Raw genomic sequence first — 106,657 nt, 5'->3', positions numbered from 1 at the left:
GCGCGGGTACATCAACGTGATCGTCGACGTGAGGGGGACCGGGGGGTCGCAGGGGACCTGGGACTTCCTCGGGCAGCGGGAGGCCCAGGACGGTGCGGCGCTCGTTCGGTGGGCCGCCGCGCTGCCGAACTCCAGCGGGGTCGTGGGGCTGGACGGGGCCTCGTACATGGCCATCAACCAGTTCTTCACCGTCGCCGAGTTGGGGCCGGGATCGCCGGTGAAGGCGATGTTCCCGATGGTGCCCAGCATCGATCCCTACCGTGACATGGTGTTTCCCGGCGGGAACTTCGGGGCTGCGTCCAACGTGGTCTACCTGGCCCTCACCGGGTTCATGCAATTGGTCAACGCGGTCACGGCGGGCAACCCGGACCTGCTGGTGGTGCTGTTGCAGCGGGTGGCGGGGCTGCTGACCTTCCACGTCAGCACCCTCCTGCAGGGCACGACCGACGGTGAACTCGTCTACGACGGGGCCTACTGGCAGGCGCGCAGTCCGCGCGGTGTGCTCGACGACGTGGTCCGCTCCGGGGTGCCCATCCAGATGATGGGCGGCTGGGACGACGTGTTCGAGCGCGGTCAGCTCCACCTCTACAACGACCTCCAGTCGATCGCGGCGGGTGGGCGGGCCGGGCAGCCGATGCGGCCGGACCAGGCCGTGGACCCCCGGTACCGGTTGACGATGGGGCCGTGGCACCACGTCACCGTCGGGACCGGGATCGACGTGGACCGGTTGCGGTTGCAGTGGTTCGACCACTACCTCAAGGGCCTCGACACCGGGATCGGCGGGCCGACGCTGCGGCTCAACGAGGTCGGCACCGACCGGTGGGTGGGGGCGACGCACTTCCCGTTCCCGCAGGCCACGCCCACCGCGCTCTACCCGCGCGCCAACGGGGGGCTGTCCACCACCGCCTCGACCACGTCCGGCTCCGACACGATCATCTACACGCCCGCCGCCGTGCCCTGCAACCGGGGGCTGGACCAGGCGACCGCCGGTGGGCTGGTCGCGGTGTTCAACGCGTTGCGGATTCCGCCGCCGTGCGCGCACAACGACAACCTCACCCAGTTGCCGCTGCTGGGGCAGACCTATACGACCGAGCCGTTCAGCACGCCGCAGGTGATCGCCGGGCCGATGTCGGCGTCGATCGTGGCCACGGCCAGCCGGGCGGACACGCAGTTCGCCGTGACCGTCTCCACCGTCGCGCCGAACGGGGTGTCCACGCCGGTGAGCAGCGGGTCGCTGCTGGGGTCTCAGCGGGCGGTGGACGAGGCGCAGAGCTGGCGGGCGCCGGACGGGAACTACCTGCTGCCCTACCACCCGTTCACCCGGGAGGCAGCGCAGCCGGTGCCGGTGTTCTCCCGCGTGCGCTACGACATTGAGGTGCCCACGACGGTGGCGCGGATCGAGGCCGGGCACCGGCTGCGGGTGACCGTGTCCAGCGCCGACACGCCCCGGCTGCTGTCCACGCCGCTGGACCTGCTCAACCAGCTCGGCGGGGTCTACGGGATCAAGTGGGGGCCGGGCGGGTCGCTCGTGGAGATCCCGCTGGCACCCGTGGACGCGTTCGCGGAAACCCCTCCCGCTTGAGGTCTGCGGGCTGAGGTTCGGCCTCCTGGGCCGATGGGGCTCGACCGCCTGGATCGGGGGCTGGTCGGGTCCGGGCGGTCGCCCGCGGTGTTCGGGGCCGCGGGCGACCGGTTCGGTGGTCGGGAGCGCCCGGGGCGCCCGCCCGCCGGGGTCAGTCGGCGTGGTTGTGGGCTCGGTCCTGGGAGCGGGGTGGGGCCAGGGTGCGGGCGTCGATGTCGGCGGCGAGGGTGGCGATGGTGATCTCGTCGGGGTCGGCGGTGGTGGTCTCGGGGGGCAGGGTGATGCCGAAGTGGTGTTCGACCCTGCACAGCAGGCGGCGCAGGGAATCGCGGGTGCCGCCGAGGGTGGCGAAGTCGTCGGTGAGGGTGGGGGTGTCCCGGGTTTCGAGGGCTTCGCGCCAGAGTTGGGTGAGCAGGTGCTGGGTGGTGGTGTGGCCGGGGTTGGCGCGGTCGACCTCGCCGTCGCGGGTTCGGGGGAGTTCGGCGACCGGGAGGTAGCGGTGGGGGCGCAGGTGGTGGGGGAGGGCCTCGGCCACCCGGCCCGCGACCTCCAAGCGCAGCCGCTCCCACCAGACCGGGTCGCCGGTCACGCCCGGTGGGGGGACCACGTAGGCGGTCAGTTCCGGGTCGCCCGCGGTGGCGGTGGTGGTGACCAGGCAGGCTTCCACCTCGGGGTGCTGGTTGACCACCGCCTCGACCTCCGCCGGTTCCACGCGGTGACCGCGGACGGTGAGCTGGTCGTCGGTGCGGCCCAGCCAGGCGAAGCCGCCGTCGGGGAGGGGGCGGACGCGGTCGCCGGTGCGGAAGGTGCGCTCGCCGTCTCGGACCACGAAGCGGCGGGCGGTGCGGGCGGCCCGGTTCAGGTAGCCGCGGGCCACGCCGGGGCCGCTGATGAACAGCTCCTCGCCCGCCAGGTGGAAGGCGAGGCCCGGCAGCGGGCGGCCGATCGGGCTCACCGACGGCGAGTCCAGGTCGGCGGTGGTGAGCCGGTGGTAGGAGGCGAGCACGGTCGTCTCGGTGCTGCCGTACGTGGTGGCGAGCTGGGGGCCGGTGTCGCCGTGGCGGGCGAACCAGGGGCGCAGGGTTCCCACGTCCAGGGGTTCGCCGCCGAGGACGACCGCGCGCAGGCTGGGCGGGGTCGGGCCCGCGGCCTGGAAGTGGCGGAACGCCGTGGGGGTCTGGTTGAGCACGGTGACGGACTCGGCGGTGACCAGCGCGTGCAGGCGCCGCGCGTCGCGGGCCACCGCGCGGGGGACGACGACCAGCCTGCCGCCGTGCAGCAGGGCGCCCCACAGCTCCCAGACAGAGGAGTCGAAGCCCACCGAGTGCAGCAGGGGCCAGACGTCGTCGGCGTCGAACCCGAACCAGTGGTCGGTGGCGGTGAACAGGTGCAGCACACTGCGGTGTTCGACCAGCACGCCCGTGGGGCCGGACGTGTGCATGACGTAGGCGAGGTCGGTGCCCGCGACCTGGGCGGGCGGGGCGGGGTCGGCCACCTCGTCCGGGTCGTCCACGAGGACCGCGGGGACGTCGGGGGCGAAGCCCGCGGTGCGGGTGGTGGCCAGGACCACCTGGGCGGCGCAGTCGGCCACCAGCCAGCGGATGCGCAGCTCCGGCACGGCGGGGTCGACCGGCACGTACGCGCCGCCGGACAGCGTCGCCGCGACCAGGCCGACCACCAGGTCCAGGCCCGGGTCGGCGATCAGCGGCACCGGCGTGTCCGCGCCGACGCCCGCCGCGCGCAGGGCCGCCGCCACCCGCTCCGCCCTGGCGGCCAGGTCGCGGTAGGTCAGCTCGCCGTCGTCCGCCGTCACCGCGACGCGGTCGGGGTGTTCGGCGACCGCGAGCCGGAACGCCTCCGCCAGCGACCGCGCCCGCGCGGGCGGTGGCTGCGCCCGCCGGTGTTCCCACTGGGCCGGGGGTTCGGCGTTCGACATCGGTTCTCCTGCGCTGGAGCGGAATCCGGGCGCCCGGCCACGGATTTGCGCTGTGGCGGAAGGCTTTCCTCGACGGTCGAGCGAAGACGTGGTGCGGGGTGGGGTTCATGGTGGCCGGGGGGTGGGTCGTCGTCAACCACCGTTGGTGGTACGTCACTTCTGCACGTGCGGATGCCCGGGAAAGCGCGAAGCCCCGCTCCACGTCGGGAGCGGGGCTTCGCGGGGAGCTGGTGCTCAGGCCGAACCCGCCGCCAGCAGCGACCAGCACATGAACGCCACCGCGGCGATGTTGAACACCGAGCGGATGTGGTTCCAGCGCGTCCACGGGCCCTCGTAGCGGGTGCGGACCCCCGCCGGGTCGGTGATGTTGCCGCGCTTGACGGTCTTGTCCAGCATGTCGTTGAGCGGGACGTTGAAGCGGCCGGTGAGCATGAACGAGATGAAGTACGCGCCGAAGGCCAGCACCAGCGGCAGCAGGACCGCCCGCTCGCCCCAGTGAAGCGCGATCGCGGCGATTCCGAACAGGACGGAGCCGACGTAGCAGAACATGAACCAGCCGTTGAGGATGGCGGAGTTGATCCGGGCCATCACGTCGATGAAGGTGCGGTCGTCGGTGCCGCGCAACCCGATCATGACCGAGATGGAGAAGCCGAAGAACAGCCCGGCGACGATTCCCATGGTGATCGTGGTGAGCACCAGCAACACCACTCGGACGGTTTCCACGACTCAAGCACCCCCTGGGTGGCGAGAACTACAGATCGGACTTTCCACCCGTATTCAACCGGTCGCCGCCGACCGGGTCCATACGCGACAAGCGCGGGTCTGTAAGCCTGCGTCTCGCGGTTCACCCACCCGGGTCAGGGGTGGTCGAGCAGGGCGGCGGCGATGAGGTCGCGCATCACCTCGCTCGGTCCCGCGGCCATGGTGGCGGCCCTGGCCTCGGCGTGCGCCCTGGCCACGGGGGAGTCGGCCGCGTAGCCGTGCGAGCCGTGCAGTTGCAGGCACCGGTCGGCGACCTCGCAGGCCAGTTCGGTGGCGAGCAGCTTGGCCATGGACGCCTCGGTCACCGGGAGGTCGCCGCCCGCCAGCCGCCAGACCGCGTCGTAGGTCAGGTGGCGGGCGGCGTGCAGCCGGGTGGTCAGGTCGGCGATGGTGTGGCGGGGTGCCTGCCTGCTCGCCAGCGGGGCGCCGAAGGCGTGCCGGGTGCGCAGGTGGTCGCGGGTGGTGTCCAGGCAGTGCTCGACGCCGCCGAGGGCGAGGGTGGCGGCGACCAGGCGTTCGAGCTGGAAGCCGCGCATGAGGTAGTAGAAGCCGCTGTCGCGCTTGCCGATCACGTTCGAGGCGGGGACGCGGGCGGCGGTGAAGCGGAGTTCGGCGGTGGCCGCGCTGTGCCAGCCGGGTTTCTCCTGCGGGGTCGCCTCGACGCCGGGGGTGGCGGTCTCGACGACGACCAGGGACACACCGGTGGGACCGGTGCGGGCCTGCCCGGTGCGCGCGGCGACGACCAGGAAGTCCGCGGTGGTGCCGTTGGTGATCATGGACTTGGTGCCGTCGAGCAGGAGGTCGTCGCCGTCGGGGGTGGCGGTGACGGCCAGCGCGTTGAGGTCCGAACCCGCCTGCGGTTCGGTGACGGCCAGCGCCGCGACCGCCGTGCCCGCGATGGCGGGGGTGAGGTACCGGTCCTTGAGCGCGGCCGACCCGTGCGCGGCGAGGTAGTGGGTGGCCATGTGGGAGTGCACGGCCACCGCCGCCCGGAACCCGCTGTACCCGGTGCGGCCCAGCTCCTCCAGCAGCACCACCGAGCGGAACAGGTCGTCGGTGGTGTGCAGCAACCCCAGGTAGCCCCACGACCCGAGCCGCTGCCAGGCGTCGCGGGGGATGGCGCGGGCGCGCTCCCAGTCGGGCAGGTGCGGGAGGACGTGCGCGGCGAGGGTGGCCCGCACCTCGGCGCGGAACTCCTCGTGGGCCGGGGTCAGGTGCACCGAGCGCGGGGTCATCGGACGGCGTCCTCCAGCGCCGCGGTCAGGTCGGCGAGGCGGGTGGCGGTGAAGACCGTGTCCGGGGCCAGCACGTCCTCGCCGAGGCGGTCCTCGACCTGGGCGATGAGCCGGACGGCGGTGAGGGAGTTGCCGCCGAGGGCGAAGAAGTCGGCGTCGGGGTGCACGGCCTCGGCGCCGAACAGGCCCGCCCACACCTCGGCCAGCACGGCCGCGGCCGGGGTCCGCGAACCCGCTTCCCCCTCGGGCACCTCGTCCAGGGAGCGGACGAACACGACCCGGTCCACGCCCAGTTCCGCCGCCAGGTCCGGCGGCGGCGCCCAGGTGACCCCGTTGCCGGGGCGGGCGTCGGGCCTGCGGCCGTAGACGGTGTGGCACGGGGTGTCGACCAGCCGGGGGTCCTGGTCGTGGGCGGTGCTGAACCCCTTGTCCGCCAGCAGGTCCAGGGTCCGCCGCAGGCGGCCGTCGAGGTCGTGCACCTCGACGGCGATCTGCCGGATGCGCGGCCAGGTGGCGTCGTCGATGCCCGCGAGCGCCTCCTCCTCGGCCTTCTCCACGTCCAGCTTGAGCAGGTCGACGGTCCGCTCGCCGATCACCGCCGACAGCGTCGTGACCGGCACCCGCCGCCCCACCGGGGCCATCCGGTCGGCGACGAGCCCGGTCAGGTCGGAGTCGGTGCCCCCGGTGGCCAGGTAGGCGTGCAGCACCGCGCGGTCCTCCGCGGCGTCGGCGAAGCGGCCGGACATGACGGTGTTGCCGGGGTAGAAGGTGAACTCCGCCTCGCCCGCCCGGTCGCCGACCGCGGCGGTGACCACGGTGACGTCGGCCCCGTGCAGCGCCGCGTTCGCCGCGACGGCCGCCGCGGCCTCCGGCAGCGGCTCCACGGCGATGATCGTCGCGCCGGGGCTGTGCGCGGCGGCGAACAGGCTGAACATGCCGATGTTGGCGCCCGCGTCGACCACCACGGCACCGTCGGGCAGGGCGATCCCGTGCCGCAGGTAGGCGTTGTCCGCCCAGACCTCCCGGTGCAGGAACTCGGTCTCGGTGCGGTTGATCCCGGCGACCGGGAACCCCGGCACCGGCTCGTGCCAGGCCAGCGGGTCCGGCAGGGCGGTGCCCAGCGCCCGGTGCGGCAGCGGGGCGCGCACCGGGTCGGGGACGACGTAGGCGGTGCCGCCGCGGACGACGGCGGCGCTGACGGCGGGGTGCTCGGTCATCTCGGCTCCGGGGCTTTCTGGTCGCGGTGGCGGCGGGGGTCGGGGTCGGCGATGAAGCCGGTGGCGAGGGTGAGCAGGTCCTCGCCCGCGTCGAAGGCGGACAGGTGGTCACCGGTGGGGAACTCGACCAGGGCGGCGTTCGGCAGGGCGGTGGCGATGTACCGCGACCCGGCCGGGTGCGCGGTGGTGTCGGCGCCGCTGGTGACGACCAGGGTCGGCTGCGCGACGGCCGCGGCAGGCGGGCGGCAGTCGGTGGTCATGATCGCCCCGTTGAGCGCGCCGTAGCGGTACAGCAGCTCCGGCGTGGCGTACGGGTAGTACAGGTGGTGGGCGATGTCGGCGCGCAGCGTCGCCAGGACCTGCGGTCGGCGGAACAGCCCGTGCAGCGACGCCGCCTTCGCCCTGGACCGGCCCGCCATGGTCATCAGCGCCTGGACGTCGCGCTGGTGGGCGGTCTTGGGCGCCGCCTCCCCCAGTTCGTAGTCGCCGTGCCACAGGCTCAGCGAGCCGACCCGGTCGGTGCGCGCGGCGGCGGCCAGCGCGATCGGGGCGCCCCCGCACAGGCCGACCAGGTGCGCGCCGGTCATGCCGTGCGCGTCGAGCAGGGTGACCAGGTCGGCCGCCTGGGTGTCGACACCGGTGGCGTCGTCGTCGAACTCCGGGGTGAACAGCCCGCGCGAGTCCCAGGTGAGCACCCGGTGCTCGCGGGAGAGCCGGTCGAGCCAGCGGGAGATCAGCCCCACCGGCATCCCGCACGCCGACACGACCACCACCGGCGCCGCGTCGGCGGGCCCGGACAGGTGGCAGCGCAGCGGCACGCCGTCGGCGGCGGGCACGACGGCGGGGACCGGCAGCGGCGCCACCGACCCCACCGGCTCCGACCAGTCCACCCGGGACAGCCGGGCGGTGATGACCAGCTCCGCCGCCGACAGCCCCGCCACGTCCGGCACCACCGACACCCCGGGCAGGCCCAGGGCGTCGGTGAGCGCGGAGAGCACCGGCGCGGCGGCGGTGGGCAGCGCCACCCGCTGCGGCGGGTCCAGGGCCAGCAGCAGCGGGGCGACGTCCGCGACCGCCGCGCGGGCCGTCACCGGCGGCGGGTGGGGAACGGGTGGCCCAGGGTCGTCTCGGTGGCGATCCGGTTGTGGTCGTAGGTGTTCTCCCCGCTGACCAGCACCGCCCCGTAGCGCTCCAGGCTGACCTGCCCGCCGTACTCCTCGATGCGCGCGGTGTCGGGGTAGATCCGCACCGAGGTCGGCACGTACCGGGCGGCGAAGCCCAGCCGCATCTGCTTGCTCAGGCCGCTGTGCGGGTGCGAGGCGTGCATCAGCGTCGACCAGAACACGATGAACTGGCCCGCGGGCATCTCCATCGACCGGGCCTGTGACTCGTCGGGCTTCCAGTCCGGGTCGATCTGGAGCTCGCGGTAGTCGTAGCCGAAGAACCCGCGCCGCACACCGTCCTTCTCCACGTTCGTGGTCTGCTCGGGGTCGTAGTGCATCCGCTTGGTCTCGTCGTAGTTCATGCTCCGGTGGGTGCCGGGGATGAACTGGAGGCAGCCGGTGTCGACCATGGCGTCGGTGAAGGCGCACCACACGGTGATGGTGCCGCCGAAGTCGGACCCGTTGGGCCACAGGATCTGCGGGGTGCCCGAGGCGTTGGCGAAGGTGTCGGCCTGGTGCCAGTCGGTGCCCTCGTCACCGGGGTACTTGGGGAAGAACTCGGTGCGCCAGCACAGCACGTCCGGGCCGAGGATGCTGCTGACCCGGTCGACGATCTGCGGTGAGCAGATGTGGTCGGCGAGGAACGCGTTGTCCAGGTGGCGGTCGTAGTTGGCGATGTTCGTGGCGCCGGACTTGGCCGCCTCGTCCTGGTAGACCGCGTCGGAGCGGTCCATCAGCCGGATGCGCTCGCGGCGCCAGGCCCGGGTGATCTCGTCGTGCTCGTAGAGCGGGAACGGACCGGCGAAGCCGTTCTCCTGGAACCCGGCCAATTCGTCGGGGGTGAGCGGGAATTCGGTCACGGTCAGCCTTTCGTCGCTGTGGTGGCGCGCTCGACCGCCGCGGCCAGGGAGGACACGGTGACGCCGTCGAGCAGCACCGCCAGGTCGAGTTCGGTGCCGAAGTGCTCGTTGACCCTGGTGAACATGCGCAGCAGGCTCAGCGAGGTGCCGCCGAGGTCGAAGAAGTCCAGGTCGTGGTCGACCGCGTCGACGCCGAGCACCTCCCGCCAGATCCGGTCGACCTGGCCCTCGGCGCCCTCGGCGCCCTCGGCCACCTCGCCGCCGGTCAGCACCGCGGCCCGGTCGAGCTTGCCGTTGCGGGTCAGCGGGAGCGCGGCCACCGGGAAGTACGCCGAGGGCCGCAGGTGCCGGGGCAGCGCCTCGGCGACCAGCGCGGCGAGCTGCGAGCGCAGGCGCTCCCAGCGCACCGGGTCGTCGCCGACCCCCGGCGGCGGCACCACGTGCGCGACCAGCCGCACGTCGCCGTCGCCGTGGTCGCGCGCCCCGACCAGGCAGCCCGCCACCTCGGGGTGCCCGCCGAGGACCGCCTCCACCTCCGCGGGCTCGATCCGGTAGCCGCGCACCTTGAGCTGGTCGTCGACGCGGCCGAGGTACTCGTACTCGCCGTCGTCGCGGCGGCGCACCCGGTCGCCGGTGCGGTAGGCGCGCTCGCCGTCGAGGTCCACGAACCGCTCGGCGGTCAGCTCCGGGCGGTCGAGGTAGCCGCGGGCCACGCCGACCCCGGTGACGTACAGCTCGTCGCCGCGCAGGTGGAACCCCAGGCCGGGCAGCGGCACCCCGATCGGGCTGACCCGCGGGTCGGCCAGGTCGGCCGGGGTGATGCGGCGGTGGGAGGCGTGCACGGTGGTCTCGGTGATGCCGTACATGTTCACCACCTCCGGCCCGTCGTCGGCCTGCCGGTCGAACCACGGGCGCAGCAGGCCGACGTCCAGCCGCTCCCCGCCGAGCACGACCAGGCGCAGCTTGTCCGGCGGCGCCCCGGTGCCGACGAACTGCCGCAGCGCCGACGGGGTCTGGCTCAGCACCGTGACCCCCTCGGCCACGACCAGCGCGCGGAAGCGGCCAGGGTTGCGCGACACCTCGTGCGGCACCACGACCAGCCTGCCGCCGTGCAGCAGGGCGCCCCAGACCTCCCACACGGAGAAGTCGAAGGCCACCGAGTGGAACATCGTCCACACGTCGTTCTCGTCGAAGCCGAACCGGGACCCGGTGCCGCGGAACAGGTTCAGCACGCTGCGGTGCTCGACCAGCACGCCCTTGGGGGTGCCGGTGGACCCGGAGGTGTGGATGACGTAGGCCAGGTCGGTGTCCCGGACCGGCTCGCCCCCTGGGGCGCCGTCGACGTCACCGGGGGCGTCGAGCAGGACGGTGGTGGACCCCGGCACCAGGCCCGCCGTGGCGGCCGTCGCGAGCACCGCGGGCGCGTCGAGGCCGTCGAGCAGCAGCCGGACCCGCTTGGGCGGGGTGTCCGGGTCGACGGGCAGGTAGGCGCCGCCCGCGGTCACCGCCGCGACCAGGCCGACCACGAGGTCCAGGGAGGGTTCGGCGAGCAGCGGGACCACGGTGTCGGCGCGCACGCCCGCGGCGCGCAGCCCGGCGGCCACCACGCCCGCCCGCCTGCGCAGTTCGCGGTAGGTCAGCTCGCCGTCCGGTGCGGTCACCGCCACCCGGGCGGGGTGGCGCTCGGCGATGCGGGAGAACTGTTCGGGGAGCGATCGCGCCTGCCGTTCGACGGGCTCAGCGGTGTCTGGCATCTACTCCTCCTGCGGTGGGCGAATCGCGGGCGCAGCACGAACAGACGCCTCGGGGCGCCGGGACTTTCCGCGTGGGATTCGGTGAACACCCTGCCGGGAGTGGGGCAGGCACATTCATGTTCGTCGCAGGCCGATGCCCCGTCAACCACTGATGGCAGTACGCTTCGCGCTGGCATTCGGAGAGGAATCGGGAACGCATGGTGACCAGAGCCGACGATCGTGCCGCCTTCCGGGTGACGCAGCGGGAGTTGCCGGATCCGTTCAGCCGCGCCCGTTCGCCGCGAACGGTGCTGGTCGTGCCCAGCATGACGCTCGACAGCGCCGGACTGGTGAAGATCCCCGGGGTGAACCACTACGAGGAGCGGTTCCTTGTCTTCCTGCAATTGCTGCGGGACCCGGCCGTGCGCGTGGTGTTCGTCACCAGCGAGCCGATTGCCGACGAGGTCGTCGACTATTCGCTGGGATTGTTCGGGTGCACCCGCGAGCGGCTGACAATGCTCGACTGCGGCAGTCGCGACCCCATTCCACTGACCGAGAAGGTGCTGCGGCGGCCGGACCTGCTGGCCGCGCTGCGGGCGCTCGACCCCTCGGTGCTGGTCGCGTTCAACGGTTCACCGCAGGAGCGGGCGCTGGCCGTGCGGCTGGGCGTGCCGCTGTTCGCCGCCGACCCCGACCTGGCGGGCCTGGGCTCCAAGACCGGCTCGCGCAGGCTATTCGCCGAGGCGGGGGTGCCGGTCGCGCCGGGGTTCGACGGGCTGCGCGACACCGGTGACGTGGTGGCCGCGCTGGCCGACCTGCGCGCGGCCGACCCGGCGGTCGGCTCGGCGATCGTCAAGCTCAACGACAGCTTCGGCGCGGGCGGGAACGTCGTGTTCAGCTTCGACGGCGCCCCGGGCACCGGCCTGGCCGACTGGGTGCGCCGCGAGCTGCCCGGCCGCGCGGTGTTCGCCTCGCCGCCGGACTCGTGGGAGGACTACGCGGCCAAGGTCGACGAGATGGGCGCGGTGGTCGAGCGGTTCGTGACCGCCGACGAGACCACCTCGCCCTCGGCGCAGGTGCTGCTCGTCGACGGCGCGGCCCGGGTCCTCTCCACCCACGACCAGGTGCTGGCCGGGGCGGAGAAGCAGATCTTCGTCGGCTGCACCTTCCCCTCGCGCGCGGAATACCGCACCCAGGTGCAGGACATGGCGCTGCGGGCGGGAACGGTGCTCGCCGGGGCCGGGGTGAGCGGAATCGCCAGCGTCGACTTCGTCTCCGCCCGCACCGGGAGCACGTGGCGGCATTTCGGGTTGGAGGTCAACCTCCGAATGGGTGGCGGCACCGCGCCGTATTTCATGCTGCGCGGATTGGTGCCCGGTGAATACGACCCGAGCACGGCCGAATTCCGCGCCGAGGACGGCACGCCCCGTTCCTACTTCGCCACCGACCGGGTTCTCCGCCCGGAATACCGGGCGCTGCGACCGGCGGACCTGATCGGCGTCCTCGACACCGAGCGGTTCGACGCGCAATCGCACACCGGGGCGGCGGGGTACATGCTCAGCGCGGTGGAGATCGGCCGCTTCGGCGTCGTGTACGTCGACCGCGACACCGCGCTCGCCACCGCCGGGTACCGCAGGGTGGTCGCGGGCGTCGACGCGCTCGTCTGACGGCGTGGAGCCGGGGCCTGGGTTCCCCCGGCTCCACGACCGGACGACACCCACTGTCCCCTGTGGTCGGAGGTCGCTTCCCGCGACCGCCCGGACCGCCGACCTCGTGGTCGCCCACGGTGTCGGGGCACCCGTGCATCACCTGGACCGGTGATCGGGGTGAACGGCGGTGTGAACCCCGTTGTGCCCGGCCCGCGGATGTGACCAAGGTGGACGGACGCACGACCCACAGCCATCGGAGGACCGCACGATGTTCCGTTCCACTGCCCGTGGTGCCGCGATGACCGCCCTCGCCGCCGCCGCGCTGTCGGCTTCGGCGATGACCGCCACCGCGGCGCCCGACCCCCACGGGTACCTGATCGTCCCGGTGCACAGCGAGAAGTGCCTCGACGTGCTGGGCGCCAACCCCGGTGACGACGCCGACATCATCCAGTCGACCTGCGACGGTCGCGTCAGCCAGCGCTTCTCCGCCACCTCGGCGGGCAACGACACCTGGCTGTTCTCGTCCCGGGCGACCGGGAAGTGCTTCCAGGTGGCGCCCGCGGGCCACGAGGGCGGTGACGTCGTGCAGCGCTCCTGCGACGGCAGCCCCGTCCAGCGCTGGCGGGTCGAGGGCGAGGCCGCGCACGGGCACCGGATCGTGTCCGACTTCACCGGCCTGTGCCTGGAGGTGGCGTACGCCTCCCCGGAGGACGGGGCCGAGGTCCGCCAGTACCCCTGCCACGGCCAGGCCAACCAGCGCTTCTCCTTCGACGTCGCCCCCGTCTGACGCGGGGTCCGACCGGATGTGACCGGTCGACGACGCGACCGCCGCGCCGGGCCCGACCGGCGCGGCGGTCGCGTGCGGTCCTCGGACGCCCCCGGACGCCCCCGGACGCGGTGGTGCCCGGTCGGCACGCGGCCGACCGGGCACCACCACCCGGCGAGGGCTCTGCTCAGCCCGCCAGCTCCAGGATGACCTGGGTGAGGCGCTCCGGCGCCTCCAGCGGCAGCATGTGCCCGCAGCGCGGCACGCTCTCGAACCGCGCGTTGGGCAGCGCGTCGGCGACGGCGGCGCCCAGCTCCGGCCTGATCACGGTGTCGGCGTCGCCCGCCAGGACCACGGTCGGGACGGTGACCGAGGCGAGGGCGGCGCGGAAGTCCATGCCCCGACCGGCGGCGAAGAACGCGGCGCGGGTCTTGCGGTCGATGGCGGCGAACATCCTGCGGTTGGTCTCGCTCACCGACGGCAGCGGCTCCGGGCCCAGGGTCGAGCCGAGCATCTTGCGGCCCAGCGGCGCGCGGCGCAGCGCCCAGCCGAACACCGGGTTGCCCATCAGGCTGATCTCGCTGTCCGGGGCGTCCTGGTCGTGCGCGGCGGTGGCGAACAGGGCCAGCGCCCGCACCCGCACCCCGGCCTCGGCGGCCTTGGCGGTGAGGTACCACTGGGCGGCGAACCCGCCGCCGGAGTGCCCCGCCAGCACGGCGTCGCGGGCGTCGACCGCGGCGAGCACGTCCGCGAGGTCGAGGCCGAGGCGCTCGACGGTGATCGGCGCGGAGCCCAGCGTCGAGGCGCCGTGGCCGCGGTGGTCGTAGGAGACCACGGTGTGGCCCGCGCTCAGCAGGCGGCGCTGCACGCCTGCCCACGCCTCGCGGCCCGCGGCCCAGCCGTGGCTGAGCACGACCGTGCCCAGGGAGGGGCCCACCGGGGTGGCGACGGTGACGGCGATCTCGGCGCCGTCGGAGGTGCGGACCGTGGAGTCGAGCGGGCCCGAGGTGGCCGTCTTGCCGCTGAGCAGGGCGTTGAGCCGGGTGAACGCGCCCTGCGCGCCCTCGGAGTGCTGCTGACCGACGTCCGACAGCTTCGAGATGACCTTCATGAAGCCCTGCGGGGCGGCGTTGAAGTGCATCGACAGCTTGGTGCGGTTCCCGGCGGCGGGCTCGACGGAGAACTCGCAGGACCCCAGGAACGAGCCGGAGACGTAGTCCGCGGCGATCCGCCTGCCCGGCTCCACGGTGGTGGTGCGGGCGATGAACTTGAACTTGGGGCCGCCCTGGTCGACGCCCTTGGCGTGCACGGTCACCTCGGTCTCGCCGAGGAGTTCCTGCGGCGGGCGGGCCCCGGCCTTGAAGGTGTTCTTCGGGGTCCACCACCTGCCGCCGCCGTTGAGCTCGCTGACCAGCTCGGCCCAGACCTCGTCCGGTGTGGACTCGATGTAGTGGGTGTCGATGATGTCGTACGTGGGCATCGTGTGCCTCCCTTGAGCAGAAGGGGTGGGTGCCTCCTCTCGGGAGGCGGGGGAACGGGGCGAGGGCGCGGGGACCGCGCCCTCGCCGGGGATCAGCCGAAGAAGCCCTGACCCGGGGTGAGGACGTGGTCCGGGTCGTAGCGCCGCTTGGCCGCGAGCAGGCCGGGCCAGGCAGGGCCGAAGTGCCGCTGCCACTGCGCGCGGGTCATGCCCGGGATGGCGCCGACGAGGTACCGCTTGCCGCCGAGGGCCACGGCCCGGTCGTAGAGCCTGCGGTTCTGCTCCAGCATCGCCGCGATCCGGGTCTCCCCCGGCGGCGGGAAGCGCAGCAGGTCGAACAGGTAGACGATCGGCTCGTCGGCCCGGGAGAACAGCGGCTGCCTGACCTTCACGGTGTTGATCGGCGACAGAACCGAGAAGCCCGCGCCCAGGTCGGCGGGGGTCAGCTCGGGCACGACCGACTCGACGAACCGCTTGACCGTCGAAGCGGGCATGATCAGGCTCAGCCACGGGTGCGGCTGGGCCATGAAGTCGTTCTCCTTGAGGAAGTCCTCCCAGGCGTTGGCCCGGAACACCCAGTCCAGGTACGGCAGGGGGTAGATGTCCGCGGCCGACCGGACGTCCCGCAGGCCGTTGAGCAGGGCGGCCTGGTCGGGGGCGGCGGCGTAGGACACGGCCTCCAGCCGGTACCACCAGCCGGAGTCGTCCGGCTTGCGGGCGAGTTCCCCGGACTGGTGCTCGAAGCGGCCGTCGCGCAGCAGCTTCTCCTGGTCGGCCAGGAAGGTGCCCAGGTCGTCGTAGAACAGGGAGAACACGAGCGCCGAGGTCGGCGCCGGGATCATCTTGACCCTGAGCCTGGTGATGACCCCGACCTGGCCGCCGCCCGCGAGCGCGGCGTGGAACAGGTCCGCGCGGGTGGTGGGGGTGGCGGTGAGGACGCGGCCGTCGCCGGTCACGACCTCGATCTCCTGGACGGTGTCGGCCTGCAGGCCGTACTTCGCGGTGCCGCCGCCGATGCCGCCGACGCTGACCGTGCCGCCGATCGACAGGTGCAGGTAGTCGGTCAGCGCGGGCGGGGTCTTGCCCTTGGCGTAGCCCGCGGTGACCAGCTCGCCCCAGGTGACGCCGGGGCCGACCACGGCGTAGTTGCTGCCGATGGTGTGGATCGTCGCCAGCGCCTTGGCGTCGATGGACACGCCGCCGCGGACCTGCGCCTGGCCGTAGCAGGAGTGCGACTCCACGTCGCCGTCCCGGCCGCCCTGGCCGTTCACCGCGACCTTGAGGCCGAGGCGGCGGGCGTACTGCACGACCTTGACGACGTCGGCGACCGACCCGGGCCGCAGCACGGCCTTGGGCAGGTCGTGCACCAGGCCGCCGAAGTCCTTGCCGAACGCGGCGAGCGCGCCGGGGCTGTACTCCAGCGTCCCCTCCAGGCGCGGGGCCGCCACCAGGCCCGGGGTCCGGGTCGCCGCGTCCGCGGTGACCCAGGAGCCGGTGACCGTGCTGAACCCCGCCACCGCCGCCCCGACACCGAGGCCCTTGAGCAACCCCCGGCGGCTTAACGCAGGCTTGTCCGTGTCGATCCTGCCCATGTCCCTGTTCCCCTCTACGCCTGAGCCGTGATGGGGCTCTGCTCACCGATGAGCGTGGTGACCTGGTAGGACTCCAGGTCGAACTTCTTGGTCTCCTTGCGGAACCGCCAGGTGTAGGTCGGCCAGATCGAGGGGTTGCGGCCGTGCGCGTCCTGGTACCACGATGCGCACCCGCCCGCGGTCCAGACCGTGCCCTCCTGGAGCTTGCCGAGCTTCTCGGTGAAGGCCGCCTGCGCCTGCGCGTGCACCTCGACCGAGGCCAGGCCGCGGGCGTCGATGACCTTCAGCGCGTCGAGCACGTAGTTGAGCTGCGCCTCGATCATGACCGTCTGCGACGAGTGCCCCAGCGTGGTGCCCGGGCCGAGCAGCATGAACAGGTTCGGGAACCCGCTCACGGTGGTGCCCCGGTAGCCGGTCATCCCGTTCTCGGCCCACTCCTTGCCCAGGGTCAGGCCGTCCTTGCCGGTGATCCGGGCGGCGAACGGGCGCTCGGTGGCGGCGAAACCGGTGGCCAGGATGATCGCGTCGACCTCGCGGGTGGTGCCGTCCGCGGTGGTGATCGAATTCGGCCCGACCCGGGTGATGCCGTCGGTGATGAGCTGGGCGTTGTCCGCCTGGATCGCCGGGTAGTAGTAGTTCGAGAACAGCATCCGCTTGCAGCCGACGGTGTAGTCCGGGGTGAGCTTGGCGCGCAGCTCCGGGTCGGCCACCGACTTCGCCAGGTGCTTGGCGGTCATGCCGCCCAGGGTCTTCTCGGCGATCGGCGGGCGGGTCATCATGAACGCCAGGACCTCGCGGCCCCACTGGTTGAACCCGCGGCGGAAGCTCTGGTAGCCGGGGACCCTGCGGAACATCCAGCCCTTGAGCTTGGAGGTGGGCTTGTCGTTCTTCGGGCCGATCCAGGCGGGGGTCCGCTGGTGGACGTGCAGCTCGCCGACCTTCGGCTGGATCTTCGGCACGAACTGCAGCGCGGAGGCGCCGGTGCCGATGACCGCGACCTTCTTGCCGTCGAGGTCGTAGTCGTGGTCCCACCGCGAGGAGTGGAACATCGTGCCCTGGAAGTCGGTCAGACCGGCGATGTCCGGGACCACCGGGTCGGACAGGTAGCCGGTGCCGGTCACCAGGACCTGCGAGGTGTAGTCCCCGGCGGTCGTGGCGATCCGCCAGACCTTGGCCTCGTCGTCCCAGTCGGCGGCGACGACCTCGTGCCGGAACCGGATGTGCGGGCGCAGCCGGAAGCGGTCGGTCAGGTCCTTGAGGTAGGTGAACAGCTCGTCGCGGGTGCCGAACGTCTTCGACCAGTTCGGGTTCTGGGCGAAGGAGAACGAGTACAGCAGCGCCATCACGTCGCACTCGGCGCCGGGGTAGCTGTTGTCCCGCCAGGTCCCGCCGACCTCGTCGGCGCGGTCGAAGAGCAGGAAGTCGTCCACGCCGGACTGCTGGAGCCGGATCGCCATGCCCAGCCCGGAGAAACCGGTGCCGATGATCGCGACCTTCACGTGGGGGGTGCGCTTCCCGTTGCCGCCGCTGGAGACCGGGCCGGCCGGGGAGTCGATCGTGGAGTCGGTGATAGTCACGGCAGACCAGTCCTCAGGCGTTGCGGTGCAGGACGATGCGGAAGTTGTTGAACACCTTGTCTTCCAGGGTGTACGCGAAGATGTCCAGGTAGCGCTCGAAGCGCTGCACGACCTCTTCACCGACCATCTCGACGGCCTCGGGGCGGCGCTCGGCCAGGTTCTCCAGCCACGCCCGGCAGGCGCGGGAGAAGGTCTCGCGCTCGTTGCGCAGCTCGATGATCTCGAACTTGCCCTCGAACGACTGGACCAGCTCGTTGGTGTGCGGGATGTAGCAGCCCTCGAACTCCTCGCGCTGCAGGAACTTCAGGTCGTCGATGAGCCGGCGGGTGATCCGCGGCGACTCGATGGTCATCATGTGCAGGACCAGGCGACCGCCCGGCTTGATCAGCGAGTGGCACTGGTTGAAGAAGGCGCGGAAGCGGTTGACGCGCTCCTTCGGGGTGAGGCTGGACAGCACGAAGTGCTCCAGGGCGTTGACGCAGAACGCGGCGTCGTAGGGCTCGTCGGTGCGGTGGTCCTCCCAGCTCTCCACCTTGATCTCGACCTTGTCGTTGCCGAGGGAGTCGACGTACTCCTTCTGGCTGCGGCTGAGGGTGACGCCGACGGCCTTCTGCACGCCGTGCTTGTCCACCGCTTGGGTGAGCATGGTGCCCCAGCCCGAGCCGATGTCGAGGACCTTCTTCGCGCCCACGGCACCGGCGGCCTCGATGAAGGCGTCGAGCTTGCGGTACTGGGCCTCGTCGTGGGCCTCGCGCAGGTCCTCGCCCTCGTACCAGTAGCCGCCGGAGTACATCATCGCCGGGCCCAGGATCAGGCGGTAGAAGTCGTTGCTGACCTCGTAGTGGTGGCGGATCGCGTCGACCTCGGGGTTGATCTGCCTGGTTTCGAGGGTGGTCATGGTGGCCTTCTTCCTTGTCGTGGCTCCGGGGCGCGGCTGGCGGCCTCCTCAAACTGGGGATGAGGTAATCGCGGCGGGCGCAACAGCCGCGCAAGTCCGGAAACCGCCCCCCGTTGCGCTCTCACCGGTGGTGAGACGCGCGAACACGTGTTGCGTCGGACTTGCAGCCGGTGTCGTAGAACAACCCTCGACGAGGTTTCAAGCGGTCTTGCGGAACCCACGGTGAGGAGAGGCATGTGAACGACTCAGTTGCGTGGCGACACATCACGCCGAAGGTTGAGGCGATCAACCATCGGATCAGGGAGCTGGAGTGGGAGCCCGCCCGCCGCAACAACTTCGTGGCGTACACCCCGGAGGTGGGCACCCCGTACGTCCACCTCGACGGCGAGCGGTTCCTGATGATGTCCGGCTACGGCTACGTCGGCCTCAACGGCGACCCCCGGGTGCTGGCGGCGGCCAAGGCCGCGGTCGACACCTACGGCACCGGCACCCCCGGCGTCCGCGCGCTGGCGGGCACCGTCCCGCTGCACGAGGAGCTGGAGGCCGAGATCGCGAAGTTCTTCGGCCGCGAGGGCGCCCTGGTGTTCAGCTCCGGCTACGCCGCCAACGTCGGCACCATCGGCGCCCTGGTCGGCGCCGGGGACACGATCTTCCTGGACAAGCTCGACCACGCCAGCATCGTCGACGGCGCGCAGCTCAGCGGCGCGAAGCTGACCCGCTTCCGGCACAACGACCCCAAGCACCTCGACAGCCGCCTGGCGGCCGCCGACAAGTCCGGCACGCTGCTGGTCATCGTCGACAGCGTCTACTCCATGGACGGCGACATCGCGCCGCTGCCGGAGCTGCGCGAGGTCTGCGACCGCCACGGCGCGCTGCTGATGGTCGACGAGGCGCACGCCCTGGGCACCATCGGCGCCACCGGTCGAGGAATCGAAGAGCACTTCAACTACGAGGTCAAGGCCGACATCAAGGTCGGCACGCTGTCCAAGGCGGTCCCGTCCAACGGCGGCTACCTGTGCGGCTCGGAGGCGTTCCTCCAGTACCTCAAGCGGCTGGCCCGGCCGTTCCTGTTCTCCGCCGCCCTCAACCCGGCGGCGGTCGGCGCGGCCCTGGAGACCATCCGCATCCTGGACAAGGAGCCGTGGCGGGTCGCCCACGCGCAGACCGAATCGGCCCGGTTCCGCTCGATCGTGCAGGAGGCGGGCTTCGACACCGGCCTGTCGCAGACCGCCGTCGTGCCGCTGATCGTCGGCTCCGACGAGAACGCCTGGGACTTCGCCACCGCCTCCCGCAAGGCGGGCGTCATCGGCCTGCCGGTGATGACCCCGGCCGTGGAGAAGGGCCGGGCCCGGCTGCGCATCGCCATCACCGCGGCGCACTCGGAGGACGACGTGGACGCGGGCGCCGAGGCGTTCATCACCGCGGCCCGCCAGCTCCGGCTGATCGGCGGCTGAGGCGACCATGGGCACGACCGAGATCGCGGTCACCGGCCTGGGTGTGGTCACCCCGGCGGGCTCGACCGTGGAGGACTTCTGGACCACCGTGGTGGCGGGCAAGTCCATGGCCGCCGACCTGGTCACCGACGAGGACATGAGCAGGATCGGCACGCGCTTCGGCTGCGCGGTGCGCGGGTTCGACGAGGTCGGCATCCTCACCAAGAAGGAAGCCCGCCGGATGGACCCGTTCGCCCGGTTCGGCGTCACCGCCGCCCTGGCCGCCTACCGCGACGCCGGTTCCCCGCAGCCGGACCCGGCTCGCACGGCCATCGTGGTCGGCAACGCCGTCGGCGGCCGCCAGACCACCGACGCCGAGGTCGGCAACTACTTCCTGCACGGCCCGGCGAAGGTCAACCCGCTGCTGCCGCTGGTGTCGATGCCGAACGCGGCGGCGGCCCTGCTGGCCATGCGCCTGGGCTGGCACGGCCCGGCGCTGACCATCGCCACCACCTGCGCCAGCGGCGTAGACGCGATCGGCCACGCCATGCTGATGCTGCGCGACCGCCGCGTGGACGTGGTCATCGCCGGTGGCGCCGAGTCCACGCTGAGCCCGGTCACCCTGGCCGCGTTCAACAACCTCAACGCCGTCTCCTCCCGCAACGACGCCCCCGAGCTGGCGTCGCGCCCGTTCGACGTCGACCGCGACGGCTTCGTCATGGGCGAGGGCGCGGGCTTCGTGGTGCTGGAGCGGCTGGAGGACGCCAAGGCCCGCCAAGCGCACGTGTACGGGCTGGTCTCCGGCTACGGCTCCAGCGCCGACGCCTACCACCTGGCCATGCCCCTGCCGGACGGCTCCGCGGCCATGGCCGCCATGCACGGCGCGATCACCGACGCGGGCCTGTCGGTCTCCGACATCGTCCACGTCAACGCCCACGGCACCTCGACCCCGCTCAACGACCGGGCCGAGGCCCAGGCACTGGCGAAGGTCTTCGGCCCCGCGGGCCCGCCGGTCACCTCCATCAAGGGCGTCATCGGCCACCTCATCGGCGCGGCGGGCGCGGTCGAGGCCATCGCCACCCTCCTCACCCTGCGCGACGGCCTCATCCCGCCCACGGCCAACCACGAGACGACCGAACCCGGCCTGGAGATCGACGTGGTGCACAAGGCACCCCGGCAGATCACCCCCGGCCCCGCCCTGTCGAACTCGTTCGGGTTCGGCGGCCACAACGCCTGCCTGGTGGTGAGCCCCGCATGAGCCTGGAATCCAGCTTCGAGCACGAGGTCTCCGCGACGGAGCTGACCGAGTTCCGCTCGGTCGTCCGGTCGCCGTTGGGCTCCGGTGCCGAGGGCGCGTCACCGCTGCACGCTTTCGTGTTGGCGCACCAGGGCTTCGACCTGACCTTCGACAAGCTGGCGGTCACCGGGGACGTCTCCCGGGTCCACGTCAGCCAGGAGATCACCGTCCACCGGCCACTGGTCGCCGGGGAACGGGTGACGGTCACGACCGGGGCCCTGGGCGGCAAGCCCGAGGGGGCCGGGGTCCGGATCGCGCTGCGGGGCGTCATCGAAGCCGAAGACGGCACGGTGGTCGCCTCCCTGGTGACCGGCGCGGTGCTCTCCGGCGCCACCGGCCCGGAGGCGTTCGGCGAACTGCCCCGCTACCCGGTGCACCGGGGGACGGGGGAAGCCGTCACGGTCAGCCTGACCATCCCGGAGGACATGGTCCCGCGCTACGCGGTCGTCGCCCACGACGAGAACCCCATCCACCTGGACCCGGAAGCCGCTGCCGCGGCCGGGTTCCCGGGGGTGATCGCGCACGGGATGAGCGTCCTGGCGGTGGTGACCGAGGAACTGATCGACCGGTTCGCCGGTGGGGACGCGTCGGCGCTGAAGGGGATCGGGACGCGGTTCTCGAACCCGGTCCGGCCGGGGGTGCCGCTGGAGGTGACGTTCCAGCCCGGCGAGGACGGGGTGGTGGCGTTCACCGTGCGCACGCCGGAGGGCATCGCGCTCAAGGCGGGGTGGGCGCAACTGGCCGTGTAGTGCGGACCTGACGACGACACCGGATGGCCTGGCGGCTGTTCGGTGTTGTTGTCGTTGCCGGGGTCAGCGGTAGTCGGTGGGGGTGCAGCCGGTGAGGGCGCGGAAGTCGCGGTTGAGGTGGGGCTGGTCGGTGTAACCGCAGCGGTGGGCCACGTCGGCGAGGGATGGGGCGGTGGGGTGGTTCAGGAGGGTGACGGCGCGGTGCAGGCGGGCGACCCGGGCAACCGCCTTGGGGCTGAGGCCGATCTGCTCGCGGAAGCGGGTGCTCAGGTGCTGCCGGGTCCAGCCGATCTCGTCGGCGACCGCGGCCACTCGGATGGGGTTCTTCGCGGTGAGGAGGCGGAGGGCGCCGTGGATGGGGCGGCTGAACACGGGGCCTGCGCAGAGTCGGGTGCTCAGGTGGCTGTCGAGGGTGGTGAAGCACGTCTGCCAGTCGGGGGATTCGGCCAACTGTTCGGTGAGCAGTGCGGTGTCGCCCAAGAGGTCGGACAGGGGGAGGACGGTGTTGGCCAGCTCCTTGAGGGGGAGACCGAAGAGGGCGTGGGCACCCGCGGGGGTCAGGGCGACGACGATGCCGCGGTTGGCGCCGCCCTGCTCCACCACCAGGGGGCGGTCGCGCAGGCCCATGACGGGGGAGGCCGGGAAGTCGGCGCCGTCCTGGCTCCGGCGGAGGGGCGGGGCGGCCAGGTCGATCGTCACGGTGACGGCGCCCAGGGGGGTGATGCGCCAGGGGAGCGGGTCCGAGTCCGGGAAGTCGTGGGCGGTGTAGGTGAGGACGTGGTCGGCGAGGCTCGGGTGCGGGGTGGCGAAGACCCGCTCGGCCGGAGCCCGCTCGACGTCCCGGCGGGCCACCACCAGCGACCAGCCCGCGCCCATGGCCGCACCTTACCTTTGTCCAATACGGCGTACCGGGGATTTCGTAGGTTCCTCGCATGGGTGAAGTAGGGGAGTTCAGGTCCACCGCGGGGCGGGAGCGGTACTTCGCCGCCTACGACCTGGCGATGGCGGAGTGCCCGCCACCGGACGAGGTGCACGACGTGGTGACGGCGCACGGCAGCACGCGGGTGTACCGGTTCGGGAGCGGCGGGGCACCGGTGGTGCTGCTGCCCGGGATGCTGGGGACGGCGGCCTGCCACGCGGAGCTGATCCCGGCGTTGGGACCCGTGTACGCGGTGGACACGTTGGGAGAAGCCGGAAGGAGCGTGCAGACCGCGCCGTTCGTGGACACCGCAGACCGGGCTCGGTGCCTGGACGCGGTGTTCGAGCGGCTGGGGTTGACCGGGGTGCACCTGGTCGGCGGGTCGACGGGCGGGTGGCACGCGGTGAACCAGGCGGTGCACGCGCCGGATCGGCTGGCGTCCATCAGCCTGCTGGACCCGACGACGGTGACCTCGGGGTTCGCCCTGACCGCCCTCGGGTACGGGGTGCTCGGCGGCTTGGTCAATCGGGACTGGGTGTGGCGGCGGTTCCTGCGGTGGTCGGCCGGGGCCGACGTCACGGACCGCGCCGACGCGCGGCTGGTGTTGGCCGGTATCCGGGAGTACCGCGTTCGGGTGCCGTTCCAGGTGCGGCCTTCGGCGGAGCAGATCAGCGCGTTGCCGGTGCCGGTGCTGGCGATGTTCGCCGCCCGCAGCGCCGTGCACGACGGGGTTGCTGCTGCTCGGTTGCTGGCGGACCTGCTGCCTGCGGCTGATGTCGAGGTGCTGCCGGAGGCTGGGCACTTCGTGTACCTGCGGGCATCGGATCGGGACCGGATCGCTGAGCGGGTGCGCGGGTTCGTGGGGCGCGCGTAGCGCGGTCGGGGGAATGTGCCCATGCCCAGGACAAGCCGCGGCGGCGGTGGCTATCGTGATGGCACTGGTACGGAGCGTGAGGGGGCTGGCGATGTACATAGACGAGGGCGCGGGAGCACCACTCGACGCCATCGGCAAGTCGATCGACGCCTTCGCGGGCGCCGCCGCCGCAGGCCAGTTCGCCGTCAACCGAACAGGCGGCGACGCCCTGCTGGCGGCGATCAAGAAGATGAAGGACTGGATCGACGACAAGCAGACCGACCTGGGTGTCCTGGAACAGGAGCCGATGCTCGGCGCCAGCAACGCCGCGCAGGTGATGAAGCCGTTCGTTCAGCAGGTGGCCACCGACGCGCAGGGGTTCATCACCCAGCTCCGGGCTTTTCGTGTTTCGTTGGAGCAGGCCGAAGTCGCGATCGGCCAGGCGATGGCAAACTATCGTGAGGCCGACGAGGAGAGTACGCGCAAGTTCGCGTAAAGGGGTGTGATCCTGTAGTGAGGCGTCCGCTGGTGGGTGTCGTGTCCGCCGCTGTGCTGCTGGGTGGTCTCGTGGGGTGTTCGCAGGAGACACCGGGGCGTCCGGTCGTGGAGGCGACGAGTACGACCGACGCGCCTGCCACCGGTGGTTCCGGCGAGTCGGGCAGTCCGAGTACGACTTCCCCGGACTCCGGGGGTGGTTCGCTGGCTTCGCTCGACCCGTGCGAGATGCTGACCGATTCGCAGAAGAGCGAGTTGGGGGTGACCGGGCAAGCGGAGCCGGACGAGACCACCTCCGCGAAGTACTGCAAGTGGCGGGTGGATGCCAATCCGGCTGTCCCGGGCGGTTACCAGTTGGCACTGGCGGTCTTTCCGGAGCTGGGACTTGATCGGGTGAACGCCGTGGGGGAGAAGACTCCGGTTCCAGTGGGCTCCCGGCGGGCGATCCAGTCTCTCCGCGCAGGCGGCGGCGTGTGTGCGATTTCGATCGAGGTGACGGCGACCTCGCGGGTCGACGTGCAGGCGTCCGGTGGTGACGGCAAGGCGTTGTGCCCCGCGGCCCTGGACGCCGCCAAGGTGGTCGAGCCCGAACTGCCGTAGAAGCCACGGTCCCGCGCCGATGACACCTGGCGCGGGACCGCGGTTCGGCAGGTCACAGGCCGCCGGTCTGGAGCATCAGGTTCGGCGTGCCCGCGGGGGCGCCGACGACGACTCCGGGGGAGCCCGCGGCGACGATCCAGGAGTTGAGGGTGGCGCTGGCGACGTCGCCCTGGCTGCTCTTGACGAGGGCGGCCACGCCGACCACGTGGGGGGTGGCCATGGAGGTGCCGCTGATGGTGTTGGTGCCGCCGTTGAGCCAGCTCGAGGTGATGTCGACGCCGGGGGCGTAGATCTCGACGCAGCCGCCGACGTTGCTGAAGTAGGCGTTGGTGTCGGTGCTGTCCGTGGCGGCGACGGTGGTGACGTTGGCGGCGCTGGCGGGGGAGAAGGAGCAGGCGTCGGCGCCGTAGGAGTTGCCCGCGGCGATTCCGGTGAAGACGCCGCTGTCGGCCATGCGGGTGGCGGCGTCGTTGACCGACTGGTTGTAGCCGCCGCCGAGGGACATGTTGGCGACCGAGGAGGGGGCGTGGTTGGCGGTGACCCAGTCCATGCCCGCGATGACCCCGGACCAGGTGCCGCTGCCGCCGCAGCCGAGGACTCGGACGCCGCGGAGTTGGACGTTCTTGGCGACCCCGTGCGTCGCGCCGCCGATGGTGCCCGCGACGTGCGTGCCGTGGCCGTTGCAGTCGTCGTTGCTGCCGTCCACTGAGTCGTAGGCGTTCTGGCCCCGGCCGGTGAAGTCGGGGTGGTCGGCGTCGATGCCGGTGTCGATGACGTAGGCGGTGACGCCGGTGCCGTCGGCGTTCCAGGTGTAGCTGCCCGACAGCGGGAGGGTGGGCTGGTCGATGCGGTCGAGGCCCCACGGCGGGTTGGGTTGGGTGCCCGCGGTGGTGCGCACCTCGGCGTCCTGCTCGATCCGGGCCACGGTCGGGTCGGCGCGCAGGGCGTCGAGCTGGGCCTCGGTCAGCTTCGCCGAGAAACCGTTGAGGGCCGCCGAGTACACGTGGGACGGGGTGATCGCCAGCTCGGCGGTGACCGACGCGGTGCGCGCCCCCGCCGTGTCCTTCAGGGTGACGATGTAGCTGCCCGGCACCCCGTTCGCCGTCGCCTCGATGACGCCGAGCAGGGGGGTGTGCGCGGCGGCGGGGGTGCTCAGACCGAGGACGGTGAGCGCCGCGGCGAGCAGGACGGGGACGTTTCTTCGCATGGCGGGAGGCCCTCTCACTGGAGCTGTTCGCGGTGGCAGGGGTACGAACAGGCGCTGGTGTAGGTAATTTTCCGATTGCTCATGCAAGGTGACAATCCGCCACGTGGCCGATCGTCGGCCGCGGGCGTGCGGCCGTACGGTGGCCCAGAACGCGAAATCGCCCGCCCCCGGGCGGGGACGGGCGATCGATGGTGCTGGGGCTCAGCCGACGGCGGCCATGTTCTCCACGACGCCCGCGTTCTCCGCGGCCTGGCGCAGGTACTCCTGGGGGCTCATGCCGCGCACCCGCTTGAACGCGGTGCTCAGCGCGAACGAGCTGCCGTAGCCGACCTTGCGCGCCACCGACCCGATGGTGGCGTCCTGCTCCCGCAGCAGGTCCGCCGCCAGCGCCAAGCGCAGGCTGGTGAGGTAGTTCATCGGCGGTTCACCGACCAGCGCGGTGAAGCGGCGGGCGAGGGCGGCTCGGGAGACGCCGGAGGCGGTGGCCAGGCCCGCGACCGTCCACGGCCGGGCCGGTTCGTTGTGCAGCATCCGCAGGGCCGCGCCGACCACCGGGTCGTGCTGGGCCCGGTACCACGCCGGGGCGCCCTGGCCGGGGGCGGCGAGCCAGGCGCGCAGCACGCTCACCAGGACCAGGTCGAGGATGCGGTCGAGGACCAGTTCCTGGCCGGGGTCGGTCTTGCCCATCTCGGTTTCCAGCAGTTGCACCAGGGCGCTGTCGCCCGCCTCGATCGGGCGGACCAGGACCTGCGGCAGGGCGCCGAAGAGGCGTTGGCCGATCTCGCGCTGCATCTGGTAGGTGCCGCTGAGCATGACCGTCTCGCCGGTGCTGTTGTCGCCCCAGGTGCGCACGCCGAGGGACTTGGCGTCGCCGATGCCGCGGCCGTCGACCGTGGTGCAGATCTGGCCGGGGGAGATGATCACCTGGACGGGGGTGCCGGGCTTGTCGCTGATCGTGTACGGGGTGGGGCCGCGCAGGATGGCGACCTCGCCGACGCTCAGCGGGACCGGCTCGCCCCCGTCGGGGAGGATCCACGCGCTGCCCTTCACCAGGGTCACCAGTGACAGCGGGGCCCGGTCCTCGATGCGCATCGACCAGGGTTCGCTGAGGATCGAACGGAGCAGGAAGGCACCGCGAGCCCGGGGGCCGTCCAACAGCCCCGTCAGGGTCTCGTCCGCCAGCGTTTGCATCACACCATCCTAGACGGTCAGCCATTGCGCGAACCCCGGGCGCGGTCAGCGTCTCAAGGGGCCGCGAATGGGTCCAGCCACTGCATATCGATCATGTCGGTACCGCTTTCAGAGTGCCCTGCCGGGGGCTCCGGAGGGAAGCCCCCCTACCACCGGGCGTGCCCGCCCACTCCGTTGTGGGCGCCCGGATCGCGGCGAACGGGTGCCCGGGCTGCGCCCGTTCAGGGCACGATGCGCATTTGCGCCATCATCGCCACCGACGAGTGGTCGACGAAGTGGCAGTGGAACGGGTAGACGCCGGTGTACTCGCTGTCGAACGTGGCCAGGATGCGGACCGTGCTGCCCGGGGGGACGCGGACGGTGTCCTTCGGGTAGGTCTCCCACTCCGGCACCCTGACCCCGTCGCGGTCGAGCACCGTGAACTGGATGAGGTGCAGGTGCAGGGAGTGCGGGATCTGGAACTGGGTGTCGGTGTTGGTGATCTCCCACAGCTCGGTGCTGCCGCGCTTCACGGTGAAGTCCACCCGATCGGGGTCGAACTGCTTCCCGTTGATCAGGAAGACGCCGTTGGCCGCGTCGAAGCTGAGCACGACCTTGCGGGTCACTGTCGGCTTCCGGTCGGCGGGCGCGGGGACGAGGGTGGCGGGCACGTAGCTGGTGTCCGCGTTGAACAAGCCGGGACCGTCGGCCACGTCGAAGCGCAGCAACTGCTTGGCGGTGTCCACCTCGCCGTCGGCGTTCTCGAGCATGATCTGCGTACCGGCCTTGAACGGGGCGAAGTCCACCACGACCTCGGCGCGCTCGGCGGGCCAGAGCACGACCTCGGTGCGGCTGACCGGCCTGGGCAGGAACCCGCCGTCGCTGGCGACCTGGAGGAACGACGCGCCGTTGCCCAGGGTGAAGCGCATCGAGCGCTCGTTGGAGCAGTTGAGCAGGCGCAGCCGGTAGCGGCGGCGCTGCACGGTGAGCTGCGGCTGGGCGACGCCGTTGACCAGGACCGTGGAGCGGTTGGGCTGGCCGAACAGCTCCCAGGTCATCGTGCCGTCGGCGCCCAGGTTCACGTCGCGGAACATCAGCGGGACGTCGTGCTTGCCCGAGGGCAGGCGGAACCGCGACACCGCGTCCTCGACGATGTAGAGCCCGGACAGGCCGCGGTAGACCTGCTCGGCCTCCATGTGGTGGGCGTGGTCGTGGTACCAGAGCGTCGCCGCGGGCTGCCGGTTCGGGTACAGGTAGGTCCGCGACGCGCCGGGCTTGATCACGTCGAGCGGGTGGCCGTCGCTGGACTGCGGGGTGTTGCCGCCGTGCAGGTGCACCGCGGTGTCGGCGGCGAGCCGGTTGTGCACGTTGACCTGCACCAGGCGGTTGCGCTTGGCCACGATCATCGGGCCGGGGAAGGAGCCGTTGTAGGACAGGATGGGCGTGCGCACACCGGGCACGATCTCCGCGGTGGACTTGTCCACGGTCAGGTCGTAGACGTCGCGGTCGAGCCGCAGCCGCGAGGGGCGCATCGGGGTGGGGACGGGCAGCGGGCGGCTGAACGCCGCCGCCGACCAGGACGGGCCGAAGACGGTCGCGGCGACCTCCTCCAGGGGCAGGGCGACCACGGCGCCGGTCACCGCGCCGAGCTTGATCACGTCTCTACGCTTGAGCATGGGTCAGGGTCCTTGGTCTTCCGGCCCGGTCATCCGGTGCGGGGTGGTCGGCGCGGGGGGTGCGCCACGGGGGGCCGAGGACGGCGGTGGCCAGGACGGCGCCCACGAACGTGGTGCGCAGCACCTGCACGGCCGACTCCAGCGAGTCGAGCGCGGTCACCGCGCTGCCCAGGGCGGCCCCGGCGACCGCGGCGGTCACCAGGGCCGCGGCCAGCGCGGCGAGGGCGGCGAAGACCAGCCTCGGGGTCATCCCGGTGGCGAGCCGCCGCCCGGTGAACAGCCGCCGGGTGAGCGCGGCGGCGCAGGCGATCCCGGCGGCGGCGGGCAGGACCGCCAGCGCCACCAGGCCCACCTGGTTGGCCAGCGCGTCGCCGACCACGTCCGGTGGGGGGACGTACTGGCCCGGCACCGGGCCGTGGTGCGACACCGAACCGGCGAGCGCGTGCGCCTTCGCCGACCCGGAGACCAGGGGCCGCGCGTGCCCGTGCAGTTCCCAGGCCGCCAGCGCGGCCACCAGGCCCGCGCCGAGCAGCACGGGTGTCTCCCGCACCCGACCCAGGGCGTTGCCCCCGCCGCTCACGCCGTCATCCCCACCGGGACACCGGCCGCGCCGGTGGGGCGCAGCCGCAGGGTGAGCAGGTCGCGCACCCGCGACGGGATGGCCGGGGCGAACCGGCGCAGGTAGCTGTCCAGGTGGTTTTCGTCGTCGACGACGAACAGCAGGTCGAACACGAGCATCTGCCGGATCGCCAGCAGCGGGACCGGCGACACCAGCGGCCGGAAGTCGTCGTTCCACAGCCCCGGTTCGGCGCACACCGGGTGGAACTGGCCGATCATCAGGCCCTCGGCGACGAACCCGTCCTTGGCCGCCCGCTGCACCGCGTCCAGCTCGGTGGAGTCGGTGTGGTCCAGGTGCGGCAGCGCCACCAGGATCGTCAGAAGCTCGCGGTCGGCGTCGGACAGGTCGGCGGCGAAGCGCTCGTACCAGGACCGCAGGGCGGCCACGGTCGCGCCCAGGTCGCCGGTGCGCGTCACCGCCAGGTGGTAGAGCCCCTTGCGCAGCGACGACTGGGTGTACGGGCACACCGGGCCGGTGCGCCCCAGTTCGGGGTGCGGGGAGACCAGGAACTCCTCGCTCCAGTCCAGGACCGTGCGCAGCACGGCCGCGTGCTCGGCGGGCACCTGCCCGCGGGCGACCTCCTCGGCGGAGAAGATCAGCACGTGCTGGTCGCCGTTCACGCCCCGGACCTCCGCGCCGGGCGCCACATCGGGCGCAGCACCGGGCCGTCGGGCAGCCGGATCTCCGCGCCCAGCGGCGCGAACCCGTTGCGCAGGCTCACCGCGTACCCGCCGGGGGAGCTGGCCTCGACGTAGGTGGGCACGCCCTCGGCGTCGGCGCGGTCGACCAGCAGGCCCAGCATCTCGGTCATCCACCCGCCCTGCTGCTCGCCGGGGCGCACCGCGCCGAAGGAGGCGTAGTACTGCGGTTCCTCCGACGGGTGGTGCGCGGCCTGCATCGCCAGGATGGTGAACAGCGCCGCGGTGCCGGAGCCGACGGCCTCGGCGAGCCTGCGCTGCACGTCCTCGTCGCGCTCCTGCGCCTCCTCCCACCCGGCGGGGGACAGGTAGAGCAGTACCGCGGCGAAGTCCCCGCCGACCCCACCGACCAGGACCCCGCCGTGCGCCAGCGACAGGTCGACGAAGACGCGGAAGAACGCGGGCAGCGCCGCCGCCCGTTCGGCCGGGTCGGGCAGGATCCACGCGGTCAGCGGGTCGTCCTGGAACGCCTCGGCCAGCAGTCCGCACAACCGGTCGGTGTCCTCCGGCCCGGCGGGCCGGATCGTCCGCGCCGCGGTCGCGGGCTCGGTCTGGGTCATGGGGGGATCTCCCTCCGCCTCGTCTGGGGTGCGCGCGGTCATGGGGCCGGGGCCGCGAGCGCGCGGACCCGGTCGTGCAACCGGTCGAGGTGGTCCTCGGCCTCGGGTTTGATCAGCACGCTGCGCGCGATCCTGGCGGGCTCGCCGGGGCGCGCGGCGATGTCGGGGTGGCGGGCGCGCAGGTCGGCGCCGTCGACCCGGAGCACGCTGAGGTACACCGGGTCGTCGTCGGCCATGCCGTCGCGCAGCAGCCGGTCCGCCGCCGCGTCCACAGTGGTCGCGTCGGCGGGGGTGGGCTCCGGGAAGAAGGTGACGATGTCCAGCTCGGGCCGCTGGTACAGGCGCAGCTCGGTGCTCGCCTCGATCCGGGCGGCCCAGCCGGTGGCCGCGCGCCTGCACGCGGCCAGGATCTCGCCGAAACCGCCGCGGTCCAGCGGGAGCAGCCGCGTGGTCAGCCACAGCGCCGCCGCGGCGGCACCGGCCCGGGAGCACTCCAGGCTGATCTCGCCCAGGTGCAGGTCGCTGTCGGTGAAGTAGGTGTAGGGCGAGTCGTGCGCGAAGTGCCTGCCGATGCCGGGGTCGGCGAAGAGCACCGCGCCGCAGCCGTAGGGTTGCAGGCCGTGCTTGTGCGGGTCGACCACCACCGAATCCACACCGGCGATGGCCCGGAACGGCCTGCCGTCGATTTCGCCGGAATTCTTGAGCAGCGCGTAGAAACCGCCGTAGGCGGCGTCCACGTGCACCCGCACGCCGTGCTCCCGGGCGATGGGCAGGACCTCGTGCACCGGGTCGACCGCGCCGAGACCGGTCGTCCCGGTGGTGAGCACGATCGTCCCGATCTCCCCGCCCGCCAGCGCCGTCCGGGCGGCCTCGACGTCGAGGCGGCCGAGGTCGTCCACCGGCAGCCGGTGGCCCTCGACGCCCAGCACGTGGCACATCCGCTGGTGGGTGTAGTGGCACTCGCCGCTGTAGGCGATCCCCTTGCCCGGGTGCGCCTGGCGGGCGACGTAGAGCGCCTCCAGGTTGGCGATGGTGCCGCTGGTGGTCAGGTGCCCCACGTGCCGCGGCAGCCCGAACATCGCCGCGAGGTCGGCCACGACCTCCTTCTCCATCGCGGTGGTGGCCGGTCCGCCCTCGGCGGCGTGGTTGTTCGGGTTGTGCAGCATCGCGGTCACGTAGCCCACGACCGCCGCCGGGTGCGGCGGCTTGACCATCTGGCCCGCGTAGCGCGGGTGGAAGAACGGGTAGTTGTCGGTCATCCTGGCGGCGAACACCTCGAACGCCTCGGCGAAGGCGGACTCGTCGACCCGGTTCGCGGGGTGCTCGGTGAACGGGCCGAACCGCTCGCCCCACGCGGCCACCACCTCGACCGCCCGCGGCAGCCAGTGGCGCAGGTCCACGCCGCTGCTCAGGGCGGGCCGCAGGTCGGTCGCGGTCACCGCGGGCCGGTGCCGGTGCTCCGGGCGCCCACCACCGGGGCCGCCACGCCGGTGGTCGCGGTGTACGCGGTGAGGTCGACCTTCCTGGTCTGCTTGAGGAAGCGCCACGAGTAGGTGGGGAACACCGACGGGTTCGTCTCGTGCTCGCCGAGGTACCAGCTCTGGCAGCCGCCCGGCGCCCACACGGTGCCGTCGAAGCGCTCCTGGAGCTTGGTGTTGTAGGCGGTCTGGGCCTCGGGCTTGACCTCCAGGGTGGCCAGGCCGCGCTCGTCCATCGCCTTGAGCGCGTCGAGGGTGTGGTTGATGCCGCCCTCGATGGTCAGGGTGACCGAGGAGTGCGCCAGCACGGTGTTCGGGCCCAGGATCAGGAACAGGTTCGGGAAGCCCGCCACGGTGGAGCCGACGTAGGCGGTCATGCCCTCCTTCGCCCACGTCTGGGCCAGGGAGACCCCGCCGCGACCGCGGATGCGGTGGGCGATCGGGCGGTCGGTTGCGGAGAACCCGGTGGCGGCGACGATCACGTCGACCTCGCGGCGGGTGCCGTCGGCGGTGACCACGGTGTTGCCCTCGACCCGGGTGATGCCGTCGGTGACCAGCTCGACGTTGTCCTTCTCCAGCGCCGGGTACCAGTCGTTGGAGAACAGCATCCGCTTGCAGCCCACGGTGAAGTCCGGGGTGAGCCGGGCGCGCAGGGCCTCGTCGGTGATGTTCTTCTTGAGGTTCTTCTCCGCCATGCCCTGCAGGGTCTTGGTGGCGGCCTTCGGGCGGGCCAACCAGAACGCGACGATCTCGCGCCCCCACTTGTTGAAGCCCCGGCGGAACTTCTGGTAGCCGGGCACGCCGCGGCGCAGTGCGAGCTGGAGCTTGCCGATCACCTTGTCGTTCTTCGGCAGCACCCAGCCGGGCGTGCGCTGGTGCACGTAGAGCTGCCCCACCTCGGGCTGGATCGCCGGGACGATCTGGATGGCCGAGGACCCGGTGCCGACCACGGCGACCCGCTTGCCCCTGAGGTCGACGTCGTGGTTCCAGTTCGAGGAGTGGAACAGCTCGCCGGTGAACGAGTCCAGGCCGTCGATGTCGGGCAGCTTCGCGTCGCTGAGGTAGCCCGCGCCCGCCACCAGGACCTGCGCGGTGAAGGCGCGGCCCCCGGCCCGCACGTGCCAGCGGCCCTCGCGCTCGTCCCACTCCGCGCCGGTGACCTCGTGGTCGAACAGGATGTGCTCGCGCACCCCGTACTTCGCGGTGCAGTCCTTGAGGTAGGCCAGCAGCTCGTCGCGGGTGGCGAAGGTCGTCTTCCACTCGGTGTTCGGCGCGAAGGAGAACGAGTAGAGCAGCGACATGATGTCCCCGGCGCAACCCGGGTAGGAGTTGTCCCGCCAGGTGCCGCCGACCTCGCCCGCGCGCTCGAAGACGACGAAGTCGTCGATCCCCTGCTGCTTGAGGCGGATCGCCGTGCCCAGGCCGGAGAAGCCGGTGCCGATGACCGCGACCCGGAAGTGCGGGGTCGGCGCGCCCCGGTCGTCCACGGGCGGTTCGACGCGCCCGGGATTGATGGTGCTCGTCATGAGAGATCTCCACTCATCCTCGGCTCCACGGCGAAGCCGCCCATGCGCAGAGCCAACCCCGGCGAACGCAACAGCCCCGCAACACGCACCGGGTTGCGCGGCTGTTGCGCCGCCCTGGGTTGTATTCGTCCCAAGCACCGACAGCCGCAACGGAAGTCGGTCGGTCGGATCCAAACCCGAGGAGCGAAGTCATGAGCGCAGAACTGCCCACCGTCGAGGAGCTCGCCACCCAGTTGCAGGCCGTGTCCGGCGCGGACGAGGTGGACGTGGACGCCGCCCTGCTCCAGCTCTCCGACGTCGACTCGCTGGACCTGATGGAGTGGCTCTACGGGTTCCAGAACCAGTACCCGCACATCCCCGCCGACGAGTCCCTGTTCAAGGACATCGACGACAGCACCACGCTGCGCACCGTGCACCAGCGCCTGCTGGACCTCGTCCCGGCCGCGGGCTGAGCGCACGGCCATGAGTGGATTCGAGATCGCCGGCTGGGGCATCAGCGTCCCGGACCAGGTGCTCACCAGCACCGAGCTGGGCGACCGGCTCGGTGTCGGTGAGGACTGGATCGTCAGCCGCTGCGGGATCAACGAGCGGCGGATCGTCGAGGACGGCCAGACCACGGCCTCCCTGGCCATCGAGGCCGGTCGGCGGGCGCTGGACAAGGCCGGTCTGACCGGCGCCGACATCGCCCACCTGATCGTCGCCACCGCCACGCCGGAGCAGCTGTCCCCGGCGACCTCGGCCTTCGTCCACACCGCGCTGGGGATCGCCGGGAGCGCCCACGACGTCAACTCCGAGTGCTCCGGCTTCGTGTACTCGCTGGTCACCGCTGCCGGGCTGATGATGATGGACCCCAGGCCCATCCTGATCGTCGGGTCGGACACCCACTCGCTCACGGTGGACCCGGAGGACCGGGACCTGAGCATCCTGGTGGGCGACGGCGCCGGGGCGGTGGTGCTCACCCCGAGCCCGGACACCTGGATCCGGGCCTGGAACCTGGGCGCCGACGGCTCCAAGCACGACAGCCTCAAGGTGGTGGCGGGCGGCAGCCGGATGCCCACCACCGCGGAGACGGTCGCGCAGGGCCTGCACTACGCGAAGATCAACGGCAACGAGATCTACCTGAACGCCGTGCGGTTCACCGTGCGGACGGTCAAGCAGACCCTGGAGCAGGCGAAGGTGACCGTCGACGACGTCGACCACATCATCCCGCACCAGGCCAACATCCGGATCATCAACTCGATCCTCAGCCACACCGGGCTCGACCCGGCGAAGCTGGTCACCAACCTGGACCGCTACGGCAACACCGCGTCCGCGTCGATCCCGATCGCGCTGGCCGAGGCGTTGGACGGCGGGCGCATCAACAACGGCGACCTGGTTCTGCTGGCCGGTTTCGGCGCGGGCATGACGTGGGGATCGGTACTGCTGGAATGGGGAGGGGTGTCCACATGAGTGGAAAGGTCGGCACGCGGCCGGAGCAGCCGGTCGTGCTGGTCACCGGCGGGTCCGGCGGTCTCGGGCAGGCGCTGAGCGTCGAGCTGGACGCGCTGGGCTGCCGGGTGGTCGTGCACTACGCCAGCTCCCGGGAGAAGGCGCAGGCCGTCGCGGACAAGCTGGAGAACGACTCGCTGGTCGTCGGCGGCGACGTCGCCGACTGGGAGCAGGTCCAGGCGATGTTCGCGGAGATCAACGAGAGGTTCGGCGGCGTTGACGTCCTGGTCAACAACGGCGCGATCCGCTCGGACGCGCTGATGGCGATGCAGGACCCGGCCGACTGGCGGAAGGTCATCGAGACCAACCTCATCGGCAGCTTCCACACCTCGCGGGCGGCGATCGGCCACATGCTCCGCAAGCGCTGGGGCCGCATCGTCAACGTGGTGTCCCCGTCGGGCATCATCGCCACCTCGGGGCAGACCGCCTACGGCGCGTCGAAGACCGGCCTGATCGGGCTGACCCGCACCCTGGCGGCCGAGGTCGGCCGCCGCGGGGTCACGGTGAACGCCCTGTCCCCCGGCTTCATGATCACCGAGATGACCAAGACGCTGTCCGACGGGGTGCAGGACGCGATCAAGGGCAAGTCCCCGATCCCGCGCTTCGGCACCACCGAGGAGGTCGCATCGGCGATCCGGCTGTTCCTGGACGCGGACTACATGACCGGGCAGGTCATCAGCATCGACGGCGGCATCAGCGTCACCTGAGCCGCGCGCACGTCCCCGACCGGGGTGGTCCGCCGACGCGGACCACCCCGGTTTCATTTGTGCGACCAGCCGGTCGCGTGGTGTTCGGCAATTCGTTACGCCATTGCTGTCAATTAGGCCGATCGGCGTACCCGGTGCGACGGTGAATATCTGTTGGGGTGCGGTTGGGGTGCTTTTGTCTCATCGCGGATGTGTGGTCTGACCTGTGGTTTGTTCTCGGATGCAAAGCCTGGCACGACAATGGGGTGTACCGGCCCGTCCTGTTTGACTGTTTCGAGTGGAGGCAGCTAGGATTCGTACCCAATACCGACGCGCATTCACCCGGTGGACCGGGGACAGCCATCGAGGGAAACGCAGGCGGTATTGTCCGGACCAGGGGTGGCGGGAGGGGCGATGCGGTCGACTGCGCGACCGGCCCGCCCCGACGCGCTCGGGCCCCCGGTCGACCGCCGTCCGCCAGCACCCCTGGCCCGACTCCGCGACCACCGGGAACACCGGTCCACGCGCGAGGAGACCCGCATGTCCGTGACCCGCCGTCCCCCCGTACCCCCACCCGCCGACCCCGCCACCCACCGCGCCCACGAACTCGCCGCCTCGCTGCGCAGGCTGGTCGCCCAGCCGTGGCCGCGCGAGGACGGCGCGAACGGCCCCGGCCTGCTCACCGCCCTGGTCGTCGAGTTCGGCGCGGGTGACCCCGGGGTCGCCGTCCGGGTGAACGACATCGCCCTGCGCTTCGGCGGTCAGGACCTGGCCGTGCCGCGGGTCGGGGACAAGCGCGTGCTCAGCGCGCTGTTCCCCAGCGTGTGCGACGCGACCAGGGCGGCGCTGGAGATCGCCAGCATGGTCGTGGTCGCCTCGTCGACGGTCCCCGCGGCCGCCGCGCCGACGTCCGCCGTGCCGATGGCGGCGGTGCGGATCGTGCTGTGCACCGCCGCCGACGCCGGGGACGCCGCCCCCGGGACCGCGGCGCTGCGGCACGCGGGTGCCCTGCTGCCCCGGGCCGCCGCCGGGCAGATCCTCACCACCGCCCCCACCGCGATGGTCGCCGGGCCCACCCTGCCCGCCGGGATCGACCTGCTCGCCCGCGACCTGTGGACCCCGGTCGAGGGCGGCCCGGCCGAGCGGGTGTACGAGATGCGCGTGGGAACCCAGGCGGGCGACGGGCTCGGAACGTCCAACCTGGACTGGGCCCGCCGCGCCGTGCACGCCGGGGTCACCCCACCCGGGGTCGACGGGGTGATGTCGGCGTGGACCCCGGTGCGCGCAGGCGCGGCCCGCCTGGTCCTCGTCTCCGGCGGCGACGGGGCGTCCAGGATCGCGGTCGCCGCCGAGTCGGCACTGCGCCTGCACGCGGCGGGGGCGCTGGTGCTGCACGGGCGCTGGAGTTCCGGTTCGAGCTGGGGCGCCTTCCGCGAGGCCCTGGGCACCTACGCCGACGGGGTCGAGACCCGCCGCCTCGCCGCCGACCTCGAAGGCTGGGCGGACGAGATCTACCGGGTCCTCCCCGAGGTCGGGGCCCGCGTCGGCGGCCGCACCATGACCCGCACCACGGGCGACCCCGACCGCTCCGGCGTCGTCGAGGCCCTCTGCGCCTGGATCGGCGCCCTCACCAGGAGAACCCCCACGGTCCTGGTCCTGGCCGACGCCCACCGCGCGGACCCGGCGTCGGTGGCGCTGCTGTCGCAACTCTGGCACGCGCTGCGCGGCCAACCGCTGATGATCGTGGCGACCACGGAGGGAACCCGGCACCCGGTGACGGACCGGGTGGTGGACGTGGTGACCCACCCGGACCCGGCGGCACTGGTGCGCGTGCAACTGGCGTGATCGGGCTGCCCGGGTGTGTCGTGGCCGGTGGAGTTCGAGCAGGCAGCGGTGGTGCGGGGGCCACGTTCCGGATCCGGCCGCCGGAGGTGCGGTGCGCCGGTATCGTGCGACCGTGGCCTGTTCCGGGGTGGAGCACGTCTGGCCGAGGAGATCGACATCCTGCCGCTTGTGGACTTGGCTCGCCCCATCCGCGCGGAGGTTGGGAAGTAGCGGCGCGATCGGATCCGGTTTCGGGGTACCGTTCGAGGGCCGCGAGTTGGGCGGTTGGCGGTGCTTGCGCTGGTGGGTGTGATCGACCACGGGGAGGTCGGGGTGCTTCCGAAGGTCACGGTGCTGCGGGTTGTGTTGGTCTCCGTTTTTGTCGGTGCTTCCGTGGCGGGGTGTGGTTCGGCGGTCACCGGTGAACGGTGTCCCGCGGCGGAAAGCGCTCGGGTGGAGGCTTTGCGGACCGAGTCGGTGCTGGCGGAGGTTTTCCCCGCCGTGGTCGACCGCAGGGAGGAGGTCACCCTGCCCTGCGACGACTCCGGCGGGATCGGCCACGTCGGGTGGAACGGGTACGTGCCGACAGCGGACCGCGACCGCGTCGCCGCCTTCTACCGCGAACGGGTCCCGGCCTCCGGCTGGACGCCCCGACTCGAGGTGGACGACCCCGGTTCCTCCGAGATCCACACGACACGCCACTGCTACACCGCCGACCGGCACCCCGGCGTCGCCCTGCGCGTGGACCTCTGGGGCAACCCCCGCGAACCCACGACCCTGGTCAGCCTCGACCTCGAGTTCAGCTCGACCGGCCTGGACTGCCCGGGGGAGTAGACGGGTTCGGCTCGACCGGTTGCGCACACCGGACCAGTGCGCGGGAGGAGACGGGTGACCGTGTCCGGGTTCGGTGCGAAACACCGGGGTGTTCTCCAGCGAGGAGTGGGTATGGGTCAGGTGTGGAAGGTGCTCTGGGTGGCACTCGTGGCTGTCGTGGGTTTCGTCGTCCCCGCGTTGACCCTGAAGTTCTTCGGGGTCGCTTGGGCGGCTGCCGTGTCGGCGACGATCTGCGCCGCCTTCTACGTTCGGTCCCTCGTCGACAAGAAGAGGGAGTCGAAGTGATCCGGGCGACCCGGCGCGGTCGGTGAGGGGGAGTCGTGGAGCGATCGGAGCACCCCGACGATGTGTGGTCGTGGGTGGGACCCCGTGTTGTCGTTGCTCTTGTGGTCATCTGCGGCATGGTCTACGCCGGGTTCCAGGTCCGGGTCTTCGTGGGGTGTGCCCTCGCGGTCATCGCGGTGTGCTGGGTCGGGTTCTGCTTCCGGGTCTCCCGGCGGTGGCGGGAACTGGGCGGGCATTCCCGGTGGTACGTTTTCTGCGAGCGGTTCGGTCGCCCCTTCCACTCGGCCTGAACGGTGAACCGCTGTGCGAGGAAAGCGTTCTGGGGCAAGGACAAACACTGGGGGGACCACCCGTGACCGGTCAGTCCTATTCCGTGACGTCGAAGTGGCGGTGGCTCGTCCTCGTGATCGCCCTGCTGTTCTTCCTGCTCGCCGTCGCCCAGGTGGTGGCGGGGCCGGTGGGGGTGGCGGACGTCGTGCTGGCCGTGCTGTTCGCGCTCGTGGGAGCGGGTGCGGGGTGGGCGGCCGTGCGGTCGGGGGTCGAGGTGGGGCCGGACGGCCTGGTCGAGGTGCCGTTCTTCGGGCGCCGGACCCGGGTCGCCTGGGCCGAGGTGGTCGGCATGGAGGTCGGCGAGGGTGCTTCCGTTCTGCCGTCCCGGGTGCCGGTCATCACCACGGTCTCGTACCGGGAGGACGTGCACCTGTCGGCGCTGTCGTTCTACACCTTCGGCACCGACCGCGTGCCCGCCGGTGTTCGGAGGTTGAAGACCACGGTCGAGGAGAGGGCGACCGGGGTGGGCGACGGGGGCTGAGTGCCGGGGGGCGGGATTCCGATTGACGTGGTGGTGGGGGTTCCGGACGATCGCACCGTGACAGCGGATGGGGCCAGGCGGCGGTTGAACGTCCGGTCGCTGGTGCGGCAGAGGGATCTGCCGTAGTGGCGGGCGGGGATTTGTCCCTGGATGAGGCTTTGCCGCCCGTTTCGGGTGGTGGGTTGTCATGATCTTGCGGGTAGTTCGGTATTCAACCGAGGGGTTCGGTGGTGAATCCGGCGCCCGGGTGTTGGTGATCGAAGGTGCTGGTGTGGTGGGGGCATGAGGAAAGGGCTTTCGGATACGCAGGGGTGAGACCCCTGCTGCTGACACCGGACTACGCGTACCTGCGCACCCCGAGGCTCGCCAGGGTCCAGCTCGCCTCCGTGCGCAACGCCTCCGCGCACCGGCGGTCGCCGATCTGGTTGCGGTTCTCCAACGCCTGCGCCAACGCGTGCTGCGCCACCGCCATCCACGGCCGCGCCCGGCGGGCCGAGAGCTGTGACAGCGCCGAGGACAGGTGGCGCTCGGCCTCGTCCCACTCGCCGACGACCACGGCCAGCCTGCCCAGGTGGAACGACGAGGTGCCGACGAAGCTGCGGTAGCCGACGCCGCAGGTCAGGTCGGTGTGCGGGGTGAGCAGGGCGCGGACGGCCTCCGCCGTGTTGGGGTCGCCCAGTTCCACCGCGCACAGCGCCAGGACGCCGACCACGTGCGGCCACTCGTCCCCGGTGGGGAGGGCTTCGGCGCCGATGGCGAGGGCGCGGACGGTGAGGTGGGCGGCTCCCCGGTCGCCGCGCAGGATGGCGGTGAGGGCGCGTTCGGCGCTGCCGGGTGTGGTGGTGGCCTCGTCGACCCGGCCGCCGTTGACCAGCCAGCGGGCGATGAGCATCTGGCGCTGGGCCAGGCCGCCGGGGGCGAGTTGGCGGGCGGTGGCCGCCGCGTCGGTGAGCCTGCCCTGGGTGACCGCGAGGGCGACCGCGTGTTCGGCGAGCAGGTCCTCGCCGTCGTCGTCGCTGTCGGCGACCGCCGCGGCCAGGGCGGCCAGGGCGGTGTCGCGCCCGGTGAGGTCGCCGGTGAGGTCGGCGGTGGCGGCGCGGTGGTGCGCGGCGACGACCCTGGCCCCGGTGTCGCCCACCGCCTCGGCGACGGTGAGCGCCTCGGCGGCCAGGGTGGCCCGCCAGGCCAGGTGGTCTGGACCTTCCAGCAGGCGCAGCTCCCCCGTCATCGCGTGCAGTGCCCTGGTGGCCGCCGGGTCGGCGGTGACCCGGGTCAGTTCGCACTGGCGGGCCAGGAGCCTGCCCACCGTGACGTCGTCGACGGTGCCGCCGACGCTGGGGCCCTCGCCGCGGGACAGGGTGCGCAGCAGCAGGTCGATCAGGGCGGCGGCCTCGGGGCGCAGCCGGGGGCGGGTGCGCACCGCGTCGGCCAGGCCCAGGGCGGCCTGCGCGGCGATGGTGAGCCGGTGCCAGTGCAGGGCCTGGATGAAGCCGTCGAGCAGGGTCTGGTCGCAGTCGCGGTGGCCCGCGGCCAACTGGGCCAGGCCCAGGCGGGTCAGGGCGTCGGCGTGCAGTTCGTTGTCGGCGGCCGGGACGTGCGCGAGGGCCTGCTCGAACAGGCGCACCGCCTCGTTCGGCGAACCCTGGCGGCTGGCCCAGGCCGCGGCGTGCCAGCTCGCCTGGACGGTGCGGGTGTCGCCGTCGGCCTCGGCGCTGGCGGCGCGGTGGTGGGCCAGGGCGCGGCTCTGCAACCCGAGATCGCCGGTGCGCCTGCGCTCGATGGCGTCGGCGAAGCGGGCGTGCAGCCACCGCCGCCGGGTCTCGCTGAGCTGCTCGTAGACCGCGCGGCGCACCACGTCGTGCTGGTAGCGGTACTTGGTGACCGGGCGGGAGCCGTAGCCGGTGGCGATCACCTCGGCCACCAGTCCCAGCTCCACCAGCACGTCCAGGGCGTCCATCGCCTCGTCCTGGTCGTGCCCGGCGGCGTCGGCGGCCAGGTCCAGCTCGAAGGCGAAGCCCGCCACGGCCGCGGCGCGCAGGAACCGGCGCGGGCCGGGTTCCAGCGCGGCCAGGCACGCCTCGGCGTAGTCGTGCACGCCCGAGGGCAGCCGCCGCCCGGGTTCGGCGGGGCCCTCCTGGTACCAGCGCAGCAGTTCCACGGTCAGGTAGGCGTTGCCCGCGGTGTCGGCGATCAGCCGGTACGGCGGCGGCACGTCGGCGCCCGCCGCGGCGGGGACCAGCTTGCGCGACAGCGCCCGCACGTCGGACTCGTCCAGGCCCGCCAGCGGGACCCGGCGCAGCTTGCCGTACCGGTCGGCCTCCTGCGCGAACTCGGCGAACGCCGCGCCGACCCGCGCGTCGGCCCGGCCCGCGGCCCGGCTGCCCGCGGTGGCCAGCAGCAGCACCGAGGCGTTCGCGGCCTCCCCCGCGCCCCGGTTGAGCGCCACCCGGCGCAGCACCGCGAAGGTGCCCTCGTCGGCCAGGTCCAGGTCGTCGACCACCAGGCACAGCGACTCCTGGCCGAGCGCGCCCAGCAGGTCGGCCAGCGCGCTGACCGCCTCACCGCGCCTGCCGCCGAACCCCGGGTCGGCGGCCAGCGCGGCCAGCGTCTCGCGCGGGCCGGACGGCAGCACCGGCAGCGAGTCCGGCGGGGTGGCCGCGACGTACTCGGCCAGCGCCTGGGTGATCGGCTGGAACGGGGTGGCGGCCCCGGGCTGGCAGCGGCCGTAGACGACCAGCCCGCCGTCGCGGCCGATCCGCCCGGCGGCCTCGGTGGCCAGCCGGGTCTTGCCGACCCCGGGTTCGCCGGTGACCAGGGCCAGGTGGCAGTCGCCGTCCTCGGCGCGCGACCAGGACTCGGCCAGCGCGGCCAGTTCCCCGCGCCTGCCGCTGAACGGCACGGCCGCGCCGGGGGCCGAGCGGGCCCGGTCGCGGCCGACGCGCACGCCGAGCAGCTCGACGTAGGCCGACTGGGTCTCCGGGGACGGGTCGATGCCCAGTTCGTCGGCCAGCACCCGGCGCAGCCGCTGGTAGGCGCGCAGCGCCTCGGCGCGGTCGCCGCCGGTGCTGTGCGCGGTCATCAGGCAGCGGTGCGCGCCCTCGCTCAGCGGGGAGCGGCGGACGGCCTCCTCGGCCAGCCGCACCGCCTCCCGGTCGTCGCGCTCGGCCGCGGCGGCGGTGCTGGCCGCCTGCAGCGCGGTTTGCAGCAGACCGTCCACGTGGTCGCGGACGCCCTGCACCCACTCGCCCTCGTGGTGCGGCAGGAACGGCTCGCGCAGGTACTCCAGCGCGGACTGGGCCAGCCTGCGCGCCTCGGCGTGCGCGCCGTCGCCGAGGGCGCGGATCGCCTCGCCGACCGCCCGCTCGGCGAGTTCGACGTCGACCTCGGCGGTGTCGGGGAGCTTGAGCACGTAGCGGCGGCCCTGGGCGACGAGCGGCGGTTCGCCGGTCTCGGTGGGCCCGACGGTGCCCGCCATGAACGCGCGCACCCGGCTCATCAGGCTGCGCAGCGCCGAGGCCCAGGTGTCGGGCAGCCCCTCCGGCCACACGGTGTCGGCGAGCTGGTCGCGCTCGGTGCCGCCCGCCCGCTCCATGATCAGCCGGGCGAAGGCGACCTGCGCCTGCGCGCTGGACATGTGCCTGGGCTGCCCGTCGCCGCCGGTGACCGACACCAGTCCGATGAGCCTGATCAGCATGACCGCACTCCTCGGTGGTCTCGCCACTCCACGTTTCCGCTTCGAATTCCGCTCCGCCGCCGAAATCGGTTCCGGATTCGCGGGGGAACCATACAACCGGGCGGGATTGGCGTGTCAAGTGCCGCCGCTGATGTCGTGTCGACTCTGGAACATCGGCTGGGCGAACACCTCGTTAATGGTCCGCCACAATGGCGGAACGGAGTACCGCGTTGCGCCGAACAGTCGAACCGGTGAGACGCGGTTCCTTTTCGCGATCGTCCCTCGCCCTGGGACCGCTGCCTCGCACGGGTCCGTCGTGGACGGTGCGCACCCGGTGTGAGCACCCATGTTCCAGCGTCTCACCACGGGGTCGGGCCGCGTGTTGCGGTGCGCTTGCGGTGGACCCGCAAAAATGGCCAAACGAGGAGGCCCGGCGCCCACGGCGGTCGGAATGCACGTCCTCCGGCATTGGTGGTATGGGCGATCGAGGCTCGACCGGGATTGTGCGTCGCACGGGAATCCGGCCGAATCCGATTGTCGGGCTGTCGGGGCCAATACGAATTCGAGGAGACACACGTGAGCACAGTCGCCGCCCGGCCGGGCGAGGCAGCCGCGGGTCGGCACGCGGACCGGTACGCCACCACGGACATGCGGGTGGTCACCGCCGCCGAGATCAGCGACTTCCGCGGCCTGCTGCGCACCGCCATCGAGGCCAGGACCGCGGCCGGGACGCCCAAGGCGTCGCCGGTGCACCCGTTCCTGCTCTCCTCGAACACCTACGAGCAGCTCGTCGGCCAGCTCACCCCGGCCGAGGGGCCGCGCCCGACCGCGGTGCACCTTGGCCAGCAGCTCTGGCTGCGCGGCCTGGTCAAGCCGGGGGAGCGGGTGGCCATCGACCTGGAGGTGCTCGCCGCCCGGCGCGAGTCGCGCGGGGTGCGGTTGGCCATCCGGTGCGTGCTGGTCGGCGGCGACGGGGCCACGCTCTCGGAGCTGCGCACCGCGGTCCTGCTGGTCGGTGCAACCGAGCCCGCGAACTTCGGCGTGATGCCGGTGGCCGTGGCCCGCGACGCCGAGCCGGGCCCGGGGCCGGTCGAGTCGACCGCGGTGACCTGCGTGATCACCCGGGAGACCGTCGACCGGTTCGCGGCCACCACCGGCGAGCGCAACCCGGTGCACAGCGACGACGAGGCCGCGGTCGCCGCCGGGTTCCCCGGCCGGGTGGTCCAGGGGATGTGCCTGGTGGCGCTGATCGTCGAGGACGTCATCGACCGGTTCGCCGGCGGCTTCGCAGAGCGCATATCCGGTGTGGGGGCGCGCTTCACAGCGCCCGTGTTCGCAGAAGAAGCGCTGGAAATCGTCTACAGCACCGACAGCGGACCGGTCGTCGGCTTCGCGTGCCGGTCCGCGCGCGGCGCGGTCGTCAAGGCCGGTTGGGTCCGGATCACGGCCGAAGGAGGCGAGAGCAATGACAACTTCGATCACCACGACAGCGGCACTGCTGCCTGAGCGGCAGAAGCCGGTCCTCCCGCACGACGGGTTGGTCGCGGGGTTCCTGCGCCAGGCCGAGAGCCGCCCGGACGCGGTGGCCCTGGTCTGGCACGACACCCGGATCGACTACGGCGACCTGTACGACCTGGTGTGCGTCGAGCGCGACCGGATCGACGGCCTGGGCCTGGCCCCCGGCGTCCCGGTGGGGCTGCTGGCGGACAAGTCGCCGGAGGCGGTGGCGCTGGCGCTGGCCTGCCTGCTGGCCGGGCGGCCGTTCCTGCTGCCGTCCCCCGCGCTGGCCGACGGCGCGCTGGCCACCCTGTTCGCCCAGGCCGGGTGCGCCAGGGTGCTGGTCCCGCAGGGCCAGCCGCGGCGCGAGCTGCCCGCCCCGGCCGCGCTCGCCGCGGTGGAGCCCGCGCCCGCCGACACCGCGCTGATGCTGACCACCTCCGGTTCGACCGGGCTGCCGAAGGTCGTGCCGCTCTCGGGCGGCGCGGTGGACCGGTTCATCGCCTGGGCCGCGCCGGAGTTCGACATCGGCCCGGACACCGCGGTGCTCAACGTCGCACCGCTGAACTTCGACCTGTGCCTGCTGGACGTGTGGACCACGCTGGCCGCGGGCGGGCGGGTCGTGCTGGTGGACCCGGCGCACGCCGCCAACGGCAGGCACCTGGTGGAGCTGCTGTCCACCCAGGACGTGCGGGTCGTGCAGGCGGTGCCGATGTTCTTCGGCCTCATCCTGCAGACCGTGGCCGACGGCGACACCGCGTTCCCGTCGGTGGAGCACCTGATGTTCACCGGCGACGCGATGCCCGCGCACGTGCTCGCCGAGCTGCCCCGGCTGTTCCCCCGGGCCAGGCTGCGCAACATCTACGGCTGCACCGAGACCAACGACAGCTTCATCGCCGACGTCGCCCCGACCGACAACCCCGTCCCGATCGGGCACCCGCTGCCCGGCGTGCTGGCGCTGCTGGTGGACGATGGCGCGATCGTGGACGGTCCCGGCACGGGCGAGCTGTTCGTGCACACGCCCTTCCAGACGGCGGGGTACCTCGACCGCTCCCGGCACGCCGACAAGTTCGGTGCGCACCCCACCGGCGCCGACGACCTGCGCTGGTTCCGCACCGGCGACCTGGTCCGCCGCACCCCCGGCGGCAGCCTGCTGCTCCTGGGCCGCGCCGACTTCCAGGTGAAGGTGCGCGGCGTCGCCGTCAACACCGCCGAGGTGGAGCGGGCGCTGCTGGCGCACCCGGACGTGCTGGAGGCCGCGGTGCTCGCGGTGCCGGACCCGGTCGCGGGCAGGCTGCTCGCCGCCGCGGTGCACCGGGCGCCCGGCAGCGGCCTCAACAGCCTGACCCTGCGCGCGCACTGCGCTCGGGAACTGCCCCGCAACGCGGTGCCCACCACGCTGCGCATCAGCGACGTCCCCCTGCCGAAGACGGCAACAGGCAAGGTCGACCGAAAGGCGGTCGACACGCTCACCGAGCAGTCCACAGTAGAAGGAAGAATCGCATGACCAACCACATCGACAACTCGGACACGATCAAGTCGTTCATCATCGAGGAGTTCCTGCCGGACGTGGAGCCCGCCGCGCTGGCGGTCGACTACGACCTGCTGGCCAACGGCGTCATCGACAGCCTGGGCCTGCTCAAGCTGATCGCCTGGATCGAGGACCGCTTCAGCGCCCCGATCGCCGACGACGACCTGGACCCGGACAACTTCCGCAGCGTCACCGCCATCGACACCTTCGTCGCCAGGGTGACCGCGACCGCGGTGGCCGGGAGCTGACATGGACGAGGTGATCGCCGCCCTGCTGCGCGGCGGAGACGCGGCCGAGGGGGTCGACCTGCCCGCCTGGCGGGCGCTGTGGGACCGGCTGGAGAGCGGCGGCCTCGACCGCGCCGAGGTCTCCGCGCTGCTGGCGACGCTGTCGACCCGCCTCCCGGCCGCGGCCCCGCTGAAGGCCCTGGTGGTCTCGCTGCGGGAGCGGCGGTCCGGTCCGGAGCACCCGGCCTGGCCGGGGGCGGTCAACATCGTCGGCACCGGCGGTGGACCCCGCACGTTCAACGTCTCCACCGCCGCGGCGTTCGTCGCCGCGGCGATGGGGGTCCCCGTGGTGAAGACCGGGTCGCGCGCCTACACCGGGTCGGTCGGGTCGATCGACCTGCTCGACCGGCTGGGCGTGCGGCTGACCCGCTCGGTGTCCGACACCGAGGACGCCCTGGGGGAGCACGGGATCGCCTTCGCGGGCCCGTTCGTCTACCCGGCCCCGCTGACCAGGATGGCCCGCGCGCTGGTCCCGCTGGGGCTCAGGCCCTTCGGGCGGTTCCTCAACGCGCTCGGGCCGTTCCTGGCCGCGGTGCCGGTCTCCGCCCAGGTGACCGGGGTGTCCTCGGCCGCCCCGCTGGAGCCGCTGCGCCACCTGGCCGCGTCAGCGACCGACCGCACGGTCTGGTTGTGCGCCAACGACATCGGCTGCGACGAACTCCTGGGCTTCGCCCACAACGTCGTGCACACCGGTGGTGACCCCGTCACCCTGTCGCCGGGCGACCTGGCCCCCGGGCGCGGCTCGCTCGACGACCTGGCCGAGGCGCACCCCGACAGCCTCGTCCCGCACTTCCTGGACGTGCTCTCCGGCCGCGGCACCACCGCGGCCACCGAGGCCGTGTGCCTCAACGCCGCCGCACTGGCGATGGCCGGTGGTCACGCCGCGACGTGGCCAGGGGCTTTCGCCGCCGCGACCGACGCCGTGCACGGCGGTGCCGCGGTGGCCCTGGTGGACCGTGTGCGGGCGAAGGCGGTGGCCCGTGGCTAGGTTCTTCGACCAGCTCACCCCGGACCGCCCCGGGCTCGCGCTGTTCCTCAACGCCGGTGACCCGCCGCTGGACGTGCTGGCCGAGCTGCTGCCCGCGCTGGACGAGATCGGCGTGGACTGCCTGGAGCTGGCCGTGCCGTTCCCCGGCTCGGTCACCGACGGCAAGACCGTCCGCGACTCCGCGGACCGGGCCCTGGCCCAGGGGGTGGACCTGGACGTGGCATTGGAATTCGTCGCGAAGGTCCGCCCCACCCTCACGCGGCTCCGGATCGCCCTGCTGGCGGACTGGAGCCACTCCCTCAAACGCCGGTCGCTGGCAGCGGTGGCCGGGGAAGTGGTCGACAGCGGTGTCGACGGATTGCTGGTGCACGGCCTGCCACCGCGTCTGCGGGCCGAATACCACCGGGTGACGACGGAAGCGCAGCTCCCGATCATCACCACCTGCTACCACAAGGTCAGCACCTCCGAGGTGCAGCGGGTGGCCGCCGCGCACGCGACGGCCTACCTGTACCTGGTGGCCCACTACGGGCGCAGCGGGACCGCGCCCGCGGCGGGCTACGCGGAACTGGCGGACACCGTGGTCCGCCTGAACGCGACGGCCACCGCGCCGATCGCGGTCGGCTTCGGCGTCAAGACGCGGCACGACGTCGAAGCGGTGCACCGGATCGGAGCCGACGCCGCAATCGTCGGCTCCGCCGGCGTCGGGGTGGTGGAGAGCGCCCTGCACAGGCGCACGGACCTGGTCGCCGAGTTCGGCGACTTCGCCCGCTCCCTCCTCCACCCCATCCACAACCCCCTCGCATCAGGGAGCACACCATGATCATCCGTGATCTCGACACCGTCAAGACCGTCGACTGGGGCAACGGCACCAGCGCCCGCCTGCTCGTCGCGGCCGACGGCCTGGGTTACACCGTCTGCGACACCGTCGTCACCGCCGGGTCCAAGTCCAAGCTCCAGTACCGCAACCACCTGGAGGCCTGCTACTGCATCGGCGGCTCCGGTGAGGTGCAGGACATGTCAGGCAACTCGTTCCCGATCACCCCGGGTGTCCTCTACGCGCTCAACGAGCACGACGAGCACTGGCTCATCGCCGGCCCGGACGAGGACCTGCACCTGATTTCCGTGTTCACCCCCGCCCTGCGCGGCGACGAGGTGCACAACCTCGACGGTTCCGGCGCCTCCGCGTACTGAGCCCGTTCCCCGCTGGGCGGTTCCCCGCCCCGCCGCACCGGTGATCCCACACAAGACCAGGAAGGGCGTTTCGCCGTGATCGAGTGGACCGCTGATCAGGAAAACCTGCGCGCGGGCATCGCGCGCTGGTGCGAGGCATTCAGCGCCGACCATGTCGAGCGCGACGAGGAGGGCACCTTCTCCTGGGAGAAGTGGAAGCTGGTGCGGCGGGCGGGCCTGCTCGCGCTGCCGTTCGACGAGCGGTGGGGCGGCGACGGCCTCGACCTCATCACCGTGATGGGCGTGCTGGAGGCCCTCGGCGAGGGCAACCGCGACGCGGGCCTGACCTTCTCCGTGACCACCAGCATGTGCAGCACGGGCATCCCGCTGGAGGCGTTCGGGTCGAAGGCGCTCAAGGACGCCTACCTGCCCCTGATCACCTCGGGCGAGGCGATCGGGGCGCACGCCATCACCGAGCCGTCCGGCGGGTCGGACGCGCTGAACATGCGCACCACCGCCCGCCGCGAGGGCGACGAGTTCGTCCTCAACGGCAGCAAGACCTTCGTCAGCAACGGCCCCGTCGCCGACCTGTTCGTCGTCTACGCGCTGACCCGCCCCGGCGCGGGGGCGCTCGGCACCACCGCGTTCCTCGTCCGCCGCGACACCCCCGGGCTGGTCGTCGGCAAGCCGATGAAGAAGATGGGCTTGCGCACCTCCCCGCTCTCGGAGCTGTTCTTCGACGACTGCCGGGTGCCCGCCGACCACGTCATCGGCCGGGTCGGCGCCGGGTTCATGGTGCTCGACCACGTGATGAAGCGGGAGATCCTGTTCTCCTTCATCACCAACGTCGGCGAGATGGCCCACCGCCTGGACCGGTGCGTGGCCTACGCCAAGGAGCGCACGGCGTTCGGTCAGCCGATCGGGTCCTACCAGGCCATCCAGCACAGGCTCGTGGACATGAAGATCAAGCTCGACACCGCGCGCAAGTGGCTCTACGACGTGGCCGAGATGCTGGTCGCGGGCAAGGGCGTCACCACCGAGATGGCCATCGCCAAGCTGCTCACCAGCGAGGCGAACCTGGCCTCCAGCCTGGCCGCGGTGCAGGTCTTCGGCGGGCACGGCTACATGGCCGAGACCGGCCTGGAGAAGGACGTGCGCAACGCCGTCGCCGGGACCATCTACTCCGGGTCCACCGAGACCCAGTACAACCGCATCGCGTCGATGATGGGCCTGTGAGGTGACCGTGCGCTCCCTGCTGAACTCCCTGCTGAAGGTCTGCGGCGCGACCGCGGAAGCCGACATCGACCTGCTCGCCGCGGGCGGGGTCGACCTCGTCGGCCTCTGGCACGGCGTCCCCGGCGGCCCGGCCGAGCTGCCGCTCGACCGCCTCGCCGACCTGGCCGCCGCCGCCCGCTCGACCGGTCGGCTGCGGCCGGTGCTGGTGACCTTCCTGGCCGACGCCGACGCGATCGCCGACGCCATGGAGCACTCCGGCATCGAGTGGGTGCAGTTGCACGCCTACCAGCCACCCGCGCTGGTGAAGGCCCTGCGGCGGCGCAGGCCCGAGGCGCACATCCTCAAGGTGCTGCACGTCGCCGACGGGCAGTGCGTGGAGAAGCGGCTCATCCCCGCCTACGAGCGCGCCGGGGTCGACACGTTCCTGCTCGACCGGGTCGGGCTCAACGGCCAGGTCGGCAGCACCGGGCTGCGGCTGGCCGAGTCCGACGTGGTGGACCTGGTGGCGGGCATGACGATCCCGTTCGTCCTCGCGGGCGGCATCGACGCCGCCAGCCGCCCCGCCTACCCGCGGCTCTCGGTGCACCCCGGGATGCTCGGCGTGGACGTCGACACGGCCGCCCGCGGCGACGACGGCCGGTTCGACCGGCACGCCGTGGCCGCGCTCACCGCCTCCTGGGGCGGGGAACCGCGAACAGAGGTCCTGGAGTTGACGGTGCCGACGGCGCGGCCGGTCGTGGTCGGCCAGGAAGGGGCGGTGGCCCCGTGAGCGCCTTCGTCGACAGCCTGCTCGCCGGGCGCCCGCTGATCATGGAGGTCAAGCGGAAGTCCCCGCACGGGGAGGACCTGATGGCCGGGCGCGCGGTCGCCGAGGTCGTCGCCTCCTACGCGGCCGCGGGCGCGTCCTGCGTGTCCGTGGTGACCGGCCGCTGGTTCGGCGGAACCCCCGAGCTGCTGGCCGAGGTCGCCGCCGCCACCGCGCTCCCGGTGTTGCAGAAGGACTTCCTGACCCGCCGCGACCACCTGCACCGGGCCCGTGACCTGGGCGCGTCCGCTGTGCTGCTCACCGCCGGGCTGCTCACCCGCTCCAGCCTCACCACCCTGGTCGAAGGGGCGTTGGCCCTCGGTCTGACCCCTTTCGTCGAGGTCACCACGGAGGCCGAGGTGGCCGCGCTGCCGCTGGCGGAGCACTGCGCCATCGCGGTGAACAACAAGGACATCAAGACCGGCGAGAAGGACGCGGGCGACCTCGGCCGCAGCGAGCGGATGCTCCCGCACGTGCTCGCCGCGGGCACCCGCTGCCCGGTCAGCGCCAGCGGCATCGCCGACCCGGCGGTCGCCGCCCACCTGGTGCGCACCGGCTACAGAGGACTCCTGCTCGGCACCTCCCTGCTGCGCGCCGGGAACGTCGCCGACTGGGTGTCGGAATTCGACACCGCGCTGGCCGTGCCCGCGGTCTGAACCGGAAGAGGGATGGTCAGCATGCGCGTCACCGTGACCGGCTCGATCGCCACCGACCACCTGGTGGCCTTTCCCGGCGTGTTCACCCGGCGGCTGCTGGCCGACCTGCCGCACGGGCTGGCGCTGGGTTCCGTGCTGCGCACCCCCGCGCCCCGCCCCGGCGGCACGGCCGCGAACACCGCCTACGGGCTGGCCCGGCTGGGGCTGCGCCCGGTCCTGCTCGGCGCGGTCGGCCCCGACTTCGACGGGACCGCGCTCGGCGCGCTCGGGGTGGACACCGGCTCGGTGCGGGTGTGCGCGGAGCCGACCGCCCGCTTCCTGTGCGCCACCGACACCGGCGGCAACCGGGTGGCGGCGTTCCGCCCCGGGGCCATGCGCGCCGCCCGGCACCTGCGGCTGAGCGCGGTCGCCGACCGGCTCGGCTCCCCCGGCCTGGTGCTCATCGCCGCCGACGAATCGGTTGCGATGGTCCGGCACGCCGAGGCGTGCCGGTTGCACGGGCACCCGTTCGCCGTGGCGCCCTCGCGCCAGGTCGGGTGCCTGGCCGGGGACGAGCTGCGGGCGCTGGTCGGCGGGGCGCGGGTGCTGTTCACCAGTCGGCACGAGGTGGCGCTGCTGCTGGAGAGGACCGGCTGGTCGCACCGGGAGGTGCTGCGCCGCGTGGGGACCTGGGTGACCACCCTCGGCGTGGACGGGGTGCGGTTGGAGGTGGCGGGCGAGCGGCCGGTGACCGTACCCGCCGTCGAGGTCGTCGCGGTGGACCCGACCGGGTCCGGCGACGCCTTCCGCGCGGGGTACCTGGCCGCGCTGGGCTGGGGCCTGGACGCGGTGTCCGCCGCCCGGCTCGGCTGCGCGCTGGCCGCGCTCGCGGTCGGTTCGCTGGGCGCGCAGGGCTACAACCCGGACCCGGTGCGGCTCACCGCGCTGATCGCCGACACCCACGGGGTCGAGGCGTGCGTCCCCTTCGGACCCCACCTCGGCGCTCCCACCGTCCCGCTCGACCCCGCGTCGCGCGCCGTCCCGCCGATGAGCGCGCGGGGGCCCGGCGCGGCGGGCGTCCCGATCGCGTCCTGACCACGACACCCGCCCCAGGGAGCCAGCCATGTCCGCCGCACTCGCCACCCCACCCGCCGCGACCGAGGAGCAGGTCGCGCCGCTGCGGCTGGTCTGCTTCGCCCCCGCGGGCGGGTCCTCCGCCTCGTTCAAGACCTGGCCGAAGGCGCTCGCCCCGGAATTCCTGGTGCAGGCCGTGGACCTGCCCGGCCGGGCCACCCGCCGGGCCGACCCGCCCGCCGAATCGCTGGTGCGCCACGCCGACGAGCTGGCCCCGCTGCTGGCCGGGTCCGGACCGTACGCGCTGCTCGGGCACAGCCTCGGCGGCCTGCTGGCCTACGAGGTGGCCAAGCGGATCAGCCGCGACCCGGACCTGCGCGACCCGGAGTTCGTGGTGCTGGCCGGGTCGCGCCCGCCGCACCGGTCGTCGTCGAAGGTGTTCGCCCCGCTGGTGGAACTGCCCGACGAGCAACTGCTGGACGCACTGACCGAGATCGGCGCGGTGAACCCGATGCTGCGCACCTCCCCGCTGCGCGGGCTGTTCATCCCCGCGCTGCGCAACGACCTGCGCCTGGTGGTCGGCTACCACCCGGACCCGGCGGAGGAGCCGCCCCGCATCTCCCTGGCCGCCTGGCACGCCGAGGACGACCACCTGGCCCCGCCCGCGGTGGGCGCCGAGTGGGCCCGGTACACCAGCGGGGACTTCACCCACACCGCGTTCGGCGGCGACCACTTCTTCCTCTACGACCGGATGCCCACCGTGGCGTCGGCCCTGCGGGCCGCGCGGGACCGCGCCGTCCGGTGAATCGCCGCCCGTGGTCGGGCGTGGTGCGTCACTTCTTCCCGCGTATTCATCTCGGTAATCGAAATACGCCCGCTCGCCCCGGCAGCATTTGTGCCGGGACGAGCGGGCGTTTTTGCCTTCCGGCAACCTTCTCGCCATCTGCGCAGGTCAGCGTGTCGCATAGGGTCGGCTCACGGCCGCTGCCGGGTGGAGACGCCCAGAGATGGGCCTGAGCTTCTTGACTATGGCTCAATTCCGCGCAGACCGGTTGACTACGGGTATGGGAGAGCGAGCGAGCCGTGACCGGGCGAATGAGGTCCTGGTGATCGGGGGCACCGGCAAGACCGGCCGCCGGGTCGCCGCGCGGCTCGGCGCCCGGGGGGTGCCGGTGCGCATCGGCTCCCGGTCGGAGACCCCGCGCTTCGACTGGAACGACCACGAGACGTTCGCGCCGGTCCTCGACGGGGTCCGGGCCGCGTACGTCACCTACATCCCCGACCTCGGCTTCCCCGGTGCCGTCGCCGACATCACCCGGTTCTGCCGGGCCGCCGTCGACGCCGGGGTCGAGCGGCTGGTGCTGCTCTCCGGCCGCGGCGAGGAGGCCGCACAGGAGAGCGAGCGGGTCGTGCAGCGGTGCGGGCTGGAGTGGACGATCGTCCGCTGTAGCTGGTTCAACCAGAACTTCAGCGAGAACTTCATGCTGGAGGCGGTGCTGGCCGGTGAGATCGCGCTGCCCGCTGGCGACGCGGTGGAGCCGTTCGTCGACGCCGACGACATCGCCGACGTGGCGGTGGCGGCGCTGACCGAACCCGGGCACGCCGGGCAGGTCTACGAGCTGTCCGGACCGCGGCTGCTGGGCTTCCACGACATCGCCGCGGAGATCAGCAAGGCCACCGGGCGGGACGTGCGGTACGTGCCGCTGAGCCCGCCGCAGTACGCCGCCGCGCTGCGCGAGCGCGGCATGTCGCAGCACTTCGTCGGCCTCTTCGGCGAGGTCCTCGACGGGCGCAACGCCTACCTCACCGACGGGGTGCGCCGGGCGCTGCGCCGCGAACCCCGCGACTTCACCGACTTCGCGCACGACACCGCCGCCAGCGGTGTCTGGAACGCCGACTGAGACCCCCGCGCGCCGCGCCCCGCGGCACCGCCGACTGAGCAGAACCGCACCACCAGCACCACCAGCACCAGACCGCCGCCACCGCAGGACCCGCACGGAACCGCAGGGAGCACGCCATGACCGCAGGACTGTCCAGCGAGCACGGGCTCGACGGACTCCCCGAGAACCTCCACGGCTTCGCGCTGCTGCACCGCGCGATGCGCCGCGACGCCAAGAAGCTGCTGGCGGTGGCACCCAAGCTGTCCTCGCCCAAGCGGCCGAGGGTGGCCTCCTGGTGGGACCAGGTGCGCGCCACCATCGACTGGCACCACCACACCGAGGACGACATCCTCTGGCCCGAGCTGCGCGCCAAGGTGCCCGGCTTCGCCGAGCGGGAGGTCGACATGCACGCCGACCACGCGGCGCTGGACGAGGCGATGGACGCCGTCACCGCGGCGCTGCGGCTCGACGACAACGCCGCCCTGGTCGAAGCCGCGACGCGGTTCGACGCGATCATCCACGACCACCTGCGCGCCGAGGAGACCATCGTGCTCCCCGCGTTCGTCGCCATGGGCAAGCGCGCCTACGGCAACGTCGAGCGCCGCATCATGTTCAGCGCCCCGCCGACCGTGCTCGCGTTCCTGCTGCCGTGGATGTTCGACGGCGCGGGCTCCGGGCGGGCCGCCGCGCTGATGCCGCTGCCGGTCCGGCTCATCGGCTTGACCGCGCTGAACTTCCGCTACGAGCGGTCCTACCGCTGGTGGTGATCCGCGGGATCTCCCGCACGGAGGACTGACCGAAGTCGGCGCACAGGGCGGTGTGCGGGCACGGCGCGAGACCCGCGCCCGCCGTCGGGTGGACGGCGGGCGCGGGGACAACCGGGACCAACGCGAGGGGACAGGGCCATGGGCTGGCTGAACGGGGCGGACGAGGCGCCCGGTGGCGTCATCGCGACGTCCACTGTGGTCGACCGCGTGCCCGGACAACGAAATCGCCGGGGCGCGGTCCTGGCGGTGTCCGGACTGGGCTACACCACCGACGACGGGCGCGGTGTCGTCCGCGACATCGGTTTCGAGGTCGCCGCCGGGGAGGCGTACGGCCTGGCCGGGCCCACCGGCTCCGGCAAGAGCACCATCGTGCGGTTGGTCACCGGCCTGCTCGGCGCCGACACCGGCAGCATCACCGTCGGCGGTGAGTCCATCGACGCCTACGACGGCTTCCAGTTGCGGCACGTCATCAGCTACGTCCCGCAGAGCGCGGTGATGGTCCCGACCGCCACCATGGCCGAGACCCTCGCCTTCTGGGCGCGCTTCCACCGCATCCCGCGCGCCGAGCGCGCCGAGCGGATCACCGAGGCCCTGCGCCGCGCCGGGCTCGCCGCCCACGCCACCGTCCCGGTCGACCGCTGCACCGGCGGCGAACTGCGCGAGCTGTGCCTGGCCATGTCCCTGCTGATCCGCCCCCGGATGCTGGTCCTGGACCAGCCAACCGCCCACATCGACCCCGACAGCCGCGTCCGCCTCCTCACCACCCTCAGCGACCTGCGCGACCAGGGCATGTCCGTGCTGTACGCGGGCAGCGACCTGCTGGAGGTCCGCTGGCTGTGCGACCGCGTCGGCCTGCTCGACGAAGGCACCCTCCTCCCGGACGGCGCCGACACCCTCACCGGCTCACTGGCCTGACCCGCGAACCCCGTCCCACCGACCCGTCCACGACCACAGGGGAGAACCCACCATGTCCGACCTCCGCAGCGCGCAATTCGCCCAGCAGGTGGGGCCGCCAACGGGCAAGAGCAAGCTCGCCGCGCCCGTGCTCTGGCTGGCCACCGCCTGCATGGGCCTGATGGCGGGGACGTTCTTCACCTTCGCCAACGCCGTCATGCCCGCGCTGGCCAAGACCGACAACCGCACCTTCATCGACTCCATGCAGCAGATCAACCGGGCCATCCAGAACAACACGTTCGGCTCGGTCCTGGCGGGCGCCTTCATCTTCACCGGCGCGGCGGCCATCATCGAGCACAAGCTCGGCAAGCGCACCGCCGCCCGCTGGGTCCTGGCCTCGCTGGCGCTGTACGTGGTCGCCATCGGCATCACCATGGGCATCAACATCCCCCTCAACGACCAACTGGAGGCGGCGGGCCTGCCCACCGACCTCAACGAGCTGGCCCGCGTCCGCGGGGCGTTCGAGGACCCGTGGAACAGGTGGCACCTGGTGCGCACGATCGCCAACGTGCTCGCCTTCGGCGCGCTGGCGGGCGCACTGGTCTCGCACAAGCGCTCCAACTGACGCTCCTCCGTGGACAGGCCGCCGGGTCCCCCCGGCGGCCTGTCCGCGTTTCGGCTTGGTTGTCACGCTGTGGGGGCAGGTGAGCCCAGGCGCCAGTTCGCGCAGGTCCGGGCGAGGCGGGCGCGGTGGCGGGCCCCGTGACCGGCGGACAGGGACAGGTGGGTCCAGAAGCCCGCGACGTACACCGCGAACGCTGTCAGCGCATCCGGCGCGGCACCCGCGTAGGCCGGGATGGTTCGGGCCCATGACTCCGCCTCGGCGGGAGTGTGACCCGCGTCGACCAGGCGGAGGGTCATGAAGGCCGTGTCCACCCACGGGGCGCCACTGCCGGGAAATCCCCAGTCGATGACGTGCACTCGGTTGGTTTCGCTGATCAGGAACTGGTCCGCGTGGAGATCGGTGTGGAGCAGGCTGGTGCCGTCGACCAGGGCCGGGGCGGCAGCGGAGATGCGCGCCAGCTTGGGGGCGTCCCAATCGCGGATGTGGTCCGGTGCCTCGTCGGCCAAGCGGGTCCACCAGTCGGTGCCGGACCAGCGGTCGCGCAGTGGGCGCAGGCCCGGGGCTTGAATGCGACTGATCCTGGACAGCGTGTCAGCGACCAGGGGGAGGTCCGATGAGCCGGGGGAGAGGTCTGCGCGGCGACCGGGGACGTAGGCGAAGCCGACGATGAGCCAGTAGCCCACGTCAACGTGGAAGATGACATCGGGGGCGATTCCGGGGGCGTGCAGGGAGCCGGTGATCTCGTTGCGGAGCCAGCGCATGCGCCTGCTCACACCACGGACACCTTTCACGAACACCGGCTCCCCGGACACCCCACGCACGACCGCGGCCAAGTCGCTGCTGTCCCCGCGGTCCACGTCCGCTGCCTCGACGACTCGGCCCATCCGCTGCTCGACGGCGGACACAACGGCAGCGGGCAGTTCAGGCCAAGTCGTCAACATCAGTCCTTACCGCGGTTGTCCGAGTTCTCGTTGCCGTCGCCACCGCTGGCGTTGCAATTGCCCTCTTCATGGCAGCTTCCGCAGCGGTCCGTGTCGCTGAACCACAGCTCGCGGTCCACCACGTAGCCTGCGGCCTCGATCGCGGCCAGCGTACGGCTGACCCGGCCGCCGGACCCAGTCGAAACGGATCCGGGAGTGTCCTCGGGGACGTGGTGGATGAAGCGGCCTGCGATGCGGTGGCAGAACTCTGTGTACTCCCTCGTGTAGAGCAGGAAGGCATGCCAGCCCGGATCGACCTCGGCACTGGGGCTCAACGGCTCACCGACGTGCCGGGCCGATGCCGCCAAGAACGCCAACGACTGGTCAACCACGCGCTTGGCCATCTCCCGATCCACACCCGTATCCGCGACCACCCGGCCCACCAGTCGCTCGAACAACTCGCCGTCAATCAGATCCCGCCCCAACGCGTGCGGAGTGCCCAACACCATGGTCACGTCGATCTCCTCCCAGTCAGTGGCTCCAGTCTCATGGTGCACAACCACTGGGCGCGTCCCCCATTCGAGGCGACACAGCCATCGAGCCAAGGCCCAGGTCAACAGCACCCTGACGGGTACGTTTCGGCCAACGCTGAAACAGGCTCTGAGTAGGTGAGGTGTCTCGAAGTTCGGACAATGGGCCGTCTGCCTTTGGTTCGGTGAAGGACCCGGGTGGAGCCGGTCATCGGTGCTTGGTGTGTGTCGTGAGGTCGTGCAGGGCTTGTCGGGTGGATTCAATGGTGAGGGCGGTCGTGCTGAGGGTGCGGAGTAGCGCGGTGTAGGGGGCGGTGGATTCGGGGTGTTCGAGGAGGATGTGGGTGCCGTGGTGGTTGATGTGGACCACGGGTGGGAAGTGGTCGATCTCCAGGAGTCGGAATTCGGGGTGTGGTGGGGATTCAGCGGGCAGGAGTCGGATGTCGCTCGGGCTGGTGTCGCGCAGGTGCCGGAGCTGCTCGCGCGTTGTTGTCTCGGGTATGCCGGGGTGGTTCAGGGCTTGGGGGTGGAGGAGGAATGTGCTGATACGCATGGTCTGTGGTGATGTGGGGGTAATGTTTTCGCTGGTGTCGCGGGTGAGGGCGTCGTGGTAGGCCGTGGTGCGCAGTGGGTGGGGGATGACGGTGGGAGCGAACCAGGTGATTGTTTCGGCGATTTGTTCGATGCTGCTGACGGTGTCGGTTTCGGTACCGGGGCGTAGGAGCCAGTCGGTGAGGTCGGCGTCGGCGGTCAGCCGGTAGAGGTGGTGTCGTCTCCTGGCCGGTGTGTTGTGTCTGCCGGGGTGGAATCGGCCAGGAGGGTGGCCTGTCGTTGCAGTGCGGCGGTGAGGAGTTCCTCGGGGTGGGCGGGGAGCCAGGGGACGGTGGGTTCGTCGGGGAAGGTGTCCAGCAGACGGATGGTTTCCTGCCAGCCGTTTGCCATTCGGATCCAGACGAGGTCTGTTGCCTCGATCCATCGGCCGAGGAGGATTTCCCCGTGCCCGGTCTCGTGCATCACCATGAACTCGCGGTACCCCTCGCCGGTGCGGTGAGCGCCAATGGTGATCGTGTTTCCGGCTCGGTGGGTGTCGAGGTCCCATCCGCGCGCCACGAGTTCGTTGCGCAGCTCTGCCGGTGAGGATGTCGATGTGGTTGCGGTGGCCATCGAAGAAGTCCTTTGGTGGGTGTGGATGTGGTGTCACGGGTACAGGCCAGCGGTGCGTTCGTGGTCGGCGGCGAGCCGGTTCAGCAGGTCGAGGCTGTCGTTCGGGGTGACGGCGATGGAAAGGAGGTCGGTCATCGAGCCTTCGATTGGCCGGGTGTCGGAGGGGTCGTCGAGCAACCCGGAGGCGGCGTGGGACCACAGGTGCGCAACGGTGGGTTTGTCGATGATCCGGTATATGGCGCAGTTGCCGGGGCAGCGGTAGCCGCCTTCCTTGACCGGGATCACCCGCACTGTGATCGATCTTCCCCGTGTCAGGGCCAGCAGGTGTCGCAGTTGCTGTGCCATGGCGGTCGGTCCGCCGACGGGGCGGCGCAGTAGGGCTTCGTCGAGGACGATCGTGCGGTCCGGTTGGGTGGGGTTCAGCAGAGTCCGGTGTCTGCGGCAGGCGCGTGCCAGCGCCGCCTGTTCCTCACCCCGGCGGTTCCAGCACAGCGCCCGGGTGTAGTGGGGGATCTGCGCGACCACACGGATCTCGGTGGCGGAGAACTCGATCACCGACCGGGCGGTGTCCTCCAGTGCCATCACCGCGTCCTCGTGTACTTGCGGGATGCCGCCCACCGCCCACCACCCGCTGGTGCGTGGCCCCTGCGCGAGAGCCGGCACCCGGGCGCGCTCGGCTCGTGACGGTTGATACGTCGCCAACGCGGCCCCCACCTCAACCGGGTCGAACGGGCGGGTGGCGTTCTCCGACCGGTTCAACGTCGCCGGGGACATCCCCAACCGGGCTGCCGCTTGTCGGGTCGTCAGCCCGCGATCATGACGGCACCGGGTCAAGGTCATGCCCAGCACGCGATGCCAGATGCGCACCCCCACCGTCATCCCGCCCTGCCCCAACCCTCCCCGGGTGCGGAACGGCCGGGTTCCCGGTCGTTCCCCGCGCGAACAGGTGATGTGGCGGTGATCCACGCCTGGGCAACCGAGATCAGTTCCCGATGATCGGCCCACTGCAACGTCAGGGGCTTCGGGATCGTGGCCACCATCGGCCGGGGCCCTTCGATAACCGGGCCGGGAAACCGGCGGTCCCGGATGATGAGGAAGCGCCTCTCCTCGACGCACACACCCCGGAACACCGCGATCGCGGTGTCACCCGATGCCAGACGGAACGTGTGGTCACCCACGAAAACCCGCGAACACGCCACCCGCCCGATTCGGACGGACGGTGTCACGAACCGCGCCGTCACCGGTCCCTCACCGGCCCAAAGAGACGGTCCAGCACCGGGCCGGTGAACACAGTGGCGATGGCCGGCATTGCGGCAACACCGAGCATGATCAGCACAGGCATTCCGTCACCTCCTCTTCCGGGAGGTGACGCTATGCGCCGCCGCTCTGATCTGCGGTGACGTGTTCGTACCCCCTCACCAGGGGTACAACCCGTACCCCTGGTGAGGTGCTACACGGCCACCCCGAGATCTGCGGCCAGTGCGCGGGCCTCGCGCTCGATCAGGTTTCCGCCGGTGGTGACCAGCTCTCCGGCCAGGGTGCGGGCGAGCGGGTGGCAGGTCATCGACTCCCGGTTGATCCGGGCCGCGCGCTGGAGCACGTGCAGTGAAGCGATGTTCTCCTTGCGCTGCCGGTACCCGCGGGCGACCTCCAACCACACCCGGGCACGCCGGTCCAGCGACGGCACCGCGTCCGGGTCGGCAGCTTCGGCGGTGAGCACTGCGGACCCGCCCTTGTGCAGCTCGACCTGCACACTGATCCCGGTGAGCGCGGCATTGGCGGCGCCGAACAGGGTCGCGGGGTGGGCGTAGCCGGACGGCAGACGCGCGGCCATGTCGGCGGCGTCGTCCAAGCGCCGCAACGCGTCGCCCTCTCGCCCCATCTTCGCCGCGGTGATCGCCCCGTGTGCTCGGACCGCGCCCCACAGCGCCCTCGGCTCGTCGTCGTCCCCGTCGAGCGCGTGCGCGAGCAGCTTGCCCGCGTCATCGGCGAGCTGGAGCGCGTCGTCCTCCCGGCCGGTGGACCGCCACACGTTGCCGACCACCCAGGCCGCGCTGGCCAGCGCCTGCGGCTCGTCGGCCTGTTCGGCTGAGGACATGCACCGGTCGGCGGCGAGCCACAGCAGCGCCGAGTCCGCGACCCACGCGAGCAACTGCCCGGACAGTGCGTAGGCGGACGACAGTGCGGCGTGCGCCCGGCGTCGGTCGACACCGTCGAGCGCACGGGCGGCGCGACGGCCGTCGGTGATGATCTGGGGAAGCACCGCGCCCACGGCGTCGCGCGGGGTGGGGGAAGAGTGCCAGAGCGACCAGGCGTCGGCGGTGCGGCGGGCTAGGTCGGTGGCCGAGACCGGCGCGGAGGTGGGGAGCGACATGAGGGGGGCCTCGATGGCCTCGCGCACCCCGGCGACCGCCGCGTGTCCGGTCCGGCCCTGGAGGGCGAAGGGGCCTTGCTGCTCGCCGACGAGCACCGCGAGGTCAACACCGAGCACCCCGGCGAGCTTCACCAGCATGTGCACGTCGGGCGGGTTCCGGCGCCCGCGCTCGACCGACTTGAGCCACTCCTCGGACCGGCCGACCAGACCGGCGACCACGGGCCGGGTCTTGCCCTTGCGCTCACGCACGACCTGGATCCGGGAGCCGATCGGAAGGCCCGCGAGTTCATCGACTGGCATGGTGTTCCCCTTCGGCTGGATCCCGCCTGCGGTGTTGCCGTGGGTGAGCGGGTGTGAGCTGACTTGGTGTTCAGGGTAAGCCGCTACCGGAGATCTCGACCAGGTTCCCACGAAGTCTTCGAGTGGGGCACGCATGGAACGAGTCCCCATTCGCCCGGTCGATACCGTGGACGAAGTGATGACGTTGGGAGGACAGGACGTGGATCGACGTGGATTCCTGCTCACCGCCACCGCATCGGTTGCGGCTGCGGCGCTCGAACCGATCGATCCCGACGCTGTCCTGCGGCGGGTCGGCCACGCCGGGCGGGTGCGCGTCGGTGCCGGGGAAGTCGCCGCGATCCGCACCATGACCACCGCACTGGGCGACACCGCCGCCGAGATCGGCGGCGCGCACGCCCGCCATCTCGCCGTGCGCTACCTGGTGAACGACGTGCGTCCCTGGTTGGAGGGCACCTACACCGAAGCCACCGGCCGCGCCTTGTTCTCCGCCACCGCCGAACTCACGCACCTGGCCGGGTGGATGGCCAATGACGCCGGGCATCCCGGGCTGGCCCAGCGGTACTACCTGCACAGCCACCGCCTCGCCGCCGAAGCAGGCGACCCCGGGCTGGCGGCGACCGCGTTGCGCGGTCTGGCCGACCTGTCCCTGGACCTCGGCCACCACGCCACCGCGCTACGCTTGGCTGCTGCCTCCGACGACCTCGGCCGCACCAGCACCGAACCACGGGCACGGGCCTACTTCGCCACCATCCACGCCCGCGCTGCCGCCGCCGACCACGACAGCACGACCGCCACCGCCCGGCTCGCTGCCGCCGCCACCGCGATCGACCACGCCACCAAAACCACTCCCGGCCGGGCGTGGGCCGACCACTACGACCCGTCGCGCTGGGCGCACGAGACCGGCATGGTCCACTACCGGCTGGGTGACCTGCGCGCCGCAGTGGAGCACCTTCACCACGCCATGGCTCTCGGCCTCAACCGCCGCCGCACCCACGCGGTGGTCACCGGGGATCTTGGCCGTGTCCTGCTGCGTCGCGGCGACACCGATGCCGCCCTGCACGCCTGGACGACCTTCGCTGATCTTGCCGAAGGCGTCACTTCCACCCGCATCGCCGACAGCGCCACCGACATCGCCGCACGACTACGCGCCATCGACACACCCGACGCCCGCGACCTGCACAACCGTCTCACCCAAGCTTGACGCGACATCCCGAAACGCAACCACGGCCCACATGAAGACGCCCGTTTCACCGGGGTCTGTTCTCGGTCTCTGCGAACAGACCGCCGGTGTGGTTCGCCCGGCGGCCTGTCTGCGTCCGGTGGTGGATCACCACATGTCGTCCAGGTCTTCGAGTCGCTTGCGCAGCACCCGTGCGTCCTTCGGTGGCAGCACTGCCACCACCGCGTGGAGCACCAGCCGCAGTTCCGGTGGGTTCGGGCAGCACTCGGGGACTCCGCAGCCCTCCGCCTCGGTCCACAGTCGGTGCCCCGAGGTGCGGACGAACCCGGACCACGTCCGCAGGGCGTGGGCGGCGGCGCCCGGCTCGTAGTGCTCGCGTTCGAGCCGGGCGATCGCGGCCACGCCCCGGCCGGACAGCCCGGGGATGGGGCGGAGTCTTCGGCGTCTCGGTAGCCAGGAAGGTTGCCCGCGGCGTTGTGCGGGCGGGTTGGCCGCCGCTCGTCGGGCGGCTCTGGTGCGCTTTCGCGTCACTCGGGCGGCGGTGGCGGCGCGCACGCGCGCCGGGGACTTACGCCCCATTGTCCTTTCGGGCAAGCGTCATGCCGCCCATCCTCGCACACCGCCGCTTCCCGGGGGAGCGGTCAGAAGCCCTTGTTGACGGCCGCCATGTCGTCCTCGCCGTGGCCCCTGGCCGAGGACTCGGCGTAGACCTGGTTGATGGCGGTCATCACGCGGTTGTCCTTGCCCGCCTGGGCGAGGGCCTCGGCGATGAGGGCGGAGTCCTTGACCGCCCCGTCCAGGGTGAACGACGGCGGGTAGGTGTCGGTGATCATGGCCCGGCCCTTGAGCTGGGCGTAGCCGCTGTCGAGGGGGCCGCCCTCGATGATCTCCAGGAACAGCGTCGGGTCCAGGCCCAGGGCGCTGGCCAGTTCGATGCTCTGGGCGGTGGCGGCGGTGAGGGAGACGACCCAGGCGTTGGCGGTGAGCTTGAGGCGGTGGCCGTCGCCCGGGTTCTGGCCGACCCAGATGGTCTTGGCGCCGATCGCGTCGAAGACGGCGGTGGTGGTGTCGGTGGGGTGGCCTGCGGCGAGGACGGTCAGTTGGCCGTTCTCGGCGGGTTGGCGGGTGCCCAGGACCGGGGCGTCGACGTAGTCGACCCCCGCGTCCGCCGCCTGCCGCGCCAGGGAGATGGCGCCGTCGAGGCCCACCGTCCCGGTCTGGACCCACACGCCCCGGACGTGCGGGAGGGCCTGGGCCATCACCGCCTCGGTGGCGGCGAGGTCGAACAGCGCGGTCACGACCGCGTCCGCGCCCTCGACGGCGGCGGCCGGGTCCGGGGCCACCTCGGCGACGTCGGCGAGGGCCTCGGCCTTGGCCGGGTCGCGGTTCCAGACCGTGACGGCCAGTCCGGCCCTGGCCAGGCTCCGCGCCATCGCGGCGCCCATGATCCCGGTTCCGAGCACTGTCACCTTGAGCGTCATACGCCCTTCATACCCACTCCGGCGCGACGGGAACACTCGGGGACCCGCGGGCGACCAGGTCAGTCGGTGGTGTCCACGGGGTCCTGCGCCGGGTGCGCGTGCAGCCGCCTGCGGACCACCAGCGTGACCACGACACCGGCGAGCACCGCCGCCAGCAGGCCGAACCAGGAGAAGCGGGAGAGCCACTGCTCGGCGACCGTGCCCAGGTAGTACACCAGCACCGTCGTGCCGCCCGCCCAGGCGATGCCGCCCGCGGCGTTGGCGACGAGGAACCGGCCGTAGCGCATGTGCAGCGACCCGGCGAGCGGGCCGGAGAGGATGCGCAGCAGGGCGATGAAGCGGCCGAAGAACACCGCCCACACCCCGCGCCTGGCGAACACGGCCCTGGCCCTGCCGACGACCTCGGGTCCGAAGTGCTTGGGGAACCTGCGCCCCGCCCAGGCGAACAGCCGCGGCCCGCCCCGCTTGCCGATCAGGTACCCGATGCTGTCGCCGACGACGGCGCCCGCGATGGCGCACGCGCCGACCCACACCGGGTTCACCGCGTCGCTCTGCGAGGACAGCAGGGCGGCGCTGACGAGGACGATCTCACCGGGCAGCGGGATGCCCAGGCTCTCCACGCCGATGACCAGCCCGACGACGAGGTAGATCGTCAGCGGTGGGATGGAGTTCAGGATCTCCTCGACGTGCACCGGACTTCCTCCCCAGCGTGGTCCCGCGACGCCGACACGGTACAGCGGGGCGGCGGGTGATCGCCCGACCTCGTGACAAGCCCCCGAACGGGTAACGGCGTCGGTATCCTCGCGACTGACAGTGTGATCTTCGGGCACCATCCGCCGATCCGCCCGGGTCCCCCTTCGACGGAGGTCGCCGCCGCCCATGAGCTCGCTGCTCACCATGTTCTTCGACGGGCTCACCGGCTTCAGCAGGCTCTTTCTGCTGGTCGGGCTGGTGCTCGCGGTCGTGAACACCGCGCGGTTCCTGGCCAGGAGGCGGTCGGTCGCCCTGCACGCGGTGAACGCCCCGCCACCCGAGGACCTGACCACCCTCAACTCACCCGTCCGCGGGGCGGTGCCGGGGGTGTGGTGGCCGCTGGTGCTGATCGCGCTCGGGTTCGTCGTCGGCGGGCGGTTCCGGTCGACGCCGTGGGTGGTGGCGGTGGCGATCCTGGTGGCCGCGGCCGTCGGGCTGGGGCTGCGCGCGCTGCGGGTGGCGCACGGCCGCCGCGGCGACGCCGAGGTGGCCCCGGCCGCGCTCGCCGCCCTGCTCAGCGCCGGGACGCTGCTGCTGTTCGGGCTGCTGCTGACCGTGCGGCTGGTGGTCATCCCCGACCCGGCGACCCGCGTCGGCGACGCGTTCACCGCCGAGTCCGGCGACGCCGCCGCCCGCGCGGTGCTGCTGCCCGCGCTCGCGCTGGCGCTGGTGGTGGCCGGGATCACCTGGGCGCAGCGGCCCCGGCCGGAGCGGCTCGGCCCGCCGAGGCGGCGCTCGATCCGGCTGCGGCTGCCCGCGTTCCCGCTGACCGAGAAGGGCCACCTGGTCGGGCTGCTCGCGGTGTTCGCGCTGTTCGCGGCCCCGCTGCTGGACGACCGGCTGACGATCTTCGGCATCGCCACCCCGGAGTACGGCAAGGTCGTCTACTTCGTGGCGCTGGCGGCCATGCTCGGCGCGTACGCGCACCTGTACCGGGTGGGCGCCGCGGCCCGCGGCGGCAGCCCGCTGGAGGTGATCCGGGCCCGCAGGCACCTGTGGTACCCGATCGGCACCTTCGCCGCCGTCGGCGTGGCCAGCGCGCTCAAGCAGGACATCGGGCCGATGATCCCGGTGTTCGTCGGGTCGGTGGCGGTGTTCGCGCACCTGCTCGGCGTGCAGGCCGACCGGGCGCCGGAGGTGCTCGGCGAGGTGGGCCGGGCGCGGGCGCGGGCCCGGCGGCGGGTGGCGCTGCGCTACTCGCGGCCGCTGTGGGCCCCGGTGGGCGTGTTCGTGCTGATCGGCGCGGCGGCGATGGTCGTCACCCCGTACATCTCCGAGCGCGGCGCGGTCTGGGTCGACCCGTGGACCTACAACTGGGCCGCCGCCTGCGAGCCAGCCCCCGAGGGCGCCACCCCGCCGCCGACGCCGGAGGGCACCAGCGCCTGCCAGATCTCCTACTCCTCCGCCGAGGCCAGCAGGCGCTCGCAGATCGCGCAGTCGCTGGCGGTCATCGCCGACGGCGGGCTGTGGGGGCGCGGGCTCGACGACTCCACCTCCGGCCGGGTGCCCGCGGGCAGCACCGACTTCGTGCTGACCGTCATCTGGAGCAAGCTCGGCGGCGTCACCATCCTGCTGCTGTCGGGCCTGCTGGCGCTGCTGGCCGCCGCGCTGAGCCGGATCGGGCCGCAGGTCACCCGCACCGAGGCGGGCGGGGTGGACCCGGCGCGGCTGTTCGTCGTCGGGTTCCGGGCGATGGTGCTCGGGCAGTTCCTGTTCGTCCTCGCCGCCACGGTCAACGCGCTGCCGCACTCGGGCATCACCGCGCCGTTCCTGTCCCGCGGCGGGCACTCCACGATCGCGCTCGGCCTCGGCGTCATCGCCGCCGTTGCCGTGTCCTACCTCGGCACCCCCGCACCGGCCACGCCGCAGCCGCGCCGCGCGCTGGCCCCCGCCGCCGCGCCCGCGCGGGCGTCGACCTGGTGGGCGCGGCCGACCGTGGCGGGCACCGCGTGGGTCTACCTGCTCAGCGCCACCCTGGTCGTGGGCATCACGCTCTCCCCGTACACCGGGCTCGCCGAGGACCGGCCGTTCTGCACCACCCAGCAGCCCAGGGTGGACCCGGAGCGGTGCTCCACCGACCGCATCGCCTACGACCGGACCACCGTGCGGGTCGTGGTCGACGGCAAGCCGCAGTGGGTGCGCGACCGCTCCGGCGCGCGCTGGGAACCGATCGGCACCCCCGACCTCTCGCTGGCCGACCTCGGTGGGCTGCTCCAGGTCGGCGGCGACCGCGGGGTGCTGGAGGCGGGTCTCACCGACATCGTCGACGGCTCCTCCGGCACCTCGCTGGGGCAGCGGCTCGCCCCGCCGTCGAGCGGCCGCCCGGACGGCGCGGTCGAGCTGACCGTGGACCCGGCCGTCCAGCGCGCCACGGCCGAGGCGCTGCTCGCCGACGGCCCCACCGGCGGGCCGCTCGCGGGCGGCGCCGTCGTCATCGACGCCAAGACCGGCCACGTCCTCGCCGCCGCCAGCGCCCCCGTGGAGCCGGGCGAGGAGGGGGCCGCGCGGCCGGTGGACCAGACCGCCCGCCGCGAGTTCACCGGCGACCACGGCTTCGGCTCCCGCGACGCGCGGGGCAACCTGGACGAGAGCACCGACTGCGTCGAGTCCGACGACGAGCGCGTGCTCGCCGACTGCTACCGCTGGTCGCTGGCGCCGACCCAGGCGGGGGAGACCCCGGAAGCGCAGGACCGGCTGCGGCGCTTCGTCGAGGACGACAAGGCGGTGGCCGTGCCGTCCCCCCAGGTCAACCGGGCGCTGGGCCGCCAGTACGGGCTCGGCTCGACGTTCAAGGTCGTCGTCGCCGCGGCGTTCATCAAGAGCAGGGGCGCCACCGCGCAGACCGTGATCGACGCGCCGCTGTCGGTCACGGTCAACAACCAGGTGATCCGCAACGCGGGCAACGGCGCGTGCGGGCAGGCCACCTCGGGCCGGATCACCCTGCAGATGGCGCTCGCCGTGTCCTGCAACACCGCGTTCGTGCGGCTCGCCCAGGACCTCGGCTGGGACGTCATCCGCGACACCGCCAAGGCGATGGGTTTCGTCGTCGGCAGCACCGACGCCCGCGCCGACCGGCAGCCCGCCTGGCTGGCCGAGACCGCGGTCGGCGTGGACTCCCGGGTGCCCGCGACCGCCGACGACGGCAGCATCGGCAACAACGTGCTCGGCGGCGGTGGGGTCGTGGGCACCCCGCTGGAGATGGCCACCGTGCTCGGCGCCGTCGCCAACGGCGGCACCGCCGTGCAGCCCACGGTCGTGTCCGCGGTCACAGACCCGCGCGACGGGGTCCGCCGCGAGGTCACCGGGGCGAGCACCCCCGTGCTCACCCCCGAGCAGGCCGAACAGCTCCGCCAAGCGCTGTCGGCGACCACCACCGCGGGCACCGCGCGCAAGCTGGTGCTGCCGCAGGGGCAACGGGCGTGGGTGAAAACCGGTACACAGGTGCAGTACGAACCGGGGACGGCGCCGCAGGGCACCTTCCTGCACCAGATCGCCTGGCTGGTGGGCTTCGTCGACACCGCCTCGGGCCCGGTCTCGTTCGCGGTGGCGGTCGAGACCCGCGACGAGGGCAGGGGCGCCGACCGCGCCCGCTTCCTGGCCGAGAAGATCATCGCCACGATCACGGCGGCCAGGGGATGAGGCGGGCCGCGGTGGCGTTCGGTGGAACGCCCGCCCCCACCCGCACGTCCATTGGGGGGAGAGCGTCGGTCGTCGACGGCACGGCAGTCATCGGAGGAACGGCAGTCATCAGCACCACGGCAGTCAGCGGGAGAACAGCGGTCGTCCGGGCAGTGGCGGTCATCCGGGCAACGGGGGCGGGGCGATGACCGAGCGGGACCGGCCGCGCTTCGAGGAGCAGGTGCGCGCGGCGGCGGGCGGTGAGCTGCGCAGGCACTTGGCGTCCGCGTCCGCCCCGGCCGGGGCGAAGGTGCTGGTCCGGGTGCTGGTGCGCACCGACACCCCGCTGACCCCGCAGGCCATCGAGGCGGTCAGGGAGACCCTGGAGGAGGTGCGCGCGGGCTTCGGCGACGTCGTCACCCAGGTGTACTTCGAGGTGACCCCCGGCCTGCCCGACGGCTACGACGTGCGCTGCGAGCCGGTCACCAACGCCGGTGCCGCCGCCGAGGCCGAACGACCCCGCCCGCGCGGTCCGCTGGTCCGCCAGCGGCTGCTGACCTTCGCCTTCGGCGGGCTGCGGTTCGACTACCTGCTCGCCGAGCCCGCCGACCGGTGGCTGCCGCTGCAACGGCCCGCCGACCGGCGCGGCGGCATCGGGTTCGTGCTGCCGCAGTCGATGGCGGCGGTGCCCAGCGGCCCGCTGCTGTCGCTGCGCATGGTCGACGGCGAGCTGATGGCCCGCCGCACCTGGGAGCGCCCGGAGATCGCCGTCCTGGTCAACGACGTGCTGCTGCACCCGAACCTGGAGACCGGCCTGGCCGTCGCCCCGCGCGGGTGGATCGGCTACCAGCTCGCCGACACCGGGCAGGCGCTGAGCAGGCTGGAGTACGAGCTGGCCGACTGGGCGCCCGCCAGCCCCACCCAGGCGGGCACCCCGGACACCGGCGACGGCTCCGCGCACGAGGTGTGGCTGACCGTCGACAACGAGACCCACCCGCTGCGCATCGCCCCGCCCGAGCCGGGCAACCAGGCCGCCGAGCGGCGCTTCCCGATCCAGTCCGCCAGCCCCGACGGCCACAGCCCGCACCTGGACGTGCAGGTCCTCTACACCCGCGGCCAGTGGCGCGGGCCGCGCGAGGACCAGTGGCACGTCAAGGTCTACCGCTGCGCCACCCCGCAGCACGCCGACCAGCTCCGCCGCTACCTGCGCACCCAGGCCGCGCTGGTCGACACCGCCAACGCCGCGGTCGGCGGCACCGGGCAGGCCCCGCCGTGGGCGGTGGCACCGGTGACGCTGGTGCAGCCGGGCGCGGACTACCGCGGCGAGCTGCGCCGCACCGAGGTCGCGGTGACCGACCGCGACGTCAGCGACGACCCGGAGAACCGGCTCTCGGCCTGGTTCGGCGTGCCCGAGCAGCCGCAGCCGCACTGCTACGTCATCGCCGTGTCGCCGATGCTGCGCAAGGTCGGCTGGGCCGACTCGTCGCTGCGCCGGGTCGCCCCCGGCCTGGAGCAGCTCGACGACCTGGTCAGCCTGGCCAAGGGCCTGGACCGGCTGCACGAGCTGGGCATCGCGCACTGCGACGTCAAACCGGAGAACGTCTGCCGCAACCAGCGCGACTCCGGCGGCACCGGCTACGTCCTCATCGACAGCGACGCGGTCTGCCGCACCGTGGAGCGGCTGGTCGACCTGCGCCTCACGCCGACCTACGCCGCACCGCGGATCATGTCCCAGTGGCGCCGCTCCTACGACGGGCAGACCCCGGCCGACCTGCGCGAGCACGACCGCTTCGGCTTCGCGCTGGTGGTGCTGGGCGCGCTCGCGGGCAGCGACCGGGTGGCGTTCCTGGTGCAGGACGACGAGGACGGGAGGCGCCCCATCGACCAGCCGACCGTGGTCACCGACGCCATCCGCACCTGGTGGCCGGACCCGCGCTGGGCCCGCTTCGTCGAAGTCCTCGCCGCGCCGTTCCAGTACGACGCCCTGGTGGGCGACCAGTGGTCGGCGGTGGGCTGGCTGCGCGAACTCGACGCGCTGGGCGTGCCCGCCCCGGAGCCGGTGGCCGAGCAGGCCGCGCCGGTGTTCGCCGGGGAGTACGCCGGGCACCTGCGCCGCATCCGGGCCGAGGTCCGGTCCACGCCGCGCGGACTCAACGCCTGGGTGCCCGCGGTGCTGGAGCGGGTCGCCGCGCACCAGGACGAGATCGCGCACCGGGAGTTCCGCAGGGTCGTCTGGCTGGCGGGCGCGCTGCCGCTGCTGGTGGCCGTCGTCGTTCTGATCGGGGTGATCGCGGGCCGATGAGCACTCAACCCGAGGAGTCGGGCACCGAGCCGGTGACCCCGAAACCGCAGGCACCGGAGATGTCCACCGCGCGGACGCAGAAGATGACCAGCCCGGGTCCGGTCCCGCCGCCCCCGGGCGGCTCGGGGCGCCCGGGTCCGCCCGCCGCGCGCAACCCGGTCCCGCCGGGCGCCAACGCCACCAAGGTGCAGGCCCCGGTGCCCGGCGGCGTGCCCGGACCCGACCGGCGCTCGCCGCTCACCGGGGCCGAGCGCGAGGCCGTGATGTTCCGGGTGCCCGAGGGCAGGCCGTCGGGCGGTCCGCCGCGCCCCGCGGGCCCGCCCGCCCCCGCCGCCGCGCCCGCGCGGCCGAAGTCCGGCCCGCGCGCGTGGTACCTGCGCTTCGGTCCCGGCTCGCTGTCGGGGGAACTGGCCGCCGTGCGACCGGCGCAGCTCGACGACGTCACCACCCGGGCGGTCGGCAACTGGGTCTCGCACGAGGAGGCGACCGCCCGGCTGGCCGAGGCGCGCGCCGAACCGCACCTGCACGAGCACCTGGTCCGCGCCGGGGTCGTCGGGCGGCGGCAGGGCTGGCTGGTGTGCGCGGTGCTGCTGTGGCCGCTGGCCGCCGTGCTGATCGCGATCGCCGTGTGGATCCTGGGGGCCTGATGAACCACCCGACGAACGGCCGCGGGGGCGAGCTGCTGCGCTGCCCGGCCTGCGACGACGACCTGGGCACCCCGCGCACCCGGGAGCCCGACGGGCGCCCGCGCAGGCCCGCCCTGCGGCTGGAGCTGTGCGTGGAGCAGCGCGGCGCGGTCGACTGGCGGCTGAGCCTGTTCGACGGGTCCCGCTTCTGGCCGCCGTCACCGGGTTTCCACCCGGCGCGGGTGCGGCTGGTCTACCGGGTCTGCGGCGACGGGCACGTGTTCCTGGAGCACGTGGTGACCGGCGGGGCGGCGGCCATGCCGACCTGGCGGGTCGACCAGTTCGACGTGATCGCCGCGATCGGCCAGGCCGCCACCGGCAAGAGCTACCTGATGCTGCGCACCCTCAGCCAGCACCTGACGATCAGCGGCCTGACCCACGTGGACACCCCCGTGCCGCCCGCGCAGGTGTCGGTCTACAACGCCGACTGGCTGCTGGAGGCCGAACCGCTGGAACTGCTCAAGCGGCAGTACCTGCAAACCGAGATCCGCGGCATGACCATCGAGCCCACGCTGGCCCGCGACCTGATGCCGTACGAGTTCCTCACCGACAACGTGGCCGCCGGGGTGGTGCAGCAGATCCTCGACATCCACACCGAACTGCTCGGCCGCGACGGCGTCGACCGCGACTCCTGGGGGCAGCGGATCCGCCAGCCCATCGTGCGCCGCTACCAGATCGGCAACCGCCGGGTGATGGCCGCGGTCGCCGACCTCGCCGGGGAGAGCTTCGCCAGCAACGCGGTGCAGAGCCTGCACAACCGGTTCCTGCTGCGCAACTACGGCACCCTCGTGTGGACGATCGACCCGGTGGTCTGCACGCCGTTCCCCAAGTTCCTGCCCGCCGGGACCGACCGGACCTCGCTGGCGGCGAGCATGCGCCCCGACGGGCTGCTCTACGACCGCACCGACGAGGTCCGCCGCGAGCGCAACGTGGTGCAGCGCCAACTCGCGGGCACCCTCACCGAGCTGGGCACCATCTCCGAGGACGTCGGGCCGGTGCAGTACCTGCTGGTCTGCGTCACCAAGGCCGACCTGATCCGGCACGCGCTGGCCGGGGGCGCCTCGCTGCGCAAGCTCGGCAGCACCGACGCGGTGGTGCGCGGCACGGCCCGCTACCTCGCCGACGTCGCCGCCCGCGCGGGCGGCCCGCACCCGTCGGTGGTGGTGGAGGACGCCGCCTGGCGGCAGGTGATCGGGCGCATCGCCGGGTTCGCGCACGACCCGGCCCTGGGCACCAGGGTCGCCTGGCAGTTCGCCGACGCCATCGTCAACCACCACGACCAGCCGGACACCTTCTGGGAACTGGTCGACGGGGGCGGCGGCAGCGTCATCGACGTGCCCGAGGGCGTCCCCGAGGCGGTCCTGCCGCCGGGGCGGCTGACCGTGCCCACCCTCGACGACCACGTGGCCGGGTCGCTGGTGCCCGGCCAGAGCGGGGTGCTGCGGCTGCGCGACCTGGTGATGTCCGCGCTGGGCTGCGGCATCGCCTACGGGCTGGGCTTCGAGCAGAACATCGATATGCTGCTGAGCCAGCCGTGGCGGGAGCCGCGGTTCTTCCTCTGCTCGGCGCTGGGCGAGGTGCCGGTCCCCGGGTCGAGCGAGGAGCTGATCAAGCCGATGGACTCCGACGCGTCGTTCCCCGACTTCGACACCCGCTCCGCGGCGCTGTCGCAACTGCTGCTCTGCATGCTCCGGAGGGTGCGGCCGTGAACGAGTCCACGATCGTCGAGTGGGGCGGCAGCGGCGCGGGCTTCGTGCTGCACGAACCGCCGGGCAGGCCGCGCCCGCCCGCCGCGTTCGTCTCCGCCGCCGACAAGCTGATCAAGTACCCGGTGGTGCAGCCGACCGCCGACCTGGGCCCGCACCAGGCGTGGAGCCTGGTGTGGGCGCAGGTGGACGAACACGGGCCGCACTGGTGCTTCGCGGTGCAGGGCCGCGGCGGCGCGTTCGGCCGCTCCGGCGGCTGCCAGTTCCTGTTCACCCCGGCCCGGCACGAACCCGCCGACGTGTGGCTGCACGGGCTGACCATGGTCGGCCAGGACGGGCGGCTGGCCCCCGAGCCGGTGCGCGAGGTGCCGTGCTCGCCCCCCGTGCCCAGGGACCTGCTCGCCCCGCTGGCCGCGCTGACCGACGACACCGCCCGCGTCCCGCTCGACGGGGAACCGCTGGAGGTGGCCGGGTCGATCGCGGTGCTGCTGAAGGTGTTGCCGCGGCAGGTGGTCCGCTCCCGGGTGTGGTCGACGTTCCTGCTCAAGCCGCCGGTGCTGGACGACTACAACGTCGTCTCCGGGCACTGGCCCGCCGAGCTGGCCGACCGCGACAGCGCCGCGCGCACCCGGCACTGGCTGGGCGAGTCGGCGCACCTGCCCGGCCCGCGCGACGACCAGGACGCCGCCGCGCTGCGCTGGGTCGCCGAACAGGCCAGTGACCAGGTGAGCCTGGGCGAGGAGTACCGCGGCCTGCCGGACATGCGGTCCTTCGTGGACAAGGTGGCCCGCGAGGCGCTGGTGCCCGCCGCGCACGAGGTGCCGCGGCTGCTGGAGGAGGCCCCGGCCCGGCTGCTCACCCCGCGGGCGCACCCGGCCGTGGTCCGCTGGGCGCACGACGACCCGGACCGCGCCATCGCCCACCTGGTGGCCGACCGGGTGCCCGGCGAACTGGTCGACGTGGTCTTCGAGGGCCTGTTCGCCCGGCACGAGGAGGGCGGCAACCCGATCAGCTTCCCGCCCGCGGACGTGTCCCGCTTCCCGCGCTGGCCCGAGGTCCTCGGCGACGCGGTGCGCCGCTGGGTGCCCGAGCAGCGCGACCGGGTCGCCTTCGTCGAGCGCACCCTGCTCGCCCCCGGCCGCCCGCTGGCCGACCCGCGCGCCCTGGCGATGTCGTTGCTGTGGCTGGAATCCCTGGGCATCGGGGCGGACGACCTGCCGCCGTCGGTGGAGTCCATCGCGGTGGCCCTGGGCCGCCGCGGCAGGCTGGCGCAGCGGCAGCGCGACTACCTGCGCTCCACCGGCGACCAGGTCGGCGTGCTGCGGGACCTGGTGGGGCGCCTGGACTTCGTCAGCGTCGCGGTCACCGCCGAACTGCTCGACGTGGCGGGGGAGGAGTCGACCCGGCGCGGGCTGGTGCGCACGGTGCTGGCGCACAACTCCGAGCACGCCGACCGAGGCCGCGGGTCGATGGACACCTGGGTCGCCGACCTGGTGGACCGCCGCCCGCAGGACCAGTCGGCGGTGGTCGAGGGCGGGTTCGGGCTGCTGCGCGAACACGGGCTGCTCCCCGACGGGCTGCTCGCGCTGGCGCTGAGCCACTACGCCGACCGGCTCGACGTCTCCGAGGTGGGCCGCGGCCTGCTGCTGGAGGCGGCCGACCGGGTCAACACCGCCTCCCGCGCGCCCGCGGAGGCGCGCACCGAGGCGTTCCCCGGCGATCCGTACCGCGAGGCGGCGCACGGCGACCCCGGGTGGGGCGAGAGCGACTCGCAGGGGAACTCCCTGCACAGCGGACGCAGGCAGCGGCGCGCGGGCGCCGGGGACTTCGGTCCCAGCGGCCAGGCCGGGTACGGCGCCCAGGGCTTCGGCGCGGACCGCTACCGGCGCGCCGAGGCCGACACCGTGGCACCGCAACCGCTCGACGAACCGGTGCCCGCGGGCAACACCGTCCCGGTGCCGCGCGCCCGCCGGGTGGGCCGCGAGCAGGAGCTGCCGCCCGCGCTGCGGCTGGCGCTGATCATCGGCATCGCGGCCGTGGTGGTGTTCGTGCTGTACCAGCTCTTCTTCGCGCGGTTGGGCTGATGGACACCTCCGCGGCCGGGCGGGTGGGCGTGCTCGTCGCCACCGCCCTCAACCGGGTCGACCGGATCGCGGGCACCCGCCCGTCCACCCGACCACCGCACCTGGCGCAGCTCACCACGGTGTTGCAGGCGGCGGCTGCCGAGGCGCGCACCGCCGAGGACGACCCGAACCGGGTCGAGCGCGACGCCGACGTGTGGCGGCTGCGCGAGCCCGGGTACCTGCGCGGCATCGTCGAGCACCCGGTGAGCCGGGCCGGGAGCGGCCTGGTGCTGCTGCCGGTCGTGCTGACCTGGGTGCTGCTGGGGGCCGCGGAGTTCCTGTACGTGCAGGAGTACGTGGCGGTGCCGGTGGGGTCGCGCCCGTCGTTCTTCGCCGACTGGCTGGCCCAACCGTGGTACCGGGGCCCGTTCGTGCTCTCGGCGGTGATCGTGCTGACCGTCGTGTGGATCATGCTCGGCTACCGCAAGCCCGCCCGCGAGCAGGCCGCCGCGGACGAGCTGGACCGGGTGGTGCACCAGTTGGAGGTCGACCTCCTGCCCCCGCTGACCATCCTGCGCTCCCGCCGCGCCCCCGCCTCCCCGGTCGAGGTCACCCGCCAGGCCGCGGCCGACCTGACCGCGGCGTCGGCGAAGTTCGCCGCGGCCACCGACACCCTCGCCACCGCCGCCTCGGTCGTCGACCGGCTCGCGACCGTCGTCGAGCGCCTCGCGGCGGCGGTCCCGGACCTGCGCGCGCAGGCCGACCGCCTGGCCGACCTGGACAGCCGCCTGGAGCGCTCGGTCGCGGAGACGGCCCGCCAGGTCAAACCGATGACCGACGCGGTGGAGGCGGTGACCTCGGCCGCCGCGACCGCCGCCGACACCACCTCCCGCTCCGAGGCCGTGCTGAAGGAGGCCACCACGCGCCTGGACGAGGCCGCGGCCCTGGCCACCCGCACCGCAGACCACCAGAGCACCCTCGCCACCGCCCGCGAACCCTTCACCGAGGCCGCCACCGCCGTCGCCAGCGCCGCCACCAAGCTCGACACCGCCGCGACCGCCACCCGCGACACCGCCGCCCGCCTGGGCGAGGTCATCAAGGACGTCAACTGGCTCACCATGGTCGCCGACGGCCTCCGCCACCCCGACCACCGGTGAAGCGCCGCTTCCCCCGCGGCGACGCGGGCCCGATCGGGGCGGCGGGCTGGCTGTTCGCGGAACTGGCCATGGTCCTGGTCGTCATCGCCATCGGCTCGGAGGTCACCGCCCCCTCGGCCGTCGTCCTCACCCCACCGGTGGCCGACACCCCCACCACCGCCCCCTCGCAGGGCCTGGCCCTCACCACGGTCCGCTTCACCATCCCGGCCACCGCCGACGACGCGACGGTGCTCGCGGACTTCCGCGCCGCCCTGGACCGCACGGTCGGCCCGCAGGGCCGGGTCGGCCTGATCCTGCTGTTCGGCAAGTCCACCACCGCCAACCCCGCCCAGGGCACCCGCCTCTCCGAACGCCTCAAAGCGGTGGTGACCCCGGCGAACCTCCCCCAGTTGCGCACCACGGTCGACATCCGCCCCTACTTCGGCGGCGACGGGGCCCCCGGCCAGGTCATGGTGGAACTGTTCCTCCTGACATGACCCCACCCACCCCCGCCGCCGCTGCGGCGCGTTCCGAGACCCCGCCGTGCCCTGCCGCCCCGGCCCGCCCCGGTACCCCGGCGCATTCCGCCACTGCGGCCCGCCCCGGCACCCCGGCGGGCTCGGCATGAGCGTCGCCATCCTCGACGGCACCGACACCTCCGCCGCCGACACCCTCCGGACCGCGTTGGGCACCCCCGCGCACCTGTCCGCCCCCGAGGACCTCCCCGGCGCCGGTGCGGCGGCGCTCCTGCTGCTGCCCGCCCACGCCCCCGTCCTCCCGACCGAGGCCCTGCGCCTCATCGCCGTCCTGGAGTCGCTGGCCCTGAACCCGCCCGGCCGCCGCACCCCCCTGGTCCTGACCTGGGTGGCCACCCCCGCCCACCGGACCCGCATGTCCTACGCCGCGGGCCGCAACCACGCCGACCTGCTCCTGGGCAAGCACTGGACCCGCGAACTGGCCCACCACCGCACCCCCACCGCTGCGGCGGCGTGCCGGGCCGCCCGGGTGCGGGAGCTGATGCGCGCCCAGCCCCGCCTCGGCGGCATCCCCGTCACCACCGTCCACCGGACCCTGGCCACCCTGGACCCCCACTTCGTCGAGGCGCTCTGCGTCCAGCTCCCCGACGGCACCTGGCACAGCCCCGCCGCCGTCGCCGCCGCGGTGGGATTGCGCGGCTCTGCGCCGAGTGGGTGATGTCCGGGGGTTCCCCACCGCGCACGGCGCCGGGTGGGCGATGGTGGGCCCGACCCGCACCGACCCGGTGCGGCTGGAGGGGAGAACACCATGGGCATGGCCGTACTGGGGGCCGTCACCGCGCTGGTCGTGAGCCTGGCGCAGGCGGGCGACCCGTCGTCCCTGGGGTACACCGCGGAACCGGGGGCCTGGCCGGTCTCCGGCAGCCGGACCTGGACCGAGCCGACCGACGAGGTGCGCGCGTTCGAGCTGGACGGCGTGCTGGTCGTCGACGGTGAGGACAGTTCGGGGTGGGACTGGTTCCGGGTGGAGCTGGCCGGGGCGGGCGGGGCTCCGCTGGGCGTGGGCAACTACACCGGGGGGAACTTCCGGCTGCACCCGGAGGCCGCCGGGGTGAACCTGATCTCCGACGGGCTCGGCGGCGGGGACGGCCCCGCCGAGTTCACCATCAGCACCCTGGAGCGCGACCCGGTCACCGGGCGGGTGAGCGCCCTGGACGTGGAGGTGACCGTGCACAGCGGGTCGCCGACCGGGCCGCGGATCGACATCCGGGCGCACTACGAGGCTTGAGGGAACTACCGGCCGCCCCACCCGGGGCGGCCGGTAACATCGCGCGCGGACTTTGGACTTGCTAGGAGGAAAAAGTGACCGCCCAGGTGGAGACGTTCGAGTTCCAGGCCGAGGTCCGGCAGCTCTTGCAGCTGATGATCCACTCGATCTACTCGAACAAGGACGCGTTCCTGCGCGAGCTGGTCTCCAACGCCTCGGACGCGCTGGACAAGCTGCGCCTCGAAGCGTTCCGGGACAAGGATCTCCAGGTCGACACCGACGACCTGCACATCGAGCTGGCCGTCGACAAGGACGCGCGGACGCTGACCGTGCGCGACAACGGCATCGGCATGACCCGCGACGACGTGGTGCGGCTGATCGGCACCATCGCCAAGTCGGGCACCGCGGAGTTCCTGCGGCAGGTGCGCGAGTCGCAGGACGCGGCGGGGGCGCAGGACCTGATCGGGCAGTTCGGGGTGGGGTTCTACGCCAGCTTCATGGTGGCCGACAAGGTCGAGCTGGTGACCCGCTACGCCGGGGAGACCGAGGGCACCCGGTGGGAGTCCGGCGGTGAGGGCACGTACACGATCGAGCCGGTGGCCGACGCCCCGCAGGGGACCTCGGTCACCCTGCACCTCAAGGCGGCCGACGCCGAGGAGCAGCTCACCGACTACACCGCGCCGTGGAAGCTGCGGGAGATCGTCAAGCGGTACTCGGACTTCATCACCTGGCCCATCCGGATGGAGACCACCAAGCCCGCGGTCGACGAAGACAGCGAGCCGACCACCGAGGTCGAGACGCTCAACTCGATGAAGGCCCTCTGGGCCCGCCCGCAGAGCGAGGTGACCGCCGAGGAGTACGCCGAGTTCTACCGCCACATCGCCAACGACTGGGCCGAGCCGCTCAAGACGGTCCAGATGTCGGCCGAGGGCACCTTCGAGTACCAGGCGCTGCTGTTCATCCCCTCGCACGCCCCGCTCGACCTGTTCATGCGCGACGCCCGCCGGGGCATCCAGCTCTACGTCAAGCGCGTCTTCATCATGGACGACTGCGAGTCGCTGATCCCCGAGTACCTGCGCTTCGTCAAGGGTGTCGTGGACGCGGCCGACCTGTCGCTGAACGTCTCCCGGGAGACGCTGCAGCAGGACCGGCAGATCCAGCTCATCCGCCGCCGCCTGGTCAAGAAGATCCTGTCCACGGTCAAGGACCTGCGCGGCGCGGACGCGGAGAAGTACAAGACCTTCTGGGCCGAGTTCGGCCGCGCGGTCAAGGAGGGCCTGGTCCAGGACACCGACAACCGCGACGCGATCCTGGAGATCTGCTCCTTCGACTCGACCCTCGACCCGGAGCAGCCCACCTCGCTGCGCGGGTACGTGGAGCGGATGAAGGAGGGCCAGCAGCACATCTACTACATGACCGGGGACTCGCGGTCGGTCATCGAGAACTCCCCGCACCTGGAGGCGTTCCGGGACAAGGGGTACGAGGTCCTGGTGCTGACCGACCCCATCGACGAGATGTGGGTCGACGCCGTCCCGGAGTACGACGGCAAGCAGTTCCAGTCCATCGCCAAGGGCCAGGTCGACCTGGACTCCGAGGAGGACGAGGACCGCAAGGCCGAGTACGCCGACTTCCTCGCCTGGATGTCGGAGTCGCTCAAGGACGCGGTGAAGGAGGTCCGCCTGTCCAAGCGCCTGACCACCTCCCCGGCCTGCGTGGTGGGCGACTCCGGTGACCTCGCCCCGAACCTGGAGAAGATGTACCGGGCGATGGGGCACGAGCTGCCCCAGGTCAAGCGCATCCTGGAGCTGAACCCCACCCACCCGCTGGTGGCGGGCCTGCGCGCCGCGCACGCCGACCGCCCGGAGGACGAGTCGCTGGCCGAGACCGCGTCGCTGCTGCACGACATGGCGGTGCTGGCCGAGGGCGGCGAGCTGGCCGACTCCGCCCGCTTCATCCGCCTGCTGGCCGGGCGGCTGGAGCGCTCGCTCTAGCCCCCGACCGGCACAGCGCACGACCAGGAGCCCCGGCACACCACAGCCGGGGCTCCTGGTCGTGCGGGTGGCATCCCGCGGTCGGACCGGCTACTGCTTGACCTTCAGGTCGATGGTGATGGGGTTTTCCTTGTCGACGACCAGGAAGTTGATGATTTCGGTGTCGACGAAGCAGTCGGCGAACTTCGGCAGCCGGTAGCTGCCCGTGAGGGTTCCGCCGACGGCCGGGTTGAAGTTCCCCGACGACTTCAGCTTGATTTCCACCGGGGCGGTGGTCTTGCAATTCGGCAGCGGAATGCCGATGTTGAAGTGCCCCACCTCGGTGATCTGGATGTCGAACTTCCCGGTCACGTCGACGGTGCCCGCGGCCAGCGTCCCGGTCAGCCCGCCGACCTGCGTGACCTTCACCTTGGCGTGGGTGTCCAGCACCCCCGCCAGCATGAAGTTGGTCCGCGTCTCCGGGAGCGCGATCGTCCCGCTCAGCGCGCCCCCCTGCAGGTCACCGCGCACGTCCGCCTGGCCGGGGCCCAGGGGGAGCGTGGCGCCCAACCCGGTCAGACCGGTCTGCCCGGTGGCGGTGTAGCTCAGCTCCACCGACTCGGCGCTGCTTGTCCCCGAGGTCACCAGCAGTGCCCCGACCGCCGCTGCCGCCGCCACCGCGACCCCGGCCGCCCGTGCTTTTCGCACCTGCATCCCATAACTCCCATCCATCTGGAAACTCCGGTGTTCCTAGGAGGACTGTAATCATTCCCGTGAGCCGATGGCAATCAATCCGGATGATTTTGTGGAGAGTGGAAGGCTTGACGGAATCCGGGTGTTGCCGGATGATAAAATGGGTCGGTGGATTCCAGGCGGGCCGGACGGTCCGAGCGTCAGTTGCCCCGGGGCAGGCACGGCCTGAGCCGGGAGGACATCGCCGCCTCCCAGCGGAGCAGGCTGGTCGCGGCCATCCTCGACGTGGTGGCCGTCAAGGGGTACCCGGCGACCACCGTCAACGACATCGTCGTGCGCGCGGAGGTCTCCCGGCGCACCTTCTACGAGCACTTCGACGGCAAGGAGGCCTGCTTCCTGGCCGCCTTCGAGGCCGCGGTGCTCGGCGTGGGGGTCTCGCTGCGCTCGGCGCTCGACCCGGTCGCCCGCGACGACTGGCAGGGGCGGGTCCGGCTGTCCTGGCGGGCGTTCCTCGCCGCCCTCGCCGAGCACCCCGCCGCGGCCTGGTCGCTCTACATCGAGACGCTGTGCGCGGGTCCCGCGCTGGTCGAGCGGACCACCGCGGTCAACCGGGGGTTCGCCGACATCTTCCGCGCCCTGCACCGCCGGGCCCGCGCGGCCGACCCGAGGGTGCGGGAGGTGGCGCCGGAGGTCTTCGACCTCTACGTCGGCGGCACCGCCGAGCGCATCCGCGACTGCCTGCACACCGCGGGCGCCGCGGCGCTGCCCCGCCTGGAGGACGTGTTCACCGACACGCTCATGGTCTTCTTCGAACCGCGCCCGGCTCCCTGAGGGGCCACCCGGCCGGGCGCAGCGCACCGGTCCGCCGCGGTGCCCGACGGGTGACCCGGGTGATAGAACGCCGGAGGTAAATTGCTCACGGCCCGGTCAGAAAAGGAACGGGAACTTTCCCGCGCTTGACACGACGTGGTTCCCCGCCGAATGCTGGCCGTATTGCAACGTCGGCAATCGGGGGGATTCGCGGTGTCCATTCGACCTCCGTTCGGCAGGGCCATCGAAATGCGAGGCCGCGATTACGCCGCGGTCGCCGCGCACGGCGAGGCCATTACCAATTCGGCGCTGCTGCGCGCGGTGGAATGGCCGGAGGCGGACCCCACCGGGGAACCGGTGCGCCCGCCGCGGCGGTTGGACGCGGAATTGCGCGCGCTGGTGCTGGAATCGGCGGTCACCCCGCGCTTCTCCTGGGAGCGGTTCCTCGACCGGCACCGCGCCGACGGCCCGGCCGAGCGGCTGCTCGCGCTGCTCAACCACCGCGCATTCCAGTTCAACTCGCGGGCGGCCTTCGGTGGCGGCGCCTCGCCGTGGCGGGCGCGGGTCGAGGCATGCGTGCGCGAGGGGCGGCGGCTGGAGGTCGTGCTCCCGGCGTTCTGCGTGATCGGCAACCCGGTGAAGCGGTTCGACCTCACCGCCGCCACCGCCGCCGAGGACGTCGCCCTGCTGCACCTGGCCAACCTGGCCGAGCTGCTCGGGCGGCTGCACGAGCCGGGCGCGGTCGTCCACATCATCTCCGACAGCACCTTCTACGGCTCGCCGTTCGGCGTGACCTCGGTGGAGGCGGTCAACTACGTCACCGAGCTGCGCGAGCGTATCCGGGAGCTGGGCCTGGGGCGGGTGCTGCGCCTGCACGACATGTCCGACGTGCTGCAACCGGTCGTCCCGCAGTTCCAGCGCCGCTTCGACGCCTGGTTCCGCGCCCTGCGCCTCGACCGGTGCGCCGACGGCATCACCGCCGACGAACACGACCGGTGGCTGACCAGCATGATGGCCAGCATCGACATCCGGAAGCTGGGCCTGTCCTACGCCGAGCTGCGCGCCACCTACCTCGACCGGGGGGAGCACTTCCACGGCATCCGGGAGCGCTCGCGCTGGGCGCTCAACGAGTACCGGGCGATGAAACTGGCCGCGACGGATCTGGAATGGGAAGAACTGGCGTTCCCGGGGGCCGTGCGCGCCACGATCCACACCAAGCCGATCCCGGTTCTGGGACTGCGCATTTTCCCCGAGTACAAGTTCAGCGCCCGGCTCCTGCCCTACCACGGCATCGGGGTGTTGAGCCGTTCGGTGAAGACCGGTCGGTACCGGATGGGGGTGCGGCCGGAGATGTTCGTGCACGGTCGCCAGGACATGCGCCGGGTTGTCGACGACCGCGGGATCACCAGTTTCTACCTGCACTGCCCGGAATGACGCCGACGATCTGGTACTGAGCTGTACCGGAACGGCGCCCGGTATCGGCCCGCGCCCCTCCACAGTGGACTCGGATGGACGAGGTTTCCACGGGGGGCGGGCGGGTATCCGGGACCGGACGGAGGTGAGGTCCCCAGATGATCGCGAGCGGAAGACGGGTTCGGGTCGAGTTCGACGCCGACCTCGCCCTGCTGCCGGTGGTGCGCGCCATGGCGGCCAACGTCGCGATGGTCGAGGACTTCACCATCGACGACATCAGCGACGTGCGGCTGGCCGTGGACGAGATGTGCTCCACGCTGATCACGCACGCCGTGCTGGGCAGCACCCTGGACTGCCAGATCGACACCCGGCCCGGCGGCCTCGCCGTCCGGGCCAGTGTGGACTCCCGCTCGTCCCACCCTTCGCGGGACACGATGAGCTGGGAGATCATGTCCGTGCTGGCCGACTCGGTGACCTCGGAAGTGCACGAGGGGCCTGCCGGGACAGCCAGGCTCACCATGTGCCTCACCAAGCGACGCGGGGAAGGTTGATGCCCACGACCGAGCGGACCAGGTCGAGCGAGTACGACCACCTGGCTCCCCTGTTCGTCGAACTGGCCGCGTGCACCGACCCCGGCCAGCGGGCGGTGCTGCGCGACAAGCTGGTCACCGGCCACCTGCCGCTGGCCGAGCACATCGCCGTCCGGTTCAGCAACCGCGGCCAGCCCACCGACGACCTGCGCCAGGTCGCGGTGGTCGGGGTGATCAACGCGGTGGACCGGTTCGACCCCGAGCGCGGCACCGACTTCCTGTCCTTCGCCATCCCCACCATCATGGGCGAGGTCCGCCGCTACTTCCGCGACAGCAGCTGGTCGATCCGGGTGCCGCGCAGGCTCAAGGAACTGCACCTGGAGATCAGCTCGGCCACCGGCGCGCTGTTCCAGCAGCTCGGCCGCGCCCCGTCGCCCTCGGAGCTGGCCCGGCACCTGGACCGGCCGGTGGAGGAGATCTACGAGGGCTTGGAGGTGGCCAACGCCTACCAGGCCATGTCGGTCGACGAGTCGCGCGAGGACGGGGAGAGCGAGAGCCCGCTGGTGCGCTCACTCGGCGCCGAGGACCCGGAACTGGCCAAGGTCGACTACCACGAGTCGCTGCGCCCGCTGGTCGCGGCGCTGCCGGAGCGGGAGCGGACGATCCTGACGCTGCGCTTCTACGGGAACATGACGCAGTCGCAGATCGCGGAGAAGGTCGGGCTGTCGCAGATGCACGTGTCGCGGCTGCTCTCGCAGACGCTCCAGCGGTTGCGCGGCAAGCTGGGGCCGGAGATGTAGCGCTCGATCAAGACCCGGTCTTTGTGTGATCAAGACCGGGTCTTTGTATTGGTGCGCCCGGCTGGGTGGATGTGCTTGGCCGGGGCCCCTACGGCGATCATGCGCCCAGTGTGACCGAGTGGGGCTGAAGAGATGCCCCACAGCCCGGGCAGGCTTGCACATGATCGCCACCCCCGGCCAAACACATCCACCCACCCGGGCAGTTGGGCAGCCGGGCTGGCGGTTTTCGGGGTGGCTGGTTGGCCGTCAAGCGCATCCGCCCACCCGGGCCTCTGCGTAGCTGGGTCAGCGGTTCCGCAGGTGGTCGGCGGCTGCGCCGGTGAGGTTCGGTGTGGCTGGTTGTTGCTGTGCCGGTAGGGGTTCGGGCGGCTGGTGGTCGGGTAGGCGGGTTGCGAAGCAGGTCCTACGGGGTTGTCGGGTTGAGGCGTTGCAGGACCGCTCGGGCGACCGCGTCGGTGCGGCGGAAGCCGGGGGCGTTGGTGTGGGGGCGGGAGAAGGCGCCCGCCGCCCGGATGCTGGTGTGCGGGCCCATGGCGATGCGCCTGGGGTTGGTCGTCCCGGTGGCGTCGACCAGGTCGCCGACCGAGCGGATGGTGATCCGGCCGGTGGTGCGACCACCGGTCAGTTCTTCCTCCACCAGTTCGCCCCGGTCGCGCAGGGCGGCGATCAGCGGGTCGGTGGCCCGGCGCACGCTCGGGGCGGGCAGCCGCGCCTCCACCAGGGCCGTGCCCACCTGCCGCCCTGGCACCGACGGGCTCCCGGCGACGAAGCGGCCGTTCTCCGGGCGCACCCACATGTCCGGTCCGACGAACGAGACCACACCAGCGCGGGACAGCGCCAGCAGTTGCCGCAGCCGCGGTCCTGGCGGGCCGCTGGCGAAGTAGCTGAAGAAGCCGAACCACCAGCCGTCCACGTCGTCGATCTGCGCGTCCGGGGTCAGCCTGCCCGACGCCACCACCCGCGAGAGCTGCCCGAAGCTGACCAGCAGGCCCAGGAACGCGCCCATGTCGGCGCTGAACTCCGGGTTCGCGCGGCGGGCGAGGTCGGTGGTGATGTGGGAGCGCAGGTGCTCGGTGAACGCCTCCCGGTCCGGGAAGGTCAAGCCTGCCAGCGGTTTGTCGAGCCCGTCCGGGTCGAACCTGTCCTCGGGGGCGGGCACCGCGGCCTCGACCAGCGCGCGCAGTTCGGGGCTGTCCCACTCCGCCGCCGCGTACGCCGCCTCGAACTCGGTGAACGGCAGGCCGGTCCGCTCGGCGTGGGCGGTGAACAGTTCGGTGTAGTAGGCCCAGCCGATGTCCTTGGCCATCAGCGGCCACAGGTCCCGGCGGAAGTCCAGCGGCTCCGGCCGCGCGGTCAGCTCCGCGATCGCCGCGTTGTCGAAGAAGCGGGGGAGCGCTGCGAACGGTGCCCGCAGCCGGTACTCCGGTTTCGCGCGGTAGGGCACGCCGCGCCGGGAACCGATGTGCAGGTGGGGTTCCTTGCCCGACGGGTGGTAGACCAGCGCGCCGCCCTCGGTCTCGTAGCGGCCGCCGCGGCCCTCGGTGACCAGCACCATCAGGTCGATGAAGGCCAGACCGAAGCCGCGCACCAGCACGTCCTCGCCGGGTTGCAGCGACGACAGGTCGATGTCGGAGGTGTAGGCGGGCGGGACGTAGCGCAGGTCGTGCTCGCGGGCGTACTCGGCCAGCGCCTGCTGCGCCGGGCTCGGGTCCACGTCCAGGTGCCCGATGGCCAGCACCACCATGTCCACCACCAGCGGCTCGGCGCGCTCGGCCAGCCGCACCGACTGCGGCCCGCCCGCATCGCCGGTGACGTCGACCGCGGTGTCCTCGTGCACCACCACCTCCACGGTGGGCGGCAGGTCGGCGAGCACACCGCGGAAGAACCAGTCCAGGTAGGCGCTCTGCAACCGGCGGGTGGGGAAGCGGGTCGGGGCGGCCTCGGCGAACTCCGCGCGCAGGTCCTCCGGGACGCCCTCCCCGCCCGCCGCGCGGATGCCCGCCGCCCATTCGGCCAGGGTCGGGCCAGGGCGCACCGGGCCCGCGCAGCGCACCGACTCGTCGAGGAACATGGTGACGTCCTCGGGCATGGAGTTCATCCACAGCAGCGGGGACTGCTCGTAGCGCCACACCCGGCCCGCGCCGGGCGGGTGCGGGTCGATCAGGTGCACGGTCAGGTGACCGGTGAACAGTTCCGGCGCGTTCGCCGCGATCCGCTCGACCAGCCCGACCCCGCTCGGCCCCGCGCCCACCACCGCGACGGACACCCGGTCGTCTGCTGCCACCGCGCCCCTCCGATCCGGTCCCCCACCGACAGTAGGTTTCCGGTCCGGCGGGCGAGGGGCCGCCCACCCAGTGGGACGGCCTCAGTGCACCCGTTCGACCATCCGCTGGGCCAGCCAGCCCGCCACCTCGGCCACCACCTCCTGGTCGACCGGTTCGGCGAGCTGCCTGCGGAAGTCCTCCCGCGACGGCACCCCGGGGTCCCGTCGCAGCAGGTGGGTGAGGTCCGGGACGCGCCGCACGGACACCTCCCCCGCCACCAGGTCCGCGATCACCGCCAGGTCGTCGGGGTCGACGGTGATGTCCTTCTCCCCGGTCAGCGCGAGCACCGGCACCCGCACCGCGGCCAGGTCGGCGCACGGGTCGTGGTGCACGAACTCGCGCAGCGACCGGTCCACCCTGGGGTCGCCCGCCTCGGCGCGCGCGACCTCCCTGGTGATCTGCTCCTGCGCGGTGCGCCGCAGCACCCGCAGCAGCAGCCGACTGCGCCGGGGCAGGTCGGCCGGGGTCCAGTGCCGCACGCTGTCGAGGAACGCCCGCTTGCCGCTGCGCGCCGGGCACGACAGCAGCACCAGCGCGTCGACCTCGTTCCGCGCGGCCAACCCGAGCGCGTGCAGCGCCCCCTCGCTGTGCCCGAGGAGCCCCACGCCGCGCACCTCGGGCCGCGCCGCCAGCGCCGCCAGCGCGGCGGACGCGACCTCGCGGTGGTCGTAGAACCCCATCGCGCGCCACCGGGCGTCCGTGGTCCCGGTGCGGTCGTAGCGGTAGGAGGCGATCCCGCGCGCGGCCAGCCCCCCGGCCACCGCGGGCCCCAACCCCAGCGCCCCCGCCCGCCGGTTCCCGTCGCGGTCGACCCGCCCGGCCCACAGCAGCAGCACGGCCGGGTGCGGGCCGTCCCCGTCCGGCAGCACCAGCGTGCCGGTCACCCCGCCGTCGTCCGGCAGGTCCACAGCCATCTCGATCTCGCGCATCCACCACATCCCAGTCCGAGTCCGACGGCGGTTGATCTTCCTCCCCCGCCGCCCGGCCACCCCTGTCCGGGTGGATCGCGGACCCGGGACGGGTGTTTCACCGCTCCCGCGGTCGGCGGCCGGTCAGTCGGCCAACCGGCCGAGCAGCCGCAGGGTCCGGTGCTGGGCCTCGGGGCCGCCCAGGTCGGTCCGGGTCACCACCACCTCGGTCGCCCCCGCCGCGAAGTAGTCCTCGATGCCCCGGGCGACCGCCTCCTCGTCGCCGATCAGCGCCAGCTCAGCCGCCCGCTCCGCTCCGCTGAGCGCCACCACCCGCCGGTAGGAGGGGATGGTGTCGTAGAAGGCCAGCGACTCCTCGGCGGCGGCGCGGACGGTGTCGCGGTCGTCGGTGACGACCGCGGGGACCAGCGCCACCACGCGCTGCGGCCGGGCCGCGGACCGGTGCAGGGTGGGGACGATCTCCTCGGCCAGGGCGCGCGGCCCGGCGAGGAACGGCAGGATCCCGTCGCCGAGTTCGCCGGTCGTGGCCAGGGCGCGCGGCCCCATGGCGGCGACCAGGACGTCCGGCGGTTCCGCGCCGGGCAGGGCCGTCGGCAGCGGGGAGCGGGCGGTCAGCGTCTCGCCTTCGTGGTCGACCCCGCCGGTGGTGAAGACGGTGCGCAGGACGGTCAGGTACTCGGCCAGGTGCCGCGCGGGCGCGTGGTGCGGCACCCCGAAGACGGGCTCGACCAGGGCCTTGGAGCTGAGCGCGACCCCGAGGGTGAACCGGCCGTGGGTGGCCGCCTGGGCGGTCTGCGCCGCGGCGGCCAGCGGGAGCGGGTGGCGGCCGTAGATGGGCACCGCCGAGGTCCCGACCCGGATCCCGGGCACCTCCCGGCCGACGATCCCGGCCAGGGCCACCGCGTCGTAGTCGAAGCGCTGCCCCAGCCAGACCGCGCCCACGCCCGCCGCCGCGGCGGCCCGCGCGAAGCCGACCACGTCGTCGACGAGGTTGCCCGTGCCGGACGCGGCGTGCAGGGACACGCCGATCTTCTTCGGTTCCGTTGTCATGGCGCCGGATTCTGCGACGCGACCGCGCGCCGGCGCGGGATCGGCCACAGGCTGGGACAGCGGGAATCAACACCCGGTCGAATCGGTTCCAGACGGGTTGCCGTGGTCGGCGGTGGCGGGTGAGCGGGCGGCGGTGTGGGTGCCTGCCGGGTGCGGTCAGCCCGCCCACCGCTCCTCGGCCATCAGGCCCGGGCGGGATCGGGCCACCGCCCGCTCGTTCTCCGGGGTGAACACCTCGGTGCGCTGCTGTGCAGCCCGGCGCTCCGCGTCGGCGAAGACCAGTTGGGTGTTGACGGCGGCTCCGACCCGGTACCCGGCGCTGGCCGCGTTCACGACCTGTTCGGCCGGGCCGGTGATGTTGCCCGCCGCCCACACGCCCGGCACGCTGGTCGCCCCCATGGCGTCGACCGCGACGAACGGGCCGAACGGGGTCTCGGCCATCTTCGCGCCGAGCGCGGACAGCAGGGTGTCGCGGGGGACCATGCGGGGCGGCACGACAAAAGTGGACCGGGGGAAGAAGTTCCCGTCGGTGAGCCGCACACCGGTCAGCCGGTCCTCGGCGACCTCCAGCCGTTCGATGTTCCCGCGCACGACGCAGATGCCCGCCGCCCGGAGCAACTGCCACTCCGCGTCGGGCACCGCGTTCTCGTCCACACCGTCGAGGAACACGGTGACGTCCTCCGAGAGCTGGCGGAACAGCAGCGCCTGGTGCACCCCGCCCGCCTTGGGGTAGAGGACGCCGATCGGCTGGTCGCGCACCTCCCACCCGTGGCAGTACGGGCAGTGCAGCACGTCCTTGCCCCACTGCTCGGCGACGCCGGGGACATCGGGCAACTCGTCGACGAGACCGGTGGCCACGACCAGCCGCCGCGCGTGGACCCGCTGCCCGGCGGCGAGGGTCAGGTCGAACTCGTGCTCGTTGTCGGGGACGACTTCGGTGACCTCGTCGGAGATGACGTGCACGCCGTAGGCCGATACCTCCTGCCGCACCGCCGCGAGGAATTCGGCGGGTGGCATCCCGTCGCGTGAGGGGTAGCCGTGCATGTGGCCCGCGGGTGCGTTGCGCGGCTTGCCCGCGTCGATCACCAGGACGGAGCGGCGCGCGCGTCCCAGCACCAGCGCTGCCGACAGACCGGCTGTGCCGCCGCCCACGACCACGGCCTCGTAGCTGTTCTCGATCTGCATGGGTGACTCCTCGGTCCGACCAGTGGTGTGCTGCCGACACTCCGCCGGGTCCGGTTGAACGGCAAGTTTCTTTGCTCAATCAGCAAATCGTGGAGCACTCCCAGCGGGTGAACCCGACCCGTAAAACGAGTGGCACTCACCCTGGGTCGACCCCTGGCACCCCTAGTCGAATAATGTCATTATCTGACTCATGAGAACCTCTCGCCTCACCCTCACGGCGACCCTGCTGGCCGTGGGCCTCAGCGCGCTGCCCGCCGCCCAGGCCAGTGCCGCCACCGGGGCCTCCGGTCCGTCCATCCCGTTCGGCACCCCCCTCTTCCAGAAAAGCCAACTGGGCTTGTCCGCCGACACGGGGGTGATCGTCGGCGATGTCGATTCGCGGGTCGTGTTGTGGAAGGACGGTCAGACGAAGGTCCTGACGGGGGTCGGGGGACAGGCGAACGGGATCAACGCGAGCGGGTCGTTCACCGGGTCCACCTTCGTGGGCACCGGGGACTACGCGCAGTCCCGTGCGATCGTGTGGGACGGCGAGGGGACACCGACCGACATCACGCCCGCGGGGGCCTCCAGGGCCATCGGGCGGGCCATCGCCGACGACGGCACCGTCCTGCTGACCTACAACGTGGGCGCAGGCCCCTCGCAGTACGGGGTCCTGCGCGGCGGGGCGCTCACGCCGTTGCCGCTGGGGGAGAAGGGGCGGGCCGTCGCGATGAACAACAGCGGGGAGACCATCGCGGTCACCTACCCCGGCTGGGTCGCCACCGCGACGAAGTGCACCGCCGCGGGGGTCTGCGCCGCGCTGCCCACCCCGTCGGGCACGCTGCGCTCGGAGGTGACCGCCATCAACGATTCGGGCGACGCGGTGGGGTGGGCCGAGGTGCAGACCAGCCCGTCGACCCGCGACATCCTCGCCCTGCTGTGGAGCGACAACGGGGCGACGGTGCTGCCCGCCCTGGCCGGGGAGACCGGCGCGACCGCGACGAGGATCAGCGACGCGGGCCTCGTCGGCGGCCGGTCCGGCGGCACGGCCGTGGTGTGGCGGGACGGTGCCGCGGTGGAGTTGGCGCCGGGCACCCCGCACGCGACCTACGAGCTGGGCATCTCCGGGATCAACAGCGCGGGCGAGGTCGTGGGCACGGTCGTCGACACGCGCGACGGCACCCGCAAGAGCAACGGCTTCCTCTGGAAGGACGGGAGGCTGACCATCCTCGACGGCGCCTTCCCGCTCCCCTTCTCCGGGGTCAGCGGCATCACCGAGGGCGGCCTCATCCTCGGGGTCAGCTTCGCCTCCAAGTTCAACCCCCTGTACCCCGAGATCTACCTCGCCACCACCTGGCGGGCCAAGCGCTAGGCCGTGTCCTCAAAGCCCGGGGTTTTGCTGGTGTGCCCGGCTGGGTGGATGGGCAGCCGGGCTGGCGGTTTTCAGGTGGTCGGCTTTGAGGACAGGCCCTAGGCGGGCTCCTTGCCCGCGGTAATGTCGGCGCACAGGGCCAAGAGGTCCTGCTCGTCGAGGACCAGGTATTCCTGTCCGTCCGCCGAGCGGGCCGAGCCGTCGGTCTTGGCGGTGTGGAAGTGGCGTTGGTCGGCGGGGACGTCGGCGATCCTCGCGGCGGTCCGGGGGAGTCGGGGACCGGTCAGGTCGGCGTCGAGCGTGACGTGGGAGCCGAGGGCGGCAAGGACGAGGCGGAGCTTGGTCGGGTCGGCGAGGGTGTCGGGGGTCAGCAACTCGTCGACGACGGCCTGGAGGAGTTGTTGTTGGCGGTCGATGCGGTCGAGGTCGCCCCGGTCGAGGCCGTGGCGCTGGCGGACCCAGGTCAGCGCGTCCTCGCCCGCGATCGTGATCCGGCCCTGGGCGAAGGTGGTGCCGGTGCGGGGGTCGGTGGTCTCGACCGGGTTCTGCACGGTCACCCCGCCCAGGTGGGTGGTGATCTCGCGGACGGCGGTGAAGTCGACCAGCACCACGTGGTCGAGGCGCCAGCCGGTCAGCCCCTCCACCAGCCCGGCCGTCATCGGCACCCCGCCGTAGGCCAGGGACGCGTTGGCCTTGGCCGCGCCGTGGCCGGGCAGCGGAACCCAGGAGTCGCGGGGGATGGAGACCACGTCGATGCGGCTGTCGTCGGCCGCGACGCGCAGGACCATGATCGTGTCGGCGCGCCTGCCGGTGATGCCCGACCCGGCGTCCTCGCCGGTGCGCTCGTCGCTGCCGATGAGCAGGATCGTCAGCGGGTCGCCCGGTTCCTCGGCGGGGCGGTCGGTCAGGCCGGAGAGGGTGTCGCCGGGGAGGGTGGCGACGCCGTCGGTGAACGCCGAGCTGACCGCCCAGCCGACGCCGAGGCCCGCCACGACCGCCACCGCCGCCACGGCGACCAGCAGCCGGGCGAACACGGTCACCGCGCGCAGTCTCATACGGGTCAGTGTGCGTCACCCGCACGGGCTAAGCCAAGACATGACTTCATCAGGTGGAACACCGGTGACCGCCACCGCGCCTCACCCGTTCGGCGGACAGGCCCGCCATGTGCCACCACCACGTGGAGTGAGCACTCCCAAGGCGTCCCAAAATAACAACAGTGCTTATACAAGTGCTGTTACGATCGCCGCGTGCAAGATCCAACCGAACACAGCCGCTGGCGACCGCTGCGCCTGCTCCAGGCCGCCATGGACGACGACATCGCCCGCCTCTACGCCGACCGGGGCGTCGCCGGGCTCAAGCCCAGCTTCGTGATGGAGCTGATCCGGCTGCACGCGCGCGGCCCGATGACCATCACCGAACTCGCCGAGTCCGTCGAGCGCACGCACTCGGCCATGAGCCAGAAGGTCAAGGCCATGCGCGCGGCCGGGCTCGTGCGCACCACGACCGGGGCCGACGCGCGCAGCAAGAGGATCACCCTGACCGCCAAGGCGCGGCGGGAGGTGGGCGCGCTCGCGGCGGAGTGGCGGGCCACCGAGGCCGCCGTCGCCGAGCTGGAGGCGGAGATCCCCTACCCGCTGAGCCGGGTCGTGGTCGACATCGAGGCGGCGCTGGCCCGGCGCAGCTTCCACGACCGCATCGCCGAGAAGCTCGAGCAGGACCCGGAGTGGGGTTGACGGTCGACCTCGGCCCGCTGCGCGCGTCGAAGCCGTTCCGCAGGCTGTGGGTCGGCCGGGCGTTCGCCGGGTTGGGGTCGCAGCTCACGCTCGTCGCGGTGCTCCACCAGGTCTGGCAGGCCACCGGGTCGACGCTGTGGACCGGTGCGGTGGGCTTGGCGCAGGCGGTCCCGCTGATCGGGCTGGGGATGTTCGCCGGGGCACTGGTCGACCGGGTGGACCGCCGCAAGTTCTACCTGGTGACCCTGACCGGGCAGGCTGCGTGCTCGGTGCTGCTCGCGGTGCAGGCGTTCCTCGACGTGCCGGTGGTCGTCGTGCTGGCCCTCGTGGCGGTGCAGTCGTGCTTCGTCGCGGGCGGTGGACCGGCCGCGCGGACGTTCGCGCCGCGACTGCTGCCCGCCGACCAGCTCGCCGCCGGGCTGGCGCTGCAACGGATCTCGTTCCAGGGCGCGATGTTGCTCGGCCCGGCCCTCGGCGGGCTGCTGGGGTGGGTCGGCGTCGGGGGCTGCTACCTGGTGGACGTGGCCACCTTCGGGATCGCCTTCCTCGGCGCCTTCGGGCTGCCCGCCATGCTGCCCGGCGGCGAACCCGCCCGGCCCGGGGTGCGCGGGGTGCTCGACGGGCTGCGGTTCCTGCTCGGGCACGCGACCGTGCGCGGTGCGCTGCTCACCGACCTCGCCACCATGGTGCTGTCCATGCCGATCAGCCTGTTCCCGCTGGTCAACGCGGAGCGCTTCGGCGACGACCCGCGTACGCTGGGGCTGTTCCTGTCCGCGGTCGCGGTCGGCGGGGTGGTCGCGTCGGTGTTCTCCGGGACCTTCACCCGGCTGCCGCGCCAGGGCGTGGTCATGCTCGCCGGGTCATCGGCGTGGGGGGTGGCGATGGTCCTGTTCGGGTTCGCGGCGAACCCGTGGCTCGCGCTCGGCGCCCTGGTGCTGGCGGGCGCCGCCGACACCGTGTCGGTGGTGTCGCGCGGGGCGATCGTGCAGCTCAACACCCCGGACGAGCTGATGGGCCGGGTCGCCGCCGCCGAGGTGGTCGTCGGGCAGGCCGGGCCGGACGTGGGCAACCTGCGCGCCGGGCTGGTCGCGCACGCCACCTCCGGGACGGCCGCGCTGGTCAGCGGCGGGGTGCTGTGCGTGGCCGTGGTGGCCGCCGTGGCCGCGTTCACCCCCGGGTTGCGCAAGCACGCCTACTCGCCGTCTTCCTCCTCCGGGGGCGGGGCCTGACGGCGGGCGACGACGACCAGCAGCGCGATGATCAGCACCGGGCCTGCGAAGACGGCGATCTCGTCCCAGCCGCCCTGGTGCATCAGGATCACCGGCAGGTCCTCGGCCAGGTGCACCGTCACACCCCCGAGACCAGCGCGATGCCGACCGCGGTGTACCCGACCATCAGCGCGAGCACCGGGTACTGGCCCACCCGCTCGTACCCCGGCCGCAGGTCGCGCAGCGACTGGTCGTGCGCGGAGGTGACCGCCAGGACGTGCCCGAGCACGATCCCGCCGACCTGCACCGCCGCGATCAGCCCCGCCGACAGCAGCGTGTAGTCCACCGCGCCACCGGACCAGGCCGTCCACCCGCGCTGGCCCTCGAACACCGCGAACGAGAAGTAGTGCGCCACCGTGTACCCGACCATGATCGGCACCAGCGTGTGCGCGAACGCGTCGTAGGGCGCCACCGACCGGCGCAGGTACGGCCGGGTCAGCCGGATCGCCCCCGCGTAGGCCAGCGCCGTCGCCGCGACGGCCACCACCAACCCGAGCGTGCCCACCGCGGCAGACGCCCCGACAGCCTCTTGTGTCGATGTCCCCTGTATGGATGTCCACACTGGAAGCCGTGTCACCCCGTCGAACACCGTGGAACCCAGCACCAGCAACACGAACGGCGTCAGCCCGCTGCGCGCCTGGAGCGCCACCAGGCCGTCGAGCGGGTTGCGCAGCACCAGCGCGCCGTCCGCGCGCCGACCCAGCGGCGACAGCGCGGCCACCAGCACCGAGTACAGCTCGAACCCGTCGCCCCGGTCGAACCACCCCGGCCCGAACACCGCGCCCGCCACCACGTGCACGACCGCGTAGACCGTCACGAACGCCGCCACGACCCGCACCGAGTCGGAGAACCCGGAAGCCAGTTCCAGCCACAGGAAAGCGAACAGGCTCACCACGGCGGGCCAGTGCCCCACCGCGGGCAGTTCCCGCCGCGGCACCAGTCGACCCAGCCCGGCCGCGAGCGTCCGCAGCGGGTTCGCCAGCCGCCACACCGGGCCGAACAGCAGCGACACCGGCACCAGCCCGACCCAGAACCAGACGTAGAACCACGCGGGCGCCGGGTTGTGCTCCACATCGGACGGACCGGACCAGGCCACTGCCAGGAACCCGGCCAGCAGCAGCACTCCCACGACCTTGAGCGCCACCCGCGGCACCGGCAGCCGCACCGGCCTGCCGCCCTCGGCGCCGCGCAGTCGCGGTCGGGTCCACAGCGCGGTCAGCGCCAGGAACGACACCAGCACCGCCGCCGCTCCCGCGTTGAGCGCCAGCCACAGCGGCACCGGCAGGTCGGACCGGCCGCCGAGGCCGTGCGCGAGGATCACCCGGAGACGCGCAGCGAGGTCACCGCCGCGCCGCTGTGGTGCAGTTCCACCTCGAACACGCCGGTGGCGTCGGCGGTGAACGAGACCGAGCCGGGCTGCCCGGCGATCAGGTCGGTGGCCTTGTCGTAGCCGTGCACGTGCAGTTCGTCGTCCACGTCCGAGGTGACCTCGATGCGGACGGTGTCACCGGGGTGCGCGTCGACCCGCTCCGGGCCTGCGACCCGTTCGCCCGCGCGGACGGTGAACCGGGCGACCTGCTCGGTCGGGCCGGGCGCCGGTGCGGTCGAGCAGCTCGCGACCAGCGCGAGCAGGGCCGCCGCCACCAGGGGGTTGCGCATCGTCGCGCGTCCTTTCCGCCGGAATCCAGGTCTTGCCGCCCGGTCGGGACGGCCCTAAGGTGTGATCCAAAGTAACAGTTACTTTGATTCACTGCTACTGCTGGTCCGGCTCGGATTCCCTTCGGCGAGGAAGGCGACATGGTGGTGTTGGCGCAGGAGGGGAGCCCCCCGGCGGGCGGGGCCGAGTTCGGCCAGATCGTTCTCGCGGCACTCATGTTCGCGGTGGTCTTCCTGCCGCTGGCCGTGTTCGTCATCCGGGAACGGGCGGGCAAGCGCACGGTGATCGGCCGGGTCGCGGACTGGATGGGCCGGATCGGCGGCATGCCGCGGTGGGCGGCCATGCCGATGCTGGTGGCCGGGCTCTCCGGCCTCGCCGCGCTCATCGGCGTCTACTGGGACGTCCCCATCCACATGGAACTGGGCCGCGACGAGGGGCCGCTGGCCAACCCCTCGCACTACCCCATCTACTTCGGGCTGATGGGCATCTTCGCCAGCGGCGTGCTCAGCGCCGCGCTCGCCAAGGACGACCTGCCCGCCCGCACCTTCAGGATCGGCCCGCACTGGCGCGCCCCGATGGGCAGCATCCAGATGATGGGCACCGGCCTGGTCGGCGTCGCGGGCTTCCCGCTCGACGACGTGTGGCACCGACTGTTCGGCCAGGACGTCACCGAGTGGGGACCGACCCACGTGCTCATGATCGGCGGCGGCATCGGCGTGGTGATCGGCATCCAGCTCCTGCTCGCCGAAGCCCGCCAGGTCGGCGCGACCGGGCTCGCGGTGCGCGTCCAGGGGCCGGTGCTCGCGGGCGCGTGGACCATGGGCGCCTCGGCGTTCCTGATGGAGTTCGACCTCGGCGTGCCGCAGTTCCCGATGCTCGCCCAGGTGGTCCTGGTCGGCCTGATCGGCTCGTGGACGCTGGTGTTCGCCCGCCTGTCGTGGGGGCCGGGCGGCACGCTGTTCGTGCTCGCGGTGTTCCTGCTGACCCGGGCGCTGTTCGCCGTCCTGCCCGCGGTGGACGGCCTGCACGTGGCCTCGCTGCTGCCCTACGTCGCCGAGGCCGTGGTGATCGAGGTGGTGGCGCTGCTGGTCGGAACCGGGCACGGGTGGCGGTTCCCGGTCGTGGCGGGCTTGGCCTCGGGCGCCGTCGGCCTGCTGGGGGAGTACCAGTTCAGCCAGTGGCTCATGCCGAACCCGTGGCCCGCCGCGCACCTGCCGCTGTTCCTGGTGTTCGGCGCGCTGGCGAGCGTGGGCGGCGCCCTGGTCGGCGCCTGGCAGCACCGGCGGGTCGAAGACGTCGCCGCGCTGCGCGAGCGGCCCACCCCGGCCGAGCCGTTCCGCACCCGCCACCTCGGCGGGCTGGTCGGCGCGCTGCTGGTCACCGGCCTGATGGCGGCCGTCGTCGTCCCCGCCGACCCGCCGCCGGGCCTGTCCGCGGACATCGCGCTCAGCGAGTCCCCGCGGGGGCAGGAGATCTCCAACCCGCACGGCGGTGGCGTCCCGCGCTGGGTCAACGCCACGGTGACCATCTCCGACCCGGAACTGGCCGACGACGCGATCTGGCTCAACGGCTTCGCCTGGCAGGGCGGCGACTTCTACACCGCGCCGCTGGTCGAGGTCGCCGACGGCGTCTACCGCACCGCCGAGCCGCTGCCCGCCTTCGGCCAGTGGAAGTCCGGCATCCGCCTGCACGCGGCCAACCGGGTCATGACCCTGGCCCCGGTCTACGCCCCGGCCGACCCGGCGGCGAACGCGCCGGAGATCTCGGCGGTCTCCGGGCCGCGCGACTTCATCTCCGAGATCTCGTTCCTGCAGCGCGAGCGCAAGACCGACACCCCGCTCGTGCTCTGGACGATCGGCTACCTGCTCGTCGGCGGGGTCTTCGCGGGCATGTGGGCGTTCTTCGCCTGGCTCTACACCGCGGCCGCCGCGGGCAAGCCGACCGCGCGCCGCAAGGTCTCCGCGCTGCCCTGACCGGGGGCCGCCGTCCTCACCCGCGCTGCGACCACCCGGTCCGCCACCGATTCGAGATCGAGGCCGACTCGCCTAACCGAACGACGCTCAAGGCTGTTCAGATTCCCGTTGAACACGGGTAACGTCCCAGCCAGGCCCCGGCCGTTCGCGGTCGGGGCCGCGTCGGTTCCGAGCTGTGCGAGGTCCCGGGAGGACATCGTGTTTCATCCCGTTCTCGGCTGGGCATATGGGTACCGGACGGCCTGGCGCGAAGGTGGTGTGGTGATGGACCCCAGCCGACTGACATGGCACGAGCAGCGAGTGCTCTCCGAGATCGAACGGCGCCTCGACCAGGAAGACCCGGACATGGTCTCGGCGTTCCGCGCCGAACCGGTGGACGGGACCGTGCCGGGACCCGGCAGGCTCTCCCTCGCCGGGATCGCCGTGCTCGCCGCCGTGGTCGGCCTGCTCGTCTCCGCGCCGCTGGTCGTCTTCTGCGGCATGATCGCCGCCGTTGCCGTGCTGCTGGTCGACGCGCCGAAGCCCGGCCCGGGCCCCGAAGTGCGCGAAGGTGGACTCCCGGGGGCGCTGCCCCCGGTGTAGAGCGCACGGCCCCCGGCGCCGGGGAAGCGCCGGGGACCGTGTTCTTCTGTCTTCTGTTCCCTACCCGCCCGAGGTCAGAGGGTCGGCGGGGCGTAGAGCAGGCGGTTCGGCGAACCCGAACCCGGGTTGGTGACCTTGCCGGTGGTGGCCTGCGAGGTCAGGTAGGACGCCACGGTCGCCGGGCTGGCGCTGGGGTTGGTGGCCAGGTAGCGCGCCACCACGCCGACCACGTGCGGGGTCGCCATCGAGGTGCCGCTGATGGTGTTCGTGGCGGTGTCGCTGGTGTTCCAGGACGACAGGATGCCCGAACCCGGCGCGAAGATGTCCACGACCGAACCGTAGTTCGAGTAGCTCGCCCGCGCGTCGGTCCGCTCGGTGGCACCCACGGTGATCGCCTCGGTCACCCGGGCGGGCGAGGTCGAGCCCGCCGAGGTCGAGCTGTTGCCCGCCGCCACGCCGTAGGTCACGCCCGAGGCGATCGAGCGGCGCACCGCCGCGTCGAGGGTGGTGGACGCGCCACCGCCCAGGCTCATGTTGGCCGCCGCGGGCTTCACCGCGTTCGCCGTCACCCAGTCGATGCCCGCGATGACGCCCGCGGTGGTGCCGGAGCCGTTGTTGTCCAGCACCCGCACGCCGATGACCGTGGCGCCCTTGGCCACGCCGTAGGTCGACCCGGCGATCGTGCCCGCCACGTGCGTGCCGTGGCCGTTGCCGTCCTGGGCCACCGCGTCGTTCTGCACGAAGTCGTAGCCGTTGCGCGCCCGGCCGCCAAACTGCGAGTGGCTGATCCGCAGACCGGTGTCGATGACGTAGACGTTCACCCCCGCGCCGGTGCTGGCGTAGGTGTAGCGCGCGTCCAGCGGCAGGTTGCGCTGGTCGATGCGGTCCAGGCCCCACGGCGGGTTGGTCTGCGTGGCGTCGGCGTGCACGACCTGGTCGGCCTCGACCGAGGCGACCGACGGGTCGGCGGCCAGCCGCTTCGCCTGCTTCTCCGACATCTTCGCCGAGAAGCCGTGCAGCGCCGACCGGTACACCCGGTCCACGGTGCCGCCGAAGGACTTGGTGAGCGAGTCCGCGCTCGCGGCGCTGAGGCCGGCGGTGTCCTTGAGGGTGACGATGTAGCTGCCGGGAACCGCCCTCGCGGAGTCCGCGGCCAGCACGGTGCCCTCGGCAGCCGCCTGGGCCGGGGTGGCCACGAGGCCCAGCGCGACGGTGGCCGCGCCGAGCCCGGCGAACAGGCTGAACTTGCGCATACGTGTCTTCCGTTCTTCGCAGGGAATGGCGGCGGGCAGGGAGTCGCCACCGCGGACGACATTAAGCGCGCACCCCCGGCCGCGGCATCGGCCAGAAGTGGGACGGCCGCTCACCTGCGAGAACACGCTGCGAATATGGCAATGACTGGGAATGGGCAATACTGGCAACTGTGGTGCGCGGAAACCGGACGTGTCAGCCGTTCAATTTCCGGAAACCATTTCATCACCTCTGGCGAAAACGCCACCCACCCGGGGCGATTGCTTTGCCGCAGTGTTTCCGGCTCGTGGCCCGCTGGCGGTGCCCCACCCGGGTGGGGCGGGGTCCGCGCCGCCCGGCACACTTGTCCCGATTGGTCCGATCGGGTGGTCGTCGATGATCGCCGCTCACCCGTCGGTGCCCGCGCCCATGCTCGGTGTGGACCGGCTTCGGGCACGTTCCCTGGGAGGACTCGACAGATGACCACGCCGTACGGCCAGGACCCGCGCAGCGGCGGCCACCACCCCGACCCCGGCACCGGCGGCGTCCCGACCTGGGGCCCGGGGACCGGCGGCCAACCCGTGCAGCATCCCGGGTCGTACCCGGCGACCGGCGGTCAGCCCGCGCTGAACCCGCCCCCGCTGCCGGAGGCCAAGCGCGGCCGCGGCGCGCTCATCGGCCTCGGCGCGGCGACCGCGGTGGCGCTGGCCGCGGCGGCCGTGTTCGTGTTCCTGTGGCTGGGCGCCAAGGGCGAACGCGACGACCTCGACACCAAGTACCAGCAGCAGAGCTCGGCGCTGACCTCCGCGCAGGACGGCAGGAAGAAGGCCGAGGCGGACCTGGCCTCGGCCAAGGAGGACGCCGACAAGGCGCGCAGCGCGCAGCGCAAGGCCGAGAGCGACGCCTCGGCCGCCGACAAGTGCCGCACCGCCGCCCGCGCCTTCGTCGCCGCGGCCCAGGGCACCGACGAGGCCAAGGTCAACCAGACCGCCGACGACATGGTCGCCGCCTGCTGACCCACCCCCACCGCTGCGACGTCGGCCCCGCCCGGTTCCCCCGGCCGGGGCCGACGCCGTTCCGGGTCCTCTGAGGAGCGGCACCGGGGCAGACCTGTCCGGGTGATCGTCAGGGGCGCCGCGGCGGTCCAGGATGGCCGGGACGCCGTCGACGAAGGAGTGCCGCGATGACCGAACCGCTCACGCTCGACCCGGCCACCACCGCCATCGTCCTGATCGAGTTCCAGAACGACTTCACCACCGAGGGCGGCGTCCTGCACGACGCCGTCGCCGAGGTCATGGCCGAAACCGGCACGGTGCCCAACACCGTCGCCCTGGTCGCGGCGGCCCGCGCCGCCGGGGCGACCATCATGCACGCCCCGATCTCCTTCGCGGCCGGCTACCACGAGATCTCCCGCCACCCGTACGGCATTCTCAAGGGCGTCGTCGACGGCGGCGCGTTCGTCCAGGGCGGGTGGGGCGCCGCGATCGTCGACGACCTCGCGCCGCAGGAGGGCGACATCGTGGTCGAGGGCAAGCGCGGGCTCGACACCTTCGCCAGCACCAACCTCGACTTCATCCTGCGCAGCAAGGGGATCACCACCATCGCGCTCGGCGGGTTCCTCACCAACTGCTGCGTGGAATCCACCATGCGCACCGGCTACGAGAACGGCTACCGGGTGATCACCCTGACCGACTGCCTGGCCGCCACCTCCCGGGCCGAGCACGACAACGCCATCACCCACGACTACCCGATGTTCTCGCTGCCGGTCACCTCCACCGAGGTCATCGCCGCCCTGTCCTGACCGCCGCGACCCGACCGGGGGCGGTCGGGCGCACCGGTCAGGTCGGCCAGCAGGGCCGCCTTGACCGCCGCGCGGCTCGCCGCGACCAGGGTGAAACCCGCCTCGCGCACCAACCGCTGGCCGTGGCCGCCCGTGGTGACCCCGCGACCGCCCTCGGCCACGACCACTGCGCCCGCCGCCCGGTAGGCCAGGGCGGAACCCGCGGCCCGGGCGGCGAGCAGCGCGTCGACGTTCCCGAGGCCCGCGTCCAGGTCGGCCCGCACGGTGTCGACGCGCTCGCGCACCGCCGCCGCGGCTGCGGACTGGTCGAGGTCGTCGAGCAGGGTGGCGCAGCGGCGCGCGACTCCGAGCGCGAGGCAGCCGTTGAGGCGGGAGCCGAAGGTCTGCACGGCGCGGAAGTCCTGGAGGCCGACCGTCGAGAGCACGCGGTCGGCAGGCACCCGCAGGCCGTCGAAGACCAGTCGGGCGGTGTTCGTCGCCTGGGCGGCGACCAGGTCGAACGGCCGCGCGGTCAGACCCGGCGCGGCCTTCGCGTCGACCAGGGCGTTGACGACCGAGTCGCCGTGCACACCGGAGACCTGCAGGACGTCGACGGTGCCCCAGCCGCTGACGAACGGCCCGTCGCCGGTGAACGCCCACCCGCCGTCCACGGGCTCGGCGCGCAGCCGGGGCGGGTCGGCGAGGGCGCCCGCGAACGCCACCCCGCCCTTGACTCGGCCCGCCACGGCCGCGTCGAGGAACCGCTCCCGCAGCCCGGTGTTGTCCGACCCCGCGAGGCCCATGACCACGCCGTGGTGCTGCACCCAGGTGAACGTCGTCGCCAGGCACCCGCCCGCGAGCACCTCCAACGCCTCGCCCATCGCGCCCAGGTCGACGTCCTGCCGGGCGGCCACGCCGTAGAAGCCCTCGGCGGCCAGGACCCGCCAGTGGCTCTCCGGGACGACCCCGGTCCGGTCCACCCGGTCCGCGTCCGGGAACAGCACGGTCTCAGCGATCCACTGGGCGCGGTCCACGAGGTCAGTCATTTACTTAGGCTAGCCTAACTCGCGGTGGGTGGGCGTGGGTTCGGCCGCACCGCCGCCATCGCCCGCTCAGGCGGCGCGGTGCTTGCCCGCCGGGCGCAGGTGGCGGCCGGTGCGCGGGGCGCCGGGCTCAGTGCGGTCGGGCTCGCCAGGGTCGTCGAGGAGGCGGACGGTGTCCTCGTGGTCGCCGGTGGCCAGGTCGCCGGGGACCGGGTCGCGCTCGATGCGGCGGATGGCGATCAGCAGGATCAACCCGGCGACGATCAGCCCGTGGCCGAGCACCCGGGGGAGCGGGGCGGAGCCGGTGATCAGGTCGTGCGCGGAGTAGCCGAGCAGCACCACCACGAACCCCGACAGCACCGGCACCATCCCGATGGCGTTGCGCGGTCGCCAGGCGACCCAGTAGAAGCCGATGCCCAGGGCCAGGTTCCACGCCGTGCTCTCGTTGAACAGGTGCAGCGCCAGCGAGGAGTCGGGGTGCCCGCCGTGCGCGGCGGCGTCGGTGCCGAAGATCTGCGCCAGCCCCAACCCGAGCTGCGCCACGGCGACGAGCCCCAGCAGGAACCGCGGCACCAGCCCCGGTGTGCGGGCCGGGGTCGGCGCGTTCTCCAGGATCAGGTCGGTCAGGTCCGGAACCCGAGCGGCGGGCCGCACTCGCAGCAGCCGGGCACCCGCGCCCGCCCGGGCCCACCAGTGCAGGCAGGCGGTGCAGCCGTCGAGGTGCTCGTCGGTCCGCTCGGCGGCGACCGGTTCGGCCTCACCGTCGAGCCGGGCCGAGAGCGCTTCACGGCACGTCACACAGTCCATACCCGTATTGTCGCCCAACCGGCGGACAAAGTTCCCCTTGCGTCGTCGGTTACCCTCGGGCCTTGTGCGAGCCGAGGACGACGACATCACCGCGTGGGCGCTGGCCGCGGGCCGGGGTGACCGCCGGGCGCTGGAGCGGTTCGTCCGCGCCACCCAGCGCGATGTGTGGCAGTTCACCGCCCACCTCGCCACCGTCGACCTCGCCGACGACCTGACGCAGGAGACGTACCTGCGCGCCCTGCCCAGCCTCCCGCGCTTCGCGGCCCGCTCCACCGCCCGCACCTGGCTGCTGTCCATCGCCCGCCGGGTCGTGGTCGACAGCGTCCGCACGGCCATGTCCCGCCCCCGCCGCGCCGCCGCGGAGGACTGGGTGGCGGCGGTGGAACAGCGCCAGGCCCGCCACCACGAGAACTCCTCCGGCTTCGAGGACATGGTCGAGGTCCAGGTCCTCCTCGACGCCCTCACCCCGGAACGCCGCGAAGCCCTGGTCCTCACCCAGATCCTCGGCTTCTCCTACGCCGAGGCCGCCGACGTCTGCGGCTGCCCCATCGGCACCGTCCGCTCCCGGGTCGCCCGCGCCCGCGACGACCTCATGCAGGGCGAGGACTCCCGCCGCACCGGCTCGGCCTGACCTCACGCGCCACCCAGCGCCACCGCCGCCCGGTGTCACGGTCTGCGCGGGACTCGTCAGCCGATCACGAAGTGAAGCGGTACTCCAGCACGTAAGAGGCGGAGTCCAGCACCATCTCGGTGACCTCCACCGCGACGTCCTCCGCCGTGTGGGCGGTCCGGACGATCATGATGACCGGCGTCCCCTGGGCCAGGTGGAGCGCTTCGGCCTCCTCGGTGCGCGGCATCCGGCAGCGGACTTCCTCGCGGAACCTGATCGGCTTGTGCCCCAGGTCGGCGAGGCGGCCGTAGGCACCACCGGGACCGGTGTCCTCCTCGCCGATCGGCGAGCCCGCCACCAGGGCGGCCGGGTAGTACGAGGTCGCCAGTTGGACGGGGCGGTCCTCGATCGCGTAGGTGCGCCTGCGGACCAGCACCTCCTCGCCCTCGCCCAGGCCGAGGGCGCCCGACACCGAGGCGGGCGGCGCCTCGCGGGTGACGGCGATCGCCCGGACGTCCGGCCTGCGGTCCGGGTCGTCGGCGGTCCAGACGGACTCGCCACGCGACCAGACGGCTTCCTGGAGGCGGTCCGGGGACACGCGGCGGATCGGCCGGAACCCGCGGACGAACGTCCCGGCGCCCCGGCGGACGACGATCAGCCCCTCGTTCTCGAGCACGTCCAAGGCGCGACGGGCCGTGGGCTGCTCCACGCCGTAGGTCGCCATCAGCTCGTTCTCGCCGGGTACTTTCGCGTTCGGCGCGAGCGCGCCGGAGTCGATGCGGTCGCGGAGTTCGTCGGCGATCTCGCGGTAGCCGAACCGACCCGTTGTCATCCGCAGAGGCTATCCAGTGTCCGCGGACCCGCTGGTCGGCACGGTGCGCGGTCCTGCGAGGGTTGGGGGCATGACTGAGCGCTTCGAGGTGTCCCGGGAGATCGCCGCGTCCCCGGCCGAGGTCTTCGCCGTCCTGACCGACCCGCGCGGGCACGTGGCGATCGACAGTTCCGGGATGCTCCAGTCCGCCGAGGGGGACCGCGTCACCGCCGTGGGTGACCGGTTCGTGGTGCACATGGACCGCGAATCCCTCAACGACTACCCCATGGGCAAGTACGACGTCACCGTCATCATCACCCGGTTCATGCCCGATGCCGAGATCGAGTGGACCATCGACGGGCAGATCCAGCCGCCGATCAGGCACCTGTACGGGTACCGGTTGGTGCCGTCCGAGGTCGGGACCACTGTCACCTCGTACTACGACTGGAGTCAGATCGAGGAGCGGTACCGGGGCAAGGTCGACTTCCCGATCATCCCGGAGGCCGGGCTGCGCGCCACCCTGGGCATCCTGGCCCGGACGGTGGAAGGGCGCTAGGAAGGTCCACCGACTCGCGGTTGTCACCCGCGCCTCACCTTCCTGTGATGTGCTTCCGGTTTTCTGGCCTCCCACCACAACGGGAGGTTCGTGTGAGCATCTACCAGGACATCGGCGGCGAGGACGCACTGGTCGCGGTCGTGGACGACTTCTACGACCGGGTGCTGGCCGACCCCGACCTGGTGGTGTTCTTCGAGGGCGTGTCGATGCCGCGGCTCAAGGGGATGCAGGTGGAGTTCTTCGCCGCCGCGCTCGGGGGGCCGCAGGTGTACTCGGGGCGGTCGATGCGGGAGGTGCACGCCGGGCGGGGGATCGCGCAGCGGCACTTCGACCTGGTGGCGAAGCACCTGACCGCCGCCCTGCTGGCCGCGGGGGTGCCCGCGGGCACGGTGGACGCGATCATCGGGGCCGTGGCGCCGCTGGCGCCGGAAATCGTGTCCGCCTCGGTGGCGTAGGGGCCCGCCCCAGGGGTGGGGGTGGCGACGGGCGTCACCGCTCGGAGTGGCTCGGGTACGCTCAGGCGCCGGGGTAGGGGACCTGGGTTCCGAGGTTTGGGGTGGCCACGCCCGTGCGCCACCCAGGGGGAGCTTGATGGACAGGCTGTTGACCGGCCCGGTGCCCGACCGGACGCCGGTCGCCGAGGTGGACGGGACCACCGCGGCCGGTGCGGCGGTCACCGTCCTGGTGGTCACCGCCGCCCTCGACGCGGGGGCGCGGCGGGTGCTGCGCGCCGAGGCCGCCGGGTTGGCCCGGCGGTTGGCCGCGGTGGACCGCCGCCTCGTCGCGCCGCTGCTCGACCACGGTGCCGACGCCGAGGGGCGGCCCTGCCTGGTGCTGCCGCGCCGGGGCCGCCCGCTGGGGGCCGCCGGGCCGGTG

General features: G+C 72.6%; 101 protein-coding genes. 58 read left to right on the top strand and 43 right to left on the bottom strand.

From position 1 onward, the window contains the following. Positions 1 to 1,582 (top strand): CocE/NonD family hydrolase (locus L6E12_RS05205; RefSeq protein ID WP_236226726.1); only part of this gene is annotated, 1,582 nt, incomplete at its 5' end. 151 nt (positions 1,583 to 1,733) lie between these two features. Here the strand turns inward: L6E12_RS05205 and L6E12_RS05200 are convergent. The 7 genes from L6E12_RS05200 to L6E12_RS05170 all read right to left on the bottom strand — a co-directional run bounded on the left by L6E12_RS05200 (position 1,734) and on the right by L6E12_RS05170 (position 10,509). Next, positions 1,734 to 3,518: a non-ribosomal peptide synthetase gene (locus tag L6E12_RS05200; protein WP_236226725.1), complete on the bottom strand. Its 1,785-nt coding sequence runs from the start codon at positions 3,516 to 3,518 to the stop codon at positions 1,734 to 1,736. Positions 3,519 to 3,752: 234 nt separating this feature from the next. Then, positions 3,753 to 4,241: an anthrone oxygenase family protein gene (locus L6E12_RS05195; protein ID WP_236226724.1), complete on the bottom strand. Its 489-nt coding sequence runs from the start codon at positions 4,239 to 4,241 to the stop codon at positions 3,753 to 3,755. Between the two features lie 134 nt (positions 4,242 to 4,375). Continuing rightward, on the bottom strand, positions 4,376 to 5,515 hold the full coding sequence (locus L6E12_RS05190; protein WP_236226723.1) for an acyl-CoA dehydrogenase family protein: 1,140 nt from the start codon (positions 5,513 to 5,515) through the stop codon (positions 4,376 to 4,378). Then, on the bottom strand, positions 5,512 to 6,732 hold the full coding sequence (locus L6E12_RS05185; RefSeq protein ID WP_236226722.1) for an FkbM family methyltransferase: 1,221 nt from the start codon (positions 6,730 to 6,732) through the stop codon (positions 5,512 to 5,514). The genes L6E12_RS05190 and L6E12_RS05185 overlap by 4 nt, the downstream gene beginning before the upstream one ends. Beyond that, positions 6,729 to 7,823, bottom strand: coding sequence for an alpha/beta fold hydrolase (locus L6E12_RS05180; RefSeq protein ID WP_236226721.1), 1,095 nt, complete (start codon positions 7,821 to 7,823; stop codon positions 6,729 to 6,731). The genes L6E12_RS05185 and L6E12_RS05180 overlap by 4 nt, the downstream gene beginning before the upstream one ends. Next, positions 7,820 to 8,755 carry a chlorinating enzyme gene (locus tag L6E12_RS05175; protein ID WP_236226720.1) on the bottom strand — a complete coding sequence of 312 codons (936 nt, stop codon included), beginning with the start codon at positions 8,753 to 8,755 and terminating at the stop codon, positions 7,820 to 7,822. Before L6E12_RS05175 ends, L6E12_RS05180 begins: the two co-directional genes overlap by 4 nt. Positions 8,756 to 8,757: 2 nt before the next feature. Further along, the gene (locus tag L6E12_RS05170) at positions 8,758 to 10,509 is read right to left on the bottom strand and encodes a non-ribosomal peptide synthetase (protein ID WP_236226719.1); all 1,752 of its coding nucleotides are present in this window, start codon (positions 10,507 to 10,509) and stop codon (positions 8,758 to 8,760) included. 305 nt (positions 10,510 to 10,814) lie between these two features. Between L6E12_RS05170 and L6E12_RS05165 the strand changes: the two genes are divergently transcribed. Both L6E12_RS05165 and L6E12_RS05160 read left to right on the top strand, forming a co-directional pair. Then, positions 10,815 to 12,155, top strand: coding sequence for a hypothetical protein (locus L6E12_RS05165; protein WP_236226730.1), 1,341 nt, complete (start codon positions 10,815 to 10,817; stop codon positions 12,153 to 12,155). 250 nt (positions 12,156 to 12,405) lie between these two features. Next, positions 12,406 to 12,924, top strand: a complete 519-nt coding sequence (locus L6E12_RS05160; protein ID WP_236226718.1) for an RICIN domain-containing protein — start codon at positions 12,406 to 12,408, stop codon at positions 12,922 to 12,924. A 166-nt stretch (positions 12,925 to 13,090) separates the two neighbouring features. Here the strand turns inward: L6E12_RS05160 and L6E12_RS05155 are convergent, their stop codons facing one another. From L6E12_RS05155 to L6E12_RS05140, 4 genes are all read right to left on the bottom strand, one after another. Next, positions 13,091 to 14,383: an alpha/beta fold hydrolase gene (locus L6E12_RS05155; protein WP_236226717.1), complete on the bottom strand. Its 1,293-nt coding sequence runs from the start codon at positions 14,381 to 14,383 to the stop codon at positions 13,091 to 13,093. A gap of 92 nt (positions 14,384 to 14,475) precedes the next feature. After that, positions 14,476 to 15,975 (bottom strand): FAD-binding protein, encoded by a 1,500-nt coding sequence (locus tag L6E12_RS05150; protein WP_236226716.1) that lies wholly within the window; start codon positions 15,973 to 15,975, stop codon positions 14,476 to 14,478. Between the two features lie 14 nt (positions 15,976 to 15,989). Beyond that, the gene (locus L6E12_RS05145; RefSeq protein WP_236226715.1) at positions 15,990 to 17,552 is read right to left on the bottom strand and encodes an NAD(P)/FAD-dependent oxidoreductase; all 1,563 of its coding nucleotides are present in this window, start codon (positions 17,550 to 17,552) and stop codon (positions 15,990 to 15,992) included. Positions 17,553 to 17,565: 13 nt separating this feature from the next. Next, positions 17,566 to 18,450: a class I SAM-dependent methyltransferase gene (locus tag L6E12_RS05140; RefSeq protein ID WP_236226714.1), complete on the bottom strand. Its 885-nt coding sequence runs from the start codon at positions 18,448 to 18,450 to the stop codon at positions 17,566 to 17,568. A 236-nt stretch (positions 18,451 to 18,686) separates the two neighbouring features. Here L6E12_RS05140 and L6E12_RS05135 point away from each other — a divergent pair, with 236 nt between their 5' ends. The 3 genes from L6E12_RS05135 to L6E12_RS05125 are packed head-to-tail and all read left to right on the top strand — an operon-like array spanning position 18,687 to position 21,929. Beyond that, complete coding sequence (locus L6E12_RS05135; protein ID WP_236226713.1) at positions 18,687 to 19,904, top strand: aminotransferase class I/II-fold pyridoxal phosphate-dependent enzyme; 1,218 nt, start codon at positions 18,687 to 18,689, stop codon at positions 19,902 to 19,904. 7 nt (positions 19,905 to 19,911) lie between these two features. After that, positions 19,912 to 21,141, top strand: a complete 1,230-nt coding sequence (locus tag L6E12_RS05130) for a beta-ketoacyl synthase (protein ID WP_236226712.1) — start codon at positions 19,912 to 19,914, stop codon at positions 21,139 to 21,141. After that, positions 21,138 to 21,929 (top strand): MaoC/PaaZ C-terminal domain-containing protein, encoded by a 792-nt coding sequence (locus tag L6E12_RS05125; RefSeq protein ID WP_236226711.1) that lies wholly within the window; start codon positions 21,138 to 21,140, stop codon positions 21,927 to 21,929. The genes L6E12_RS05130 and L6E12_RS05125 overlap by 4 nt, the downstream gene beginning before the upstream one ends. 63 nt (positions 21,930 to 21,992) lie before the next feature. Here L6E12_RS05125 and L6E12_RS05120 read toward each other — a convergent pair whose 3' ends face one another. After that, positions 21,993 to 22,805, bottom strand: a complete 813-nt coding sequence (locus L6E12_RS05120; protein ID WP_236226710.1) for a helix-turn-helix transcriptional regulator — start codon at positions 22,803 to 22,805, stop codon at positions 21,993 to 21,995. A gap of 56 nt (positions 22,806 to 22,861) precedes the next feature. Here L6E12_RS05120 and L6E12_RS05115 point away from each other — a divergent pair, with 56 nt between their 5' ends. From L6E12_RS05115 to L6E12_RS05105, 3 genes are all read left to right on the top strand, one after another. Next, positions 22,862 to 23,722: an alpha/beta fold hydrolase gene (locus tag L6E12_RS05115; RefSeq protein WP_236226709.1), complete on the top strand. Its 861-nt coding sequence runs from the start codon at positions 22,862 to 22,864 to the stop codon at positions 23,720 to 23,722. A 91-nt stretch (positions 23,723 to 23,813) separates the two neighbouring features. After that, a complete protein-coding gene (locus tag L6E12_RS05110; RefSeq protein WP_236226708.1) occupies positions 23,814 to 24,197 on the top strand; it encodes a hypothetical protein in 384 nt (127 codons plus the stop codon). A 17-nt stretch (positions 24,198 to 24,214) separates the two neighbouring features. Further along, positions 24,215 to 24,796, top strand: a complete 582-nt coding sequence (locus L6E12_RS05105; protein WP_308074159.1) for a DUF3558 domain-containing protein — start codon at positions 24,215 to 24,217, stop codon at positions 24,794 to 24,796. A gap of 52 nt (positions 24,797 to 24,848) precedes the next feature. On the opposite strand, the gene L6E12_RS05100 is transcribed toward L6E12_RS05105, so the two are convergent. The 8 genes from L6E12_RS05100 to L6E12_RS05065 form a co-directional block, all read right to left on the bottom strand. After that, positions 24,849 to 26,003 carry a S8 family peptidase gene (locus L6E12_RS05100; RefSeq protein WP_236226707.1) on the bottom strand — a complete coding sequence of 385 codons (1,155 nt, stop codon included), beginning with the start codon at positions 26,001 to 26,003 and terminating at the stop codon, positions 24,849 to 24,851. 201 nt (positions 26,004 to 26,204) lie between these two features. Further along, complete coding sequence (locus L6E12_RS05095; RefSeq protein WP_236226706.1) at positions 26,205 to 27,194, bottom strand: AraC family transcriptional regulator; 990 nt, start codon at positions 27,192 to 27,194, stop codon at positions 26,205 to 26,207. A gap of 221 nt (positions 27,195 to 27,415) precedes the next feature. Next, positions 27,416 to 28,849: a multicopper oxidase family protein gene (locus tag L6E12_RS05090; protein ID WP_236226705.1), complete on the bottom strand. Its 1,434-nt coding sequence runs from the start codon at positions 28,847 to 28,849 to the stop codon at positions 27,416 to 27,418. Beyond that, positions 28,836 to 29,429: a hypothetical protein gene (locus L6E12_RS05085; RefSeq protein WP_236226704.1), complete on the bottom strand. Its 594-nt coding sequence runs from the start codon at positions 29,427 to 29,429 to the stop codon at positions 28,836 to 28,838. Before L6E12_RS05085 ends, L6E12_RS05090 begins: the two co-directional genes overlap by 14 nt. After that, the gene (locus L6E12_RS05080) at positions 29,426 to 30,088 is read right to left on the bottom strand and encodes a DUF6875 domain-containing protein (RefSeq protein ID WP_236226703.1); all 663 of its coding nucleotides are present in this window, start codon (positions 30,086 to 30,088) and stop codon (positions 29,426 to 29,428) included. Before L6E12_RS05080 ends, L6E12_RS05085 begins: the two co-directional genes overlap by 4 nt. Continuing rightward, positions 30,085 to 30,726, bottom strand: a complete 642-nt coding sequence (locus L6E12_RS05075; protein ID WP_236226702.1) for a hypothetical protein — start codon at positions 30,724 to 30,726, stop codon at positions 30,085 to 30,087. Before L6E12_RS05075 ends, L6E12_RS05080 begins: the two co-directional genes overlap by 4 nt. Positions 30,727 to 30,764: 38 nt before the next feature. Then, positions 30,765 to 32,165, bottom strand: coding sequence for an aspartate aminotransferase family protein (locus L6E12_RS05070; protein WP_374201836.1), 1,401 nt, complete (start codon positions 32,163 to 32,165; stop codon positions 30,765 to 30,767). Then, positions 32,162 to 33,730, bottom strand: a complete 1,569-nt coding sequence (locus L6E12_RS05065; protein WP_236226701.1) for an NAD(P)/FAD-dependent oxidoreductase — start codon at positions 33,728 to 33,730, stop codon at positions 32,162 to 32,164. Before L6E12_RS05065 ends, L6E12_RS05070 begins: the two co-directional genes overlap by 4 nt. Before the next feature lie 191 nt (positions 33,731 to 33,921). Here L6E12_RS05065 and L6E12_RS05060 point away from each other — a divergent pair, with 191 nt between their 5' ends. From L6E12_RS05060 to L6E12_RS05020, 8 genes are all read left to right on the top strand, one after another. After that, entirely contained in the window at positions 33,922 to 34,182 is a 261-nt protein-coding gene (locus L6E12_RS05060) for a hypothetical protein (RefSeq protein ID WP_035283455.1), read from the top strand. A 10-nt stretch (positions 34,183 to 34,192) separates the two neighbouring features. Continuing rightward, positions 34,193 to 35,179, top strand: coding sequence for a 3-oxoacyl-ACP synthase III family protein (locus L6E12_RS05055; protein ID WP_236226700.1), 987 nt, complete (start codon positions 34,193 to 34,195; stop codon positions 35,177 to 35,179). Beyond that, complete coding sequence (locus tag L6E12_RS05050; RefSeq protein ID WP_236226699.1) at positions 35,176 to 35,925, top strand: 3-oxoacyl-ACP reductase family protein; 750 nt, start codon at positions 35,176 to 35,178, stop codon at positions 35,923 to 35,925. The genes L6E12_RS05055 and L6E12_RS05050 overlap by 4 nt, the downstream gene beginning before the upstream one ends. A 519-nt stretch (positions 35,926 to 36,444) precedes the next feature. After that, entirely contained in the window at positions 36,445 to 37,749 is a 1,305-nt protein-coding gene (locus tag L6E12_RS35005) for an ATP-binding protein (RefSeq protein ID WP_304523854.1), read from the top strand. 441 nt (positions 37,750 to 38,190) lie between these two features. After that, a complete protein-coding gene (locus tag L6E12_RS05035; protein WP_236226698.1) occupies positions 38,191 to 38,562 on the top strand; it encodes a hypothetical protein in 372 nt (123 codons plus the stop codon). A gap of 54 nt (positions 38,563 to 38,616) precedes the next feature. Next, positions 38,617 to 38,847: a hypothetical protein gene (locus tag L6E12_RS05030; protein ID WP_236226697.1), complete on the top strand. Its 231-nt coding sequence runs from the start codon at positions 38,617 to 38,619 to the stop codon at positions 38,845 to 38,847. Positions 38,848 to 38,921: 74 nt separating this feature from the next. After that, positions 38,922 to 39,137: a hypothetical protein gene (locus L6E12_RS05025; protein WP_236226696.1), complete on the top strand. Its 216-nt coding sequence runs from the start codon at positions 38,922 to 38,924 to the stop codon at positions 39,135 to 39,137. Between the two features lie 83 nt (positions 39,138 to 39,220). Continuing rightward, entirely contained in the window at positions 39,221 to 39,658 is a 438-nt protein-coding gene (locus tag L6E12_RS05020; protein ID WP_236226695.1) for a PH domain-containing protein, read from the top strand. A 337-nt stretch (positions 39,659 to 39,995) separates the two neighbouring features. Here the strand turns inward: L6E12_RS05020 and L6E12_RS05015 are convergent, their stop codons facing one another. Beyond that, a complete protein-coding gene (locus L6E12_RS05015) occupies positions 39,996 to 43,352 on the bottom strand; it encodes a BTAD domain-containing putative transcriptional regulator (RefSeq protein ID WP_236226694.1) in 3,357 nt (1,118 codons plus the stop codon). A 555-nt stretch (positions 43,353 to 43,907) separates the two neighbouring features. On the opposite strand from L6E12_RS05015, the gene L6E12_RS35270 reads away from it, so the two are divergent. The 15 genes from L6E12_RS35270 (at position 43,908) to L6E12_RS04940 (ending at position 56,720) form a co-directional block, all read left to right on the top strand. Beyond that, positions 43,908 to 44,837 carry a MaoC/PaaZ C-terminal domain-containing protein gene (locus L6E12_RS35270; RefSeq protein ID WP_236226693.1) on the top strand — a complete coding sequence of 310 codons (930 nt, stop codon included), beginning with the start codon at positions 43,908 to 43,910 and terminating at the stop codon, positions 44,835 to 44,837. Beyond that, a complete protein-coding gene (locus L6E12_RS05005) occupies positions 44,797 to 46,335 on the top strand; it encodes an AMP-binding protein (protein ID WP_236226692.1) in 1,539 nt (512 codons plus the stop codon). The genes L6E12_RS35270 and L6E12_RS05005 overlap by 41 nt, the downstream gene beginning before the upstream one ends. Beyond that, positions 46,332 to 46,607 (top strand): phosphopantetheine-binding protein, encoded by a 276-nt coding sequence (locus tag L6E12_RS05000; protein WP_236226691.1) that lies wholly within the window; start codon positions 46,332 to 46,334, stop codon positions 46,605 to 46,607. The genes L6E12_RS05005 and L6E12_RS05000 overlap by 4 nt, the downstream gene beginning before the upstream one ends. A 1-nt stretch (position 46,608) precedes the next feature. Further along, entirely contained in the window at positions 46,609 to 47,634 is a 1,026-nt protein-coding gene (locus L6E12_RS04995) for an anthranilate phosphoribosyltransferase (protein WP_236226690.1), read from the top strand. Then, positions 47,627 to 48,454 carry a tryptophan synthase subunit alpha gene (gene trpA, locus L6E12_RS04990; protein ID WP_236226689.1) on the top strand — a complete coding sequence of 276 codons (828 nt, stop codon included), beginning with the start codon at positions 47,627 to 47,629 and terminating at the stop codon, positions 48,452 to 48,454. Before L6E12_RS04995 ends, trpA begins: the two co-directional genes overlap by 8 nt. Then, complete coding sequence (locus L6E12_RS04985; protein WP_236226688.1) at positions 48,451 to 48,825, top strand: ectoine synthase; 375 nt, start codon at positions 48,451 to 48,453, stop codon at positions 48,823 to 48,825. Before trpA ends, L6E12_RS04985 begins: the two co-directional genes overlap by 4 nt. A 75-nt stretch (positions 48,826 to 48,900) precedes the next feature. Beyond that, complete coding sequence (locus L6E12_RS04980; RefSeq protein ID WP_236226687.1) at positions 48,901 to 50,040, top strand: acyl-CoA dehydrogenase family protein; 1,140 nt, start codon at positions 48,901 to 48,903, stop codon at positions 50,038 to 50,040. Position 50,041: 1 nt separating this feature from the next. Further along, positions 50,042 to 50,809, top strand: a complete 768-nt coding sequence (locus L6E12_RS04975; protein ID WP_236226686.1) for a hypothetical protein — start codon at positions 50,042 to 50,044, stop codon at positions 50,807 to 50,809. Further along, the gene (locus L6E12_RS04970; protein ID WP_236226685.1) at positions 50,806 to 51,501 is read left to right on the top strand and encodes a hypothetical protein; all 696 of its coding nucleotides are present in this window, start codon (positions 50,806 to 50,808) and stop codon (positions 51,499 to 51,501) included. Before L6E12_RS04975 ends, L6E12_RS04970 begins: the two co-directional genes overlap by 4 nt. A gap of 21 nt (positions 51,502 to 51,522) precedes the next feature. Further along, on the top strand, positions 51,523 to 52,575 hold the full coding sequence (locus L6E12_RS04965) for a PfkB family carbohydrate kinase (RefSeq protein ID WP_236226684.1): 1,053 nt from the start codon (positions 51,523 to 51,525) through the stop codon (positions 52,573 to 52,575). Between the two features lie 28 nt (positions 52,576 to 52,603). Further along, the gene (locus L6E12_RS04960) at positions 52,604 to 53,359 is read left to right on the top strand and encodes a thioesterase II family protein (protein ID WP_236226683.1); all 756 of its coding nucleotides are present in this window, start codon (positions 52,604 to 52,606) and stop codon (positions 53,357 to 53,359) included. A gap of 259 nt (positions 53,360 to 53,618) precedes the next feature. Continuing rightward, complete coding sequence (locus L6E12_RS04955) at positions 53,619 to 54,455, top strand: NmrA family NAD(P)-binding protein (protein WP_200873439.1); 837 nt, start codon at positions 53,619 to 53,621, stop codon at positions 54,453 to 54,455. A gap of 116 nt (positions 54,456 to 54,571) precedes the next feature. Beyond that, positions 54,572 to 55,201: a hemerythrin domain-containing protein gene (locus L6E12_RS04950; protein WP_236226682.1), complete on the top strand. Its 630-nt coding sequence runs from the start codon at positions 54,572 to 54,574 to the stop codon at positions 55,199 to 55,201. A gap of 138 nt (positions 55,202 to 55,339) precedes the next feature. After that, complete coding sequence (locus L6E12_RS04945) at positions 55,340 to 56,116, top strand: ABC transporter ATP-binding protein (RefSeq protein ID WP_236226681.1); 777 nt, start codon at positions 55,340 to 55,342, stop codon at positions 56,114 to 56,116. A 52-nt stretch (positions 56,117 to 56,168) separates the two neighbouring features. Then, a complete protein-coding gene (locus tag L6E12_RS04940) occupies positions 56,169 to 56,720 on the top strand; it encodes a DUF1772 domain-containing protein (RefSeq protein WP_236226680.1) in 552 nt (183 codons plus the stop codon). A gap of 62 nt (positions 56,721 to 56,782) precedes the next feature. Here the strand turns inward: L6E12_RS04940 and L6E12_RS04935 are convergent, their stop codons facing one another. The 6 genes from L6E12_RS04935 to L6E12_RS04910 all read right to left on the bottom strand — a co-directional run bounded on the left by L6E12_RS04935 (position 56,783) and on the right by L6E12_RS04910 (position 62,008). Then, a complete protein-coding gene (locus L6E12_RS04935; RefSeq protein WP_236226679.1) occupies positions 56,783 to 57,493 on the bottom strand; it encodes a phosphotransferase family protein in 711 nt (236 codons plus the stop codon). Positions 57,494 to 57,660: 167 nt separating this feature from the next. Next, positions 57,661 to 58,149 (bottom strand): hypothetical protein, encoded by a 489-nt coding sequence (locus tag L6E12_RS04930; protein WP_374201838.1) that lies wholly within the window; start codon positions 58,147 to 58,149, stop codon positions 57,661 to 57,663. Between the two features lie 229 nt (positions 58,150 to 58,378). Next, positions 58,379 to 58,810, bottom strand: coding sequence for a Scr1 family TA system antitoxin-like transcriptional regulator (locus L6E12_RS35655; RefSeq protein WP_374201837.1), 432 nt, complete (start codon positions 58,808 to 58,810; stop codon positions 58,379 to 58,381). Positions 58,811 to 58,920: 110 nt separating this feature from the next. After that, positions 58,921 to 59,334: a hypothetical protein gene (locus L6E12_RS04920; protein WP_236226676.1), complete on the bottom strand. Its 414-nt coding sequence runs from the start codon at positions 59,332 to 59,334 to the stop codon at positions 58,921 to 58,923. A 33-nt stretch (positions 59,335 to 59,367) separates the two neighbouring features. Beyond that, complete coding sequence (locus L6E12_RS04915; protein ID WP_236226675.1) at positions 59,368 to 60,213, bottom strand: helix-turn-helix transcriptional regulator; 846 nt, start codon at positions 60,211 to 60,213, stop codon at positions 59,368 to 59,370. A gap of 571 nt (positions 60,214 to 60,784) precedes the next feature. Beyond that, entirely contained in the window at positions 60,785 to 62,008 is a 1,224-nt protein-coding gene (locus L6E12_RS04910; protein WP_236226674.1) for a helix-turn-helix domain-containing protein, read from the bottom strand. Positions 62,009 to 62,207: 199 nt separating this feature from the next. Here L6E12_RS04910 and L6E12_RS04905 point away from each other — a divergent pair, with 199 nt between their 5' ends. Continuing rightward, the gene (locus tag L6E12_RS04905; protein ID WP_236226673.1) at positions 62,208 to 63,209 is read left to right on the top strand and encodes a hypothetical protein; all 1,002 of its coding nucleotides are present in this window, start codon (positions 62,208 to 62,210) and stop codon (positions 63,207 to 63,209) included. A gap of 126 nt (positions 63,210 to 63,335) precedes the next feature. On the opposite strand, the gene L6E12_RS04900 is transcribed toward L6E12_RS04905, so the two are convergent. The 3 genes from L6E12_RS04900 to L6E12_RS04890 all read right to left on the bottom strand — a co-directional run bounded on the left by L6E12_RS04900 (position 63,336) and on the right by L6E12_RS04890 (position 65,361). Then, on the bottom strand, positions 63,336 to 63,590 hold the full coding sequence (locus tag L6E12_RS04900; protein ID WP_236226672.1) for a hypothetical protein: 255 nt from the start codon (positions 63,588 to 63,590) through the stop codon (positions 63,336 to 63,338). 239 nt (positions 63,591 to 63,829) lie between these two features. Next, the gene (locus L6E12_RS04895) at positions 63,830 to 64,657 is read right to left on the bottom strand and encodes an NAD(P)-dependent oxidoreductase (RefSeq protein WP_308074137.1); all 828 of its coding nucleotides are present in this window, start codon (positions 64,655 to 64,657) and stop codon (positions 63,830 to 63,832) included. 71 nt (positions 64,658 to 64,728) lie between these two features. Then, complete coding sequence (locus tag L6E12_RS04890) at positions 64,729 to 65,361, bottom strand: DedA family protein (RefSeq protein ID WP_236226670.1); 633 nt, start codon at positions 65,359 to 65,361, stop codon at positions 64,729 to 64,731. Positions 65,362 to 65,548: 187 nt separating this feature from the next. Here L6E12_RS04890 and L6E12_RS04885 point away from each other — a divergent pair, with 187 nt between their 5' ends. The 10 genes from L6E12_RS04885 to htpG all read left to right on the top strand — a co-directional run bounded on the left by L6E12_RS04885 (position 65,549) and on the right by htpG (position 80,667). Continuing rightward, positions 65,549 to 69,061, top strand: coding sequence for a penicillin-binding transpeptidase domain-containing protein (locus tag L6E12_RS04885; protein WP_236226669.1), 3,513 nt, complete (start codon positions 65,549 to 65,551; stop codon positions 69,059 to 69,061). A 184-nt stretch (positions 69,062 to 69,245) separates the two neighbouring features. Further along, complete coding sequence (locus tag L6E12_RS04880) at positions 69,246 to 71,342, top strand: hypothetical protein (RefSeq protein ID WP_236226668.1); 2,097 nt, start codon at positions 69,246 to 69,248, stop codon at positions 71,340 to 71,342. After that, a complete protein-coding gene (locus L6E12_RS04875) occupies positions 71,339 to 71,989 on the top strand; it encodes a hypothetical protein (RefSeq protein WP_236226667.1) in 651 nt (216 codons plus the stop codon). The genes L6E12_RS04880 and L6E12_RS04875 overlap by 4 nt, the downstream gene beginning before the upstream one ends. Next, a complete protein-coding gene (locus L6E12_RS04870) occupies positions 71,989 to 73,737 on the top strand; it encodes a hypothetical protein (protein WP_236226666.1) in 1,749 nt (582 codons plus the stop codon). Before L6E12_RS04875 ends, L6E12_RS04870 begins: the two co-directional genes overlap by 1 nt. Continuing rightward, positions 73,734 to 75,818 (top strand): hypothetical protein, encoded by a 2,085-nt coding sequence (locus L6E12_RS04865; protein WP_236226665.1) that lies wholly within the window; start codon positions 73,734 to 73,736, stop codon positions 75,816 to 75,818. The genes L6E12_RS04870 and L6E12_RS04865 overlap by 4 nt, the downstream gene beginning before the upstream one ends. Next, entirely contained in the window at positions 75,818 to 76,954 is a 1,137-nt protein-coding gene (locus L6E12_RS04860) for a hypothetical protein (protein WP_236226664.1), read from the top strand. The genes L6E12_RS04865 and L6E12_RS04860 overlap by 1 nt, the downstream gene beginning before the upstream one ends. Next, positions 76,951 to 77,430, top strand: coding sequence for a hypothetical protein (locus L6E12_RS04855; RefSeq protein ID WP_236226663.1), 480 nt, complete (start codon positions 76,951 to 76,953; stop codon positions 77,428 to 77,430). The genes L6E12_RS04860 and L6E12_RS04855 overlap by 4 nt, the downstream gene beginning before the upstream one ends. Positions 77,431 to 77,557: 127 nt before the next feature. Continuing rightward, a complete protein-coding gene (locus L6E12_RS04850; protein WP_236226662.1) occupies positions 77,558 to 78,127 on the top strand; it encodes a hypothetical protein in 570 nt (189 codons plus the stop codon). Between the two features lie 90 nt (positions 78,128 to 78,217). Further along, positions 78,218 to 78,697 carry a hypothetical protein gene (locus L6E12_RS04845; RefSeq protein ID WP_236226661.1) on the top strand — a complete coding sequence of 160 codons (480 nt, stop codon included), beginning with the start codon at positions 78,218 to 78,220 and terminating at the stop codon, positions 78,695 to 78,697. 74 nt (positions 78,698 to 78,771) lie between these two features. Further along, a complete protein-coding gene (gene htpG / locus L6E12_RS04840) occupies positions 78,772 to 80,667 on the top strand; it encodes a molecular chaperone HtpG (RefSeq protein WP_236226660.1) in 1,896 nt (631 codons plus the stop codon). Between the two features lie 90 nt (positions 80,668 to 80,757). On the opposite strand, the gene L6E12_RS04835 is transcribed toward htpG, so the two are convergent. Further along, on the bottom strand, positions 80,758 to 81,354 hold the full coding sequence (locus L6E12_RS04835) for a hypothetical protein (RefSeq protein WP_236226659.1): 597 nt from the start codon (positions 81,352 to 81,354) through the stop codon (positions 80,758 to 80,760). 153 nt (positions 81,355 to 81,507) lie between these two features. Here L6E12_RS04835 and L6E12_RS04830 point away from each other — a divergent pair, with 153 nt between their 5' ends. The 4 genes from L6E12_RS04830 (at position 81,508) to L6E12_RS04815 (ending at position 84,892) form a co-directional block, all read left to right on the top strand. Beyond that, positions 81,508 to 82,170, top strand: coding sequence for a TetR/AcrR family transcriptional regulator (locus tag L6E12_RS04830; protein ID WP_236226658.1), 663 nt, complete (start codon positions 81,508 to 81,510; stop codon positions 82,168 to 82,170). Positions 82,171 to 82,398: 228 nt separating this feature from the next. Then, positions 82,399 to 83,583, top strand: a complete 1,185-nt coding sequence (locus L6E12_RS04825) for an L-tyrosine/L-tryptophan isonitrile synthase family protein (protein WP_236226657.1) — start codon at positions 82,399 to 82,401, stop codon at positions 83,581 to 83,583. Between the two features lie 137 nt (positions 83,584 to 83,720). Next, entirely contained in the window at positions 83,721 to 84,113 is a 393-nt protein-coding gene (locus L6E12_RS04820; RefSeq protein WP_236226656.1) for an ATP-binding protein, read from the top strand. Then, positions 84,113 to 84,892, top strand: a complete 780-nt coding sequence (locus tag L6E12_RS04815; RefSeq protein ID WP_236226655.1) for a SigB/SigF/SigG family RNA polymerase sigma factor — start codon at positions 84,113 to 84,115, stop codon at positions 84,890 to 84,892. Before L6E12_RS04820 ends, L6E12_RS04815 begins: the two co-directional genes overlap by 1 nt. A gap of 403 nt (positions 84,893 to 85,295) precedes the next feature. On the opposite strand, the gene L6E12_RS04810 is transcribed toward L6E12_RS04815, so the two are convergent. The 4 genes from L6E12_RS04810 to L6E12_RS04795 all read right to left on the bottom strand — a co-directional run bounded on the left by L6E12_RS04810 (position 85,296) and on the right by L6E12_RS04795 (position 90,380). Next, on the bottom strand, positions 85,296 to 87,176 hold the full coding sequence (locus tag L6E12_RS04810; RefSeq protein WP_236226654.1) for an FAD/NAD(P)-binding protein: 1,881 nt from the start codon (positions 87,174 to 87,176) through the stop codon (positions 85,296 to 85,298). Positions 87,177 to 87,257: 81 nt separating this feature from the next. Then, complete coding sequence (locus tag L6E12_RS04805) at positions 87,258 to 88,145, bottom strand: alpha/beta hydrolase (RefSeq protein WP_236226653.1); 888 nt, start codon at positions 88,143 to 88,145, stop codon at positions 87,258 to 87,260. 123 nt (positions 88,146 to 88,268) lie between these two features. Further along, positions 88,269 to 89,195 (bottom strand): TIGR03564 family F420-dependent LLM class oxidoreductase, encoded by a 927-nt coding sequence (locus L6E12_RS04800; protein WP_236226652.1) that lies wholly within the window; start codon positions 89,193 to 89,195, stop codon positions 88,269 to 88,271. 156 nt (positions 89,196 to 89,351) lie between these two features. Next, positions 89,352 to 90,380, bottom strand: coding sequence for an NAD(P)/FAD-dependent oxidoreductase (locus tag L6E12_RS04795; protein ID WP_236226651.1), 1,029 nt, complete (start codon positions 90,378 to 90,380; stop codon positions 89,352 to 89,354). A gap of 190 nt (positions 90,381 to 90,570) precedes the next feature. Here L6E12_RS04795 and L6E12_RS04790 point away from each other — a divergent pair, with 190 nt between their 5' ends. Then, a complete protein-coding gene (locus L6E12_RS04790) occupies positions 90,571 to 91,731 on the top strand; it encodes a hypothetical protein (protein ID WP_236226650.1) in 1,161 nt (386 codons plus the stop codon). Between the two features lie 98 nt (positions 91,732 to 91,829). On the opposite strand, the gene L6E12_RS04785 is transcribed toward L6E12_RS04790, so the two are convergent. Next, positions 91,830 to 92,786 carry an LCP family protein gene (locus tag L6E12_RS04785; RefSeq protein ID WP_236226649.1) on the bottom strand — a complete coding sequence of 319 codons (957 nt, stop codon included), beginning with the start codon at positions 92,784 to 92,786 and terminating at the stop codon, positions 91,830 to 91,832. A 192-nt stretch (positions 92,787 to 92,978) separates the two neighbouring features. On the opposite strand from L6E12_RS04785, the gene L6E12_RS04780 reads away from it, so the two are divergent. Then, positions 92,979 to 93,464: a MarR family winged helix-turn-helix transcriptional regulator gene (locus L6E12_RS04780; protein WP_308074126.1), complete on the top strand. Its 486-nt coding sequence runs from the start codon at positions 92,979 to 92,981 to the stop codon at positions 93,462 to 93,464. Then, positions 93,455 to 94,693 carry an MFS transporter gene (locus L6E12_RS04775; protein ID WP_236226648.1) on the top strand — a complete coding sequence of 413 codons (1,239 nt, stop codon included), beginning with the start codon at positions 93,455 to 93,457 and terminating at the stop codon, positions 94,691 to 94,693. The genes L6E12_RS04780 and L6E12_RS04775 overlap by 10 nt, the downstream gene beginning before the upstream one ends. On the opposite strand, the gene L6E12_RS04770 is transcribed toward L6E12_RS04775, so the two are convergent. From L6E12_RS04770 to L6E12_RS04760, 3 genes are read right to left on the bottom strand one after another with little or no spacing between them, the layout of a single operon-like run. Then, positions 94,657 to 94,815: a hypothetical protein gene (locus L6E12_RS04770; protein WP_236226647.1), complete on the bottom strand. Its 159-nt coding sequence runs from the start codon at positions 94,813 to 94,815 to the stop codon at positions 94,657 to 94,659. The two genes, L6E12_RS04775 and L6E12_RS04770, sit on opposite strands and share 37 nt — an antisense overlap. After that, a complete protein-coding gene (locus tag L6E12_RS04765; RefSeq protein ID WP_236226646.1) occupies positions 94,812 to 96,053 on the bottom strand; it encodes a hypothetical protein in 1,242 nt (413 codons plus the stop codon). Before L6E12_RS04765 ends, L6E12_RS04770 begins: the two co-directional genes overlap by 4 nt. Continuing rightward, positions 96,050 to 96,391 carry a hypothetical protein gene (locus L6E12_RS04760; RefSeq protein WP_236226645.1) on the bottom strand — a complete coding sequence of 114 codons (342 nt, stop codon included), beginning with the start codon at positions 96,389 to 96,391 and terminating at the stop codon, positions 96,050 to 96,052. Before L6E12_RS04760 ends, L6E12_RS04765 begins: the two co-directional genes overlap by 4 nt. A gap of 138 nt (positions 96,392 to 96,529) precedes the next feature. On the opposite strand from L6E12_RS04760, the gene L6E12_RS04755 reads away from it, so the two are divergent. Further along, positions 96,530 to 98,362: a hypothetical protein gene (locus tag L6E12_RS04755; RefSeq protein ID WP_236226644.1), complete on the top strand. Its 1,833-nt coding sequence runs from the start codon at positions 96,530 to 96,532 to the stop codon at positions 98,360 to 98,362. 264 nt (positions 98,363 to 98,626) lie between these two features. Then, on the top strand, positions 98,627 to 98,944 hold the full coding sequence (locus L6E12_RS04750) for a DUF3040 domain-containing protein (protein ID WP_236226643.1): 318 nt from the start codon (positions 98,627 to 98,629) through the stop codon (positions 98,942 to 98,944). 74 nt (positions 98,945 to 99,018) lie between these two features. Here the strand turns inward: L6E12_RS04750 and L6E12_RS04745 are convergent, their stop codons facing one another. Further along, positions 99,019 to 100,197, bottom strand: a complete 1,179-nt coding sequence (locus L6E12_RS04745; protein WP_236226642.1) for a S8 family peptidase — start codon at positions 100,195 to 100,197, stop codon at positions 99,019 to 99,021. A gap of 456 nt (positions 100,198 to 100,653) precedes the next feature. Between L6E12_RS04745 and L6E12_RS04740 the strand changes: the two genes are divergently transcribed. Then, positions 100,654 to 101,190, top strand: coding sequence for a hypothetical protein (locus tag L6E12_RS04740; protein ID WP_236226641.1), 537 nt, complete (start codon positions 100,654 to 100,656; stop codon positions 101,188 to 101,190). Positions 101,191 to 101,357: 167 nt separating this feature from the next. After that, complete coding sequence (locus tag L6E12_RS04735) at positions 101,358 to 101,975, top strand: cysteine hydrolase (RefSeq protein WP_236226640.1); 618 nt, start codon at positions 101,358 to 101,360, stop codon at positions 101,973 to 101,975. Here L6E12_RS04735 and L6E12_RS04730 read toward each other — a convergent pair. Both L6E12_RS04730 and L6E12_RS04725 read right to left on the bottom strand, forming a co-directional pair. Beyond that, positions 101,918 to 103,000 carry an acyl-CoA dehydrogenase family protein gene (locus tag L6E12_RS04730; RefSeq protein ID WP_236226639.1) on the bottom strand — a complete coding sequence of 361 codons (1,083 nt, stop codon included), beginning with the start codon at positions 102,998 to 103,000 and terminating at the stop codon, positions 101,918 to 101,920. The genes L6E12_RS04735 and L6E12_RS04730 overlap by 58 nt on opposite strands. A 66-nt stretch (positions 103,001 to 103,066) precedes the next feature. Beyond that, positions 103,067 to 103,804, bottom strand: coding sequence for a zf-HC2 domain-containing protein (locus L6E12_RS04725; protein ID WP_236226638.1), 738 nt, complete (start codon positions 103,802 to 103,804; stop codon positions 103,067 to 103,069). Between the two features lie 64 nt (positions 103,805 to 103,868). On the opposite strand from L6E12_RS04725, the gene L6E12_RS04720 reads away from it, so the two are divergent. Further along, on the top strand, positions 103,869 to 104,435 hold the full coding sequence (locus L6E12_RS04720; protein ID WP_236226637.1) for a sigma-70 family RNA polymerase sigma factor: 567 nt from the start codon (positions 103,869 to 103,871) through the stop codon (positions 104,433 to 104,435). A 64-nt stretch (positions 104,436 to 104,499) separates the two neighbouring features. On the opposite strand, the gene L6E12_RS04715 is transcribed toward L6E12_RS04720, so the two are convergent. After that, the gene (locus tag L6E12_RS04715) at positions 104,500 to 105,246 is read right to left on the bottom strand and encodes a GntR family transcriptional regulator (protein WP_236226636.1); all 747 of its coding nucleotides are present in this window, start codon (positions 105,244 to 105,246) and stop codon (positions 104,500 to 104,502) included. Between the two features lie 70 nt (positions 105,247 to 105,316). On the opposite strand from L6E12_RS04715, the gene L6E12_RS04710 reads away from it, so the two are divergent. The 3 genes from L6E12_RS04710 to L6E12_RS04700 all read left to right on the top strand — a co-directional run. Continuing rightward, a complete protein-coding gene (locus L6E12_RS04710; RefSeq protein ID WP_236226635.1) occupies positions 105,317 to 105,781 on the top strand; it encodes an SRPBCC family protein in 465 nt (154 codons plus the stop codon). 92 nt (positions 105,782 to 105,873) lie between these two features. After that, complete coding sequence (locus L6E12_RS04705; protein WP_236226634.1) at positions 105,874 to 106,236, top strand: group 1 truncated hemoglobin; 363 nt, start codon at positions 105,874 to 105,876, stop codon at positions 106,234 to 106,236. Between the two features lie 136 nt (positions 106,237 to 106,372). Continuing rightward, a partial coding sequence (locus L6E12_RS04700; RefSeq protein ID WP_236226633.1) for a hypothetical protein occupies positions 106,373 to 106,657 on the top strand: 285 nt, incomplete at its 3' end.

It is taken from the genome of Actinokineospora sp. PR83 (assembly GCF_021056305.1).
Taxonomy (GTDB): domain Bacteria; phylum Actinomycetota; class Actinomycetes; order Mycobacteriales; family Pseudonocardiaceae; genus Actinokineospora; species Actinokineospora spheciospongiae.
This window is presented reverse-complemented; position numbering and strand designations above follow the sequence as displayed.

Coding starts and splice junctions, on each gene's coding strand:
- L6E12_RS35005 (WP_304523854.1), top strand. CDS start 36,445: ATGTCCGTGACCCGCCGTCCCCCCGTACCCCCACCCGCCGACCCCGCC.
- L6E12_RS04860 (WP_236226664.1), top strand. CDS start 75,818: ATGGACACCTCCGCGGCCGGGCGGGTGGGCGTGCTCGTCGCCACCGCC.
- L6E12_RS04930 (WP_374201838.1), bottom strand. CDS start 58,149: ATGGTGTTGGGCACTCCGCACGCGTTGGGGCGGGATCTGATTGACGGC.
- L6E12_RS04875 (WP_236226667.1), top strand. CDS start 71,339: ATGAGCACTCAACCCGAGGAGTCGGGCACCGAGCCGGTGACCCCGAAA.
- L6E12_RS04825 (WP_236226657.1), top strand. CDS start 82,399: ATGCGAGGCCGCGATTACGCCGCGGTCGCCGCGCACGGCGAGGCCATT.
- L6E12_RS05050 (WP_236226699.1), top strand. CDS start 35,176: ATGAGTGGAAAGGTCGGCACGCGGCCGGAGCAGCCGGTCGTGCTGGTC.
- L6E12_RS04805 (WP_236226653.1), bottom strand. CDS start 88,145: ATGCGCGAGATCGAGATGGCTGTGGACCTGCCGGACGACGGCGGGGTG.
- L6E12_RS04750 (WP_236226643.1), top strand. CDS start 98,627: ATGGACCCCAGCCGACTGACATGGCACGAGCAGCGAGTGCTCTCCGAG.
- L6E12_RS04995 (WP_236226690.1), top strand. CDS start 46,609: ATGGACGAGGTGATCGCCGCCCTGCTGCGCGGCGGAGACGCGGCCGAG.
- L6E12_RS05095 (WP_236226706.1), bottom strand. CDS start 27,194: ATGCAAACGCTGGCGGACGAGACCCTGACGGGGCTGTTGGACGGCCCC.
- L6E12_RS04870 (WP_236226666.1), top strand. CDS start 71,989: ATGAACCACCCGACGAACGGCCGCGGGGGCGAGCTGCTGCGCTGCCCG.
- L6E12_RS05065 (WP_236226701.1), bottom strand. CDS start 33,730: ATGACGAGCACCATCAATCCCGGGCGCGTCGAACCGCCCGTGGACGAC.
- L6E12_RS05155 (WP_236226717.1), bottom strand. CDS start 14,383: ATGCCCACGTACGACATCATCGACACCCACTACATCGAGTCCACACCG.
- L6E12_RS04885 (WP_236226669.1), top strand. CDS start 65,549: ATGAGCTCGCTGCTCACCATGTTCTTCGACGGGCTCACCGGCTTCAGC.
- L6E12_RS04725 (WP_236226638.1), bottom strand. CDS start 103,804: ATGGACTGTGTGACGTGCCGTGAAGCGCTCTCGGCCCGGCTCGACGGT.
- L6E12_RS04800 (WP_236226652.1), bottom strand. CDS start 89,195: ATGACAACGGAACCGAAGAAGATCGGCGTGTCCCTGCACGCCGCGTCC.
- L6E12_RS04785 (WP_236226649.1), bottom strand. CDS start 92,786: ATGAGACTGCGCGCGGTGACCGTGTTCGCCCGGCTGCTGGTCGCCGTG.
- L6E12_RS05200 (WP_236226725.1), bottom strand. CDS start 3,518: ATGTCGAACGCCGAACCCCCGGCCCAGTGGGAACACCGGCGGGCGCAG.
- L6E12_RS04820 (WP_236226656.1), top strand. CDS start 83,721: ATGATCGCGAGCGGAAGACGGGTTCGGGTCGAGTTCGACGCCGACCTC.
- L6E12_RS05090 (WP_236226705.1), bottom strand. CDS start 28,849: ATGCTCAAGCGTAGAGACGTGATCAAGCTCGGCGCGGTGACCGGCGCC.
- L6E12_RS04985 (WP_236226688.1), top strand. CDS start 48,451: ATGATCATCCGTGATCTCGACACCGTCAAGACCGTCGACTGGGGCAAC.
- L6E12_RS05165 (WP_236226730.1), top strand. CDS start 10,815: ATGACGCTCGACAGCGCCGGACTGGTGAAGATCCCCGGGGTGAACCAC.
- L6E12_RS05115 (WP_236226709.1), top strand. CDS start 22,862: ATGGGTGAAGTAGGGGAGTTCAGGTCCACCGCGGGGCGGGAGCGGTAC.
- L6E12_RS04715 (WP_236226636.1), bottom strand. CDS start 105,246: ATGACAACGGGTCGGTTCGGCTACCGCGAGATCGCCGACGAACTCCGC.
- L6E12_RS04955 (WP_200873439.1), top strand. CDS start 53,619: ATGGGAGAGCGAGCGAGCCGTGACCGGGCGAATGAGGTCCTGGTGATC.
- L6E12_RS05140 (WP_236226714.1), bottom strand. CDS start 18,450: ATGACCACCCTCGAAACCAGGCAGATCAACCCCGAGGTCGACGCGATC.
- L6E12_RS04880 (WP_236226668.1), top strand. CDS start 69,246: ATGACCGAGCGGGACCGGCCGCGCTTCGAGGAGCAGGTGCGCGCGGCG.
- L6E12_RS05130 (WP_236226712.1), top strand. CDS start 19,912: ATGGGCACGACCGAGATCGCGGTCACCGGCCTGGGTGTGGTCACCCCG.
- L6E12_RS04945 (WP_236226681.1), top strand. CDS start 55,340: ATGGGCTGGCTGAACGGGGCGGACGAGGCGCCCGGTGGCGTCATCGCG.
- L6E12_RS04710 (WP_236226635.1), top strand. CDS start 105,317: ATGACTGAGCGCTTCGAGGTGTCCCGGGAGATCGCCGCGTCCCCGGCC.
- L6E12_RS04745 (WP_236226642.1), bottom strand. CDS start 100,197: ATGCGCAAGTTCAGCCTGTTCGCCGGGCTCGGCGCGGCCACCGTCGCG.
- L6E12_RS04795 (WP_236226651.1), bottom strand. CDS start 90,380: ATGCAGATCGAGAACAGCTACGAGGCCGTGGTCGTGGGCGGCGGCACA.
- L6E12_RS04760 (WP_236226645.1), bottom strand. CDS start 96,391: ATGCGCAACCCCCTGGTGGCGGCGGCCCTGCTCGCGCTGGTCGCGAGC.
- L6E12_RS04915 (WP_236226675.1), bottom strand. CDS start 60,213: ATGACGGTGGGGGTGCGCATCTGGCATCGCGTGCTGGGCATGACCTTG.
- L6E12_RS05015 (WP_236226694.1), bottom strand. CDS start 43,352: ATGCTGATCAGGCTCATCGGACTGGTGTCGGTCACCGGCGGCGACGGG.
- L6E12_RS04910 (WP_236226674.1), bottom strand. CDS start 62,008: ATGCCAGTCGATGAACTCGCGGGCCTTCCGATCGGCTCCCGGATCCAG.
- L6E12_RS04920 (WP_236226676.1), bottom strand. CDS start 59,334: ATGGCCACCGCAACCACATCGACATCCTCACCGGCAGAGCTGCGCAAC.
- L6E12_RS05075 (WP_236226702.1), bottom strand. CDS start 30,726: ATGACCCAGACCGAGCCCGCGACCGCGGCGCGGACGATCCGGCCCGCC.
- L6E12_RS05060 (WP_035283455.1), top strand. CDS start 33,922: ATGAGCGCAGAACTGCCCACCGTCGAGGAGCTCGCCACCCAGTTGCAG.
- L6E12_RS05120 (WP_236226710.1), bottom strand. CDS start 22,805: ATGGGCGCGGGCTGGTCGCTGGTGGTGGCCCGCCGGGACGTCGAGCGG.
- L6E12_RS05110 (WP_236226708.1), top strand. CDS start 23,814: ATGTACATAGACGAGGGCGCGGGAGCACCACTCGACGCCATCGGCAAG.
- L6E12_RS04965 (WP_236226684.1), top strand. CDS start 51,523: ATGCGCGTCACCGTGACCGGCTCGATCGCCACCGACCACCTGGTGGCC.
- L6E12_RS04950 (WP_236226682.1), top strand. CDS start 54,572: ATGACCGCAGGACTGTCCAGCGAGCACGGGCTCGACGGACTCCCCGAG.
- L6E12_RS05185 (WP_236226722.1), bottom strand. CDS start 6,732: ATGACCGAGCACCCCGCCGTCAGCGCCGCCGTCGTCCGCGGCGGCACC.
- L6E12_RS04790 (WP_236226650.1), top strand. CDS start 90,571: ATGAGAACCTCTCGCCTCACCCTCACGGCGACCCTGCTGGCCGTGGGC.
- L6E12_RS04940 (WP_236226680.1), top strand. CDS start 56,169: ATGTCCGACCTCCGCAGCGCGCAATTCGCCCAGCAGGTGGGGCCGCCA.
- L6E12_RS04815 (WP_236226655.1), top strand. CDS start 84,113: ATGCCCACGACCGAGCGGACCAGGTCGAGCGAGTACGACCACCTGGCT.
- L6E12_RS04730 (WP_236226639.1), bottom strand. CDS start 103,000: ATGACTGACCTCGTGGACCGCGCCCAGTGGATCGCTGAGACCGTGCTG.
- L6E12_RS04845 (WP_236226661.1), top strand. CDS start 78,218: ATGGGCATGGCCGTACTGGGGGCCGTCACCGCGCTGGTCGTGAGCCTG.
- L6E12_RS04755 (WP_236226644.1), top strand. CDS start 96,530: ATGGTGGTGTTGGCGCAGGAGGGGAGCCCCCCGGCGGGCGGGGCCGAG.
- L6E12_RS05150 (WP_236226716.1), bottom strand. CDS start 15,975: ATGGGCAGGATCGACACGGACAAGCCTGCGTTAAGCCGCCGGGGGTTG.
- L6E12_RS05100 (WP_236226707.1), bottom strand. CDS start 26,003: ATGCGAAGAAACGTCCCCGTCCTGCTCGCCGCGGCGCTCACCGTCCTC.
- L6E12_RS04740 (WP_236226641.1), top strand. CDS start 100,654: ATGACCACGCCGTACGGCCAGGACCCGCGCAGCGGCGGCCACCACCCC.
- L6E12_RS05000 (WP_236226691.1), top strand. CDS start 46,332: ATGACCAACCACATCGACAACTCGGACACGATCAAGTCGTTCATCATC.
- L6E12_RS05190 (WP_236226723.1), bottom strand. CDS start 5,515: ATGACCCCGCGCTCGGTGCACCTGACCCCGGCCCACGAGGAGTTCCGC.
- L6E12_RS05170 (WP_236226719.1), bottom strand. CDS start 10,509: ATGCCAGACACCGCTGAGCCCGTCGAACGGCAGGCGCGATCGCTCCCC.
- L6E12_RS04735 (WP_236226640.1), top strand. CDS start 101,358: ATGACCGAACCGCTCACGCTCGACCCGGCCACCACCGCCATCGTCCTG.
- L6E12_RS05160 (WP_236226718.1), top strand. CDS start 12,406: ATGTTCCGTTCCACTGCCCGTGGTGCCGCGATGACCGCCCTCGCCGCC.
- L6E12_RS05055 (WP_236226700.1), top strand. CDS start 34,193: ATGAGTGGATTCGAGATCGCCGGCTGGGGCATCAGCGTCCCGGACCAG.
- L6E12_RS05125 (WP_236226711.1), top strand. CDS start 21,138: ATGAGCCTGGAATCCAGCTTCGAGCACGAGGTCTCCGCGACGGAGCTG.
- L6E12_RS04850 (WP_236226662.1), top strand. CDS start 77,558: ATGAGCGTCGCCATCCTCGACGGCACCGACACCTCCGCCGCCGACACC.
- L6E12_RS04960 (WP_236226683.1), top strand. CDS start 52,604: ATGTCCGCCGCACTCGCCACCCCACCCGCCGCGACCGAGGAGCAGGTC.
- L6E12_RS05005 (WP_236226692.1), top strand. CDS start 44,797: ATGACAACTTCGATCACCACGACAGCGGCACTGCTGCCTGAGCGGCAG.